This window comes from Blastococcus mobilis (genome assembly GCF_900188025.1).
GTDB lineage: Bacteria > Actinomycetota > Actinomycetes > Mycobacteriales > Geodermatophilaceae > Blastococcus_B > Blastococcus_B mobilis.
Genome location: NZ_FZNO01000009.1, coordinates 1 through 110962, shown reverse-complemented (window position 1 = coordinate 110962; position 110962 = coordinate 1). Strand labels below are relative to the sequence as shown.

The 110962-nt window shown below is 73.1% G+C and carries 119 protein-coding genes and 4 tRNA genes (1 of these 123 cut by a window edge); 29 read left to right on the top strand and 94 right to left on the bottom strand.

Annotation, left to right across the window (positions count from 1 at the left end):
- From CHB94_RS10130 to CHB94_RS10095, 8 genes are all read right to left on the bottom strand, one after another.
- On the bottom strand, window positions 1-827 hold the 5' portion of the coding sequence (locus tag CHB94_RS10130; RefSeq protein WP_089336446.1) for an ABC transporter ATP-binding protein. Its footprint begins 310 nt before the window's first position; 827 of the gene's 1137 nt are visible here — the first part of the coding sequence; it begins with the start codon at window positions 825-827; its stop codon lies beyond the left edge, outside the window.
- A 311-nt stretch (window positions 828-1138) separates the two neighbouring features.
- Window positions 1139-1531 (bottom strand): 50S ribosomal protein L7/L12, encoded by a 393-nt coding sequence (rplL, locus tag CHB94_RS10125; protein ID WP_089336445.1) that lies wholly within the window; start codon window positions 1529-1531, stop codon window positions 1139-1141.
- A 17-nt stretch (window positions 1532-1548) separates the two neighbouring features.
- Window positions 1549-2178 (bottom strand): 50S ribosomal protein L10, encoded by a 630-nt coding sequence (gene rplJ, locus CHB94_RS10120; RefSeq protein ID WP_089336444.1) that lies wholly within the window; start codon window positions 2176-2178, stop codon window positions 1549-1551.
- Window positions 2179-2538: 360 nt separating this feature from the next.
- Complete coding sequence (gene rplA / locus CHB94_RS10115; RefSeq protein WP_089336443.1) at window positions 2539-3258, bottom strand: 50S ribosomal protein L1; 720 nt, start codon at window positions 3256-3258, stop codon at window positions 2539-2541.
- A gap of 149 nt (window positions 3259-3407) precedes the next feature.
- Complete coding sequence (gene rplK / locus CHB94_RS10110) at window positions 3408-3836, bottom strand: 50S ribosomal protein L11 (protein ID WP_089336442.1); 429 nt, start codon at window positions 3834-3836, stop codon at window positions 3408-3410.
- Between the two features lie 89 nt (window positions 3837-3925).
- Window positions 3926-4810, bottom strand: a complete 885-nt coding sequence (gene nusG, locus CHB94_RS10105) for a transcription termination/antitermination protein NusG (RefSeq protein WP_217899248.1) — start codon at window positions 4808-4810, stop codon at window positions 3926-3928.
- A 46-nt stretch (window positions 4811-4856) separates the two neighbouring features.
- Window positions 4857-5375, bottom strand: a complete 519-nt coding sequence (gene secE, locus CHB94_RS10100; protein ID WP_089336441.1) for a preprotein translocase subunit SecE — start codon at window positions 5373-5375, stop codon at window positions 4857-4859.
- A 74-nt stretch (window positions 5376-5449) separates the two neighbouring features.
- Window positions 5450-5525 (bottom strand) — tRNA-Trp (locus tag CHB94_RS10095).
- A 206-nt stretch (window positions 5526-5731) separates the two neighbouring features.
- On the opposite strand from CHB94_RS10095, the gene CHB94_RS10090 reads away from it, so the two are divergent.
- Together CHB94_RS10090 and CHB94_RS10080 are read left to right on the top strand one after the other, a co-directional pair.
- The gene (locus CHB94_RS10090; RefSeq protein WP_089336440.1) at window positions 5732-5920 is read left to right on the top strand and encodes a hypothetical protein; all 189 of its coding nucleotides are present in this window, start codon (window positions 5732-5734) and stop codon (window positions 5918-5920) included.
- 215 nt (window positions 5921-6135) lie between these two features.
- Window positions 6136-7374 carry a pyridoxal phosphate-dependent aminotransferase gene (locus tag CHB94_RS10080; protein ID WP_089336439.1) on the top strand — a complete coding sequence of 413 codons (1239 nt, stop codon included), beginning with the start codon at window positions 6136-6138 and terminating at the stop codon, window positions 7372-7374.
- A 110-nt stretch (window positions 7375-7484) separates the two neighbouring features.
- Here the strand turns inward: CHB94_RS10080 and CHB94_RS10075 are convergent, their stop codons facing one another.
- The 9 genes from CHB94_RS10075 to CHB94_RS10035 form a co-directional block, all read right to left on the bottom strand.
- Entirely contained in the window at window positions 7485-8903 is a 1419-nt protein-coding gene (locus tag CHB94_RS10075; RefSeq protein ID WP_089336438.1) for a M1 family aminopeptidase, read from the bottom strand.
- Window positions 8900-9307: a MaoC family dehydratase gene (locus CHB94_RS10070; RefSeq protein ID WP_089336437.1), complete on the bottom strand. Its 408-nt coding sequence runs from the start codon at window positions 9305-9307 to the stop codon at window positions 8900-8902. Before CHB94_RS10070 ends, CHB94_RS10075 begins: the two co-directional genes overlap by 4 nt.
- Window positions 9304-9750 carry an FAS1-like dehydratase domain-containing protein gene (locus CHB94_RS10065; RefSeq protein ID WP_089336436.1) on the bottom strand — a complete coding sequence of 149 codons (447 nt, stop codon included), beginning with the start codon at window positions 9748-9750 and terminating at the stop codon, window positions 9304-9306. Before CHB94_RS10065 ends, CHB94_RS10070 begins: the two co-directional genes overlap by 4 nt.
- Before the next feature lie 32 nt (window positions 9751-9782).
- The gene (gene rpmG / locus CHB94_RS10060; RefSeq protein WP_089336435.1) at window positions 9783-9947 is read right to left on the bottom strand and encodes a 50S ribosomal protein L33; all 165 of its coding nucleotides are present in this window, start codon (window positions 9945-9947) and stop codon (window positions 9783-9785) included.
- A gap of 97 nt (window positions 9948-10044) precedes the next feature.
- Window positions 10045-10118 (bottom strand) — tRNA-Met (locus CHB94_RS10055).
- Between the two features lie 47 nt (window positions 10119-10165).
- Window positions 10166-10238: transfer RNA gene (locus tag CHB94_RS10050), tRNA-Thr, on the bottom strand.
- A gap of 149 nt (window positions 10239-10387) precedes the next feature.
- Window positions 10388-12994 carry a putative bifunctional diguanylate cyclase/phosphodiesterase gene (locus CHB94_RS10045; RefSeq protein ID WP_254920550.1) on the bottom strand — a complete coding sequence of 869 codons (2607 nt, stop codon included), beginning with the start codon at window positions 12992-12994 and terminating at the stop codon, window positions 10388-10390.
- 427 nt (window positions 12995-13421) lie between these two features.
- Window positions 13422-15548: a hypothetical protein gene (locus CHB94_RS10040; protein ID WP_141137455.1), complete on the bottom strand. Its 2127-nt coding sequence runs from the start codon at window positions 15546-15548 to the stop codon at window positions 13422-13424.
- Window positions 15545-15829 carry a hypothetical protein gene (locus CHB94_RS10035; RefSeq protein ID WP_089336432.1) on the bottom strand — a complete coding sequence of 95 codons (285 nt, stop codon included), beginning with the start codon at window positions 15827-15829 and terminating at the stop codon, window positions 15545-15547. The genes CHB94_RS10040 and CHB94_RS10035 overlap by 4 nt, the downstream gene beginning before the upstream one ends.
- 150 nt (window positions 15830-15979) lie before the next feature.
- Here CHB94_RS10035 and CHB94_RS10030 point away from each other — a divergent pair, with 150 nt between their 5' ends.
- Complete coding sequence (locus CHB94_RS10030; protein WP_089336519.1) at window positions 15980-16411, top strand: pilus assembly protein TadG-related protein; 432 nt, start codon at window positions 15980-15982, stop codon at window positions 16409-16411.
- Between the two features lie 49 nt (window positions 16412-16460).
- Here CHB94_RS10030 and CHB94_RS10025 read toward each other — a convergent pair.
- Window positions 16461-16542, bottom strand: a tRNA-Tyr gene (locus tag CHB94_RS10025).
- Window positions 16543-16631: 89 nt separating this feature from the next.
- Here CHB94_RS10025 and CHB94_RS10020 point away from each other — a divergent pair.
- Both CHB94_RS10020 and CHB94_RS10015 read left to right on the top strand, forming a co-directional pair.
- On the top strand, window positions 16632-17123 hold the full coding sequence (locus CHB94_RS10020; RefSeq protein WP_089336431.1) for a YajQ family cyclic di-GMP-binding protein: 492 nt from the start codon (window positions 16632-16634) through the stop codon (window positions 17121-17123).
- 196 nt (window positions 17124-17319) lie between these two features.
- Entirely contained in the window at window positions 17320-17499 is a 180-nt protein-coding gene (locus tag CHB94_RS10015) for a helix-hairpin-helix domain-containing protein (protein WP_254920549.1), read from the top strand.
- Window positions 17500-17662: 163 nt separating this feature from the next.
- On the opposite strand, the gene htpX is transcribed toward CHB94_RS10015, so the two are convergent.
- On the bottom strand, window positions 17663-18538 hold the full coding sequence (gene htpX, locus CHB94_RS10010) for a zinc metalloprotease HtpX (protein ID WP_089336429.1): 876 nt from the start codon (window positions 18536-18538) through the stop codon (window positions 17663-17665).
- Between the two features lie 174 nt (window positions 18539-18712).
- On the opposite strand from htpX, the gene CHB94_RS10005 reads away from it, so the two are divergent.
- Both CHB94_RS10005 and CHB94_RS10000 read left to right on the top strand, forming a co-directional pair.
- Window positions 18713-20695 (top strand): 2-oxoacid:acceptor oxidoreductase subunit alpha, encoded by a 1983-nt coding sequence (locus CHB94_RS10005; RefSeq protein ID WP_089336428.1) that lies wholly within the window; start codon window positions 18713-18715, stop codon window positions 20693-20695.
- Window positions 20692-21786, top strand: a complete 1095-nt coding sequence (locus CHB94_RS10000; RefSeq protein ID WP_089336427.1) for a 2-oxoacid:ferredoxin oxidoreductase subunit beta — start codon at window positions 20692-20694, stop codon at window positions 21784-21786. Before CHB94_RS10005 ends, CHB94_RS10000 begins: the two co-directional genes overlap by 4 nt.
- Window positions 21787-21789: 3 nt before the next feature.
- On the opposite strand, the gene CHB94_RS09995 is transcribed toward CHB94_RS10000, so the two are convergent.
- From CHB94_RS09995 to CHB94_RS09905, 19 genes are all read right to left on the bottom strand, one after another.
- Window positions 21790-22968, bottom strand: coding sequence for a PQQ-dependent sugar dehydrogenase (locus tag CHB94_RS09995; protein ID WP_254920548.1), 1179 nt, complete (start codon window positions 22966-22968; stop codon window positions 21790-21792).
- 14 nt (window positions 22969-22982) lie between these two features.
- Window positions 22983-24038 (bottom strand): polyprenyl synthetase family protein, encoded by a 1056-nt coding sequence (locus CHB94_RS09990; RefSeq protein ID WP_089336426.1) that lies wholly within the window; start codon window positions 24036-24038, stop codon window positions 22983-22985.
- Window positions 24038-25576: an NADH-quinone oxidoreductase subunit NuoN gene (nuoN, locus tag CHB94_RS09985; RefSeq protein WP_089336425.1), complete on the bottom strand. Its 1539-nt coding sequence runs from the start codon at window positions 25574-25576 to the stop codon at window positions 24038-24040. Before nuoN ends, CHB94_RS09990 begins: the two co-directional genes overlap by 1 nt.
- Entirely contained in the window at window positions 25573-27168 is a 1596-nt protein-coding gene (locus tag CHB94_RS09980) for an NADH-quinone oxidoreductase subunit M (protein WP_089336424.1), read from the bottom strand. Before CHB94_RS09980 ends, nuoN begins: the two co-directional genes overlap by 4 nt.
- Before the next feature lie 64 nt (window positions 27169-27232).
- Window positions 27233-29140 carry an NADH-quinone oxidoreductase subunit L gene (gene nuoL, locus CHB94_RS09975; RefSeq protein ID WP_254920545.1) on the bottom strand — a complete coding sequence of 636 codons (1908 nt, stop codon included), beginning with the start codon at window positions 29138-29140 and terminating at the stop codon, window positions 27233-27235.
- 20 nt (window positions 29141-29160) lie between these two features.
- A complete protein-coding gene (gene nuoK, locus CHB94_RS09970; RefSeq protein ID WP_089336423.1) occupies window positions 29161-29460 on the bottom strand; it encodes an NADH-quinone oxidoreductase subunit NuoK in 300 nt (99 codons plus the stop codon).
- Window positions 29461-29533: 73 nt separating this feature from the next.
- Window positions 29534-30352: an NADH-quinone oxidoreductase subunit J gene (locus CHB94_RS09965; RefSeq protein WP_089336422.1), complete on the bottom strand. Its 819-nt coding sequence runs from the start codon at window positions 30350-30352 to the stop codon at window positions 29534-29536.
- Window positions 30349-31008: an NADH-quinone oxidoreductase subunit NuoI gene (gene nuoI / locus CHB94_RS09960; RefSeq protein WP_254920544.1), complete on the bottom strand. Its 660-nt coding sequence runs from the start codon at window positions 31006-31008 to the stop codon at window positions 30349-30351. Before nuoI ends, CHB94_RS09965 begins: the two co-directional genes overlap by 4 nt.
- Window positions 31001-32497: an NADH-quinone oxidoreductase subunit NuoH gene (gene nuoH / locus CHB94_RS09955; RefSeq protein ID WP_089336516.1), complete on the bottom strand. Its 1497-nt coding sequence runs from the start codon at window positions 32495-32497 to the stop codon at window positions 31001-31003. Before nuoH ends, nuoI begins: the two co-directional genes overlap by 8 nt.
- Window positions 32497-35019 (bottom strand): NADH-quinone oxidoreductase subunit G, encoded by a 2523-nt coding sequence (locus CHB94_RS09950; protein ID WP_089336421.1) that lies wholly within the window; start codon window positions 35017-35019, stop codon window positions 32497-32499. The genes nuoH and CHB94_RS09950 overlap by 1 nt, the downstream gene beginning before the upstream one ends.
- A complete protein-coding gene (gene nuoF / locus CHB94_RS09945) occupies window positions 35016-36344 on the bottom strand; it encodes an NADH-quinone oxidoreductase subunit NuoF (RefSeq protein ID WP_089336420.1) in 1329 nt (442 codons plus the stop codon). The genes CHB94_RS09950 and nuoF overlap by 4 nt, the downstream gene beginning before the upstream one ends.
- A 5-nt stretch (window positions 36345-36349) precedes the next feature.
- Window positions 36350-37402 (bottom strand): NADH-quinone oxidoreductase subunit NuoE, encoded by a 1053-nt coding sequence (gene nuoE / locus CHB94_RS09940; RefSeq protein WP_089336419.1) that lies wholly within the window; start codon window positions 37400-37402, stop codon window positions 36350-36352.
- A complete protein-coding gene (locus tag CHB94_RS09935) occupies window positions 37399-38727 on the bottom strand; it encodes an NADH-quinone oxidoreductase subunit D (RefSeq protein ID WP_089336418.1) in 1329 nt (442 codons plus the stop codon). The genes nuoE and CHB94_RS09935 overlap by 4 nt, the downstream gene beginning before the upstream one ends.
- Before the next feature lie 76 nt (window positions 38728-38803).
- A complete protein-coding gene (locus CHB94_RS09930; RefSeq protein ID WP_089336417.1) occupies window positions 38804-39553 on the bottom strand; it encodes an NADH-quinone oxidoreductase subunit C in 750 nt (249 codons plus the stop codon).
- Window positions 39550-40218, bottom strand: coding sequence for a NuoB/complex I 20 kDa subunit family protein (locus CHB94_RS09925; protein ID WP_089336416.1), 669 nt, complete (start codon window positions 40216-40218; stop codon window positions 39550-39552). Before CHB94_RS09925 ends, CHB94_RS09930 begins: the two co-directional genes overlap by 4 nt.
- Window positions 40219-40245: 27 nt before the next feature.
- Window positions 40246-40608, bottom strand: a complete 363-nt coding sequence (locus CHB94_RS09920) for an NADH-quinone oxidoreductase subunit A (protein ID WP_176445494.1) — start codon at window positions 40606-40608, stop codon at window positions 40246-40248.
- An 87-nt stretch (window positions 40609-40695) separates the two neighbouring features.
- On the bottom strand, window positions 40696-41988 hold the full coding sequence (locus CHB94_RS09915) for a geranylgeranyl reductase family protein (RefSeq protein WP_089336415.1): 1293 nt from the start codon (window positions 41986-41988) through the stop codon (window positions 40696-40698).
- A 115-nt stretch (window positions 41989-42103) separates the two neighbouring features.
- Complete coding sequence (locus tag CHB94_RS09910) at window positions 42104-42763, bottom strand: phosphoribosyltransferase (RefSeq protein WP_089336414.1); 660 nt, start codon at window positions 42761-42763, stop codon at window positions 42104-42106.
- Between the two features lie 249 nt (window positions 42764-43012).
- Window positions 43013-43732, bottom strand: coding sequence for a demethylmenaquinone methyltransferase (locus CHB94_RS09905; protein WP_089336413.1), 720 nt, complete (start codon window positions 43730-43732; stop codon window positions 43013-43015).
- Window positions 43733-43845: 113 nt separating this feature from the next.
- Between CHB94_RS09905 and CHB94_RS09900 the strand changes: the two genes are divergently transcribed.
- Window positions 43846-45111 carry an isochorismate synthase gene (locus tag CHB94_RS09900; protein ID WP_089336412.1) on the top strand — a complete coding sequence of 422 codons (1266 nt, stop codon included), beginning with the start codon at window positions 43846-43848 and terminating at the stop codon, window positions 45109-45111.
- A 13-nt stretch (window positions 45112-45124) separates the two neighbouring features.
- Here the strand turns inward: CHB94_RS09900 and CHB94_RS09895 are convergent, their stop codons facing one another.
- From CHB94_RS09895 to CHB94_RS09880, 4 genes are all read right to left on the bottom strand, one after another.
- Window positions 45125-45631, bottom strand: a complete 507-nt coding sequence (locus CHB94_RS09895) for a hypothetical protein (protein ID WP_089336411.1) — start codon at window positions 45629-45631, stop codon at window positions 45125-45127.
- Between the two features lie 72 nt (window positions 45632-45703).
- A complete protein-coding gene (locus tag CHB94_RS09890; protein WP_089336410.1) occupies window positions 45704-45982 on the bottom strand; it encodes a hypothetical protein in 279 nt (92 codons plus the stop codon).
- A gap of 173 nt (window positions 45983-46155) precedes the next feature.
- On the bottom strand, window positions 46156-47847 hold the full coding sequence (gene menD / locus CHB94_RS09885) for a 2-succinyl-5-enolpyruvyl-6-hydroxy-3-cyclohexene-1-carboxylic-acid synthase (protein WP_089336409.1): 1692 nt from the start codon (window positions 47845-47847) through the stop codon (window positions 46156-46158).
- Complete coding sequence (locus CHB94_RS09880) at window positions 47844-48803, bottom strand: o-succinylbenzoate synthase (RefSeq protein WP_089336408.1); 960 nt, start codon at window positions 48801-48803, stop codon at window positions 47844-47846. The genes menD and CHB94_RS09880 overlap by 4 nt, the downstream gene beginning before the upstream one ends.
- Before the next feature lie 90 nt (window positions 48804-48893).
- On the opposite strand from CHB94_RS09880, the gene menE reads away from it, so the two are divergent.
- Together menE and CHB94_RS09870 are read left to right on the top strand one after the other, a co-directional pair.
- Complete coding sequence (menE, locus tag CHB94_RS09875; RefSeq protein ID WP_089336407.1) at window positions 48894-50009, top strand: o-succinylbenzoate--CoA ligase; 1116 nt, start codon at window positions 48894-48896, stop codon at window positions 50007-50009.
- Window positions 50009-50881: a 1,4-dihydroxy-2-naphthoate polyprenyltransferase gene (locus CHB94_RS09870; RefSeq protein ID WP_089336406.1), complete on the top strand. Its 873-nt coding sequence runs from the start codon at window positions 50009-50011 to the stop codon at window positions 50879-50881. The genes menE and CHB94_RS09870 overlap by 1 nt, the downstream gene beginning before the upstream one ends.
- Here the strand turns inward: CHB94_RS09870 and CHB94_RS09865 are convergent, their stop codons facing one another.
- Together CHB94_RS09865 and CHB94_RS09860 are read right to left on the bottom strand one after the other, a co-directional pair.
- Complete coding sequence (locus CHB94_RS09865) at window positions 50882-51193, bottom strand: DUF4229 domain-containing protein (protein ID WP_089336405.1); 312 nt, start codon at window positions 51191-51193, stop codon at window positions 50882-50884.
- Window positions 51186-51614, bottom strand: a complete 429-nt coding sequence (locus tag CHB94_RS09860) for an Lrp/AsnC family transcriptional regulator (RefSeq protein WP_217899246.1) — start codon at window positions 51612-51614, stop codon at window positions 51186-51188. The genes CHB94_RS09865 and CHB94_RS09860 overlap by 8 nt, the downstream gene beginning before the upstream one ends.
- Window positions 51615-51711: 97 nt before the next feature.
- On the opposite strand from CHB94_RS09860, the gene CHB94_RS09855 reads away from it, so the two are divergent.
- Window positions 51712-51933 (top strand): hypothetical protein, encoded by a 222-nt coding sequence (locus tag CHB94_RS09855; RefSeq protein ID WP_089336512.1) that lies wholly within the window; start codon window positions 51712-51714, stop codon window positions 51931-51933.
- 122 nt (window positions 51934-52055) lie between these two features.
- Here CHB94_RS09855 and ccsB read toward each other — a convergent pair whose 3' ends face one another.
- The 14 genes from ccsB to CHB94_RS09785 all read right to left on the bottom strand — a co-directional run bounded on the left by ccsB (window position 52056) and on the right by CHB94_RS09785 (window position 66295).
- Window positions 52056-53003 (bottom strand): c-type cytochrome biogenesis protein CcsB, encoded by a 948-nt coding sequence (gene ccsB / locus CHB94_RS09850; protein ID WP_176445493.1) that lies wholly within the window; start codon window positions 53001-53003, stop codon window positions 52056-52058.
- On the bottom strand, window positions 52993-54618 hold the full coding sequence (gene resB / locus CHB94_RS09845) for a cytochrome c biogenesis protein ResB (protein ID WP_089336404.1): 1626 nt from the start codon (window positions 54616-54618) through the stop codon (window positions 52993-52995). The genes ccsB and resB overlap by 11 nt, the downstream gene beginning before the upstream one ends.
- 40 nt (window positions 54619-54658) lie before the next feature.
- Window positions 54659-55465: a cytochrome c biogenesis CcdA family protein gene (locus CHB94_RS09840; protein WP_089336403.1), complete on the bottom strand. Its 807-nt coding sequence runs from the start codon at window positions 55463-55465 to the stop codon at window positions 54659-54661.
- Window position 55466: 1 nt separating this feature from the next.
- A complete protein-coding gene (locus tag CHB94_RS09835) occupies window positions 55467-56039 on the bottom strand; it encodes a TlpA family protein disulfide reductase (protein ID WP_089336402.1) in 573 nt (190 codons plus the stop codon).
- On the bottom strand, window positions 56036-56671 hold the full coding sequence (locus tag CHB94_RS09830; protein WP_089336401.1) for a histidine phosphatase family protein: 636 nt from the start codon (window positions 56669-56671) through the stop codon (window positions 56036-56038). The genes CHB94_RS09835 and CHB94_RS09830 overlap by 4 nt, the downstream gene beginning before the upstream one ends.
- Window positions 56668-57999 (bottom strand): glutamate-1-semialdehyde 2,1-aminomutase, encoded by a 1332-nt coding sequence (gene hemL, locus CHB94_RS09825; RefSeq protein WP_089336400.1) that lies wholly within the window; start codon window positions 57997-57999, stop codon window positions 56668-56670. The genes CHB94_RS09830 and hemL overlap by 4 nt, the downstream gene beginning before the upstream one ends.
- Window positions 57996-58502 carry a transport-regulating membrane protein Mce1N gene (gene mce1N, locus CHB94_RS09820; protein ID WP_089336399.1) on the bottom strand — a complete coding sequence of 169 codons (507 nt, stop codon included), beginning with the start codon at window positions 58500-58502 and terminating at the stop codon, window positions 57996-57998. The genes hemL and mce1N overlap by 4 nt, the downstream gene beginning before the upstream one ends.
- Window positions 58502-59479, bottom strand: a complete 978-nt coding sequence (gene hemB, locus CHB94_RS09815; RefSeq protein WP_089336398.1) for a porphobilinogen synthase — start codon at window positions 59477-59479, stop codon at window positions 58502-58504. Before hemB ends, mce1N begins: the two co-directional genes overlap by 1 nt.
- On the bottom strand, window positions 59476-61023 hold the full coding sequence (locus tag CHB94_RS09810) for a uroporphyrinogen-III synthase (RefSeq protein ID WP_089336397.1): 1548 nt from the start codon (window positions 61021-61023) through the stop codon (window positions 59476-59478). The genes hemB and CHB94_RS09810 overlap by 4 nt, the downstream gene beginning before the upstream one ends.
- 85 nt (window positions 61024-61108) lie before the next feature.
- Window positions 61109-62065, bottom strand: coding sequence for a hydroxymethylbilane synthase (hemC, locus tag CHB94_RS09805; protein WP_089336396.1), 957 nt, complete (start codon window positions 62063-62065; stop codon window positions 61109-61111).
- Window positions 62062-63411 (bottom strand): glutamyl-tRNA reductase, encoded by a 1350-nt coding sequence (locus CHB94_RS09800; RefSeq protein ID WP_089336395.1) that lies wholly within the window; start codon window positions 63409-63411, stop codon window positions 62062-62064. The genes hemC and CHB94_RS09800 overlap by 4 nt, the downstream gene beginning before the upstream one ends.
- 73 nt (window positions 63412-63484) lie before the next feature.
- Entirely contained in the window at window positions 63485-64162 is a 678-nt protein-coding gene (locus tag CHB94_RS09795) for a redox-sensing transcriptional repressor Rex (RefSeq protein WP_089336394.1), read from the bottom strand.
- Between the two features lie 341 nt (window positions 64163-64503).
- Window positions 64504-64755, bottom strand: coding sequence for a glutaredoxin family protein (locus tag CHB94_RS09790; RefSeq protein WP_089336393.1), 252 nt, complete (start codon window positions 64753-64755; stop codon window positions 64504-64506).
- Entirely contained in the window at window positions 64748-66295 is a 1548-nt protein-coding gene (locus tag CHB94_RS09785; protein WP_089336392.1) for an AMP-binding protein, read from the bottom strand. Before CHB94_RS09785 ends, CHB94_RS09790 begins: the two co-directional genes overlap by 8 nt.
- A gap of 197 nt (window positions 66296-66492) precedes the next feature.
- On the opposite strand from CHB94_RS09785, the gene CHB94_RS09780 reads away from it, so the two are divergent.
- From CHB94_RS09780 to CHB94_RS09770, 3 genes are all read left to right on the top strand, one after another.
- On the top strand, window positions 66493-67221 hold the full coding sequence (locus CHB94_RS09780; protein ID WP_089336391.1) for a sigma-70 family RNA polymerase sigma factor: 729 nt from the start codon (window positions 66493-66495) through the stop codon (window positions 67219-67221).
- 115 nt (window positions 67222-67336) lie between these two features.
- The gene (locus CHB94_RS09775; RefSeq protein ID WP_089336390.1) at window positions 67337-68512 is read left to right on the top strand and encodes a DUF5667 domain-containing protein; all 1176 of its coding nucleotides are present in this window, start codon (window positions 67337-67339) and stop codon (window positions 68510-68512) included.
- A 136-nt stretch (window positions 68513-68648) separates the two neighbouring features.
- The gene (locus CHB94_RS09770; RefSeq protein WP_254920543.1) at window positions 68649-69515 is read left to right on the top strand and encodes an HAD family hydrolase; all 867 of its coding nucleotides are present in this window, start codon (window positions 68649-68651) and stop codon (window positions 69513-69515) included.
- Between the two features lie 203 nt (window positions 69516-69718).
- Here CHB94_RS09770 and CHB94_RS09765 read toward each other — a convergent pair whose 3' ends face one another.
- The 6 genes from CHB94_RS09765 to CHB94_RS09740 form a co-directional block, all read right to left on the bottom strand.
- Window positions 69719-70627, bottom strand: a complete 909-nt coding sequence (locus CHB94_RS09765; RefSeq protein WP_089336510.1) for a lysophospholipid acyltransferase family protein — start codon at window positions 70625-70627, stop codon at window positions 69719-69721.
- Complete coding sequence (locus tag CHB94_RS09760) at window positions 70620-71726, bottom strand: NAD-dependent epimerase/dehydratase family protein (RefSeq protein WP_089336388.1); 1107 nt, start codon at window positions 71724-71726, stop codon at window positions 70620-70622. The genes CHB94_RS09765 and CHB94_RS09760 overlap by 8 nt, the downstream gene beginning before the upstream one ends.
- A 5-nt stretch (window positions 71727-71731) precedes the next feature.
- Window positions 71732-71884, bottom strand: a complete 153-nt coding sequence (locus CHB94_RS26940; RefSeq protein WP_438264931.1) for a hypothetical protein — start codon at window positions 71882-71884, stop codon at window positions 71732-71734.
- 301 nt (window positions 71885-72185) lie between these two features.
- Entirely contained in the window at window positions 72186-72527 is a 342-nt protein-coding gene (locus CHB94_RS26125; RefSeq protein WP_254920542.1) for a helix-turn-helix domain-containing protein, read from the bottom strand.
- Window positions 72528-72829: 302 nt separating this feature from the next.
- Entirely contained in the window at window positions 72830-73648 is an 819-nt protein-coding gene (gene proC / locus CHB94_RS09745; RefSeq protein ID WP_089336387.1) for a pyrroline-5-carboxylate reductase, read from the bottom strand.
- Complete coding sequence (locus CHB94_RS09740) at window positions 73645-74352, bottom strand: hypothetical protein (RefSeq protein WP_089336386.1); 708 nt, start codon at window positions 74350-74352, stop codon at window positions 73645-73647. Before CHB94_RS09740 ends, proC begins: the two co-directional genes overlap by 4 nt.
- An 80-nt stretch (window positions 74353-74432) precedes the next feature.
- On the opposite strand from CHB94_RS09740, the gene CHB94_RS09735 reads away from it, so the two are divergent.
- On the top strand, window positions 74433-74975 hold the full coding sequence (locus tag CHB94_RS09735; protein ID WP_254920541.1) for a type 1 glutamine amidotransferase domain-containing protein: 543 nt from the start codon (window positions 74433-74435) through the stop codon (window positions 74973-74975).
- 12 nt (window positions 74976-74987) lie between these two features.
- Here the strand turns inward: CHB94_RS09735 and CHB94_RS09730 are convergent, their stop codons facing one another.
- Together CHB94_RS09730 and CHB94_RS09725 are read right to left on the bottom strand one after the other, a co-directional pair.
- On the bottom strand, window positions 74988-75800 hold the full coding sequence (locus tag CHB94_RS09730) for a hypothetical protein (protein ID WP_089336384.1): 813 nt from the start codon (window positions 75798-75800) through the stop codon (window positions 74988-74990).
- Window positions 75800-76744, bottom strand: coding sequence for a Ppx/GppA family phosphatase (locus tag CHB94_RS09725; protein ID WP_089336508.1), 945 nt, complete (start codon window positions 76742-76744; stop codon window positions 75800-75802). Before CHB94_RS09725 ends, CHB94_RS09730 begins: the two co-directional genes overlap by 1 nt.
- A gap of 152 nt (window positions 76745-76896) precedes the next feature.
- Between CHB94_RS09725 and CHB94_RS09720 the strand changes: the two genes are divergently transcribed.
- Entirely contained in the window at window positions 76897-77727 is an 831-nt protein-coding gene (locus tag CHB94_RS09720) for a DUF3109 family protein (RefSeq protein ID WP_089336383.1), read from the top strand.
- Here the strand turns inward: CHB94_RS09720 and CHB94_RS09715 are convergent.
- Window positions 77614-78708 (bottom strand): helix-turn-helix domain-containing protein, encoded by a 1095-nt coding sequence (locus tag CHB94_RS09715; protein WP_089336382.1) that lies wholly within the window; start codon window positions 78706-78708, stop codon window positions 77614-77616. The genes CHB94_RS09720 and CHB94_RS09715 overlap by 114 nt on opposite strands.
- 82 nt (window positions 78709-78790) lie before the next feature.
- On the opposite strand from CHB94_RS09715, the gene CHB94_RS09710 reads away from it, so the two are divergent.
- Complete coding sequence (locus tag CHB94_RS09710; RefSeq protein WP_089336381.1) at window positions 78791-78994, top strand: hypothetical protein; 204 nt, start codon at window positions 78791-78793, stop codon at window positions 78992-78994.
- A gap of 10 nt (window positions 78995-79004) precedes the next feature.
- Complete coding sequence (locus tag CHB94_RS09705; RefSeq protein WP_089336380.1) at window positions 79005-79199, top strand: DUF3072 domain-containing protein; 195 nt, start codon at window positions 79005-79007, stop codon at window positions 79197-79199.
- A gap of 4 nt (window positions 79200-79203) precedes the next feature.
- Here the strand turns inward: CHB94_RS09705 and CHB94_RS09700 are convergent, their stop codons facing one another.
- Together CHB94_RS09700 and CHB94_RS09695 are read right to left on the bottom strand one after the other, a co-directional pair.
- Window positions 79204-79890 (bottom strand): winged helix-turn-helix domain-containing protein, encoded by a 687-nt coding sequence (locus CHB94_RS09700; RefSeq protein ID WP_089336379.1) that lies wholly within the window; start codon window positions 79888-79890, stop codon window positions 79204-79206.
- Window positions 79887-81089 carry a sensor histidine kinase gene (locus CHB94_RS09695; protein ID WP_089336378.1) on the bottom strand — a complete coding sequence of 401 codons (1203 nt, stop codon included), beginning with the start codon at window positions 81087-81089 and terminating at the stop codon, window positions 79887-79889. Before CHB94_RS09695 ends, CHB94_RS09700 begins: the two co-directional genes overlap by 4 nt.
- A gap of 163 nt (window positions 81090-81252) precedes the next feature.
- Between CHB94_RS09695 and phoU the strand changes: the two genes are divergently transcribed.
- Window positions 81253-81912: a phosphate signaling complex protein PhoU gene (gene phoU, locus CHB94_RS09690; protein WP_089336377.1), complete on the top strand. Its 660-nt coding sequence runs from the start codon at window positions 81253-81255 to the stop codon at window positions 81910-81912.
- A gap of 199 nt (window positions 81913-82111) precedes the next feature.
- On the opposite strand, the gene CHB94_RS09685 is transcribed toward phoU, so the two are convergent.
- From CHB94_RS09685 to mshA, 6 genes are all read right to left on the bottom strand, one after another.
- A complete protein-coding gene (locus CHB94_RS09685) occupies window positions 82112-82867 on the bottom strand; it encodes a phosphoglyceromutase (protein WP_089336376.1) in 756 nt (251 codons plus the stop codon).
- 23 nt (window positions 82868-82890) lie between these two features.
- Window positions 82891-83193, bottom strand: a complete 303-nt coding sequence (locus CHB94_RS09680) for a hypothetical protein (RefSeq protein ID WP_141137454.1) — start codon at window positions 83191-83193, stop codon at window positions 82891-82893.
- A 37-nt stretch (window positions 83194-83230) separates the two neighbouring features.
- Window positions 83231-84472, bottom strand: coding sequence for an aminotransferase class I/II-fold pyridoxal phosphate-dependent enzyme (locus tag CHB94_RS09675; RefSeq protein WP_176445492.1), 1242 nt, complete (start codon window positions 84470-84472; stop codon window positions 83231-83233).
- 96 nt (window positions 84473-84568) lie between these two features.
- Complete coding sequence (locus CHB94_RS09670; RefSeq protein ID WP_089336373.1) at window positions 84569-86125, bottom strand: MFS transporter; 1557 nt, start codon at window positions 86123-86125, stop codon at window positions 84569-84571.
- Entirely contained in the window at window positions 86125-86649 is a 525-nt protein-coding gene (locus CHB94_RS09665) for a type III secretion system chaperone family protein (RefSeq protein ID WP_254920540.1), read from the bottom strand. The genes CHB94_RS09670 and CHB94_RS09665 overlap by 1 nt, the downstream gene beginning before the upstream one ends.
- Window positions 86646-87938, bottom strand: coding sequence for a D-inositol-3-phosphate glycosyltransferase (gene mshA, locus CHB94_RS09660; protein WP_254920539.1), 1293 nt, complete (start codon window positions 87936-87938; stop codon window positions 86646-86648). Before mshA ends, CHB94_RS09665 begins: the two co-directional genes overlap by 4 nt.
- A 131-nt stretch (window positions 87939-88069) precedes the next feature.
- On the opposite strand from mshA, the gene CHB94_RS09655 reads away from it, so the two are divergent.
- Window positions 88070-88852, top strand: coding sequence for an SDR family oxidoreductase (locus CHB94_RS09655; protein WP_217899245.1), 783 nt, complete (start codon window positions 88070-88072; stop codon window positions 88850-88852).
- On the opposite strand, the gene CHB94_RS09650 is transcribed toward CHB94_RS09655, so the two are convergent.
- A complete protein-coding gene (locus CHB94_RS09650; protein ID WP_089336371.1) occupies window positions 88849-89856 on the bottom strand; it encodes a UDP-N-acetylmuramate dehydrogenase in 1008 nt (335 codons plus the stop codon). The two genes, CHB94_RS09655 and CHB94_RS09650, sit on opposite strands and share 4 nt — an antisense overlap.
- Before the next feature lie 34 nt (window positions 89857-89890).
- Between CHB94_RS09650 and CHB94_RS09645 the strand changes: the two genes are divergently transcribed.
- Together CHB94_RS09645 and CHB94_RS09640 are read left to right on the top strand one after the other, a co-directional pair.
- Window positions 89891-90754 (top strand): class I SAM-dependent methyltransferase, encoded by an 864-nt coding sequence (locus CHB94_RS09645; RefSeq protein ID WP_089336370.1) that lies wholly within the window; start codon window positions 89891-89893, stop codon window positions 90752-90754.
- A 154-nt stretch (window positions 90755-90908) separates the two neighbouring features.
- On the top strand, window positions 90909-91748 hold the full coding sequence (locus CHB94_RS09640) for a spermidine synthase (protein ID WP_089336369.1): 840 nt from the start codon (window positions 90909-90911) through the stop codon (window positions 91746-91748).
- 3 nt (window positions 91749-91751) lie between these two features.
- On the opposite strand, the gene CHB94_RS09635 is transcribed toward CHB94_RS09640, so the two are convergent.
- Window positions 91752-92264, bottom strand: coding sequence for an O-acetyl-ADP-ribose deacetylase (locus CHB94_RS09635; RefSeq protein ID WP_089336368.1), 513 nt, complete (start codon window positions 92262-92264; stop codon window positions 91752-91754).
- A gap of 24 nt (window positions 92265-92288) precedes the next feature.
- Between CHB94_RS09635 and CHB94_RS09630 the strand changes: the two genes are divergently transcribed.
- Complete coding sequence (locus CHB94_RS09630; RefSeq protein WP_089336367.1) at window positions 92289-92483, top strand: PspC domain-containing protein; 195 nt, start codon at window positions 92289-92291, stop codon at window positions 92481-92483.
- Between the two features lie 30 nt (window positions 92484-92513).
- On the opposite strand, the gene CHB94_RS09625 is transcribed toward CHB94_RS09630, so the two are convergent.
- The 8 genes from CHB94_RS09625 to CHB94_RS09590 all read right to left on the bottom strand — a co-directional run bounded on the left by CHB94_RS09625 (window position 92514) and on the right by CHB94_RS09590 (window position 98380).
- The gene (locus tag CHB94_RS09625) at window positions 92514-92801 is read right to left on the bottom strand and encodes a DUF2516 family protein (RefSeq protein WP_089336366.1); all 288 of its coding nucleotides are present in this window, start codon (window positions 92799-92801) and stop codon (window positions 92514-92516) included.
- Window positions 92802-92948: 147 nt separating this feature from the next.
- Window positions 92949-93713 carry a hypothetical protein gene (locus tag CHB94_RS09620; RefSeq protein WP_089336365.1) on the bottom strand — a complete coding sequence of 255 codons (765 nt, stop codon included), beginning with the start codon at window positions 93711-93713 and terminating at the stop codon, window positions 92949-92951.
- Window positions 93710-94213 carry a helix-turn-helix domain-containing protein gene (locus tag CHB94_RS09615; protein WP_089336364.1) on the bottom strand — a complete coding sequence of 168 codons (504 nt, stop codon included), beginning with the start codon at window positions 94211-94213 and terminating at the stop codon, window positions 93710-93712. Before CHB94_RS09615 ends, CHB94_RS09620 begins: the two co-directional genes overlap by 4 nt.
- Window positions 94214-94300: 87 nt before the next feature.
- A complete protein-coding gene (locus CHB94_RS09610; RefSeq protein WP_254920538.1) occupies window positions 94301-95284 on the bottom strand; it encodes an asparaginase in 984 nt (327 codons plus the stop codon).
- 37 nt (window positions 95285-95321) lie between these two features.
- Window positions 95322-95882, bottom strand: a complete 561-nt coding sequence (locus CHB94_RS09605) for an RsiG family protein (RefSeq protein ID WP_089336362.1) — start codon at window positions 95880-95882, stop codon at window positions 95322-95324.
- A gap of 73 nt (window positions 95883-95955) precedes the next feature.
- Window positions 95956-96795 (bottom strand): beta-keto acid cleavage family enzyme, encoded by an 840-nt coding sequence (locus CHB94_RS09600; RefSeq protein WP_089336361.1) that lies wholly within the window; start codon window positions 96793-96795, stop codon window positions 95956-95958.
- Window positions 96792-97919 (bottom strand): CAF17-like 4Fe-4S cluster assembly/insertion protein YgfZ, encoded by a 1128-nt coding sequence (gene ygfZ / locus CHB94_RS09595; RefSeq protein WP_089336360.1) that lies wholly within the window; start codon window positions 97917-97919, stop codon window positions 96792-96794. The genes CHB94_RS09600 and ygfZ overlap by 4 nt, the downstream gene beginning before the upstream one ends.
- A complete protein-coding gene (locus CHB94_RS09590) occupies window positions 97916-98380 on the bottom strand; it encodes a Fur family transcriptional regulator (RefSeq protein ID WP_089336359.1) in 465 nt (154 codons plus the stop codon). Before CHB94_RS09590 ends, ygfZ begins: the two co-directional genes overlap by 4 nt.
- 114 nt (window positions 98381-98494) lie before the next feature.
- On the opposite strand from CHB94_RS09590, the gene nhaA reads away from it, so the two are divergent.
- Both nhaA and CHB94_RS09580 read left to right on the top strand, forming a co-directional pair.
- Window positions 98495-99871: a Na+/H+ antiporter NhaA gene (gene nhaA, locus CHB94_RS09585; RefSeq protein WP_089336358.1), complete on the top strand. Its 1377-nt coding sequence runs from the start codon at window positions 98495-98497 to the stop codon at window positions 99869-99871.
- A 319-nt stretch (window positions 99872-100190) separates the two neighbouring features.
- On the top strand, window positions 100191-100919 hold the full coding sequence (locus CHB94_RS09580; RefSeq protein ID WP_089336357.1) for a hypothetical protein: 729 nt from the start codon (window positions 100191-100193) through the stop codon (window positions 100917-100919).
- Here CHB94_RS09580 and CHB94_RS09575 read toward each other — a convergent pair.
- The 3 genes from CHB94_RS09575 to CHB94_RS09565 form a co-directional block, all read right to left on the bottom strand.
- Entirely contained in the window at window positions 100916-102610 is a 1695-nt protein-coding gene (locus CHB94_RS09575; RefSeq protein ID WP_254920537.1) for a DUF885 domain-containing protein, read from the bottom strand. The two genes, CHB94_RS09580 and CHB94_RS09575, sit on opposite strands and share 4 nt — an antisense overlap.
- Window positions 102607-103140, bottom strand: a complete 534-nt coding sequence (locus tag CHB94_RS09570) for a heme-binding beta-barrel domain-containing protein (protein ID WP_089336356.1) — start codon at window positions 103138-103140, stop codon at window positions 102607-102609. Before CHB94_RS09570 ends, CHB94_RS09575 begins: the two co-directional genes overlap by 4 nt.
- 134 nt (window positions 103141-103274) lie before the next feature.
- Window positions 103275-104219: an NAD-dependent epimerase/dehydratase family protein gene (locus tag CHB94_RS09565; protein WP_089336504.1), complete on the bottom strand. Its 945-nt coding sequence runs from the start codon at window positions 104217-104219 to the stop codon at window positions 103275-103277.
- A 30-nt stretch (window positions 104220-104249) separates the two neighbouring features.
- Here CHB94_RS09565 and CHB94_RS09560 point away from each other — a divergent pair, with 30 nt between their 5' ends.
- Window positions 104250-104801 (top strand): TetR-like C-terminal domain-containing protein, encoded by a 552-nt coding sequence (locus tag CHB94_RS09560; RefSeq protein ID WP_254920536.1) that lies wholly within the window; start codon window positions 104250-104252, stop codon window positions 104799-104801.
- 113 nt (window positions 104802-104914) lie between these two features.
- Complete coding sequence (locus CHB94_RS09555; protein WP_141137453.1) at window positions 104915-105283, top strand: cupin domain-containing protein; 369 nt, start codon at window positions 104915-104917, stop codon at window positions 105281-105283.
- A gap of 96 nt (window positions 105284-105379) precedes the next feature.
- On the opposite strand, the gene CHB94_RS09550 is transcribed toward CHB94_RS09555, so the two are convergent.
- The 6 genes from CHB94_RS09550 to CHB94_RS09525 form a co-directional block, all read right to left on the bottom strand.
- A complete protein-coding gene (locus CHB94_RS09550) occupies window positions 105380-105673 on the bottom strand; it encodes a DUF1416 domain-containing protein (protein ID WP_089336354.1) in 294 nt (97 codons plus the stop codon).
- Between the two features lie 6 nt (window positions 105674-105679).
- Window positions 105680-106507 (bottom strand): sulfurtransferase, encoded by an 828-nt coding sequence (locus tag CHB94_RS09545; RefSeq protein ID WP_089336353.1) that lies wholly within the window; start codon window positions 106505-106507, stop codon window positions 105680-105682.
- 67 nt (window positions 106508-106574) lie between these two features.
- The gene (locus CHB94_RS09540; RefSeq protein WP_089336352.1) at window positions 106575-106802 is read right to left on the bottom strand and encodes a DUF4395 family protein; all 228 of its coding nucleotides are present in this window, start codon (window positions 106800-106802) and stop codon (window positions 106575-106577) included.
- Between the two features lie 150 nt (window positions 106803-106952).
- The gene (locus tag CHB94_RS09535; protein ID WP_254920535.1) at window positions 106953-107369 is read right to left on the bottom strand and encodes a thioredoxin family protein; all 417 of its coding nucleotides are present in this window, start codon (window positions 107367-107369) and stop codon (window positions 106953-106955) included.
- A gap of 50 nt (window positions 107370-107419) precedes the next feature.
- Window positions 107420-108112, bottom strand: coding sequence for an LmeA family phospholipid-binding protein (locus CHB94_RS09530; protein WP_089336350.1), 693 nt, complete (start codon window positions 108110-108112; stop codon window positions 107420-107422).
- A complete protein-coding gene (locus tag CHB94_RS09525; RefSeq protein ID WP_089336349.1) occupies window positions 108109-108978 on the bottom strand; it encodes a hypothetical protein in 870 nt (289 codons plus the stop codon). Before CHB94_RS09525 ends, CHB94_RS09530 begins: the two co-directional genes overlap by 4 nt.
- 243 nt (window positions 108979-109221) lie before the next feature.
- Here CHB94_RS09525 and CHB94_RS09520 point away from each other — a divergent pair, with 243 nt between their 5' ends.
- Both CHB94_RS09520 and mshD read left to right on the top strand, forming a co-directional pair.
- Window positions 109222-109953, top strand: coding sequence for a winged helix-turn-helix transcriptional regulator (locus CHB94_RS09520; RefSeq protein ID WP_089336348.1), 732 nt, complete (start codon window positions 109222-109224; stop codon window positions 109951-109953).
- A gap of 7 nt (window positions 109954-109960) precedes the next feature.
- Window positions 109961-110857: a mycothiol synthase gene (gene mshD / locus CHB94_RS09515; RefSeq protein WP_089336347.1), complete on the top strand. Its 897-nt coding sequence runs from the start codon at window positions 109961-109963 to the stop codon at window positions 110855-110857.
- Window positions 110858-110962 lie beyond the last annotated feature (105 nt).

Sequence of the window (110962 nt, the reverse complement as noted above, 5' to 3'; positions counted from 1 at the left end):
CCGTTGTGCGAGTCCCCGCCACGGGCCTCCAGCGCCGCCATCTCGGCCTCCACCTGGGCGACGTCCTTCTCCTCGCTCATGCCGATGGGGCCCTCGCGGCGGCCGTTGAGGAACTGGCGGACCACGGGCTCCTGCGAGGTCAGCAGTTGCTCGCGCGGGCCGAACATCACGAGGTTGCGGCGGAACAGCAGGCCGAGGTTGTCGGGGACCGTCCGCGCCGTGCCGATGTCGTGCGTGACGATGAGGAACGTGGCGTCGATCTGGGCGTTGAGATCGACGATCAGCTGGTTGAGGTAGGCGACGCGGACCGGGTCGAGGCCGGAGTCGGGCTCGTCGAACAGGATGATCTCCGGGTCGAGCACCAGGGCCCGGGCGAGGCCGGCCCGCTTGCGCATACCGCCGGAGATCTCACCCGGCAGCTTCCCCTCGGCGCCCTGCAGACCCACCATGTCCATCTTCTCGAGGACGATGTTCTTGATCTCGGTCTCGGACTTCTTCGTGTGCTCGCGCAGCGGGAAGGCGATGTTGTCGAACAGGTTCATCGAGCCGAACAGCGCGCCGTCCTGGAACAGCACGCCGAAGAGCTTGCGGATCTCGTAGAGCTTGTGCTCGCTGGTCCTGACGAGGTCGACGTCGTTGATGACGATCGAGCCCCGCTCGGGCTTGAGCAGACCCACCAGCGACTTCAGGAAGACGGACTTGCCGGTGCCCGACGGGCCGAGGAGGACCGAGATCTCCCCCGGCGGCAAGGTCAGTGTGACGTCACTCCAGATGTTCTGGCTGCCGAACGACTTCGACAGACCCTCGACCTCGACTGCGACGCCCACGACCTGTCCCCTCCACTCCGGCCTCGTTGCCGGCTTCCGCTCCCGCTGCACCGAGGAGCCACGGCAGTTTGCTGTGTCGTGGCGTTCCATGCATCTCGAAACCCGCCGACGTCTGACTACTCATGGGTAACGACGGGTCCGGGCAGAGGTTACGTGGATCACGCAGTAGCTGTGACCTGGGCCTCCAGGTACTACTCGTGCGGTCGGCCCTGTTCACCTGACCGGTGGAACGCCACAGGGGCCGACCCGCCATGCGGATCGGCCCCTGTGAACGAGGTGGTGCGTTCCCCGGCGTCAGGCCGGGGAGGTCGTCACTTGACGGTGACGGTGGCGCCGGCGCCCTCGAGGGCGGCCTTGGCCTTGTCCGCAGCGTCCTTGGCGACCTTCTCCAGGACCGGCTTCGGCGCGTTGTCGACCAGGTCCTTGGCCTCCTTGAGGCCGAGCGAGGTCAGACCGCGCACCTCCTTGATGACCTGGATCTTCTTGTCACCGGCAGCCTCGAGGATGACGTCGAACTCGTCCTGCTCGACAGCGGCCTCCTCGCCACCGCCGCCACCACCGGCGGCGGGGGCGGCCGCAACGGCCACGGGGGCAGCAGCGGTGACGTCGAAGGTCTCCTCGAACTGCTTCACGAAGTCGGAGAGCTCGAGGAGGGTCATCTCCTTGAACGCGTCGAGCAGGTCCGAGCTGGAAATCTTGGCCATGTCTGTCTCCTTCTGGGTCAGTCGCCGCTGGCCGCGTCGGCGGCAACGGTGTCGGTCTCGGGGGTGGTGTCAGCAGCAGCGGTGCTGTCGTCGGCCGCGGCCGCGGGAGCATCGGCAGCCGGGGCGGGAGCCTCGGCAGCCTTCTTGTCCTGCAGCGCGGCGGCCAGACGGGCGACCTGCGACAGCGGGGCCTGGAACAGCCCGGCGGCCTTGGTCAGGTTGCCCTTCATCGCGCCGGCCAGCTTGGCGAGGAGCACCTCACGGCTCTCGACGTCGGCAAGGCGGGTGACCTCGCCGGCGTCGACCGTGCGGCCCTCGACCACGCCGCCCTTGACGACGAGCGCCGGGTTGGCGCGCGCGAAGTCACGGATGGCCTTGGCCGCGTTGACCGGGTCGCCGTCGATGAACGCGATCGCGGTCGGGCCGTTGAGCAGCGGGGCCAGGTCGGAGAAACCGACCGAGTCCGCTGCCCGCTTCGTCAGGGTGTTCTTGACGACGGCGTAGCTGCTGCCCTCACCGAGGGAACGGCGCAGCTGGGTCAGCTGGGCCACGGTCAGCCCGCGGTACTCGGTGAGCACCGCCGCACTCGAGTTCTGGAACCGCTCGGTGATCTCGTCGATCACCGCGGCCTTCGCCTGCGTGGGCATGGGCCTCCTCTCGTCTGTCGGGCGACCACCGGCCGCTGCACGACGACGGGCGATCGATGACCCCGGAGACGAGGAACGCCCCGGCGCAGCGCGCACGGGGCGAGGGACGGGCGGCGGACGCCCGTCGATCGAACCGTCCACCTGCGCGGGTCGCCCGGATTCCGGGACCTTCGATCGCACGCGGACGTGCGACGACCAGCGGTCTTGGGGGAACAGCAGCAAGAGTACGCGAACGGTGGGCGCGACCGCCAACCGGGGAATGACCAGGGCCCCGCAGCGACGTGCGCTGCGGGGCCCCACGGCCGGCCCCCTGCAGGGCCCCGCCGCGAACTCGCGAGTGGCGGGGGCAGGGAGTGTTTCTCAGGCGGTGGGCTCGTCCACCAGCATGTTGCGCGTCCGGTTGGGGTCGACGGGGATGCCGGGGCCCATGGTCGTGGAGACGGTGACCTTCTTGAGATACCGACCCTTGGCCGACGACGGCTTGGCGCGGAGGACCTCGTCGAGCGCAGCGGCGTAGTTCTCGACCAGCTTCGCCTCGTCGAACGACGTCTTGCCGATCACCAGGTGCAGGTTGGCCTGCTTGTCGACGCGGAAGTTGATCTTCCCGCCCTTGATGTCGTTGACGGCCTTGGTGACGTCGGAGGTCACGGTGCCGGTCTTCGGGTTCGGCATCAGGCCACGGGGGCCGAGGATGCGGGCGATCCGGCCGACCTTGGCCATCTGGTCCGGGGTGGCGATTGCGGCGTCGAAGTCCAGGAAGCCGCCCTGGATGCGCTCGATCAGGTCGTCGGAGCCCACGACGTCGGCGCCGGCGGCCTCGGCCTCGGCGGCCTTGTCACCGGTCGCGAACACGATGACGCGGGCGGTCTTGCCGGTGCCGTGCGGCAGGTTGACGGTGCCGCGCACCATCTGGTCGGCCTTGCGTGGGTCGACGCCCAGGCGCATGGCCACCTCGACGGTGGCGTCGTAGGACGTCGTCGACGTCTCCTTGGCCAGCTTCGCCGCCTGCAGCGGGCTGTACAGGTTCTCGCGGTCGACCTTGTCGGCCACCGCGCGGTACTTCTTGCCGTGCTTCGCCATGGTGATTCCTCTCCGGGGGGCTTGGCGCCCCGGTCGTGTGGTGAACGGGCCTGGCGTGGCCCTCCCACGAGTGGTGACGCTATGGAACGGCCCCGGTGCAGGGACCCGGCCCTAGCGGAGCGAGGGCTGGGGGCGCCGGGGTCCTTCTATTACTGGACCGTGATGCCCATCGACCGGGCGGTGCCGGCGATGATCTTCTCGGCCTGGTCGAGGTCGTTGGCGTTGAGGTCGGCCATCTTGGTGGTGGCGATCTCGCGCACCTGGTCGCGGGTGACCGTGGCGACCTTGGTCTTGTGCGGCTCGCCCGAGCCCTTCTCGACTCCGGCGGCCTTGAGCAGCATGCGCGCGGCCGGCGGGGTCTTGGTGACGAACGTGAAGGACCGGTCCTCGAAGACCGAGATCTCGACCGGGATCACGTTGCCGCGCTGCGACTCGGTCGCGGCGTTGTAGGCCTTGCAGAACTCCATGATGTTGACGCCGTGCTGGCCCAGCGCCGGACCCACCGGCGGCGCGGGGGTCGCCGCGCCGGCGTTGATCTGGAGCTTGATGACCGCGGTCAACCGCTTCCTGGGGGGCATGTCTTCCTTCTTCGTGACGGGATGGAGCGGCCCCGGTGCAGGGGCCCGACCCGAGCGGAGCGAGGGCTGGGGGGCACCGGGTCCTTCGATCAGATCTTCTGGACCTGGCTGAACGACAGCTCGACGGGGGTCTCGCGGCCGAAGATGGAGACCAGCACCTGCAGCTTCTGCTGCTCGGCGTTGATCTCGTTGATGGTGGCGGGGAGGGTTGCGAACGGCCCGTCCATGACCGTGACCGACTCCCCGACCTCGAAGTCGACCAGGGCGGTTGGCGCAGCGGTGGTCGTGGCGGCCTCGCCACCGGTGACGCGGGCGGCCTGCGGCGTGGTCGCGGGGACGAGGATCTTCACGACCTCGTCGATGGTCAGGGGCGAGGGCTTGGAGGTGGCGCCGACGAAGCCGGTGACACCAGGGGTGTTCCGGACCGCACCCCACGACTCGTCGTTGAGCTCCATGCGGACCAGCAGGTAGCCCGGCAGGACCTTGCGGTTGACCTGAGCGCGCTTGCCGTTCTTGATCTCGGTGATCTCCTCGGTGGGCACCTCGATCTGATAGATGTAGTCCTCCACGTCCAGGGACTGGATCCGCGCCTCGAGGTTGGTCTTCACCTTGTTCTCGTAGCCGGCGTAGGAGTGCACGACGTACCAGTCGCCGGGAGCCGTCCGCAGCGCCTTCTTCATCGCCTCGACGGGGTCCTCGTCCTCGTCGGCCGCCGGCAGGTCCGAGTTCGCGGCGGGCGCGGTCAGCGGGTCCGTCACCAGGCTGTCGGTGTCGCCGCCCTCGATCTCCGGCGTCACGTCGGAGACCTCGGTGTCGGTGTCGAGATCTGCGGTGTCGCTGGAGCCCTCGGCGGCGCCGGGCTCACCGGCGCCGGTCTCGACGTCGACGGCGCCGCGCACGTCGAACCGGGCGTCGTCCAGGTCGGTGCCCGGGACGGCGCTGTCGGTCTCGAAGGGCTCGCGGGGGTCGGTCACAGGTGAGTCACTTCCTTGTCGGGTGGCGTGCAGGCGCGGGCGGAGGTCAGCCGAAGACGGCGATCACGCCTCGGGCGAAGAGCAGGTCCAGGCCGGCCACCAGCGCGACGATGAACGCCACGAAGAGGATGACCACGGTGGTGTAGGTGATCAGCTCGCGCCGGCCGGGCCAGATGACCTTGCGCAGCTCGGCGACGACCTCGCGGAGGAACCGGGCCAGCGAGCGCTTCTGCCCACTCCCGGCGCGGGCCCGCTCGGCAGCGGCCCGGGACCGGGTACCCGATCCGTCCCGTCCGGCCGGACGGGAGGCGGCCGGCCGACGCGCCCGCGTCGGGCCGGACTCGTCGTCGTCCTCGTCGTCGTCGGCGGTGATCCGGCCTCGCCGACGTCGAGCGGGGGCCGCCACGACCTTGTCCTCGTCGGCCTCGGCCTCGGCGGCGAGCTCGTCCTCGGCCGCCTCGAGCTCGGCGGCGTCGTCAACCCCAGGGGCCTCACGGTCGAGCTGCTCGTCGGTCAGCTCGGCGTCGCGAGGGTCGTCCTCGCGTCCCGGCTTCTCGTCGGTCACTGCGCCTCGCTCGCCTCGTGGGTGGTGGCCGCTCCGATGAGCGACCCTGTGGTCGGTCGGTACCTGCCGTGCGGTGGCAGGGGTGACAGGACTTGAACCTGCAGCCTGCGGTTTTGGAGACCGCTGCTCTGCCAATTGAGCTACACCCCTTGACGGACCCCGTCCTCCCCACCCTTCGCAAGCTCAGGGCGGGACCCGGGACGGAGCCACCCGGGACCGCCTGCCTCACCACGGCAGCACGGAGCCTCGGGGAGGTTCCGGGGCACGCCGGTGGCGGGGTCAGCTGCCCCAGGACGGCCAGTGTACGGGACCGGACGGGCGCACAGCCAACGTCCCACCGAGACGCTGCTCCGACGATGAGTCCGGCGGCCCACGACGGTCGATCCGGCATCACCGAACTCCGCGTGCACGACTTCTCGATCTCCCTGGACGGCTACGCCGCGGGACCGGACCAGAACGAGCAGGCGCCGCTCGGTGCGGGTGGCGAGCGCCTGAGCAAGGACCTCCCTCCCCCCAGCGCTCGCAAGCTCGCGCCGGGCCCCTGAGGGAGGCCGGGGCCATCGGCGCCACCGTCATGGGCCGCAACATGTTCGGGCCCGTCCGCGGGGACTGGGGCACGCGGACCTGGACCGGCTGGTGGGGCGAGGAACCGCCGTTCCACCACGACGTCTTCGTCCTCACCCACCACCCACGCGACCTCCGTCGCGGTCGCCCACGTCCGACTTCGTCACCGATGAGCGCTCTTTGACACGATGGGGCCATGACCGCCGTCTCCTCGGAGTCCGCCGCCCCGTCCACCTCGAGCCGCATCTCCCGGCGCATCGCCGCGATCAGCGAGTCGGCGACGCTGGCCGTGGACGCGAAGGCCAAGGCACTCAAGGCAGCCGGCAAACCGGTCATCGGCTTCGGCGCCGGCGAGCCGGACTTCTCCACCCCCGACTACATCGTGGAGGCGGCGGTGGCCGCCTGCCGGCAGCCGGCGATGCACCGCTACACCCCCGCCGGTGGCCTGCCCGCGCTCAAGGACGCGATCGTCGCCAAGACGGCGCGCGACTCCGGTCTCCAGGCGACCGCCGCGAACGTCCTGGTCACCAACGGCGGCAAGCAGGCGGTCTACGAGGCGTTCGCCGCGCTGCTCGACCCCGGCGACGAGGTCCTGCTGCCCGCGCCGTACTGGACCACCTATCCGGAGGCGATCCGCCTCGCCGGCGGGGTCCCGGTGCCGGTGGTCGCCGACGAGCAGAGCGGCTACCTGGTGTCGGCGGGCCAGCTGGAGGCTGCCCGCACGCCGCGCACCAAGGTCCTGCTGTTCTGCTCGCCGTCCAACCCGACGGGCGCGGTCCACCCGGCCGAGCAGGTCGAGGAGATCGGCCGCTGGGCGCTGGAAGCCGGGATCTGGGTGGTCACCGACGAGATCTACGAGCACCTGACCTACGGCGGCGTGACCGCCCCCTCGATGCCCGTGGTGGTGCCCGAGCTGGCCGACCGCTGCGTCGTCGTCAACGGGGTGGCCAAGACCTACGCGATGACCGGCTGGCGGGTCGGCTGGATCCTGGGCCCGACCGACGTCGTGAAGGCCGCGACGAACCTGCAGTCGCACGCCACGTCCAACGTCGCAAACGTCTCGCAGGCCGCCGCGGTCGCCGCGCTCACCGGCGACCTGTCAGCGGTCGCGACCATGCGTCAGGCGTTCGACCGGCGGCGGCAGACCATCGTCTCGATGCTGCGCGAGATCCCCGGCGTCGCCTGCCCCGAGCCGCAGGGTGCGTTCTACGTCTACCCGTCGGTGAAGGGGCTGCTCGGCCGGCCCATCGCCGGGCGGACGGCGGCGACCAGCGTCGAGCTGGCCGAGCTGATCCTGGAGGAGGCGGAGGTGGCCGTCGTCCCCGGCGAGGCGTTCGGGACCCAGGGCTACCTGCGGATGTCCTACGCCCTCGGGGACGACGACCTCGTCGAGGGCGTCTCCCGCATGCAGCGGCTGCTCGGGTCGGCCGGCTGAGGCCCCGTCCCGGGCCCCGCCCTGAGTCTGCGAAGGTCGATGGCCCCGTCCGGAGGCTCACGCGAGCCTGCGAGCGGTGAGGGCGACGGGGTCCTTCCGGGGGTTCTCCCTCAGCGCGGCGCGTCGTCCTCGTCCAGCGCCTGAGCGTCGACGAGGACGTCGAGGGCCGCGGGCAGCTCGGTCAGGGCACGGTGGACGTCGGTCCGCGTGGCGATGCTCCAGGCCGTCGCGTCCACGTAGCAGCGGATCGCCGCCTCGAACGCCTCCTCACCGACGGCCCGCTGCGCGGCCAGCAACGCCGCACCGCCCTTGTCGTAGACGAGCCGGAAGTAGCGGCCGGAGCTCTCGTACTCGTCCATGGCCGCCCCGACCGGGCCGGGCAGATCCAGCGCCGCCTCCCTCACCAGTCCCGACCCGGGATCGACGACGGCCTCCGCCCACGACGCGAAGGCCTCGTCGAGCCAGGGATCCCGGAACTGCGAGTTGCCGACCATCCCGTAGAACCACTGGTGGGCCACCTCGTGCACGAGCACGGCACGGCTGGGAGTCGCCTGCAAGATCATGCTCGGGTACTCGATGCCGCCGCCGAAGTCGGGCAGCAGCGCCACGGTCAGCGTCTCGTACGGGAACGGGCCGAGGAACGCCTCGAGATCCGCGATCGCCGCGACCGTCCAGGCGCTCAGCTCCTCGCCGGGGACCTCCCCGCCGGGCAGCACGCCGGTCGTGACCCGGGTGCCGCCGGGTGCCGTGGCCTCCGTGGTGGTGAACGGCCCGGCGGCCACCGCCACGTCCCGGGCGACCGGCTCCTGCGACGTCCACGTCCGCCGGCCGTCCCGGGGGGCGGAGGGTTCCGCCTGCACCCCGGTCATCAGGACGGTGAGGTCCTCCGGAGCCGAGATCGTGACCAGGGTGTCGGCGACGGGGCTGGCCGCGGTCTCCCCGCCGAGGTCGACGAAGGGGTCCTCCGCCCAGCCGACGCCCGGCTCCCAGGCGAGCAGCGGCGCGCCGCTGGCCCACCAGGAGACCCCGCCGTCGACGCCGAAGCGGTCGAAGCCGCCCGTGCCCAGCGTCAGCGAGAAGTCCAGCTCCACCTCGGTGGACTCCCCGGCCGCCAGCTCGTCCTCGAGGTCGACCACGTACAGCCCGCCGGGACCGGTCGCGCCCGCGGCCTCGTAGCGCCCGCCGGCGACGTCCTTCCCGCCGACGCGGTCGATGACCAGACGGTTGCCGGCCGGCGCCGAGTCAGGGCTGTTCGGGATGAGCCGGAACACCAGTTCCCCGACGTCGAGATCCGGGGTGAAGACGACGGTCTCGGTGCCGGTCACGCTGCGCCGGTCGTCCGCGAGCCGGAAGTCCAGGGAGATCTCCGGGCGCTCGGGGTCCGGCTCCGCCCGCTCGGCGGGGCAGCCCTCCTCATCGGCCGCGGTGGGACCGGCGTCCCGCGCGGTTACCGTGTCGGCGAAGGAGGTGCAGCCGGACAGGGCCAGCACCCCGGCAGCGGCCAGTACGGCCGTCCGCCGAGCGCTCACGCCAGGCGGACGATCGCGCGGGCCAGTGAGAGCACCTTCTCGCCCTCGCTGGTGACGGTCAGGTCGACGCGGGCCCGGCCGTCGTCCAGCAGCGCCCCCACCTTCCCGCGCACGGTCACCTCCGCACCCCGCTCGTCGTCGGGGACGACGACCGGCCGGCCGAAGCGGACGTGGTACTCGGCGAGGGCTGCCGGATCGCCCGTCCAACGGGTGACGGCGCGGGCGGCGATGCCCATGGTGAACATCCCGTGTGCGATGACCCCGGGCAAGCCCACCTCGGTGGCCACGCGGTCGTTCCAGTGGATCGGGTTGAAGTCACCGGAGGCGCCCGCGTAACGGACGAGGTCGGCGCGGGTCACCCGGACGACGAGTTCGGGCAGCTCGGTGCCCACCTCGACGGTCATGCCTCACCCCGGGCGACGAGCATCGAGGTAGCGGTGCACACCGGTTCGCCGTCCTCGGTGGCGAGGTCGACGCGGGTGGTCAGGAGGTCGTTGCCGGCGACGGTGCGGGCAGCGTCGATCGTCGTCGTGGCCACGAGCCGGTCCCCGGCGCGGATCGCCCGGTGGTGCACGAACTTCTGCTCGCCGTGGACCACCCGGCTGTAGTCCAGGCCGACGTCGGGGTCGCTGAGCACTACGAACGCAGCCTCGAGGCTGACCACGATGGCGAACGTCGGGGGCGCGATGACGTCGGGATGGCCGGCGGCGCGGGCGGCGTCGACGTCGCGGTGGACCGGGTCGTCCTCACCGATCGCGGTGGCGAACTCGGCGATCTTCGCCCGACCGACCTCGTAGACGGCTGAGGGCGGGTAGCTGCGCCCGACCAGTTCCCGGTCCAGCGCCATGCTCCCGCCCTCGGCTCAGCAGTTCGCCCGCGTCAGCGGGTCTCGCGGTGCATCGTGTGCTTGCGGTCCCGCGGGCAGTACTTCTTCAGCTCGAGCCGGTCGGGGTCGTTCCGCCGGTTCTTGCGGGTGATGTAGTTGCGGTTCTTGCACTCCTGGCAGGCCAGGGTGATCTTCGGACGGATGTCGGTCGCTGCCATGAGGAGTGCTCCTAGCCTTGTCGTTGCAGGTGCCGTGCGCCCGCGGCGGCGGCTGCCGACACGGTGACGGACCCCGGGGTGCGGGGTCCGTCAGGAGTAGCGGTGACCGGACTTGAACCGGTGACACAGCGATTATGAGCCGCTTGCTCTACCAGGCTGAGCTACACCGCCGGGATGACCGTGCGGCCCGGTCTCGCGACAGGACCGGCTGGTCACAGAGCCCCTTTACGGAATCGAACCGTAGACCTTCTCCTTACCATGGAGACGCTCTGCCGACTGAGCTAAAGGGGCGTGCTCGAAGAGCCGTCGAGAACTGTACCTGACGCCTTCGGCCTCCCTGCAGGGGCCCGCCGCGAGCCTGCGAGCGGTGGGGGCAGTTGAAGGACCCCGCCTCTCTCCCTCCTCGCAGGCTCGGGGCGAGCCTCCGGACGAGGCCATGCTCAGGTGCGCACGAACAGCCGGCGGTGCGTCGCTCCCGGCAGAGCGGACCGGACCCCGGTGCGAGCCAGCAGCCAGCTCTCCAGCCGGTCGTCGGGCAACGGCCGGCTGACCAGGAAACCCTGGAGCTTGTCGCAGCCCATCTCCGCGAGAAGGTTACGGGTCAACTCGTCCTCCACACCCTCGGCGACCACCCGCAGCCCCAGGTTGTGGGCGAGCTCGATGATCGAGCGGGCGATGAACGACTCGCCCTGGCTGGTCGACATGCCCAGCACGAAGGACTTGTCGATCTTGACCTCGTCGATCGGCAGCTGCCGCAGCTGGGACAGCGAGGAGTACCCGGTCCCGAAGTCGTCCATGGACAGGCGGAGGCCGAGCGCATGCAGGTCGGCGAGCACGGTGCTGTCCCGCACGGAGTCGTCGACGACGCTGCTCTCGGTGAGCTCGAGGGTGAGGAGCTCGCCCGGCACCCCGTGCCGCTGCAGCGCCCTGCGCACGCGGGCGACGAGGTCGGGCTCGCTGAGGCAGTGGGCGGACAGGTTCACCGCGACCGACAGGGCGATGTCCCGGTCGAGCCAGCGCCTGCAGCGGGCCAGCGCGAGGTCGAGCACGTGGTCGGTCACCGCACCGATCCGGCCGATCTGCTCGGCGAGGTGGATGAAGTCGTCCGGCGTGATGGCGCCGTAGCGCGGATGAGCCCAGCGCACGAGGGTCTCCACCGAGACGAGGTCCGAGGTCTGCGCGTCGATGATCGGCTGGAATACGACGCTGATCTGCCCGTCGGCCATCGCCTGCTCGAGCTCCGTGCCCAGCTGCAGGCGTCGGAGGCTCTGCTGGTCCAGGACCGGGTGGTAGCTGGCCACGCCGCCGGAGTCGGTGGCGGCGAGCAGGGCCACGTCGGCGCGCTGCATGAGCGTGCCGGCGTCGGTGCCGTGGCCGGGTGCGGCGGCGACCCCGATGCGCAGGGTGACCTCCAGGTCCAGCCCGGCGACGCGGGCCCGCGCGGATGCGGCCTCCCGCAGCCGTCGGGCGGCTCGCTCGGTCGCGGCGAGCGACAGTCCCGGCAGCAGGACGGCGAACTGCTCACCCTCCATGCGCGCCAGCAGGGCGTGCGGCGGCGCGTGCTCCCGGAGCAGCCCGGCGGTGACCAGCAGCAACTCGTCGCTGGCGGCATGGCCCAGAGTGTCGGTGACCTCGGTGTAGTTGCCGAGCGCGGCCAGGATCAGGCCGGCCCGTGCCGTCGCCGGGTCCTCGGTCAGGACCCGGTCCACCTCGGCCGCCAGACGCTGCCGGTTCGGCAGGCCGGTCAACCGGTCGTGGTCGGCGTCGTAGCGGATCTGGCTGAGCAACTGCTGGTGCCGGATGGCCGCGTTGACGTGGGTGAGCATGGAATCCAGCGCCGCGCGGTCGCTGTCGCCGAAGGAGTGGATGTCGCTGCGCCGGTCGCAGACCTCGAGGTAACCGGGCTCCCCGGCGGCGGTCATGACAGCAGCGCCGAGCAGGTCGGAGACCCCCCGCCGGCTCAAGGCGACCGCCTCCTCGTCGTCGGCGCGGGCCAGAGACACCCGGACCGGGCCGTCCACCGACCCGACCGCCCGGCGGCGGAACACGTCGTCGGGGTCGCCGGGGCCGTCGTACCAGACAGCGCCGTTCTCGGCGACGACGACCAGCCTCGGCTCCTCGTCTAGGTAGGGAGGCAGCCACAGCGCCACCCGGTCGGCGTTGAGCAGCTCCCGGACCGCCTCCACGATCTGCCGGGTGCCGGCCTCGTCCGGCGAGACCTGCTCCACCCGGCGGGCGAAGTCGTAGACCCGCTCGACGCTGTGCCCCTCCCGCGTCACGGCAGCGAAGCGCCGGTAGAGGAGCGCGAGCGCCACGACGAGCGGTGCGATCAGCAGCCAGGCCCATGGGGTGGCATCGACCAGCAGCAGCACGGCCAGCCCGACGACGACGGAGACCGGGCCGACCATGAGGAGAGGGACGAAGAACGACGCCCACAACGTGCGGCCGGGGTACCCCTGGGTCGCGGTGATGGCGGCGGCGATGAGCGCCACCCCCAGAAGGCTGGCCGTGAGCACGGCGACCAGATAGGAGACCCAGACCCGGGGCTCGGAGATGTCCCCCACCGGCAGCACCTGGAGGACGGCGACTGCGGCGCACGCCTCCAGGACGACCACGGTGACGTTGAAGACGGCTTTCGCGCGTGAATAGCCTTGGATCAAGGAGACGAGGCCGACCGCCAAAGCCCAGGCCACGGCGGTCCAGGCACCCCCGACGGTGACCAGCGCCATGACGAAGGCGAGCTCGCTCAGGGACCAGGAGAACCCCTGCTTGCGGAACTCGAAGTCCACATTGAAGGACTCCGCGGCGACCAGGCCGACGAAGACGGCGATGAGAAGGTGGGGTTCGACCGGCTTGGCCAGTGGCACGAGCACCCAGAGGGAAACAGGTACGGCGACCGCCAGCCCCATCCACGCGACGGTCCACGCGCTGAGACGCAGCGGCCGGGTCGGCGTGCGGTCGTTCGGCTCGGCCACTCGTACCTGCATCTCCGCGGTGAACTCGGGCGCGCCGAGGCTAACAGCGGGCGGCGCCTGGACAAGCGTCACCGACCCGGAGGGGTGAGGTCAGCCCTGAGTCACGGAGGCGGCCACCCGGCCGACTCCGTGAAACCGGCTTTTGAGGTTACGGCTCAGACCGCAGTGCTGCGGTTCCACTTGGCGCCGCGGTTCCACTTGGCACCGCGGTTCCACTTGGCACCGCGACCGGTGTTCGGACCACCCTGCACGTTGCTACCCATGACGCCTCCTAGGCATGACTGACGGTTTGGTGCGGCAGCCACCTACGCGCGGGGGCAGAGCGTCGTTCAGTACGGACCGCGCCGGGAACACTGCTTCCCGTCACCCGCAGGAACAAGCATCGAAGATCACGACCGGGTGACGAACCCTTGTGCCGTCGCGTTCCGTAACTGGACATAGACTCCAGGTCACCGATTCGGGTGTCCACCCCCCGTGACCGGACGGTATGCCGTCGCGCTCACCGCGGGCCGTAGAACGGCACGGGAAAGCCTCTCCGCGCCCGATCGACGGCGACGTCGGTCGCCACCTCCCCGAGGGGTTCGAGGTAGTCGGTTCGCGGTGACACCGGGGGCTCGGGTCGGCCGAGGACGTCGGCGGTGCGCTCGTACGCAGCGCGTGCCTGGTCGACCACGGCACGGGCCTGCTCCGCGCTGTCCGACGCGACGCCGGCACGGGCCGCGCTCGCCGCGTCAGCACCGTCGAAGCTCAGCCCCGCGTCGACAGGGTCGGTCCAGGTGCCGTCCATGTCGAGAGTGATCGCGAGGTAGCCCTCGACGAGCCCCAGCCCCACGCCCCACGCGCCCGGTGCGAAGCCCACCAGCCCGACCGTGTGATCCCACCACCATTCCTTCTCCTCCGCCGCCTCCTGCGCTTCGAACCCGTCCAGCGCGTGGTCCAGACGCTGGCCGTACTCCTTCGCCGCCACGTAGGCGGCGGGAACCGCGACCGCCGGCAGAGGTGCCGATGCACTGGTTCCTTCGAACGCGGTCGGCTGCGTCCGCGCCCAGTCGTACAGCGCCTGCGCCACCGAGGCCTCGGCGTCCCGAGCCAGGGTCAGATGACCGAGGCCGCGCAGGGCGTCGCTCGTGCCGCCGGATCCCCCGTCGACGCCGACCCACAGGGCCTCGACAGCCACCCCGATGTGCCCTGCCACGGCTCGTCCCAGCGCCGGCGCCACAGCAGCCGCCGTGCCCCGGTCCACTCGCCAGTCCTCGGGATCGCCGTCCGCCAGGCCCGCGCCGAGGGCCCGGAGCCCCGCGCGGACGGCGGAGTCCCCTGCCGGCCCCTGTTCGGCGCCGGCGCGCTCGACGAGGTCGGCAACAGCCGCCCCACCGTCGTCCCACGAGCGCGCCAGGATCGCCGACCAGACGTGCAGCCCGCCGAGGAAGGTCGCGGCCTCGGCCGCCTCGCTGTCCGCCAGGAGCCCGACCACCAGCGGGACGGGGTCGACCGGAGGCACACGAAGATTCGCGGGCACGGCCCGTTCCACGGAGCGCCAGCCGTCCCACGCATGCTCACGGGCGAGGAGCTGCCTCCCCCACGTCCCGATGGTCTCCGGCCGGAGTCCACCCGATCTCATGCCCACCGTCGCCGCGAGGACCGCCCCCATGCCGAGTGCGACGACGTCGGGATCCGGACCGGGATCGACGGCGACGCGGGCGTCCTGCTGCTCGACGCCGACATAGACCGCGTCCAGGACCGCCCCAACCGGGTCACGGGCGTCACCCGTCCGCAGGGCCCCGCCGAGAGCTCCGGCCAGAAGACCCGCCACGGCGCTGTCGGCTCCCAGGCGCCCGTCCCCGAGCACGCCCAGGAGTTCGCGTACGCCCTCGACGCCGAGGCCGAGCAGCAGGGCTTCGGCGAAGGCGGCCGAGCCGGCGTAGGCCGTGGCCTCCCGAGCCAGCGCGTTCCAGTCGGCGTCCTCGACCGGTCCGCTCAGGACCCGGGCCAGCCGGGCGCCACGTCCGGCCAGTTCCTCGTCGCCCCAGCCGGGCAGCTCCGCTGCCAGGTACGCGAGGACCCGCCCCTCGTCGCCGGGCCGCCCGCTGCCGCCCACGGGACGGCTGGCGCCGGCCAGCGCCCGTACGGTCGCCGCGGCGTCCTCGGCGAGCACCTCGAGCAACGCGGCATGCCGCCGGCGCCGAGCGGCCTCCGTCGCCTCGAACTCCTCCACGATGGCGACCGCGTCCGGGGCCCCGGTCCGCATGGCCGTCGTGACGTCCTGCAGGCCCTGCAGCCGCGCCCACGCGGCCCGGGTGTCCTCCTCCTGCTCCTCCCGGAGGCGGCTGATCCCGCGGCGGGTCTCCCGCAGCAGCTCCCCGTACGCGCTGAGCCGACCTCTGACGCCGAGCACCGCGGCCGCGGCCTCCCGCGCGAGCCCGGCAACCCGCACCACCTGCCCGGCGGCGGCCACGGCGTCGTTGCCCAGCCAACCTGGGGCCGACGCCGCCGGACCGGACAGCTCGTCGCGGAGTACGGCCAGCCAGAACCCGGCCCCCGAGACGTCGCTCACCAGCTCGTCGACAGCGGCCGGGTCGCCCGGTGGCATCTCCAGGGGCACCGGCTGTGGCACGAACGCCGTCATTCGGCCGCCGCCCGGCCGCGGGGAGCGAGCAGCGCCCGGTCCAGCGCCAGCCACGAGTCGGCGACCTCCGCGACGGCGGTGCCCAGCCAGGCGAGTTCCCCGGCCAGCGCCCGCCCGGCCGTCCGGTGGCTGTCGAGGAACTCCTCGACCGCCGGCTGCAGGGCCTCCCCCACGTCCCCTGCCCGGTCGAGCCGGGCCCCGATCTCCTCGGCGTCACCGGCGGCCTCGCGCAACACGGCGGCCATGGCATGGACCTCGGCAGCGGGCATCTCGATGGACATGGCTCGGAGTGTTGCGGCCGGTGCGGACGCGCGGGTCCGTCGTCCACAGGCAGGGGCCTGCCCCTGCACGCCACCCGATCGAGTGTCCACAGTGTCCACAGACGCTGTCCACAGTCGGTGGACAACCGGTCGCCCGCCTACAGTGCCCGCGTGCGGGTCGACCGGCGAGGCCTCGAGCGCGGCTCGACACTGCCGTTCGTGCTGGTGTGCTGGACGGTGGCGGCGCTGATGGCGTTCGGCGGTATCGCCGCGTCCGACGCCTTCCTCGAGCAGCAGGAGGTCCAGTCGGTGTGCGACGGCGCCGCGCTCGCCGCGGCCAACCGCACCGACGAGCGGATCGTCTATGCCAGCGGGGTGGACGGCGAGCTGCCGCTCGCCGGGGCCACCGCGCAGGCCGCCGTGGCCGACCACCTCGCCGACGGCGCGACGGCGCTGGATTCCTGGTCGGCCGAGACCGATGGCGCCGAGGTCACCGTGCGCTGCACCCGCTACGTCGAGATCGCCTTCGGCTGGCTGTTCCTCGGGGGCGAGCCGCTGGAACGGACCGCCACCGCGAGCGCTCGGGCGCCCACCGTCGGCTGAACATGCCAACGGCCCCCGACCTGGAGGTCGGGGGCCGCCGTACCGGGCGTGGCGGGTGAAGGATTCGAACCTTCGTAGGCTAAGCCGACGGATTTACAGTCCGCTCCCATTGGCCACTCGGGCAACCCGCCGTGCGGTGGTACCGGAGCAGCGTACAAGAACGGTGGACGGCGCCCTCGCGAACCCCGGGGGCGGGTCCGCTCAGCGGAAGGGAACAGCCATGGCCGACGCGTCCTTCGACGTCGTGAGCAAGGTCGACCGCCAGGAGGTCGACAACGCCCTCAACCAGGCGAGCAAGGAACTCTCGCAGCGCTTCGATTTCCGGGGCACCAACGCCACCATCGCGTGGGCCGGCGACGACGGAGTCACCCTGCAGGCCGACACCGAGGAGCGCGTGAGCGCGGCGCTCGAGGTGTTCAAGGAGAAGCTGATCAAGCGGAACATCTCGCTGAAGGTCCTCGACGCGGGCGAGCCGCAGGCGTCGGGCAAGACCTACAAGATCGGCGCGAAGATCAAGCAGGGCATCGAGTCCGACGTCGCCAAGAAGATCGCCAAGATGATCCGCGACGAGGGCCCGAAGGGGGTCCAGGCGCAGATCCAGGGCGACCAGCTCCGGGTCAGCGGCAAGAAGCGGGACGACCTGCAGGCGGTGCAGCAGCTCCTTCGCGGGGCCGACCTCGACGTCGCCCTGCAGTTCGACAACTACCGCTGACAGCGACCTACCTGCACGCCGCAAGCCTGTCCGAGCCCGTCGGCCGGCAGGGAGTCGCAGACGCGCCCAGCGCGGCGGCCATCGGGTCGCCCGCTGCGGCGCGTCTGGGTCCTCGGCCGGGCACCGGCCGTCGTCAGCCATCGGCGATGTCCGACATCGACGAGAGCGAGTCGAGCTCCTGACTGCCCTGCCGGACGTGGGCGCGCCGGCCACTCGTGCTCTCCAGGCGGCCGGCTACCAGTCCCTGGAGTCACTTGCCGGAGTCAGCCAGGACGAACTGCTCGGCCTGCACGGCTTCGGCCCACGCGCGGCGCGCATCGTCGACGAAGCGCTGTCCACGGCTCAGCTCCCGCCGCTCGCACAGTCCGCGCGATGACTGTCCCGGTGGAGGATTCCCCTGTCGGACACCCGGCGTCGGGCCGACCCGAGTGCCCGAGCGGGCGTTGCGGAAGGTCGTCGGATCCTGCCCGTCCGCGGAGGATCGGCGGCCGGCTCCCGGGCATGGGGCAGCGTCCCGCCGAGGGTCGAGGCCCCGGGGTTCAGCGCTGACCGAGCTCCCGGGCCAGCTCCTCGAGCCGGGCGATCCGTTGCGGCATCGGCGGATGGCTGGCGAACATCGACGCGAGCCCCTGCCCGCGGAACGGGTTGGCGATCATGAGATGGCTCTGGGTCACCAGACGGTCGTCCTGGGGCAGCGGGAGCGCGGTGGCGCCCCGCTCGATCTTGCGCAGTGCGCTCGCCAGCGCGAGGGGGTCCTGCGACAGCTGCGCACCGGACGCGTCGGCCTGGAACTCGCGGCTGCGGCTGACTGCCATCTGCACGAGGCCGGCGGCGAGCGGACCGAGGAAGACCAGCAGCAGACTGCCGAGGGCGTTCCCGCCGCCACGGTCGTCGGAGCGCCCGCCGAACAAGGACGCGAACATCGCCATGTGCGCGAGGTACGTGATGACCGTGGCCATCGCGCCGGCGACGGAGCTGATCAGGATGTCGCGGTTGTAGACGTGGGACAGCTCGTGAGCGAGAACTCCCCGCAGCTCCCGCCGGTCCAGCAGTTCCAGGATCCCCTGGGTCACGCAGACGGCTGCGTTGCGGGGGTTGCGGCCGGTGGCGAACGCGTTCGGCTGGTTGGTCGGGCTCACGTAGAGCCGGGGCATCGGCTGGCGGGCCTCCGTGGCCAGCTCGCGCACGATGGCGTACAGCTGCGGCGCCTGCGTCTCGGTGACGGGGAAGGCCCGCATGGCGCGCAGCGCGAGCTTGTCGGAGTTGAAGTACGCGAACCCGTTGACGCCGAGCGCGATCACCAGGGCGATCAACAGCCCTGACCGCCCGCCGATGAGCGACCCGGCAGCCAGGATGAGCCCGGCCATGAGACCGAGGAGGACGGCGGTCTTCAGTCCGTTGTTCCAGCGCTGCACGTCGGTTTCAACGCCGCTCCGGGAGACGCCGTTCCCGGCCGGCCGCCGACCTCTCCCCCGTCGGAATGAGGAACCGTCGCGGCCGGTTGGCAGATGAAGAGATCGAGGTGTCCGGATCGACATTCCGGCCGAGGACACACGCACGTAACCTCGGCCGGTGGAGGTAGACCGCTGATGACACGCACCAACCCGACCCTCACGACCGGCGCCCCGTCCATCGACGGCTCGGCCGCGGTGCACAGCGCCGCGCCCGGCGGACTCGTGAAGAGCGTCGTCGAGCTGGACCGCGTGGTCATCCGGCTGGCCGGCGACTCCGGCGACGGCATGCAGCTGACCGGCAACCGGTTCACGAGCGAGACGGCGAGCTTCGGCAACGACCTGTCGACGCTGCCGAACTTCCCGGCCGAGATCCGGGCGCCAACGGGGACCCTGCCGGGGGTCAGCTCCTTCCAGCTGCACTTCGCCGACCACGACATCATGACGCCGGGCGACGCCCCGGACGTCCTGGTCGCGATGAACCCGGCGGCACTGAAGGCCAACCTCGCCGACCTCCCCGGCGGCGGCCTGCTGATCGTCGACTCCGACGAGTTCACCCCGCGGAACCTCGCCAAGGTGGGCTATGCGACCAACCCGCTCGAGGATGGCTCCCTGGAGGGCTGGCAGACCGTCAGCGTGCCCCTGACGGGGATGACCCTGGACGCGCTCAAGGACTCGGGCCTCGGCAAGAAGGAGGCCGAGCGCTCCAAGAACATGTTCACGCTGGGCCTCCTCTCCTGGATGTACCACCGGCCGACCGAGGGCACGATCCGATTCCTCGAGCGCACCTTCCGCCGCAAGCCCGAGATCGCCGCGGCCAACATCGCGGCCTTCCGCGCGGGGTACAACTACGGCGAGACGACGGAGGCCTTCGCGGTCTCCTACGAGGTCAAGCCCGCGCCGATGGCGCCCGGCCGCTACCGCAACATCTCCGGGAATCAGGCGCTCGCCCTCGGCCTGGTGGCCGCCGGTCAGCGCGCGAAGCTGCCGATGTTCCTCGGCGCGTACCCCATCACCCCCGCCTCGGACATCCTCCACGAGCTGTCCAAGCACAAGTCCTTCAACGTGCGCACGTTCCAGGCCGAGGACGAGATCGCCGGCATCGCGTCGGCGATCGGCGCCTCCTTCGGTGGGGCCCTCGGCGTGACGACGACGTCCGGGCCCGGTGTGTCCCTGAAGTCCGAGGCGATGGCCCTGGCGGTGATGACCGAGCTGCCGCTGGTCATCGTCGACGTCCAGCGCGGCGGCCCGTCGACCGGCCTGCCGACGAAGACCGAGCAGTCGGACCTGCTCCAGGCGATGTTCGGTCGCAACGGCGAGGCACCCATCCCAGTGATCGCCCCCCGGTCCCCCGGCGACTGCTTCGACGCCGCCATGGAGGCGTGCCGGATCGCGCTCACGTACCGGACGCCGGTCATCCTGCTGTCCGACGGCTACCTGGCCAACGGAGCCGAGCCGTGGGCCATCCCGGCCGTCGACGAGCTGCCCGACCTGACCCAGGCGGTGCAGTTCGCCACCGAGCCCAACGGCGAGAACGGCGAGTTCCTCCCGTACCTGCGCGACGAGAAGACGCTCGCCCGGCCGTGGGCGGTCCCGGGGACCGCCGGTCTGCAGCACCGTATCGGCGGGCTGGAGAAGGCCGACCGGACCGGCAACATCTCCTACGACCCGGCCAATCACGACTTCATGACCCGCACCCGCCAGGCCAAGGTCGACGGCATCGCCGCCGACCTCCCGCCCACCGAGGTCGACGACCCCGACGGTGACGCGCGGGTCGCCGTGATCGGCTGGGGCTCCACCTACGGGCCGGTCGGCGCCGCCTGCCGGCGCATCCGCCGGTCCGGCCGGTCGGTGGCCCAGATCCACCTGCGCCACATCAACCCGATGCCCGCCGACCTCGGCGACATCCTGCGCCGCTACGACCGCGTCGTCTGCCCCGAGATGAACCTCGGCCAGCTGGCCATGCTGCTGCGCGCCAAGTACCTGATCGACATCGAGAGCCACACCCAGGTCCGCGGCCTGCCCTTCCGGGCCGCCGAACTCGCGGCCGTGCTCCAGGACGCCATCGACTCCACCCACGGCGCACCACTGAGCGTCGACGCCACCGGAGGCGCGGAATGACCACCGTTGAACTCGGCATGCCGGCCGAGGGGCCCATCGCCGACGCCGTCGCCGCGTCGGTCGCGACGCACGGACCGAAGCAGACCGAGCTGAAGGCCAAGGACCTCAAGACCGACCAGGAGGTGCGCTGGTGCCCGGGGTGCGGTGACTACGTCATCCTCAACGCGGTCCAGAGCTTCCTCCCGAGCCTCGGCATCGCTCGCGAGGACATGGTGATCGTGTCGGGGATCGGGTGCTCCTCCCGCTTCCCGTACTACATGAACACCTACGGGATGCACTCCATCCACGGGCGGGCGCCGGCGATCGCGACCGGGCTGGCCGCCTCGCGCCCCGACCTCTCGGTCTGGGTGGTCACCGGTGACGGCGACGCGCTGTCCATCGGCGGCAACCACCTGATCCACGCGCTGCGTCGCAACGTGAACATGACGATCCTGCTGTTCAACAACCGGATCTACGGCCTGACCAAGGGCCAGTACTCGCCGACGTCGGAGGTCGGGAAGGTCACCAAGTCCACCCCGATGGGCTCGCTGGACCACCCGTTCAACCCGGTGTCGCTGGCGCTGGGCGCCGACGCGACGTTCGTGGGCCGGGCCATGGACTCCGACCGCAAGGGGCTCACCGAGGTGCTGCGGCAGGCCGCCGAGCACCAGGGCACCTCGCTGGTGGAGATCTACCAGAACTGCAACATCTTCAACGACGGCGCGTTCGAGCTGCTGAAGGACCCGACCACCGGCACCCAGTGGTCGATCCCGCTCGAGCACGGCAAGCCCCTGGTCTTCGGCCCGGGAGGCGCCTCGTGCGTGGTGCGCGACGACTTCGGCGGACTGCGGATCGCCGAGACCAACCAGGTCGACGAGTCCGAGATCGTGGTCCACGACGCCCATCGGGAGAACCCGGCCTACGCGTTCGCGCTGTCCCGGCTGTCCAGCCAGGACCTGCGCTACACGCCGATGGGCGTCTTCCGGTCGGTGCAGAAGCCGACCTACGAGGCCATGATGGCCGAGCAGCTCGACATGGCCCGCGTGCAGGCGCCCGCCGACCTCGACGCCCTCCTGGCCGGCAACGACACCTGGACGGTGGAGTCCCGGTAGACCTCAGCGGCGGGGGGCGACGCGCAGCAGCGCGTCCTCCCCGCCGCCGTTGTCGGTGGTCAGGTACAGCGCGCCGTCGCTCCCCTGGAGCACGCTGCGGATCCGGCCGTACCGCCCCTCGAGCTCGGGCAGCCGGAACTGCTCGACCAGCGCGCCGTCGTCGTCGAGCCGTAGGGCCAGCACCCCCTGCCCCTTGAGCAGCGCCACGAGCAGCAATCCGTCGTAGGCCCCCCACTCCTGACCCTCTAGGAACGTCGCGCCGCTGGGGGCCAGCGTCGGCACGCCCGAGGACCACACGGCCGGGATCGCTCCCGGGATCCCGCGGTCGGTCATGGGCACGCTCTCGTCGTAGCCACCGCCGCCGGGGTTCCACCCGTAGTTGCCGCCGGCCTGCAACAGATTGACCTCGTCGTCGCGGTCCGGGCCGTGCTCGACCGCGAACACCTGGCCGCTGCCCGCTCGGACGGCCAGCCCCTGGACGTTGCGGTGGCCGAGGGTCCAGACCGCCCGTTCACCGGTGGCCGGATCGACGCGGAGCACCTTGCCGCCGAGCGCACGAGGGTCCTGGGCGACGCCGCCGTCGGCGACGTCGCCCGTGCCGACCAGCAGCGCACCGTCGGGCGCGAAGGCGAGCCGGCATCCACCATGCCGGCCGGTGCGGGCGTTGACCGGGATTCCCCCGACCAAGGGGTCCGCGACCCGGGTGGCCGAGCTCCAGTCGTCGCTGACCGTCCAGGCGATCACCGCGATGGACGCCGGGAGCGACGTGCGGCCGTCCCAGCGGACACCCTGGCAGCTGTAGAAGCGCCGGTTCTGCCCGAAGGCGGGATCCAGGGACAGACCCATGAGGCCGGTCTCCCCCTGGGCGAAGAGATCACCGAAGTCGGCGCGGACGTCACGCACGGAGCCGTCCGGGAGCACCGCGGTGAACCCTCCGGAGCGCTCGTCGACCAGCAGCGTCCCGTCGGGGGCCTGGGCGACGTCCCAGGGGTGGTCGAACCCCTCGGCGACGACGGCCACGTCGAGCGCCGGCGCGACAGCGGCCGCGGACGAGCCGGGCGGCGGGGCTCCCGGCGATGCGGGTGGACCGCCGACCGCCGTGTCCGTGCACCCGGCCAGGACGAGCAGCAGCAGGGCCACCATGCAGGGCCCCACTGCGAGCTTGCGAGCGGTGGGGGGCATGGGGGGTCCTTTCGCTAGCTGGTGCGGGTGACCACGTAATCGCAGAGGGCCGACAGCGCGTCCCGGACGTCTCCGGCCGGAACGGCGTCGAGGCGGGCACGAGCACGGTCGGCGTACTGGGCGAGCACGTCGTTGGCGCGCTCCAGGGCCGCCGAGGACCGCAGCAGGGCGAGCGCCTCGGCGTGGTCGTCGTCATCGGTCACCGGAGCGGCGACGAGTTGCCGCAGCCGCGCGTCGGCCGGATCGTCGTCGGCCAGCGCGAACAGCACTGGCAGGGTCGCGATCCCCTCGCGCAGGTCGGTGCCGGGCGACTTCCCCGAGGCCCCGTCCTGGCTGACGATGTCGAGCAGGTCGTCGGAGAGCTGGAACGCGACGCCGACCTCCTCGCCGAAGGCGGTGAGCGCGTCGACCAGCGACCGGTCCACGCCGGCGAAGCTCGCGCCGAAGCGGGCGGAGGTGGCCACCAGGGACCCGGTCTTGTCGGCCAGGACGTCGAGGTAGTGCGCGACCGGGTCCACCCCGGGCTCCGCGCCGACGGTCTCCCGGATCTGGCCGGTGACCAGCCGCTCGAAGGTCTGTGCCTGGATGCGTACCGCCTCGGGCCCGAGGTCGGCCAGCAGGTCGGAGGCGCGGGCGAAGAGCAGGTCGCCGGTGAGGATGGCGATGCTGTTGGTCCAGCGGCTGTTCGCGCTGGGAGCGCCCCGGCGGACGGCGGCCTCGTCCATGACGTCGTCGTGGTACAGCGTGGCCAGGTGGGTCAGCTCGCACACCACCGCCGACTCGGTGACCCCCGGAGCGTCCGGGTCGCCCAGCTGCGCGGCGAGCAGGGCCAGCATCGGCCGGAAGCGCTTGCCGCCCGCGGACATCAGGTGACCGGCTGCCTCCCGGATGAAGGCGTGCTCGCTCCCCACCGCCTCGGCCAGCGCCGACTCCACGCGGGCGAGGCCCTCGGCGAGCGCCGCACCCAGCGCCCCCTCCGGCAGCCAGGGGCCGATCGTGGACGCCGGGGTGGAGATCCGACGCTGCACCTCGACAATGGTGCCCTCGACTGCGGCACGGGCTCCGGTCATCAACCGACGAAGATAGCCGCCTGCTCGGCGACGTCGAGCACCGACCCGGGCACGATGCCGAGCGCGACCGTCGCCGTGGCCGTGATGGCCAGGACGATCGTCGTGGGCAGGCCCGGGACGCCCACGGTCGGCCCGTCGGCCGCCGGGGACGAGAAGTACATGAGCACGATGACCCGCAGGTAGAAGAACGCGGCGACGGCGCTGGCGAGGAGGGCCACCAGGGCCAGCGGCCAGGCACCCTCCTCGATCGCCGCCCGGAACACCGCGAACTTCCCGGTGAAGCCCGCGGTCAGCGGGATCCCGGCCAGCGCGAGGAGGAACAGCGCCATCACCGCGGCGACGAGCGGGGAGCGGGAGGCGAGCCCGGCCCACTGCGAGAGATGGGTCGCCTCCCCGTCGCCCACCCGGATCAGCGTCAGGACGGCGAAGGCGCCGAGAGTGGTCAGCCCGTAGGCCAGCAGGTAGAACATCGTGGCCGCCAGGCCCGAGCCCTCGCCGCCGGCCCCGAGCCCGATGACGCCGGTCAGCAGGAACCCGGCATGGGCGATCGAGGAGTAGGCCAGCATCCGCTTGAGATCGGTCTGGGTGAGGCCGAGGACGGCGCCGACGATCATGGACACGATGGCGACGCCGTAGACCAGCGGCCGCCACGTCCACTCCGCCGTGCCGAAGGCGACGTAGAGCAGCCGCAGGATGGCCCCGAAGGCGGCCACCTTCGTGCAGGCCGCCATGAAGGCGGTGACGGGGGTGGGGGCACCCTGGTAGACGTCCGGCGTCCAGGTGTGGAAGGGCGCGACGCTGGCCTTGAACAGCAGGCCTACGACGAGCAGCGCCAGGCCCAGCACCAGCAGGATGTCGGTGCCGTCCGCGAGCGAGGCCGACCGGATGTCGCTGAACCGGACGCTGCCGGTGGCGCCGTAGACCAGCGCCAGCCCGTAGAGGAAGAACGCCGAGGCGAAGGCGCCGAGGAGGAAGTACTTGACCGCCGCCTCCTGGGACAGCAGCCGCCGCCTCCGGGCCATCCCGCTGATCAGGTAGAGCGGGAGGCTGAGCACCTCGAGCGCGACGAACATGATGAGCAGGTCGTTGGCGGCGGTGAACAGCATCATCCCGCCGATGGCGAAGCTGGCCAGGGGGTAGACCTCGGTCTGCACGCGGGTCGAGGTGAGCAGCTCCCGGTCGCGCGGGCTGCCCGCCGGAACGGCCGCGGAGGTGACGAAGGCCGACCGCGCCGGGTCCAGCGACCGCTCGGCGAACAGCAGGAGGGACAGCGCCCCCAGGCCGGCGATCGTCGCCTGGAGGAACAGCCCCGCGCCGTCGACGGCCAGCGCTCCCCCGGCGGTGATCTCCCGGCTCCCGGCCAGCAGCAGGGTGCACACCAGCGCGCCCACCGTGCCCACGAGGGCGACGGAGACCTGCACGGGGTGCCGGGTGTCCCGGGGCCAGAAGGCCTCGACGAGGACGCCGACGCAGGCCGCCCCGAAGATGAACAGCAGCGGCGCCAGGGCGGCGAGGGAGAGGTCAGGGGCCTCGATCATCGGGCGGTCCCTCCGAGGTCGCTCATGGTGGCGCTGACGGCCGGCTCGATGAGGCCGAGCAGCGGCTGCGGGTACACGCCGAGGACGATGATCAGCGCCACGAGCGGTGCCACCACCGCGAGCTCACGCCGGTCGAGGTCGAGCACGCGCAGCGAGCGGGTCGGGGCGGCGAGCGTCGCGGTCGCACCACCTCCGGCCGGCAACGGCTCGGCAGGGTCCTCCTGCAGGAGGACGCCGCGGGGCGGGCCGTGCATCGTCCGCTGGTACATCAGCAGGATGTAGAGCGCGGCCAGGATGATCCCGGCCGTCGCCAGGATCGTGAACACCGGCTGCGTGGGGAACGAGCCGATCAGCACGAGGAACTCGCTGACGAAGCTGTTGGTGCCCGGCAGCGCCAGGGAGGCCAGCCCCGCGACGAGGAACACGCCGGCCAGCAGCGGCGCCTTCGCCGCCACTCCCCCGTAGTCACCGATCTGCCGGGACCGGCCGCGGGCGATGAGCATCCCGACGACCAGGAACAGCAGGCCGGTCGCGATCCCGTGGTTCACCATGTACAGCACCGCGCCGGTGGCGGCCTCGGTCGTGAAGGCGAAGATGCCCAGCGCGATGAAGCCGAAGTGCGAGATCGAGGTGTAGGCCACCAGTCGCTTCATGTCGCTCTGGCCCATCGCCAGCAGGGCGGCGTACAGGATGCCGGCCACGGCGAGCACCAGCACGTACGGCGCGAAGAACCGCGATGCGTCCGGGAACAGCGGCAGGCAGTAGCGCAGGAAGCCGAACGTGCCGACCTTGTCCAGGACGCCGACCAGCAGGACCGCACCACCGATGGGAGCCTCGGAACCGGAGTCGGGCAGCCAGGTGTGGAACGGCACGAGCGGGGCCTTGATCGCGAACGCGATGAAGAAGCCGAGGAACAGCAGCTTCTGCACGCCGGGGTCGATCTCGAGCCCGCGGAGGGCGTCGAACGCGAACGTCCCCTCACCCAGCTGACTGTTGCTCACCACGTACAGGCCGATGACGGCGGCCAGCATGATCAGGCCGCCGACCAGGCTGTAGAGGAAGAACTTCACCGCGGCGTACTGCCGCCGGGGCCCGCCGAAGCTCCCGATGATGAAGTACATCGGGACGAGCATCGCCTCGAAGAAGACGTAGAACAGGAACACGTCGGTCGCGGCGAAGACGCCGACCATCATCGCCTCGAGCAGCAGCAGCCAGGCGAAGTAGGCCTTCATCGACCGCTTGTCGGTCGCCACGTCCCCGATGCCGGCGGCGTCGTCCTGCCAGGAGGCGCCGATCACGACCGGTACGAGCACCCCGATGAGCAGCAGCATGACCAGGGCGATGCCGTCGACGCCGAGGGCGAAGGAGACCCCGAAGTCGGCGATCCAGGTCCAGGAGCTGGTCAGCTGGAAGCGCTCTCCGGCGGTGTCGAACGCGACGGCGGCGAGCACGGCGAGCACCAGCACCAGCAGGCTCACTCCGAGCGCCACCTGCCTGGCCAGCTGGTCGCGGCCCCGGGGCAGCGCCGCGACGACGGCCGCCCCGACCGCGGGCACCGCGATCATGAGCAGCAGGAACGGCAGGTCGCTCACGATCGGTATCCCTTTCCGGAGGTCTGGCTCGGTGCCGGCTGTCCGCACCCGCGGGGCGCTGCGCTCATCCCGCCGTCACCGCCAGCAGGGCGCCCGCGACGAGCACGGCGCCGCCGAGCATGCCGAGGGCGTACGTGCGCACGAAGCCGGTCTGCGCCCGGCCCAGCCGCGACGACGAGCCGCCGAGCGTGGCGGCCAGGCCGTTGACCGCGCCGTCCACGCCCCGGTTGTCGACGAACACCAGCGCCCGGGTCAGCCACTGGCCGGGGCGCATGAACAGCGACTCGTTGACGGCATCGGCGTACAGGGCGTGGCGGGCCGCCCGGGTGACCGGGGAGACCCGCACGGGCGCGGTGACCGGCACCTCGCGGCGACCGACGAACAGCCAGGCCGCGAGGACGCCGAGCGCCATCACCGCGGTCACCACCAGGCCCACGGTCAGCGGCGCGACCACGTGGGCGGCCTCCTCCGGCTCGCCGAACACCGGCTCCAGCCAGCCCGAGAGCGGGAACGCCGACACGAGCAGGAAGCCCGCGCCCACCGAGCCGACGGCCAGGACGATCATGGGCGCCGTCATCACCGAGGGCGCCTCGTGCGGGTGCACGCCGTCCTCCCACCGCGCCCGGCCGAAGAAGGTCATGAGCATCAGCCGGGTCATGTAGAAGGCGGTCAGCCCGGCACCGAGGACGGCGACACCGCCGAGGACCCAGCCCCAGACGTCGCCGCGGTCCAGCGCCGCCTCGATGATCGCGTCCTTGGTGAAGTAGCCGGACAGGAACGGGAAGCCGATCAGGGCCAGGTAGCCCAGGCCGAACGTCGCGAAGGTGATCGGCAGCTTGTTCCAGAGGCCACCGAACCGGCGCATGTCCACCGAGTCGTTCATCGCGTGCATGACCGAGCCGGCGCCGAGGAAGAGACCCGCCTTGAAGAACCCGTGCGCGAGCAGGTGCGCCAGGCCGGCGACGTAGCCGGCGGGGCCGAGCCCGACGGCCAGGAACATGTAGCCGATCTGGCTGACCGTCGAGTACGCCAGCACCTTCTTGATGTCGTCGTACGCGCAGCCGGCGATGGCGCCGATCAGCAGGGTGACCGCGCCGACCGCCAGGACGGCGGCCCGCGCGGTGGGCGTCTCGTCGTAGATCGGCGCGCAGCGGGCGATCAGGTAGACGCCCGCGGTGACCATGGTCGCGGCGTGGATGAGCGCGGAGACCGGGGTGGGGCCCTCCATGGCGTCGGGTAGCCATGCCTGCAACGGGAACTGCCCCGACTTGCCGCACGCCCCGAGCAGGAGCAGCAACCCGAGCGCCGTCACCGTGCCGCCGGCGAGGGTGCCGACCGCACCGAAGACGCCCGCGTAGGAGGTCGTCCCCAGCTGGGCGAACATCACGAAGATCGCCAGGGCCAGGCCGACGTCGCCGACCCGGTTCATGATGAACGCCTTCTTGGCCGCCGTGGCCGCCGCCGGTCGGGTGTACCAGAAGGCGATGAGCAGGTAGGACGCCAGACCCACACCCTCCCAGCCGACGTACAGGGCCACGAAGCTGTTGCCGAGGACCAGCAGCAGCATCGCCGCGACGAAGAGGTTGAGGTAGGCGAAGAAGCGGCGGCGCGCGGGGTCGTGCGCCATGTAGCCGATCGAGTAGATGTGGATCAGTGAGCCCACGCCGGTGATCAGCAGCACGAACACCGCTGAGAGCGGGTCGTAGAGCAACCCCGCCCGGACGTCGAGCTCACCGGTGGAGATGAAGGTGAACAGCTCCACCTCGGCCGAGCGCTCCTCCAACCCGGCGAGCTGGAAGGTGCACGCCACCGCGAGCACGAAGGCGGCGACGACGGTCGCCGTCCCCAGCAGGTGGCCCCAGCGGTCGGTGCGCCGACCGCCCAGCAGCAGCACCGCGGCGCCGGCCAGCGGCAGCGCGATCAGCAGCCACGACAAGCCGAGCAGCCCGTCGGCGGGCAGCGTCTCAGACACAGATGTCCCCGTCTCGCGCGTCAGTACTTGAGCAGGTTGGCGTCGTCGACCGAGGCGGACCTGCGGGTCCGGTAGATCGACATGATGATCGCGAGACCGACGACGACCTCGGCCGCGGCGACGACCATGACGAAGAAGGCCATGATCTGGCCGTCGACGGTGCCGGTGGCCCGGGCGAAGGTGACCAGCGTCAGGTTCACCGAGTTGAGCATCAGCTCGATGCACATGAACACGACGATCGCGTTGCGGCGCACGAGGACGCCGACGGCGCCGATCGTGAACAGGATCGCCGCGAGCACCAGGTAGTACGTGAGGGTCATGACATCTCCTCGCCGGCGCTCGCCGCCGTCATGCGCCCGGGTGCTCCGCCCCGGGGCTCGCTCGCACGCTCGCTCACTGCTCCCGCCCTCCGGGGATGGCGCTGGGCGTGCCCTCGGTGGTGCCGAGTGCCGCGTCCGGCGTGCCGAACTGCTCCCGGCCGGTGGGCCGGGGCATCTCGTCGGGCTCCTGCGGCTCGATGCCGGTCGCCAGGCTGGCCTCCGACGGGCTGCCGTCGGGCAGGATCGCCGGCACGGCCACCGAGTTGGCGCGGGCGAAGACGCCGGGCCCGGGCAGCGTCTGCGGCCGGTCCGAGGTGAGGAAGCGGGCCCGCGAGAGCTCCTTCTGCGTCTGCCGGGCCCCCGGCGCCCGCTCGATGTGCGCCAGGACCATGGCCCCCACGGCCGCGGTGATCAGCAGCGCGCTGGTGACCTCGAAGGCGAGCAGGTAGTCGGTGAACAGCCGCTCGGCGATCGCCGGGATGTTGCCCGCCTCCCCCTGGGCGCCCTCCAGGCCGATGACCGTCAGGCCCCGCGTGGCCCGGGCGATCCCCGCGCCGACGAGGGCGGCGAAGCCGACGCCCAGGACGGTGGCCGCGATCCGCTGCCCGCGGAGGGTCTCCACGACGGAGTCCGAGGAGTCCCGGCCGACGAGCATGAGGACGAACAGGAACAGGATCATGATGGCGCCGGTGTAGACGATGATCTGCACCGCGCCGAGGAACGGCGCCTCCTGCACGACGTAGAACACACCCAGCGCCAGCATGGTGTTGACCAGCCACAGCGCGGAGTGGACCGCGTTGCGGCTGAACACCATGCCCAGTGCGCCGGCCAGCGCGATCGGGCCCAGCACCCAGAAGACGACGGTCTCGGCACCGCTGAGGGTCTCGGTCATGCCCGCTCCCCCACGGTGCTCTCGTCCCGCACCCTGACGGCCTCCGCCGGCGCCGAGCCGGGCACGCGCAGGTAGTAGTCCTTCTCGTCGTCGCCCAGCCGCATCGGGTGCGGCGGGGCCTCCATGCCGGGCAGCAGCGGCGCCATCAGCTGCTCCTTGGTGTAGATCAGATCGCGACGGTTGTCGTCGGCGAGCTCGAAGTCGTTGCTCATGGTCAACGAGCGGGTCGGGCAGGCCTCGATGCACAGTCCGCAGAAGATGCAGCGCAGATAGTTGATCTGGTAGACCGCGCCGTACCGCTCACCGGGTGAGAAGCGGGCGTCCTCGGTGTTGTCGCCGCCCTCGACGTAGATCGCGTCGGCCGGGCACGCCCAGGCGCACAGCTCGCAGCCGACGCACTTCTCCAGGCCGTCCGGGTGCCGGTTCAGCACGTGCCGCCCGTGGTAGCGCGGCTTGGTCACCTTGGGCTCGAACGGGTACTGCTCGGTGGTCACCTTGCGGAAGATCTGCGCGAAGGTGACCCCGAACCCCTGCGCGGGCGCGGGGAGCAGGCCGTCCCGGACGGCGGGACGGTTGCGGCCGCCCTCCGAGGAGCGCTCGACCTCCCCGCGCGAACGCCGGACCATGTCCTGTTCGCCCGGCTTGCGCTCAGACATCACCGTTCTCCTTGGTGGTGTTCGGGGCGGTCGCGGGGTCCAGAACGGTGCTGGTCGCGCCCCGTCGTCCGGTTCCGACGACCGTGCCGTCGGTACTCACCTGCTGGCGCCGCAGCCGCGGCGACGGCGGCACCTTCAGGTCCATCGGCGGCACCGGGAAGCCGCCCTCGGCACGGCTGGGGCCGCCGGTGATCCGGCGCCGCGGGCCGGCCGGGGGCAGGATGTCGGGTTCCGGATCCGTGGCGTGGACCGCGCCGGCCGAGGCCTGCTCGGCCATGAGCCGGGTGTCCCGGTTGGCCGCCCGGCTGGCGATGAGCAGGCCGCCGAGGACGACCGCCGCCAGCGGCACGCCGACGTAGAGGGCGACCTCGCCGGTGGACAGCTCGGCCTCGCGGGAGACGGTGCGCATGGTGGCGACGACGAGGATCCACAGCAGCGCGGTGGGAACGAGCACCTTCCACCCGAAGCGCATGAACTGGTCGTAGCGGAGTCGGGGCAGCGTGCCGCGCAGCCAGATGAACACGAACAGCGCAACGACCACCTTGAGGAAGAACCAGAGCAGCGGCCACCAGCCGGTGTTGGCGCCGTCCCAGATGGAGATCGGCCACGGGGCCCGCCACCCACCGAGGAACAGGGTCGCGGCGAGCGCCGAGACGGTCACCATGTTGACGTACTCGGCCAGGAAGAACAGCGCGAACTTCAGCGACGAGTACTCGGTGTGGAAGCCGCCGACGAGTTCGCTCTCGGCCTCGGGGAGGTCGAAGGGCGCACGATTGGTCTCGCCGACGACGGCGATGACGTAGATGACGAACGAGACCGGCAGCAGGATCGCGTACCAGCTCGGACCGGTGAACTCCCAGCCGAAGAAGGACAGCTGGTTGCCGTCCGCCTGGGCGGCCACGATCTCCGACGTCGACATCGTGCCGGCGTAGAGGAAGACCGCGACGATCGACAGGCCCATCGCGATCTCGTAGCTGACCATCTGCGCGGCGCTGCGCAGCCCGCCCAGCAGCGGATAGGTCGAGCCGGAGGCCCAGCCGGCCAGCACGATGCCGTACACGCCCATCGCGGAACAGGCGAGGACGATGAGGACGCCGATGGGGGCGTCGGTGAGCTGCAGCGGGGTGCGCTCGCCGAAGATGCTGACCGTCGGTCCCAGCGGGATGACCGAGAAGGCGAGGAACGCCGGGATGGTGGCGATGACCGGCGCCAGGAAGTAGACCGGCTTGTCGGCCAGCGCCGGCATGATGTCTTCCTTGAACGCCAGCTTCAGCCCGTCGGCCAGGCTCTGCAGGTAGCCGCGGGGGCCGACCCGGTTGGGGCCGATCCGCTGCTGCATGCGGGCGACGACCTTGCGCTCGAACACGATCGCGAACAGCGTCATGAAGACCAGCACGGCGAAGATGCCGACGATCTTGATCAGCACGATCCACCAGACGTCGTGCCCGAAGTCCTCGAGCGTCGGCTGGTCGGGGCTGGCCAGGAACATCACAGCGCGCCTCCCGTCGGGGCGGCAAGGGCGGGGGACACGGTCAGGCGCACGACGCCACCGGGGCCGGTGCCGAGGTCGGAGCGGACGTCGCTGCCCGGTGATCTCATGGGGAGCCACACCACCTGGTCGGGCATGGGCGTGATCCGCACCGGCAGGCTCACCGATCCCGTCGGTCCGCTGACGGTGACCCGGTCTCCCTCGACGATGCCGAGCGCACCGGCGGTGCCGGCGCCGATGCGGACCACCGGCGGCCGGGCCGTGCCCGCGAGCTCGGGCTCGTCCCGCTGCAGCGTCCCGACGTCGAGCAACTGCCGCCAGGAGGCCAGCACGGCCTCGCCGGCGCGGAGGGACGGCGCGGGCTGGGGTGGCACGTCGAGGCCCTGCACCTGGATCGCCCTCTGGATCGCGTGGCCCTCGGCCGGGCGGCGGACCGCACCCAGGGCGGCGAGCTCCGCCCGTGCCGCCTCGGGGGTGGGCAGCCGCAGGTCGACGTCCATCTCGTCGGCCAGGCCCTGCAGCACCCGTCCGTCCGTCAGCTGTCCGCTGCCGTGCAGGGTCGCGTCGAAGAACCGCGCACGGCCCTCCCAGTCCAGGTAGCTGCCGGCCTTCTCGGGGGCGGCGGCGACCGGGAGGACGACGTCGGCCCACTGGGTGACGGTCGTCGGGAACATCTCCAGGCTGACCACGAACGAGGCGCTCGCCAGGGCTGTCTCGGCCAGTGCCGGGTCGGGCAGGTCGCCGGGGTCGACGCCGCCGACGAGCAGTCCGGGGAGCTTCCCGTCCCGGACGGCGGTCAGGATGCCGGTGAGGTCGCGCCCGGGCCCCGCCGGCAGCTCGGCGCCGGCCCCCCACAGCGCGGCCACCTCGGCCCGTGCGGTCCCGTCGCCGACGCTGCGCCCACCCGGGAGCAGGTTCGGCAGCGCGCCGGCCTCGACGGCCCCGCGCTCCCCCGCCCTGCGGGGCACCCAGGCGACCCGCGCCCCGGTGGCCCGCGAGAGGGCGATGAGGGCGGAGAACGCCCCGGGAACCTCGGCCAGCCGCTCGCCGGCCAGCACGACGGCACCCGGCAGACGCAGCGCCTCGACCGCCGGACCACCCCAGGTGCCGTCGGCGAGCGCGCGCAGCGACTGCGCCTCCGCGCCGGGCAGCGTGGTGAGGACGGTGGCCTGCAGCTTCTCGGCGGCCCGCGTGGCGAACGGCGCGAGGTCGAAGACCGGGAGGTTCTTCGTGCGCACGGCCCGGCGCAGCCGCAGGAAGACGATCGGCGACTCCTCCTCCGGCTCGAAGCCGGCGAGCAGCACCGCGGGGGCCTTCCCGAGCTCGTCGTAGGTGACCCCGCCACGCCCCGGGCCGGTGCCGGCAACGGTCGCGGCCAGGAACGCGAGCTCCTCGGCCGAGTGGGCGCGGGCGCGGGCGTCGATGTCGTTGGTGCCCAGCGCCAGGCGCGCGAACTTCGCGTAGGCATAGGCGTCCTCGACGGTCAACCGGCCGCCGGGCAGGACGCCGACCCCGCCGTCCTCACGGGCCTGCAGGAGTCCCGCCGCCGCGGCGGCCCAGGCCTCGGGCCAGGAGGCCGGCTGCAGCTCGCCGTCCCGCCGGACCAGGGGCGTGGTCAGCCGCTGATTGGCAGTGACGTAGCGGAACGCGTAGCGCCCCTTGTCACAGGTCCACTCCTCGTTGACCGCCGGGTCGTCCCCGGCCTGCCGGCGGGTGACCTTGCCACGCCGGTAGTCGGTGCGCATCGCACAACCCGACGCGCAGTGCTCGCAGACGCTGGCCTCGCTGCGCAGGTCGAAGGGGCGGGCCCGGAAGCGGTACTGCGCGCTGGTCAGCGCACCGACCGGGCAGATCTGGGTGGTGTTGCCCGAGAAGTAGGACTCGAACGGCTCGTCCTCGTAGATGGCGACCTGCTCCAGCGCACCGCGCTCGAACAGCTCGATGAACGGGTCGCCGGCCACCTGCTGGGAGAAGCGGGTGCAGCGGGCGCAGAGCACGCAGCGCTCGCGGTCGAGCAGCACCTGGCTGCTGATCGGCAACGGCTTGGAATAGGTCCGCTTCTCGTCGACGAACCGGCTCTCGGTGCGGCCGTTGCTCATCGCCTGGTTCTGCAGCGGGCACTCGCCGCCCTTGTCACACGTCGGGCAGTCGAGCGGGTGGTTGATCAGCAGCAGCTCCATCGTGCCCTGCTGGGCCTTGTCGGCGACCGGGCTGGTCAGCTGCGTGTGGACCTCCATGCCCTCGGTGACCGGCATGGTGCAGGAGGCCACCGGCTTGCGCTGCCCCTCCACCTCCACCAGGCACTGCCGGCAGGCGCCGACCGGCTCCAGCAACGGGTGGTCGCAGAACCGCGGGATGAAGACCCCGACCTGCTCGGCCGCGCGGATGATCAGCGTCCCCTTGGGGACGGCGACGTCGAAGCCGTCGATGGTGCAGTGCACGGCGTCCGGCGGGGTGTGCGGACCGGGGGCGCCGGGCGGAACCGCGGGAGCGGGCTGCGGCGCGGCGGGAGTGATCGTCACGAGGCGACTCCGACGGGCTCGATGCGGAGGCTGCGACCGAGCCGGGCCTGCTCCTCGGGCGGCAGCAGGGCGACGTAGTCGTCCTTGAAGTACTTCAGCGAGCTGGAGATGCAGCTGGTGGCGCCGTCGCCGAGGGCGCAGAACGAGCGGCCGAGGATGTTGTCGCAGGTGTCGACCAGCAGGTCGAGGTCCTGGGCGGTGCCCCGGCCGTGGGCGATCCGGTCGAGGATCTGCACCAGCCAGTAGGTGCCCTCGCGACAGGGGGTGCACTTCCCGCAGCTCTCGTGGGCGTAGAACTCGGTGAACCGAAGGGTGGCCTCGACGATCGAGTCGGTCTCGTCGAACACCATGAGCGCCGTCGTGCCGAGCATGGAGCCCGCGGCCGCCACCGAGTCGAAGTCCAGCGGCACGTCGAGGTGTTCGGCGGTGAAGTACGGCGTCGAGGACCCGCCCGGCGTCCAGAACTTGAGCTCGTGTCCGGGACGGACCCCGCCGGCCATCTCCAGCAGCTCGCGCATCGTCGTCCCCATCGGGGCCTCGTACTGGCCCGGCCGGACGACGCGACCCGACAGCGAGTAGATCTTCGGGCCCGGCGACTTCTCCGGTCCGAACTCCTTGAACCAGTCGGAGCCACCGCGGACGACGAACGGGACGCTGGCCAGCGTCTCGACGTTGTTGATGACCGTCGGGGCGCCGTAGAGGCCGGCGACGGCGGGGAACGGCGGCTTGAGACGCGGCTGCCCGCGGTAGCCCTCGAGCGAGTCGAGCAGCGCGGTCTCCTCGCCGCAGATGTAGGCGCCCGCGCCGGCGTGCACGATCAGTTCGAGGTCGTAGCCGGTGCCGAGGATGTCGGTCCCGAGGTAGCCCGCGGCGTAGGCCTCCTCGACGGCGGACATCAGCCGGCGGTGGGCGTGCACGGCCTCCCCGCGCACGTAGATGACCGCCAGGTGCGAGCGGATCGCGTAGGCCGAGATGATCACGCCCTCGATGAGCGAGTGCGGGTCGGCCATCATCAGCGGCAGGTCCTTGCAGGTGCCCGGCTCCCCCTCGTCGGCGTTGACGACCAGGTACTTGGGCATCGCCGCCGGGCCGGTCGGCGTCTCCCCAGGCTTGGGCTGCGGGATGAAGCTCCACTTCATGCCCGTCGGGAAGCCCGCGCCGCCCCGGCCGCGCAGGCCGGAGTCCTTGACCAGGGCGACCAGCTCCTCCGGCGTCATCGACAGCGCGGTGCGCAGCGCCGAGTAGCCGTCGAGCCGCTCGTACGTGGCCAGCCGCCAGGACTGGTCGGCGCCCCACCGGGTGGTGAGGACAGGGGTGAGAGGCATGGGGATCAGGCCTTCCCAAGGGGTGGATTCGGGCTGGGCGACCCGGCAGCAGGGCCCTGGCCGGACGTGCCCGGCTCCTGCCCCGCAGGTGTGTCGGTGCCTTCGCGCCCGTCGGGCAGCCGCCGCCGGGCGGGCTCGGGAGCGTCGGGGTGGGAGCCGGCGGCACCGGCCTTCTCGGCCGGGGTGTCCGCGGCGGCGACGCGCGCGTCGGCCGCCTCCTTGCCCGGGCTCTCCCCCGTCCGGCCGGACGGTGCGACGGTGGCCGCCGGTTCCTCGGCGTCCGGTGCCGGCGCGGCGGGACGCCGCATCGCCGGCGCGGACTCCCCGCGCTCCTCCGCGAGCCGGAGGCCCGCGAGGGTCGGCCCGAGCGCAGCCGGCGCGTCGACCGCGGCGCGGGCGGCGGCGTCGTCGCCGTGCTGGGAGAAGCCGGCGAGCTGGCGGGAGATGCCCTTGAAGTCGGTGAGGGGAGCGCCGCGGGTGGGCGCCGGCTTCTCGCCGCGGCGCAGGGCCGCCACGAGCGCACGGGCGCTCTCGACGTCCTGCTGGTCGTAGAACTCGTAGTCGACGGTGACGACCGGCGCGTAGTCACAGGCGGCCAGGCACTCGGCGTGCTCGAGGGTGATCGAGCCGTCGGCCGTCGTCTCGTCGTGGTGGACGCCGAGATCGGAGCTGAGCGCGTCCATGATCCGCTGTCCGCCGAGGACGCTGCACAGCGTGTTGGTGCAGACGCTGACCAGGTGGCGGCCGGTGGGACGGCGCTTGTACATCGTGTAGAAGGTCGCGACCGCGCCCACCTCGGCCTTGGTCAGGCCCAGCTCCTCGGCGCAGAGAGCGACGCCCTCGGGCGAGACGTAGCCCTGCACCGACTGGACCAGGTGCAGCATCGGCAGCAGCGCCGATCGGGCCACCGGGTAGCGGGCGATGATCTCCCGCGCCTCGAGGCGGGTCTGCTCGGTCAGCGGCGGCAGCTCGGCGAGGGTCTCCGGGGAGGAGTCCACCGGCGTGTCGACGAGGCCGGTCGTCGCCACACCCTCGGGCGATCCAGGAAGCGCGCTCATCTGTCCACTCCCCCCATGACGGGGTCGATCGACGCGATGGCCGCGATGACGTCGGCGATCATGCCGCCCTCACTCATCGCTGCCGTGGCCTGCAAGTTCACGAAACTTGGGTCCCGTACGTGGACGCGCCACGGACGGGTGCTGCCGTCGCTGACCACGTGGTAGCCGAGCTCACCGCGGGGTGACTCGATCGGCACGTAGACCTGGCCGGCGGGGACCCGGAATCCCTCGGTGACCAGCTTGAAGTGGTGGATCAGGGCCTCCATCGACTGGCCCATGATGTGGCGGACGTGGTCGAGGGAGTTGCCCATGCCGTCGGCGCCCAGGGACAGCTGCGCCGGCCAGGCGATCTTGCGGTCCTCGACCATGACCGGGCCCGGCTCGAGCCGGTCGAGGGCCTGCGCGATCAGCTTGAGCGACTCGTTGATCTCGGCCATCCGGACCAGGTAGCGGCCCCAGGCGTCGGCGGTGTCGGCGGTGGGCACCTCGAAGTCGTAGGTCTCGTAGCCGAGGTAGGGCTCGGTCTTGCGCAGGTCCCAGGGCAGGCCCGCCGACCGCAGCACCGGGCCCGTGACGCCGAGCGCGAGGCAGCCGGTCACGTCGAGGTAGCCGACGTCCTTGAGCCGCCGCTGCCAGATCGGCTGTCCGGTGAGCATCCGGTGGTAGTCGGCCACCCGCTTCGGCATGACCGCCAGGAACTCGCGGATGTGCTCGACCGCGCCCTCGGGGAGGTCCTGGGCCAGCCCGCCGGGACGGATGTAGGCGTGGTTCATCCGCAGGCCGGTGATCTCCTCGAGCAGGTCCAGGCACATCTCCCGCTCGCGGAACCCGTTCGTCATCGCGGTCAGCGCGCCCAGCTCCATGCCGCCGGTCGCCAGGCCCACGAGGTGCGAGGCGATCCGGTTGATCTCCATGACCAGCACCCGGATGGTGGCCGCGCGCTGCGGGATCTCGATGCCCAGCAGCTTCTCGACCGCCATGCAGTAGGCGGCCTCGTTGTACAGCGGGGCCAGGTAGTCCATGCGGGTCACGAAGGTCGTGCCCTGCGTCCAGTTGCGGTACTCGGTGTTCTTCTCGATGCCCGTGTGCAGGTAGCCGATGGTCACCCGCGCCTTGGTCACCGTCTCGCCCTCGAGGTCGAGGATCAGCCGGAGGACGCCGTGCGTGGACGGGTGCTGCGGCCCCATGTTCACGACGAGGCGTTCCTCGCCGTGCGGGTCGGCGAAGGTGAGGTCCCAGTCCCCGCCCGTGACCGTGTAGACGCGGCCCTCGGTGGTCTCGCGGGAGCCGGCGTACGGGTCGGCCTCGTTGTAGATGGTGCTCATCGGTACGCCCTCCGGGTGCCGGGCAACGGGTGGGCGGGCGGGAGCGGCTGTCGACCGACCGACGTCAGGTCCCGGCTCACCGGTACGCCCTCCGGGTGTCGGGCGGGGGAATGGTTGCGCCGTGGTACTCCACGGGGACGCCGCCGAGGGGGTAGTCCTTGCGCTGCGGGTGCCCGTCCCAGTCGTCGGGCATGAGGATCCGGGTGAGCGCCGGGTGGCCGTCGAAGACGATGCCGAACATGTCCCAGGTCTCGCGCTCGTGCCAGTCCGCCGTCGGGTAGATGCCGGTGACCGACGGGACGTGCGCGTCCTCGGCCGTGACGGCCACCTCCAGCCGGATGCGACGCCGGTAGGTCATCGAGGTCAGGTGGTAGACGACGTGCAGGCGCGGACGGTCGGGCGTGGCCACCGGACCGCCGCTGTCGAGGTAGTCGACGCCGGAGACGCTGCTGCACAGCTCGAAGCGCAGGGCGTCGTCGTCACGCAGCGCCTGGACCAGGGTCAACAGGTGCTCACGGGCGACGAAGTAGGTGATCTCGCCGCGGTCGACCAGGACCCGGTACACGGCGGCGGCGAACGTGGCCTCCCCGACCGCCTCGATCAGGGCGTCGGTGACCTCGTCGAAGTAGCCGCCATAGGGGCGGTCCGTCGAGTGCAGGGCCACCGCACCGCCGGGCTCGACCCGGACCAGGCCGCCGAAGCCGGAGGTGTCACCGCTGCCGCTGACGCCGAAGGCGCCCTTCCGGAAGCCGCCGCTCCGCGCCGTGCTGGCGTCGTAGCCGGCCTCCTCGCGGCCGGGGACGACCTCGCCGCCGTCGTTGCTCATCGCCGCTCACCCGGCAGCAGCACGGCATTGCCGCCCCGCTGCTCGATGCCGAACTGCCCGGTGCGACCTTCCGCGGCGGCCTCCTCGTAGGCGCGACGGGCGGACTTGTCGACACGCACGGTCGACGGCATCTCGACGTGCAGCTCCTTCGCCGTCCCCTCCTCGCGGGCCCGCTCCAGCTGACGGGCGCGCTTCTCGCCGAGCGGCTCGTGCTGGATCTTGTGGTGCAGCTTGAGGATGGCGTCCATCAGCATCTCCGGCCGCGGCGGGCAGCCGGGCAGGTACATGTCGACCGGGACGACGTGGTCGACGCCCTGGACGATCGCGTAGTTGTTGAACATGCCGCCGGAGCTGGCGCAGACCCCCATGGCGAGCACCCAGCGCGGTTCGGGCATCTGGTCGTAGATCTGGCGCAGGACCGGGGCCATCTTCTGACTGACCCGGCCCGCGACGATCATCAGGTCCGCCTGCCGCGGGGAGGCCCGGAAGACCTCCATGCCGAAGCGGGCCAGGTCGTAGCGGCCGGCGCCCGACGCCATCATCTCGATGGCGCAGCAGGCCAGGCCGAACGTGGCCGGCCACAGCGACGACTTGCGGGTCCAGTTGACCAGCTTCTCCACGCTGGTCAGCAGGACGCCGCTCGGCAGCTTCTCCTCGAGTCCCATGTCAGTGCTCCACCCCTGTCACTGCCGTCAGTCCCACTCGAGCCCGCCGCGACGCCAGACGTAGGCGTAGGCGATGAACACGGTGACGATGAAGACGACCATCTCGACCAGCCCGAAGACGCCCAGCGCCTCGTTGTGCACGGCCCACGGGTAGAGGAAGACGATCTCGATGTCGAAGACGATGAAGAGCATCGCCGTCAGGTAGTACTTGACCGGGAAGCGACCGCCGGTGAGCGGCTGGTCGACCGGCTCGATCCCGCACTCGTAGGCCTCGAGCTTGGCCCGGTTGTAGCGGCGCGGACCGATGAAGGGCGCCGCGGTGACCGAGAACAGCGCGAACGCCGCGGCCAGGGCGAAGAGCCCGACGATCGGGACGTAGTTCGAGAGCATCAGCGGCACCCTACGGTGAGGACGATCACGTTCCGCGCATGAGTGGAACGCTTACGGAGCGTGTCGGGACACGGGTAGCGGCGCACGTCAGACCGCCGGCGCCAGACGGGTGAGGACGGAGATGGCACGGTCCACGCCGTCGCCGTCCCGGCCGTCGCTGAGGTTGCCCATGAGCCGCAGCGCGATGTTCACCAGCGCGGGCCGCTTGAGGCCGTGTGCGGTGGCGAACCGGACGACGTCCGGGCGGGCGAGCAGTGCCAGGAAGCCGACCCCGAGGCGGTGGTGCCGGCCGTAGGCAGCGCGCAGCCGCTCGGGATAGCGCCGCAGCACCGACTCGCGCGCGGGGCCCTCGGGGCGAGCCAGCGCGTCGGCCGCCGTCTCCGCGGCCATGCGGCCGGACTCCATGGCATAGCTGATCCCCTCGCCGTTGAACGGGTTGACCGTCCCGGCGGCGTCACCGGCGAGCAGCAGCCCTCGGGTGTACGCGGGCTGCCGGTGCAGGGCCATGGGCAGACCCGCGCCGCGCAGCGGGCTCGTCGCGTCCACCTCACCGAGATGCTCCTCGGTCGGGAACGTGGCCAGCCACCGGCGCAGCACCTCGCGGTGGTCGCCGCCGTCGGAGCGCCGGGTGTCGAGCAGGCCGAAGCCCACGTTGGCCGTCCCGTCGCCCATCCCGAAGATCCAGCCGTAGCCGGGCATGGCGGCAGCGGTCGGGCCCTCGGGGGCGAGGTCGAAGGAGATGTCGAGGTAGTCGTCGTGGGTGCGTGGGCTGCGGACGTACCGGCGGACGGCGATCCCGAGCGGGCGGTCCTCGCGGCGGAGCAGCCCCAGGGCCTTCGCCAGGCGCCCGGAGACCCCTTCCGCGGAGACCACGAGCGGCGCGAGCACCTGGCCCGGTTCGCTCGCCGGCCCCGCCTCGGTGCGGACACCGGCGACCCGCCCGGCCTCGTCCAGGAGGGGGCCGGTGACCGTCGTCCCGGTGCGCACCCGGGCGCCGGCGGCCTCGGCGCGGCCGGCGAGCATGGCATCGAGCTCCCTGCGGGGCCGGACGAGGCTGTAGTCCGGCCACCGGTGCAGCTTCGGCCAGTCCACCTCGATGGTTTCGCCGCCGCCGTGCACCCGCAGGCCCTTGTGGCGGACCCACCCGGCCGCCGGGGAGGTGTCGACCCCCATGTCCTCGAGCGCCTTGACCCCGCGCGGGGTGAGCCCGTCGCCGCAGACCTTCTCCCGCGGGAACGTGGCCTTCTCCAGGACGACGACCTCCCGCCCGGCCTGCGCCAGCCACCAGGCGGCGCTGGACCCGGCCGGGCCGGCGCCGACCACGACCACGTCGGCGCGCTGTGCCGCGCCGAGCGGTGGGGTGGTCGTCGTGCCGGGCACCCGGAGCCTCCTCGCAAGACCTGCGGACCCTTGTGAATTGGTTCACAAAGTCGGTCGTCCCGAGTCTAGGCCCGTCTGTGAGCAACCTGACAGGACCCCCCTCGGCGGGGTCCCGTCACACCGTTCCCCGGACACCGTGCAGGGCGGCGCGGACCTCCTCGTCGGTGGTCGCGGTGAAGTCGGCATAGGCCTGACCCACCGCCCGGAAGGAGTCGGGCGCCAGGAGGCAGAGGACCTCGTCGACGTCGGCTGCGAGGTTGCCGCAGGCGCGGGGAGAACCGACCGGAACCGCGACGGTGATGCTCAGCGGCGCCTGGCGCCGGACCGCCAGGACAGCGGCGCGCATCGTGGCCCCGGTCGCCAGCCCGTCGTCGACCACCACGACCGGACGGCCGCCCAGCGCGATCGCCGGACGGCCGCCCCGATAGGCCGACTCACGCCGCCGCAACTCCGTCAGCTCCCGCTGCCGGACCTCCTCGAAGGCCGCCGGGGCGACGTCCGCGGCGGCGAGGACCGACTCGACGCGCACCGTCTCCACGGTGTCACCGACACCGGCGATCGCCCCCATGGCCAGCTCCGGCTGCCAGGGCAGCCCCAGCTTGCGGACGACGAGGACGTCCAGCGGGATCTCGAGGACCGAGGCGACCTCCGCCGCGACGACCACGCCTCCGCGAGGCAGTCCGAGCACCACGGCGTCCCCTGACACCCCGCCGGCCAGTCGCTCGCCCAGGGCTCGTCCGGCGGCTCGGCGGTCGGCGAAGCGCGTACGGGCCACGGCAACCTCCGGGTTCCGGCTACAGCGGCTCGGGTGCCGGCGCCGGGGGCGGCGCCGTCGGGTCGGTGGGATCCGGCGTCGGGTACGGCGCGGGGGCCGGGGGCGGGATCGGATCGGTCGGGGATGGCGAGGGACCCGGCGGCTGCGGCAGCGGGGGCGGGGTCGTCATGGACCGACGCTAGTCGAAGGACCCCCTTCTCCCCACCCCTCGGAGGCTCGGGGTGGGGCCCGGAAGGGGGCCTCTGCGGGTCAGGGGCGGCGGGCGCGGTGCAACGCGACGATCCCCCCGGTCAGGTTGTGCCAGGCGACGTCGCCCCAGCCGGCCCCCTGTATCCGTGCGGCCAGCGCGGCCTGGTCGGGCCAGGCGCGGATCGACTCGGCGAGGTAGACGTAGGCCTCGGGATTGCTGCTGACCGCGCGCGCGATCCGCGGGAGGGCCTTCATCAGGTACTCGGTGTAGACGGTGCGGAACGGCGTCCAGGTCGGGCTGGAGAACTCGCAGACGACCAGCGTGCCGCCGGGGCGCGTCACCCGCCGGAACTCCCGCAGCGCCGCATCGGGGTCGGCCACGTTGCGCAACCCGAAGGAGATGACGACGCCGTCGACGCTCTCGTCGGCCAGCGGCAGCGCCATCGCGTCTCCGGCGACCTTGGGCACCGGCCGCGACGCACCGGCCCGCAGCATCCCCTGGGAGAAGTCGCACGCGATCGCGGTCACCCCACCGGCGGCGAGTTCGACGGTCGACACCGCCGTCCCGGCCGCGACGTCGAGCACGGTCTGGCCGGGACGAGCCCCCAGGGCCTCCCGCGTGGCCCGGCGCCAGGACGCGTCCAGTCCGGCCGAGAGGACCGTGTTCGTGACGTCGTAGCGGCGCGCGACGCGGTCGAACATGGCCGCGACGTCGGCCGGTCGCTTGTCCAGCCCCGCCCGCACGCCACCGGTGTGTGCGCTGTCTCGCCGGTCTCCCACGGCGGCGACGGTACAAGGCCTCCTAGGCTGGGCACGCGGCCCGAGCTTGCGAGGACGCACGACGACACAGCACCGCGCGGGCACGGGCCCGCCCAGGGCAGCGAGGAGGGACCGTGACCGCGGCCGCCCTGACCTCCCCGGCAGCGGCTGCGCGGACCGTGACGACCGTCCGGACGGAGGGCGCCGGCGAACTGCTCGGCCGGCTGCCGGCCGAGGGCGCTCTCTCCTGGGTGCGCCGCGGCGAGGGCCTGGTGGGCTGGGGGGAGGCCGCGCGCCTCGAGGTGTCCGGGCCCCGGGCGCTCGACGAGGCGGCCACCTGGTGGGCCGACTACACCAGCGGTCTCGACACCGAGGACGAACTCGGCGTCCCCGGCTCGGGTCCCGTCCTGTTCGCCAGCATCGCCTTCGACCCCGCCGCCGGGACGTCGGTCTTCGTCGTCCCGCAGGTGGTCCTGGGACGGCGGAACGGTGTCGGGTGGCTGACGACGATCGGTGACGTCGACCCACGGGAGGTCCTCCTCCCCGCCCCGGAGGACGACGGGCCCGCTCCGCGCCTGCGGTACGCCGACGGCGCCCTCGACCCGGCCACCTGGTGCGCGGCCGTCGCCACGGCGGTCGAGCGGATCGACGCCGGGGAGCTGCAGAAGGTGGTGCTCGCCCGCGACCTGCTGGTGTCCGCGGACCTCCCGCTCGACCCTCGCCGGCTGCTGCGCCGGCTGGCCGCCCGCTTCCCGGACTGCTGGACCTTCGCCGTCGACGGCCTGCTGGGTGCCACTCCCGAGCTGCTGCTGCGCCGCAGCGGCCGGGCACTGTCGGCGCGCGTGCTGGCCGGCACCGCCCCGCGCGGCGCGGGGGCCCACGACGACCGGCTGGCCGCGGAGCTGATGGGCTCCGCCAAGGACCGGTCCGAGCACGCGCTCGCCGTCGATTCGCTGGTGCGGGCCCTGAAGCCGTTCTGCGCGACGCTGGACGCCCCGGCGGAGCCCGATCTGCTGACCCTCGCCAACGTCCGGCACCTGGCCAGCGACGTGACCGGCACCCAGCGCCGCACCGGCGCCCACGGGCGAGCGGGGCTGCTGGCGCTCGTCGGCGCTGTCCACCCCACCGCCGCGGTGTGCGGCACACCCACTCCCGACGCCACCGCTGTCATCGCCGAGCTCGAGGGCATGGACCGCGGCCGCTACGCGGGGCCGGTCGGCTGGCTCGACGCCCGCGGGGACGGGGAGTTCGGGCTGGCGCTGCGCTGCGCCGACCTCGTGGGGGACGACAGCGCCCGGCTGTTCGCCGGCTGCGGCATCGTCGCCGGCTCCGACCCGGCCGCCGAGCTGGCCGAGACCCAGTCGAAGTTCGCGGCCTTCCAGGCGGCACTGGAGGGCTGAGCCTGCGCGCCGGTCAGCAGACCACCTGGGCGGTGCGGGGCGACTCCGCCGTCCACCCGTACTCGGTCAGGGTCCGCACGGTGAAGGTCACCGTGTAGGTGTCGACGTAGTACCTGTCGAGGCTGCCCTGCCAGGTGGTGGTGGCGGCGCCCGCCGACGGCTGGTCCTGGTATGCCTCGCCGAGATACACCCGCACCTGGTACCCCGACACCCGCGCGGCCGTGCTGGCGGTCCAGTCCAGCGTCAGGTTGACGAACCGGCCCGTGCACTTGGTGACGCGGGCGGTGACCCCGGTGGGGGGTGCGACGGTCGCGGTGGCCACCGTCGTGCTCACCGCCGCGGTGTCGGCGAAGGAGGCCCACGACGGCATCGACGACCCGACGACCACGGCGACGGTCAGCAGGATCAGGACCGCGACGCGCCGGATGCCGGACGTGCCGCGGCGACGGACGGAGAGCTCTCCGCCGGGGACAGCGCTGCGGCTGTCCTCCGGCGACGGAGCCGTGCGTGCGGCGGTCATGGCGGACCTCTCGACTCGGGCTGGTGCTGGTGGCGGGCACCGGGGCCGCGATCGCGGTCTCCGGCAGGCGGGTCAGGAGAAGATCGAGCCGCCCTCGATCGGGCCGTCGTCGCCGATGACGCGGCAGCTGAGGAACGGCCGGGCCGCGCCGGGCACGTGGTCCTTCGCCTTGTCGCAGACGTGCGGCGGCAGCTGCGGCAGATGACCCGTGGCCGACACGACCACGACCTCGGTCGGGGTGGCGCCGGCATCGACGGTGGCGAAGCCTGCGATACCGGCCGCGACGACGGCGGTGACGCCGACGAGGCGGAGCGAGCCCACGGCGCCGCGGGCGATCACCTGGGTGGTCATGTCGGTTCTCCTGGGTCCGGATCGTCGGGGGCTTCTCCCGCGACGGGGACGACTCTGGAGCCCGAACCGCAGGCGCACCGCCAGGGAACCGCAAGGGATCCGCAAGAAAGGGCGCGAAGGAGAGGGCGCCTCAGGACAGGGCAACTCAGGACAGCGCACTCAGGACAGGGCACTCAGGACAGCGCGACGGCGGCGGCCTCACGCAGCTGCCGGCCCAGCGCCGCCTCGGCGCGCTGGTCGGTGCGGACGACGACGACCCGCGGCCCGCCGAGCGACAGCGCACCGGTCAGCTCCTCGGCGGAGTCCACCCGCGTCGCCGCCCACCCGAGTGCCCGTGCCACCGCGACGAGGTCGCGGCCGTGCGGCGTGCCGAACACCCGCCGGTAGTCGCGGGCGTGCCGGTCCTCCCCTGGCTCCAGCTGGGCGAAGATCCCGCCGCCGTCGTTGTCGGGCACCACGACGGTCAGGTCCGGCGCGGGCTCCCCCTCGCCGAGGAGCAGGCCGGTCAGGTCGTGCAGGAACGTCAGGTCCCCCATCAGCGCGAACGCCGGGCCGCCGTGGACGGCCGCGGCCCCGACGGCCGTCGAGATCGTGCCGTCGATCCCCGCGACCCCGCGGTTGGCGAGCACCGTCAGGTCGCAGCGCGGTACGGCCAGCCGGTCGACGTCGCGCACTGGCGTCGAGGAGCCCAGCATGAGCAGCGCGTCCCGAGGCAGCGCGGCCACGACGTCGCGCGCGAGACGCGCGGCGGTGAGGCCGGGCGCGGTGCCCAGCAGCGCGTCGACTGCGGCACCGACCCGCGCGGCGGCCTCCTGCCATGCCGCCGCCCACCCTGTCTCGATGATCGCGCCCTCCCGCGGCCCCCCGGAGAACCCGAGACCGACGGAGGCGCTGCCGCGGGCAGCGTCGCCCCACCGAGGGCTCGCGGTCGTGGTGACCACCTCGACCTCCGGATCGGCCAGCAGCGCGTTGACCGGGCGCGACAACGTCGGCCGGCCGACGACGACCACGCGATCGGGACGGTGGTCCGCCAGCCAGTCCTGCACACCGAGCAGCAGCGCCCCACTCCGCAGCCCGCCAGCTGACCAGCCGCCGCTGGACGGCTCGGCGACCACCGGCCAGCCGTTGACCGCCGCCAGTTCGGCCGCGCTCCGGCCCCAGGACGACGGACCGTCGCCGAGTACGACCAGCGTTCGCTGCCGCCAGTCCGCGGGCCGTGACGTGCCGCTCGTCGTCGGCCGGCCCGCCGTCCACGGGGCGCCGTCGGGCCGGCCGGCCCACGGGCCGTCGAGCTCGACCTCCTCGCCATCGGGCAGCAGCGGCTCGCGCAGCGCGAGGTTCAGGTGCACGGGGCCCGGATCGGTCGAGAGCGCGCCGCGAGCCGTCAGCAGCGCCTTGGCGACCAGCGAGCGCCAGTAGCGGTTCTGCGCCTGCTCCCGGCCCGCCTCCGGCACGCCGACATCGGCCGCCCCGCGCACCGCGCCCCCGTAGAGGCCGGCCTGCTCGATCGTCTGGTTCGCCCCGGTGGCCCGCAGCTCCGGGGGGCGGTCGGCGGTGAGCGCCAGGAGGGGCACCCCGCTCGCGTCGGCCTCCAGCACGGCCGCGTGCAGGTGCGCCGCGGCGGTGCCGGACGTCGTCAGCACCGGCACCGGCCGGCCCGATGCCTTGGCCAGGCCGAGGGCCAGGAAGCCGGCCGTCCGCTCGTCGATGCGCACGTGCAGCCGCAGCCCGCCCGCCCGTTCCGCGTCCGCGAGGGCCAGCGCGACCGGGGCCGAGCGGGAGCCGGGCGACAGCACCGCGTGGGTCACGCCGCCGCGCAGCAGCTCGTCGACCAGCACACGGGCGAAGGCGGTCGCGGGGTTCATGCCCGCACCGCGTCGAGCCGGGCGCGCCAGCGGGCGTCGGTGTCCGCGTCGGCGGCGGCCTCTGCCAGCCGGTCCGGCTCCGGCCGGACCACCGGCAGGGCGCCGTCGACCGGCAGCAGCGGTGAGCTGGTGACGTCGTCGGCGAACAACGCGACGGTGGCCAGGCCGCAGGCGAACGGCAGCTCGGGCAGCGCCGCGGCCAGCGCGACGCCGGCGGCGATCCCGACGGAGCTCTCCAGCGCCGACGACACCACGCACGGCAGGCCGTGCGCGTCGGCGACGCGCAGCGCCGCCCGCACCCCGCCCAGCGGCTGCACCTTGAGGACGACGACGTCGCACGCCTCCCGCAGGTCCACCCGCAGCGGATCGGCCGAGCGCCGCACCACCTCGTCGGCGGCGATCCGGACGTCGATCCGACGGCGCAGCGCCACGAGCTGCTCCAGCGTCGCGCAGGGTTGCTCCACGTACTCGAGCCCCACCCGGTCCAGCTCGCCGATCCGCGCGACCGCGGTGTCGACGTCCCACGCGGCATTGGCGTCGACCCGGATGGCACCTGCCGGGCCCAGCGCGTCCCGCACCGCCTCCACCCGCGCGAGGTCGTCGGCCGGCGACTGGCCCGGCTCGGCCACCTTCACCTTCGCCGTCCGGCACCCGGACGCCGAGACGATCGCGTGCGCCCGCTCGGCGTCGACCGCAGGGACGGTCACGTTCACCGGTACGGACGACCGGAGCGGCGCCGGCCAGCCCTCGACCGCCGCCTCGACCGCCGCGGCCCACCAGCGACGGCTCTCCGCGTCGTCGTAGTCCCAGAACGGGGAGAACTCGCCCCACCCGGCAGGGCCGCGCACCAGCACGCCGTCGCGTACGTCGATGCCGCGGAAGCGGGTGCGGAGAGGCACCGACCAGACCCGCGCCTCCAGCGCCGGCCCGGTGCCGCCGACGGGGGCAGGGATCACGCGGTCCAGCGTAGGAGAAGGACCCCCTGCCCCCGACCACTCGCCTGCTCGCGGCGGTCCCCTGCAGGGGCCGCCGTAGGCTTGCCCGTCGTGGCCCGGCACCTCACCCTCGTGCCCGCGCCCGACCTCTCGCCGGACGCGGTGCGGGCGGCACTCGACGGCACGACCCCGCTCGGCGTCCTGCCGTCCGGTCCCCCCGCGGTCGTCGAGGCCGCGCGATCCGCCCTGCGCCCGGAGGAACCGCTCGAGGTCGGCGCGGACCTCGTCGTCGTCACGTCCGGGTCGACCGGCCGTGGCCGGGCGGTCCTGCTGTCCGCGGCGGCGCTACGGGCCTCCGCGAGCGCCACGCACGCGCGCCTGGGCGGGCCGGGCACCTGGCTGCTCACGCTGCCCGTCTCGGCGATCGCCGGGCTGCAGGTGCTCTGTCGCAGCGTCCTGGCCGGCACCCGGCCGGAGCGGCTCGCGAAGGGCGAGCCCCTGGCCGCTGCGGTGCGCCGCATGCCGGTCGGGCGGCGGTACACCTCACTGGTGCCCACCCAGCTGCGCCGATTCCTCGACGAGGAGCCCGACGGGCTCCGCTCGTTCGACGCGATCCTCGTCGGCGGCGCGGCCACGGACCCGGCCCTCCTCGACCGGGCGCGCGCGTCGGGCGTCTCCGTCGTCACCACCTACGGCATGACCGAGACCGCGGGCGGCTGCGTGTACGACGGGCAGCCGCTCGACGGCGTCCGCGTGCGGGTGACCGACGGCGTCGAGCTGTCCGGGCCGACGCTCGCGCTCGGCTACCGGCTGGACCCGGCCGCGACGGAGGCCGCCTTCGCCGGCGGCTGGTTCCGCACCCGCGACGCCGGGACGCTGGACGCCGACGGCCGGCTGACCGTGACCGGCCGGCTCGACGACGTGGTGATCACCGGCGGGGTGAACGTCGCGCCGGCCGCCGTGGAGGCGACGCTGCGGGAGCATCCCGCCGTCGCCGACGCGGTGGTGTTCGGGCGCCCCGACGCCACCTGGGGCCAGCGGGTCGTCGCCGCCGTCGTCCCGGTCCCCGGTGCCACGCCGGACCTGCCCGCCCTGCGAGAGTGGGTCACGGCCCGGCTCGGCGGCCCGGCCGCTCCCCGGCAGCTGCACGTCCTGGACGGGCTGCCGCTCCTGCACACCGGCAAGCCCGACCGTCGCGCGGTCGCGGCGCTGACCCCGGAGGTCTGATGGCCACCCCCGCCCAGTGGATCGCCGGCGCCCGGCCGCGGACCCTCCCGGCGGCGCTCGCCCCCGTGCTCGTCGGCACGGGCACGGCCGCCGCCCTGGACGGTTTCGACCTCGGGACCGCGCTGCTGGCCCTGGTGGTCGCGCTCGCCCTGCAGGTCGCGGTCAACTACGCCAACGACTACTCCGACGGCAGGCGCGGCGCCGACGCCGATCGGGTGGGACCGATGCGGCTGGTCGGTTCCGGGGCCGCGCAGCCGCGCGAGGTGCTCCTCGCCGCCTTCCTGGCCTTCGCGGTCGCGGGCGTGGCCGGGCTCGCGCTGGCCGCCCTGTCGAGCTGGTGGCTGGTCGCGGTGGGGGCTGTCTGCATCGCCGCCGCCTGGACCTACACCGGCGGTCCCCTCCCCTACGGCTACCGGGCGCTGGGCGAGGTGTTCGTGTTCGTCTTCTTCGGGCCGGTGGCCGTCGTCGGCACGACCTACGTGCAGACCGGCACGCTGCCCGCGCTGGCGTTCGCCGTCTCGGTGCCGATCGGGCTGCTGATCGTGGCGATCCTGGTGGTGAACAACCTGCGCGATCTCCACGGGGACGCCATCGTCGGAAAGCGCACCCTCGCGGTGCTCCTGGGCGAGCGCACCACGCGGCTGACCTTCACCGGCCTGTTCGCCGTCGCCTTCGCCGTCGTCCTCGCCGTCGGGATCACCCGGCCCTGGGCCCTGCTCGGGCTGCTCGCCGCCCCGCTGGCCGTGCCCCCGGCCCGCACCGTGCTGAACGGCGGTCACGGCCCCGCGCTGATCGCCGCGCTGCAGGGCACCGGCCAGCTCACCCTCGCCACCGGCGTACTGCTCGGCCTCGGGCTGGCGCTGAGCGGCTGACTACTCCGTGCCGCCGCTGAGCCGCGTGCGGAGGTCGTCCTTGGCCGCCTTGCGGGCGATGCTGCGCGCGGCCAGCCCCTCGCTGAGCCGTTCCCGGGACGGCCGCAGCAGCAGGTAGGACACCGGCATCGACAGCAGCAGGCCGAAGAGCAGTCCCGACCAGAAGTCCAGGCCGACCAGCCAGAGGACCAGGACCAGCGCCGCGGCGATGGCCAGCCGGCCGACGGTGTAGATGAGCAGCCAGGGCAGGATCCGCGGCGGTGTCGCCGGTCCCCCGGACGGGCTTGCGGGGATGGTGCTGTTGTCAGCCATGACGGCCTTCCCACTTGGTAGAGAGGACCACGGTCGTCCGCGTGCGGGCGACGCCCCTGATCCGGTTCAACGCGTTGACGGTGGCCTCCAGCGCCGGGATGTCGGCCACGCGGACCTTGAGCACGTATCCCTCGCTGCCGGCGACCCGCCAGCAGTCCTCGATGCCGGGAACATCGCGCATGGCCGCCTCGAGGCCGGTGTCGTCGACCGAGTCGCTCTCGATCACGCCGATGAGCGCGGTGACGTCGAGCCCCACCGACGGCGGGTCGACGACGGCGCGGTAGCCGGTGATGACCCCGGCCGCCTCCAGCTTGCCCACCCGCTCGTGCACGGCGGGCGAGGAGAGGCCGACCTGCCGGGCGAGCTCGGCGTAGCTGGCGCGGCCGTTGGCCCGCAGGAGGTCGATCAGTTGCCGGTCCACGGCGTCGATGGCGCGCTCTCCGTCCCGCTCGCTCGTTCTCGGTCGGCACCGAGTATCACCGGAGACGTACGCTGGATGCGGACGAGGGGGTTCGACCGTGGTGTTCCTGGTGATGCTCGTGATCGCGGTTGCGGTGGTCGTGCTGGTCATGCGGGCGGCCGCCGCCCCTGGGCGGCCGGGAGGCGGTCAACGCGCGCCGCGCCCGCCCCGGTCATCGCGTCCGCAGCGGCCCACCCGGCCGCTGGCTCCCGACGACGACCCCGAGTTCCTGCGTGAGCTGGACCGGCGCACCCGTAGGGACGACGGCTCCCCCGCCTGACTCAGCGGGCAGCCTCACCGGGCCAGCCCTGCCGGCCGCCCTCCGGCGGCGGCGGTTCCGGCCAGCCGAGGCCGCTCTCGTCGACGGCCCTGCGCTCTCCCACCGTGTGCTCTCCCGCGGGCTCAGTCGACGCCGGCATAGCTGTGCAGGCCGGTCGACACCATGTTCACGAACGTCAGGTTGAAGATCATCACGATCAGCCCGACCACGTTGACCCAGGCCGCGGGCCGTCCCCGCCAACCGGCCGTGGTCCGGGCGTGCAGGTACGCGGCGTAGACGACCCACGCGATGAAGGCCCAGGTCTCCTTCGGGTCCCAGCCCCAGAACCGGCCCCAGGCGGCCTCGGCCCAGATGGCGCCGGCGATGACCGTGAACGTCCAGATGGGGAAGCCGAAGACGGCCGTGCGGTGGGCCACCCGGTCCAGGGTGGTCGCGCCCGGCAGCCGGGAGAGCAGACCCCCGGGTTCCTCGCCCGCGGCGACGCGCTCGGCGTGACGCACCTGCACCAGGTACAGCGCGCTGGCGATCCCGCTGACGAAGAAGATGCCGAAGCCGATGACCGCCGTGCTCACATGGATGGCCAGCCAGTACGAGCGCAGCGCGGCGACCAGCGGGCCGGCCTCGGCGTAGAGGAACAGCCCGATCAGCACCATGGCCAGGATGACCGGCGCCAGCACGAAGAGCCCGATGTGCCGCAGGCCCGGGGTGCGCACCGCGAAGATCAGATAGGCGACGACGGCGACGAACACCGTGGCGGTCGAGAACTCGTACATGTTGCCCCATGGCAACCGGTCGGCCGCGAGCCCGCGGGTGAGCAGCACCGCGCCGTGGGCGAGCGCGCCCAGCCCGGTCAGGGCCATCGCGAACAGGCCCCAGCGTCGTCCGCGGGTGTCCTCGGCCGGCGCCGCCGCGATCGGGGCGCCCGCGCCGGCCCCGACGAGCTCCGGGCTGCGGACCGTGCGCCGGCCGAAGGCCAGCTGGGCGCTGAACGCCACCATGGCCAGCGAGTACAGCGCGACGCTGATCGAGAAGAGGGTGTCCGACAGGGAGGCCAGCTGGTCAGGAGTCACGCGGGTGGTCCTCCGGTTCGGGGGCACGGGCGCGCAGCGCGGCGCCCAGGTCGTCGGTCAGGGCAGCGAAGCGCGGCGCGTTCTCACCGCTGCCCCGCGTGAGCGAGGCCAGCGTCAGCACGCTACCGCCGTCGCCGGGGACTGCCGGGTCGCGGGTGCTGACGCGGGCGAAGACCCGCTCGCGGCGCAGCAGGAGCATGCCCAGCAGGCCCGTGAGGAGCGCGATCGACGCGCCCAGCACCCAGACCTGCCCCGGGTCGTGGGAGTACTGCAGGGCGGCGAACTCCCGGTAGCCGGTGAAGGCGATGGTCGTGCCGTCCGGCAGCGTCGTGGACTCGCCCACCGCGAGGTTCGCCGAACCCACCTCGGTGAGCCGGCCGCGGTCGATCTGGGCGGAATCCAGGGAGTACACCGACTGCGGGATGCCGGAGTCCAGGCCGAGGTAGCCCTGGTAGGCGACGACGGCCACCTGTGGGGCGAGCGGACGCGGGTCCACGGAGGTGAGGATGCCGCCCTGCACCACGCCCGTGGGTGCGAAGAAGCCCTCGAGGGCGAGCTGGTCGTCACCGTCGGCACCGAGGTCGGGGACCTTGAGCGCGCCCTGGCTGGCCATCGTCGCCTGGTCCGAGGGGAGGAACGGCACCGAGACGTCGTCCAGCGAGGTGCCGTCGGGCCGGGTGACGCTGAACGTGGGGCTGAACCCGTGCCCGGTCACGTAGACGCGGTCGCCGTCGAGCCGCAGTGGCTCGTTGACGCCGATCGTGGTGGATCGACCCTCCTCCCCCGGGGCGCCGTACCGGATGTCGGCGGTGAAGGAGGCCGCGGTCAGGTTCTCCTCGTACTCGGCGCGGAAGTCGTCGAGGTCCACGCACAGCGGGCTGAGGTCACCGCTGTCGACGAGGGCTCCCGACGAGTACGTGTCGTACTGCTGGAAGGAGTTGCAGAAGCCCTGCCCCTCGGTGACCAGGATGCTGCCCTCGTAGCCCCAGAGCTTCCCTCCGGCCAGGCCGAGCAGGAGCGCCACCAGCGAGAGGTGGAACACCAGGTTCCCGGTCTCCTTGAGGTAGCCCTTCTCTGCGGAGAGCTCGGGGCCGGTCCTCCCGTCCCGGCGGGCCACGCGGAATCGGCGGACCCGCAGCTCCTCCTCGACCACGTCGAGGGCCTGCGGTCCGGGCAGCGGGGTGGTCAGCTCGCCGGCGTCGGGCAGCCGCAGCAGGTTGCGCGGGGCCGGGGGTGGGGCCGCCCGCAGGGATCGGTAGTGCTCCAGCGCCCGCGGCAGCACGCAGCCGATCAGCGAGACGAACAGCAGCAGGTAGACCGCGGCGAACCAGGGCGAGCCGAAGACGTCGAAGAGGTAGAGCCGGTCCAGGACCGGCGCCAGCGTCGGGTGGTCGCTGAAGTACTGCCTGACGTTGTTCTGCGACAGCGAGCGCTGCGGCAGCAGCGAGCCCGGGACGGCGGCCAGCGCCAGCAGGAACAGCAGCACGATCGCCGTGCGCATCGCGGTCAGCCGCCGCCACCACTGCAGCAGCCGCCCGGCCAACCGGCGTCCGAGGGACGGGCGCGCGGGAGGCGGCGCTGCGGCCGACCACCGCGGCGGGGCCTCGATGCTCACAGCACCTCCCCGCTGCCCGTGTGCGACCTCGCGAGCTCGGTCACAGGGCCGACTCCCCGAACCCGGTGGCGGCCAGCCAGGAGCGCAGCCACTGCATCAGCTCGGTCCAGGCGCCGGTGAGCAGGAGCAGCCCGACGAGCACCAGGACGGCACCCCCGAACCGGGTGACCGCACGCGCGTGCCGGCGCAGGAAGGAGGTCGCGCCGATCGCCCAGCGGGCGCCGAGCGCGACGAGCACGAACGGGACCCCGAGGCCGATGCAGTAGGCCACGCTGAGGATGGCGCCGCGGGTCGCCGTCGCCTCGGAGAAGGCGAGGGAGTAGACCGCCGAGAGGGTCGGGCCCAGGCAGGGGGTCCAGCCGAGCCCGAAGACGACGCCGAGCAGCGGCGCACCGGCCAGCCCGGCCGCCGGACGCCCGGAGATCCGCTTGGTGCGCTGGAGCAGCGGCAACCAGCCGAGGAAGCCCAGCCCCACGACGATCGTGATGACCCCGAAGACGCGGTTGAGCACGTCGGCGTGCTCGAGCAGCAGCCGGCCCAGCCCCCCGAACGCCGCTCCGAACGCCACGAAGACGGCGGTGAAACCGAGGACGAACAGGCCCGCGCCCAGCACCATGCGCGCCCGCGGCACCACCTCGCTGCGCACCGCCGTCGCCGTGCCACCGCCGCCCGCGGGGCGGGGCGCGGGAGCACCGCTGCCGACCAGCCCGGTGACGTAGGAGAGGTAACCGGGCACGAGCGGCAGCACGCACGGGGACGCGAAGCTGATCAGGCCGACCAGTGCGGCGACGGCCGCGGCGACGAGGAGCGGACCGTCGGTGACCAGGCCGGCGAAGGTCTCCCCCACGTCAGACCTCCCCCAGCACCCGGTCGAGCACGCGGCGCAGGTCCTCCTGCGACACCTCGCCGGTGTAGACCGCCGCGACGCGGTGGTCGCGGTCCAGCACGATGGTCGACGGGATGGCCGTCGCCGGGTAGTCGCGGAACGCCAGGGCGACCTCCCCCCGCGGGTCGTAGAGCGAGGGGAATTCGATACCGAAGCGCTCGACGAAGGCCAGGGCGAACTGCTCGCTGGTCTCCTTCACGTTCAGCCCGAGGAACTGCACGCCGTCGTCCCGGACGTCGGCGTAGACCTCCTGGAACTCCGGAGTCTCCACCCGGCAGGGCCCGCACCAGGAACCCCAGAAGTTGAGCACGGCCACGTCCCCCGCCAGCTCCTCGGACGAGAAGGCACCGCCCCCCAGGAGGGTGCCGGAGAACTCCGGCGCGGACGCCCGCTCGGCGGGCGGGATGACCTCACCCGAGGGGGTCGCCGCGACGAACCGGAACTCGCCCCCGTTGTTGACGTCGACGGCCTCGGACCCCGAGCTGCATCCGGCGAGCAGCAGGAGCCCGAGGACGGCGCCGGTGAGCCGCCTCATGCCCCGGGGACCGCGTCGGGATCGGTGGCCCCGGCGGGCTCGGCGTAGGAGACGCCGCGGAGCCGGTCGCCGTCGTAGGTCACCGATGTGACGCTGGCCAGGCCGCACTGCCGCCGGCGCGGGTCGTGCGCGTAGCGGCGTCCCTCGACGTGCAGCCGCGCCGTCCAGATCGGCAGCTGGTGGCTGACCAGGACGGCCTCGTGCCCCCGGGCGGCGTCCCGGGCGGCCTCGACGGCGGCGAGCATGCGCGCGGCGATCTCGACGTAGGGCTCGCCCCAGGACGGCCGGAACGGGTTGCGCAGTTTCCACCAGTGCTGGGGGGCGCGGAGCACGCCGTCGCCGACCCCGACCCGCAGCCCTTCGAACGCGTTGCCGGCCTCGATCAGCCGCTCGTCGAGCTGGACCGGCAGCGACAGCGTCCGGGCGATCGGCGCGGCCGTCTGCTGCGCGCGCTCGAGCGGACTGGACACCAGGTGCGTGACGTCCCTGCCCTGGAACCACTCGGCGGCCGCCAGCGCCATCGCCTCACCCGTGGTGGACAGGCGGAAGCCGGGCAGCCGGCCGTAGAGGACCTTGCCCGGGTTGTGCACCTCGCCGTGGCGGAGCAGGTGGACGACGGTCGAATCACTCACGCCGAGACCTCCGCTGCCGCGCGGGCGGCCGCGGGCAGCGCCTCGAGCACGCGGTCGAGGGCCTCGCCCGACAGCGCGGCGTTGACGAACCAGGCCTCGAAGGCCGACGGCGGGAGGTAGACCCCGCGGGCCAGCAGGGCGTGGAAGAAGGCGGTGTAGCGGGCGACGTCCTGGGTGCGGGCGTCGTCGTAGTTCCGCACCTGGCGCTCGTCGGACACGAAGAAGACCGAGAACATGCTGCCGGCCTGCTGCACCCGGTGCGGAACGCCCGCGGCGAACAGCGCCGCGCTCGCGGCGCCGCGGAGGACGGCGGCCACCTCGTCGCAGTGGGCGTAGACCTCGTCGGTGCAGTGGCGCAGCGTCGTCAGGCCGGCGGCCACCGCCACGGGGTTCCCCGACAGCGTGCCCGCCTGGTAGACCGGCCCGATCGGCGCCAGCTGGTCCATCAGGTCCGCACGCCCGCCGAACGCGGCGGCCGGCAGTCCGCCGCCCATCACCTTCCCGAAGGTGAACAGGTCGGCGTCGACCGGGTCCAGCCCGTACCAGCCCGAGCGGGACACCCGGAAGCCGGTCATGACCTCGTCGAGGATCAACAGCGCGCCGTGCTCCGCGGTGATCCGGCGCAACTCGGTGTTGAACCCGTCCAGCGGTGGGACGACGCCCATGTTCCCGGCGGCTGCCTCGCTGATGACGCAGGCGATCTCGCTGCCCCGCTCGGCGAAGACGGCCTCGAGGGCGGCCACGTCGTTGTAGGGCAGGACGACGGTGTCGGCGGCGGCTCCGGTGGTGACGCCGGGGGTGTCGGGCAGCCCGAGGGTGGCGACGCCGGAACCGGCCGAGGCGAGGAGCGAGTCGACGTGACCGTGGTAGTTGCCGGCGAACTTCACGATCAGCGGTCGGCCGGTGGTGCCGCGGGCCAGCCGGACGGCGGAGAGCACCGCCTCGGTGCCGGAGTTCACCAGCCGCACGCGCTCCACCGGGGGCATCCGGTCGCGGATCTCCTCGGCGAGGTCGAGCTCACCCTCGGTGGGGGCGCCGAAGGAGAGCCCGCGCCGGGCGGCGGCGGTGACCGCCTCGACGACGGCGGGGTGCGCGTGCCCGAGGATCAGCGGCCCCCACGAGCTGACCAGGTCGACGTAGCGCCGCCCGTCGGCGTCGGTGATCCAGGGCCCCGACCCCTCGGCCATGAAGCGGGGCGTCCCGCCGACGGCGCGGAAGGCGCGGACCGGGCTGTTCACCCCGCCCGGGATGATCGTCCGGCCACGGGCGAAGAGGTCGGCCGACGCCGGGGCCTCGTAGGTGTAGGCGGAGCTGTCCAGCGAGGTCACGACCCCAGTGTCCCCTCTGGTGCCGACGCGCTGCCGGGGGTGTCGGCGGCGGTGTCGGCCACACGCACCGTCAGTGCCTCGTACAACGCCGCCGGGTCACGGCTGGGAACCAGCACGGTCCGGCCGTCGGTGAGCTTCAGCGGCAGGCCGGTCCGGCCGCGGGGCAGCGACCAGCCCCCGCCGAGCACCGGGGCGCCGGCATCGACGCCGGAATCGACCGACCGCAGGTGCTCGACGTCGATCTCGGCGAACCGCACGGTCTCGCGCCCGACGGAGAGCCCGCCGTCGTCGACCCGCACGGTCCAGACGCGTCGAGCGGACAGGCAGCCGGCGGCCACGATGCCCAGGACGACGACGATCGCGACCAGCCAGAGCAGGGCCGGCACGTCGCCGCCCGGGAGTGCCAGGTCCAGCGCCAGGAACACCGCGAACGCGACGGCGACGATCCAGAACGGCCGCCACGTCCCCCCGTGCTCGACGTAGCTCTGACCCGGCGCACCCATCAGCGCAGCAGACGTGCGGCCTCGACCGCCCAGTACGTCAGCACGGTCCCGGCACCCGCACGACGGATGGCGGTCAGGGTCTCCAGGATCGCCCGCTCGCGGTCGACCCAGCCGTTGGCGGCCGCCGCCTCGACCATCGCGTACTCGCCGCTGACCTGGTAGGCGCTGACCGGCACGTGCACGGCGTCAGCGACCCGGGCGACGATGTCCAGGTAGGGCAGCGCCGGCTTGACCATGACGGCGTCGGCACCCTCGGCGAGGTCCTGGGCGACCTCGCGCAGCGCCTCGTCGGCGTTGGGCGGGTCCATCTGGTAGGTCGAGCGGTCCCCGAACCGGGGGGCACCCTCGGCCGCCTCGCGGAACGGGCCGTAGAAGCCCGACGCGTACTTGGCGGCGTAGGCCAGGATCGGCGTCTCGGTGTACGCCGCCCCGTCCAGCGCCCGGCGGATCGCCGCGACCTGGCCGTCCATCATCCCGCTGGGGGCGATGACGTGAGCGCCGGCCTGCGCCTGCGCGACCGCCACCGCGGCGTACCGGTCCAGGGTCGGGTCGTTGTCCACGACCCCGGCGGGCGTGACGACGCCGCAGTGCCCGTGGTCGGTGTACTCGCACAGGCAGAGGTCGGCCATGAGGACGAGCTCGTTCCCGAGATCGGCCCGCAGCTGCTGCAGCGCGACGTTGACGATCCCGTCGGCGGCGTCGGCCTGCGAGCCCACCGGGTCCTTCTCACCGGGGATGCCGAACAGCATCATCCCGCCGATGCCGGCCTCGGCCGCCTCCTGCCCGGCCTTCCGCAGCGAGTCCAGGGTGTGCTGGACGACGCCGGGCATGGAGCCGATCGCGACCGGCTCCTCGATGCCCTGCTTGACGAAGACCGGCAGCACGAAGTCGGCCGGGGACAGCCGGGTCTGGGCGGTCAGCCGCCGCAGCGCGGGCGTCGACCGCAGCCGGCGCCCGCGCGCGAAGCCGGAGCTCACTTCTCCGCCCCGTCCTCCGCAGCGGCGCGCAGGGACTCGGCGTACTCGGCGAGCGCGTCGACCAGCGGCGCGACGGCCGCGGTCTCCGGCTGGACGTCCACGCGCAGGCCGAACTCCTGGGCGCTGGCGGCGGTGGCCGGGCCGATCACGGCGACGACGGTCTTGGCGTGCGGCTTGCCCGCGATGCCGACGAGGTTGCGCACCGTGCTCGACGAGGTGAAGCAGACCGCGTCGAAGCCGCCGCCCTTGATCGCCTCGCGGACCGACGCGGCCGGCGGGGCCGCCCGGACGGTCCGGTAGGCGGTGACGTCGTCGATCTCCCAGCCGCGCTCCTGGAGCCCGGCGGCGAGCGTCTCGGTCGCGATGTCGGCGCGGGGCAGCAGCACCCGGTCGATCGGGTCGAACACGTCGTCGTAGGGCGGGAAGTCGGCCAGCAGGCCCTCACTGGACTGCTGCCCGGAGGGCACCAGCTCCGGCACGATGCCGAAGGCGCGCACGGCGTCGGCGGTCTGCTCACCGACGCAGGCGACCTTCACGCCGGCGAACGCACGGGCGTCGAGGCCCAGCTCGACGAACTTCTCGCGGACGGCCTTCACCGCGTTGACCGACGTGAACACGATCCAGCCGTAGCGGCCGGTGACCAGGCCCTTGATCGCGCGGTCCATCTGCGCGGGGCTGCGCGGCGGCTCGACGGCGATCGTCGGGACCTCGACCGGCACGGCGCCGTAGGCACGCAGCCGGTCGCTCATCTCGCCGGCCTGGTCCTTGGTGCGGGGCACCAGAACCCGCCAGCCGAACAGCGGCCGGCTCTCCCACCAGGACAGCCGGGCGCGCTTGTCGACGGCGCTGCCGACGGTGGCCACGACGGGGCCGGTGACGGAGTCCAGGCCGGCGGTCTTCTCGGCCACCGCGACGAGCTTGGCGACGACGCTCTTCTGCGCCGTCCCCGAACCGCCGGTGGTCACGACGACCGGCGTGCTGCCGGACAACCCGCCCTCGACGAGCCGGGCAGCGGCGTCGGGCAGGTCCTCGGCGGTGCCCTGGAGGACCAGGGTGCCGCCGGTGGAGCTCGCCGCACCGGCCAGCGCCGTCAGGTCCACCCCGCTGCGCAGGTCGGCGGTCACCGTGGTGCCGCCCGTCGCGACGCCGGCGTAGGCGGGGACGGCGGTGGCCGTTGCCACACCCGGGACGACGTCGAAGGGCACCGAGGTGCGGCCCACGGCCAGCACCTCCTTGACCACCGCGTCGGCGCTGTAGGGGTCACCGGCGACCAGCCGGACCACGACCGCGCCGTTCTTGGCGGCGGCCACGGCGGTCTTGGCCACCTCGGCCGGCTCGCCGACGGCCGGGCTCAGCTCCGTACCGGGGTGCATCTCCCGCACGGCGTCCTGGACGGCGGGCGCGACGTCCGGGTCGACGAGGACGAGGGCGGCCTCGGCCAGCGCTGCGGTCGCCCGTGCGGTGAGCATGCCGGGGTCACCCGGGCCTGCTCCGACGAAGACGACCCGGCCGGCCTGGCCTGCGGTCTTGCGGAAGCGCGTCATCGCGTGCTCCTGATCCTGGCCCCGGAAGGGGCATGTGTCATGGCCCGGAGGGCCTGTTGTGCGGGGGTCTGGGGGAATGCGGCGGTCATGGGGTGACCGCCATCAGCTCGACCGCGCCGCGGTCGAGGAGTTCGGCTGCCAGGGCCCGCCCGAGGGCGACGGCCTCCGGCAGCGGTCCGGTGATCGAGCCACGGACGGCGTCACTGCCGTCGATGGCGGTCACCGAGGCGCGCAGGAACAGCTCGGGACCGTGGTCTCCCTCGGCCACCTCGGCGTAGGCGGCGACCGGGGCGCTGCACCCCGCCTCGAGCGTCGCCAGCGTGCTGCGTTCGGCCAGCACGCACGCGCGGGCTGCGGAGTTCTCCAGCCGCCCGAGCAGCTCCCGGGTGCGGGCGTCACTCGTCCGGCACTCCACGGCGAGGGCCCCCTGGGCAGGGGCGGGCAGCACCTGCAGCGGGTCGAGGGTCTCGGTGATCATCCCGAGCCGGCCGAGCCGGCTGAGGCCGGCCCGGGCGAGGACGACGGCATCGAGATCTGCGCCCTCCCCACCCGACCCGACCACACGACCCAGGCGGGTGTCGACGTTGCCCCGGATCGGGACGACGTCCAGCCCCAGGCCGAGGGCGCGCAGCTGGGCGACCCGGCGGGGCGCACCGGTGCCCACCTTCGACCCCGGTGGCAGTTCGCCGAGGATGAGGCCGTCCCGGGCGACCAGCGCGTCGCGGGGGTCCTCCCGGTCGGGGACGGCGGCGATGATCAGCCCCGGCTCGGGTGCGGTGGGGAGGTCCTTGTAGCTGTGCACGGCGAGATCCACCTCACCGGCCAGGAGCGCCTCGCGGAGCGCGGCCACGAAGACGCCCGTGCCGCCCAGCTGCGCGATGGCGGCCGACGAGCGGTCGCCCTGGGTCACGATCGGCACGAGTTCGACCGCCGCGCCGGTGGCCGCGGTGATGGCGTCGGCGACGGTCTGGGACTGCGTGCGGGCCAGCTCGCTGGCCCGGGTCCCGAGCCGCAGCGTGGTCGTGACGGTGGAGGTGGTCACGATGCCTCCCCCGCCCGCAACTCGGGGTCGACGGTCACCGCGTCGGACAGGACCTCCACCGGGGTGTCGATCCCGAGGCCGAACAGCGCCCGGAGAGCCCCCGCGTAATCGGTCTCCCCCGACGTCGCGGCCAGTGCCTTGACCCGCACGGTGGGCTCGTGCAGCAGCTTGTCCACGACCCGGCGGACGGTACGGGCGATCTCGGCGCGAGCGCGGGCGTCCAGGTCGGGCAGCCGCGTGGACAGCCGCAGCAGCTCGGCGTCGACCACCTCGGCGGCCTGGCTGCGCAGGGCCGACACCGTCGGCGCGACCTCGGCGGCCTGCCGCTCCGCACGCAGCAGCGCGGTCTCGGTCTCCACGAGCGCGTGGGCGGCGGCGATGTCGTCGGCGGCAACGGGGCCGGCGGTGGGCCGGCCCGGCGTGGCGGCACGCTCCCCCTGCAACAGCGCCAGATCCACGACGTGCACGCCCGGCAACGCGGCGACGCCCGGGTCGACGTCCCGGGGCAGGGCGAGGTCGACGACGACCAGGGGCCGCCCGTCCCGGTCCGACATCGCATCGGCGACGACGTCCGTGCCGACCACCAGGCCGGTGGCGCCGGTGCAGGTGACCAGGACGTCGGCGGCAGCGAGCTCCATGGTCAGGTCGGCGAGGTCAGCGGCGCGACCGCCGACGCTGTCGGCCAGCCGGGCGGCGGAGGCCTCGGTCCGGCTGCTGACCACGACCGCGGCATCCCGGCGGGCGAGCGTCGTGGCCGCCAGGGCCCCCATGGACCCGGCGCCGACGACGAGGACGGCACGGTCGCGCAGGCTGCCGATGACGTGCTCGGCCCGGTCGAGGGCCACGGAGACCAGCGACGCACCGGCCCGGTCGATGCCGGTCTCGGTGTGCACCCGCTTGCCCACCCGCAACGCCCGCTGCGCGACCGGGTGCAGGGCACGCCCGACGGTGCCCTGCTCGCGCGCGAGGGCATAGGCGGCACGCAGCTGGCCGAGCACCTGTGTCTCGCCGACCACCATCGAGTCCAGCCCGGAGGCGACGGTGAACAGGTGCGCGACGGCCTGGTCCTCGTAGTGGACGGTCACGTACGGGGAGAGCTCCTCGACCGTGGCACCGGCCTGGCGGGCCAGCACCCGGCTGACGTCGGTGACGCCGCCGTGGAAGCGGTCCACCTCGGCGAACACCTCGATGCGGTTGCAGGTCGCGAGCACGAGGGCCTCGCTCACGTGGTCGCTGCCGACCAGTTCGTGCAGCGCCTTCACCCGGTCGTCGGGGCCCATGGCGAACTGCTCGAGCAGCGCCACGGGTGCCGTCTGGTGGGAGACACCCACCGCGAGGAGGCTCATGAGTCCTCCTCGTGGGCGCTCGTCGGCCGCATTCGCAGGCTGGCCGCACTCATGGCGGAACGTGCACGCTCGTTCACGCCGGCTCCTCGACGGGCTCCAGCTGCCCCGCCCGCCCCAGCCGCTGCTGGCCGAGGAAGGCCAGGACCTGGAGTTCCACGGAGAGGTCGACCTTGCGCACGTCGACGCCCGCGGGCACGGCAAGGGTGACCGGCGCGAAGTTCAGGATGCTCTTCACCCCGGCCGCGGCCAGCCGGTCACATACCGACTGGGCCACCTCGGCCGGCGTCGTGATGACGCCGATGGAGGCCTGCGTCGCCGCGACGACGTCCTCCAGCTCCTCGACCGAGCGCACCGTGTGCCCGCCGATCCGCTGCCCGATGCGGGCCGGCGAGGCGTCGAACAGGCCGACGAACTCGAAGCCGCGGGAGCCGAAACCGCCGTAGTCGGCCAGCGCGGAGCCCAGGTTGCCGATACCGACCAGCACACAGGCACGCGATCGACCGACGCCCAGGACCCGCGAGATGCGATCGCTCAGGGTGCGGACCTCGTAGCCGACGCCGCGGACGCCACAGGGGCCGAGGTGGGAGAGGTCCTTGCGCAGCCCGGCGGGGTTGACGCCGGCCGCCGCGGCCAGCTCACCGGAGGAGACGGTGCTCCGGCCGCCGTCGGCCAGAGCGGTCAGCACGCGGAGATAGACGGCCAGGCGGGCGACGGTGGCCTCCGGGATGGTCCGGGGCCGCGGCTGGATCACGGGCTCTCCACAGCAGTCGCGCACGGTCCTCCCGGCGGGTGCCGGGCGCAGTGCAGCGACGTTCCAAAGACATCGGGATGCGGGCGCGACTCGCTCGCGTCCGCCACGTTAGCCGCTTGTGAACGCAGGAACAAAGTTGCCGACCGCCGCGCTGCGCGCTGACCGGCCCGTACGGGTGTCGCTGTGGTGGAGACCACCCTGACGACCCCCCGGAGACCCCCCATCGAGGGGTGCAAGGACCCCCTGCCCCCCACCGAGAAGGACCCCGTCCTCCTCACCCCTCGCACGCTCGGGGCGAGCCTCGGGACGGGGCCGGCGGCGGGGCCCTGCAGGGGGTCGTCTCAGGTGATCCCCAGATCCCGCCGGAGCCGGACGACGTCGACGGTGAAGTACGAGTGCTCCTGCCCGTCGAGCAGGACGACAGGCACGCGATCGCCGTATTCCGCCCGGAGCTCCGGATCGCCGTCGACGTCGACGACCTCAGGGACCAAGCCCGCCTCGCCGCCGATCCGGGCCAGCGTCTCCGCGGCCGTCTCGCACAGGTGACAGCCGGCCCGGGTGAGCAGCTGCAGGCGCGGCGCGGCGTCAGTCATCGGCGACCACCCCCACGTCCCCGGCCGTGTCCTGACCGGTCAGGCCGAGCTCCCGCAGGCGGGCCCGACTGACCTTGCCCGTGAGCGAGTGTGGCAGGGCCGGCAGGAAGTGCACCGACGTCGGCACCTTGTAGCGGGCCAGCGACTCCGCGGCGTGCGCCCGGAGGTCCTCGAACGTCAGGTGCTCACCGGGCCGGACGACGACGACGGCGCGGACGGCGGCGCCGGTACGCGGGTCGGGTACCCCGATGACGGCGCTCTCCGCGACGGCCGGATGGGTGTCGAGGACCCGCTCCACCTCCGCCGGGTACACGTTGAAACCGCTGACCAGGATCAGGTCGCTGCGCCGGTCGACGAGGTGCAGATCGCCGTCGGCGTCGCGGTAGGCCAGGTCGCCGGTGCCCAGCCACCCGTCGGCGTCCGGCGCGTCCGCGCCGTCGGGCCAGTAGCCGGCGAAGAGGTTCGGACCACGCAGCCAGATCTCACCGGGCCCCTCGAGGTGGTCCTCCGGGTCCAGCCCTTCCGCACTGGACTCCGTCATGGCGGTGTCGCGGAGCTCGAGCTCCAGACCCGGCACGGGGCCACCGATGCAGTTGGGCTTGGCCCGACCGGTGGCCAGCGTGCTGGCCACGACCGGCGCCGCCTCGGTCAGCCCGTAGCCCTCCCAGACGGTGACGGCGGCCCTGTCCCGCATGGCCGTCCAGACGTCCTCGGGCAGCGGAGCGGCGCCGGAGGAGGCCATCCGCATCGCGGCGAACCCACGGCGCAGCTCGGCGTCGTTGCCGAGGGCGTCGGCGGTGGCCAGCCAGGCCTGGTACATCGGCGGCGCTCCCGGCACGGCGGTCACCTGCTCCTCGGCCATGAGCGTCAGCGAGGCGCGTGGGTCGAACTGCTCCTGCAGCACCGCGCAGGCACCCGTGGCGGCCACGAGCCCGAACCCTGCGTTGAGGCCGTACACGTGGAAGAGCGGCAGGACCAGCAGCACCCGGTCGTCCTCCCGCACCGGCGGCGGGGTCATGGCCAGGCACTGCTCCTGGTTGGCCCGCAGTGCGGCGGCGGTCAGGATCGCGCCGCGGGGGCGGCCCGTCGTCCCACTGGTGTAGGCCAGGAACGACGGCGCCTCGGGATCGATCGCCACCTCGGGCGGCGGACCGTCGGCGTCCGGCGGACCGGTGCAGACCGGCACCCCGGCGACCGGGGACCGGTCGGTCGCCGCCACCAGGAGCCGGGCGCCCGAGTCGGAGAGGACGTACTCCAGCTCGGCATCGGTGTAGGCGGTGTTGACCGGGACGACGACCAGACCGGCGCGCAGAGCACCCAGCGCCGCGCACAGCCAGTCCAGTCCGTTGGGGAGCTGGACCGCCACCCGGTCACCGGGCGCGAGATCGTGCGCCGTGTACCCGGCTGCGGACCGGTCGACGGCGGCGTCCAGCTCGGCCCAGCTCAGCCGCCGGTCGGCAGCGACCACAGCGGGCGCCTCGGGTCGGCGTCGGGCGGCGGTCCGCACGAGTTCGGCCAGCGACGTGCCTGCCTCTTCCACATCTCCTCCGTTGGAGCTGCTGCGACGAGCCGGCCGCCGGTGGCACGGATGGGTGCGTTCGGGCAAGCTGGCGTGGACGGGCTGTAGCGATGTTGTCACTATGGGACCAGCCCCGCAGCATCGCGCGCCGCCCCCGTCGGACGCGCTGGGGAGAGACGGTCCTGGTACGCGGGCCGACGAGGAGGTCGATCGCCCGCATGCCGCATCCGCTGGACGCCGAGCGGCCGCCGGCCGCCTCGCGCCCGAGACCCTCGCCGCGGCCGCGCCCCACACCGCATCCGCGGGCCAGCACGGAGATCCTGCCCTCGCCCGGGAGCCGGCCCGACGACGCGGAGCCTCTCGCCGAGGAGGAGCTCGCCGAGCTCGCCCCGGCCCCCGCCGGCGTGGATGTCTGGGCGCTGGTCCGTCAGGCGCAGGAGGGCGACGCGGAGGCGTTCGGCCGGCTCTACGACCACTACGTGACGATGGTCCACCGGTACGCCTACCACCGGGTCGGCGACCGGGCGACCGCCGAGGACATCACCAGCGAGACGTTCGTGCGGGCCCTCCGCCGGATCGACTCGCTGTCCTTCCAGGGCCGGGACGTCGGCGCCTGGCTGGTCACGATCGCCCGCAACATCATCCGCGATCACGTGAAGAGCAGCCGTTACCGGCTCGAGGTCACCACCGCGGACATGCGCGACGCCGACCGGGCCACCGACGGCCCCGAGGACGCGGTCCTCCAGCACCTGACGAACCAGCAGCTGCTGGAGTGCGTCCGACAGCTCGGCAGCGAGCAGCAGGAGTGCATCGTGCTGCGCTTCCTGCACGGTCTCTCGGTGTCCGAGACCGCCCAGATCATGGGCAAGAAGGACGGCGCCATCAAGGCGCTCCAGCATCGCGCGGTGCGCCGCCTCGGCGGCCTCCTGCCGGAAGGTCTGCAATGACCGCGAAGAAGATCGTCGGGGGCGTAACCGAATCCCCCGACCCGTCGTTGGATCGGGTGCAGCGAGGTGGGCCGGGCGATGGCCTCCTCGCAGGATCGACGTCCGGAGGCCACAGGTGAGCGCGTACGACCGCCCGGGCCATGCCCGTGAGGACATGGCCGTCGCGGCGCTGCGCCGGCTCGCTCCCTCCCTCGACGGCGAGCCCGACCCCGACTTCCGCGCCGCCACCCGCGCCCGCCTCGTCGCGATGGCCGCCGTGCGCACACCCGCCCAGGCGCCCGCCTCGGGGCTGCAGCGCCTCCTGGCCGGACGCGCGCCCGAGCTCCCGCCCGCTCGCCGGCGGGCGAGGTTCACCGCGGGCCTGACCGGCGCGGCGCTGACCGTGACCGCACTGGCCGCGCTGGTGGCCGTCGCCGACGGAGCCGGTCCCGGGGACGTCCTCTACGACCTCAAGCGGGGCACGGAGCAGACGCAGCTCGCCCTGGCCGGCGACTCCCGCGGCCGGACGCTCCTGGATTTCGCCAGCACCCGGCTCGACGAGCTGGAAACCCTCGTCGCGGACGGCGCGACCGCCCTGCCGGCCGCGACCCCCGCGGACCCTGCCGGGGGGACCGTCTCGGCCACGGGCCCTGACCCGGCCCTGGTGCTCGAGACGCTGCGGACGATGGACGGGCAGACGCAGCAGGGCGCGGTCTGGCTGGCCGAACGCGCGGTCGCGACCGAGGACGCCCGGCCGCTGGAAGATCTCGCCGAGTGGGCGTTCGCGCAGGCCGGCGGGCTGGCCGCGCTCGAGGGGCTGGTCCCCGACGCCGCCGCCGACGCTGTCGAGCGGTCCCTGACGCTGCTGGCCGAGGTCGGTGCTCGGACCGGCGGCCTGGAGGCGGCTCTGGCCTGCCCTGCCGGACCGGCTGTCGAGGGCAGCGACGACCTCGGGCCCGTGCCCGCCGCCTGCGCCGCTCCCGAGGTGACCCCGCCGGGGCCGACGGGTGGCGGCGGCACCGATCCCGGGACCGGCCAGCCGGGCGGCGGCACGGCCCCGGAGGTGACGACTCCTGCGCTCCCGACCGTTCCGCCCGCGGCGGTTCCGACCACGACCGGTCCGGGCACCGGCGGGGGCCCGGGTGTGCTGCCCACTCCGGTCGTCCCGACGCCGACGCCGACGACGCCCGGTGACGGCCTGCTGCCGCCGCTGCCGTCCTCGGCGCCGAAGGCGCCCTCGAGTCCCACCATCCAGCTGCCGCCCGGCTCGGTGAGCGTCTGTCTCCCACCCCTGGGCGTCGGCAACTGCTGACCCGTCGGAGCAGGCCCCACCGATCCCGCTAGGGTCCAGGCATCGGGCCCTCGAGCAGGGTGGCGGATCGATCGCAGGGAGGTCGCTCGTGCCGCGAGTGCCGTTGCCGGGCCGCCGGTCCGCACGCGCCCAGACGGTGACCGATGAAGAGACCCGGGCGCACGTGGCCGGGGCCGCCTCCGCGGCGGCCGCCGAGGTGGCGGGTCCGCCGGCCGTCACGCCGGACCTGACGGCCGCGGCGTTCTTCGACGTCGACAACACGATGATGATGGGCGCCTCGCTGTTCTGGTTCGCCCGCGGACTGGCCGCCCGGAAGTACTTCTCCAGCCGGGACCTCTACGGCTTCATCTGGCAGCAGGCCAAGTTCCGCATCGCCGGCAACGAGAGCGCCGACGACATGCACACCATCCGCGAGAACGCCCTCGCGTTCGTCGCCGGTCGCCCGGTCGAGGAGATCGTGCAGGCCAGCGAGGAGATCTACGACGAACTGATGGCCGACCGCATCTGGGCCGGCACCCGCAGGCTGGCCCAGCAGCACCTCGACGCCGGGCAGCGCGTCTGGCTGGTGACCGCGACACCGGTCGAACTGGCCTCGATCATCGCCCACCGGCTGCGGCTGACCGGCGCCCTGGGCACCGTGGCCGAGGTCGTGGACGGCAGGTACACCGGCCGGTTGGTGGGCGAGCTGATGCACGGTCCCGCGAAGGCGGAGGCCGTCCTCGCCCTGGCCGAGCGGGAGGGGCTGGATCTCAGCCGCTGCACCGCCTACAGCGACTCCGCCAACGACCTGCCGATGCTGTCCCTGACCGGCACGGCGGTGGCGGTCAACCCCGACACCGAGCTCCGCGCGGTCGCGCGGGCGCGGGGCTGGACGATCCGCGACTACCGGACGGGCCGGAAGGCGGCGAAGATCGGGGTCCCCACCGTCGCCGCGGCAGCTCTCTCCGGCGGCCTGGTCGGCGGTGCGGTGGCGCTGCGCCGACGCAACAAGTTTCCCTGGTGATCCTCCGGATCACACCGCGGCCACGAGCCGTGCCCCTGCTGCGCCGAGCCGTTGCTACCACTCCTCGGGGAGCCTTCGGCCCCCACTCGTCGCGGCACCTCGCGGGGCGGCTCACGTACGGTCCCGCGGGTCCGTCCCGTTCCCCTGATGGGTTGCGCGGCTCGTGACACTCCTCGGGGAGCCTCCGGCCCCCGCTCGTCGCGTCAGCCGAAGACGCTCTTGCGCTGCAGGAGCAGCTGGTAGATCGAGTGCTGGATCGTCTCGCGCACCTGGTCGGTCAGGTTGAAGACGAGCATGGGGTCCTCCGCCGCGGCGGGTCCGAACTGGGCCGTCTCGATCGGCTCCCCGAACGCGATGAGCCACTTCGACGGCAGCGGCACCAGGCCGAGCGGGCCCAGCAACGGGAACGTCGGCGTGATCGGCAGGTAGGGCAGCCCCAGCAGCCGGGCCACCGTCTTGGCGTTGCCGATCATCGGATAGATCTCCTCGGCACCGACGATGGCGCACGGGATGATCGGGACGCCGGTCCGCAGGGCCGCTGTGACGAAACCTCCCCGGCCGAACCGCTGCAGCGTGTACCGCTCGCGGAACGGCTTGCCGATGCCCTTGAACCCCTCGGGGAAGACACCGACCAGCTCTCCCGCGGTGAGCAGCCGCTCGGCGTCCTCGTTGCAGGCCAGCGTGGTGCCCATCTTGCGGGACATCGTGCCGATGAACGGCAGCTCGAAGACCAGGTCGGCACCGAGGAGCCGGAGCCGGCGCCGGGCCGGGTGCTCGTCGTGCAGCGCCACCATCGTCATCAGCGCGTCGGCCGGGAGGGTGCCCGAGTGGTTGGCGACCACCAGTGCCCCACCGGTGGTCGGCACGTTCCCCAGCCCCTGGCTCTCGACCCGGAACCACTTCCGGAACAGCGGGCGCAGCGCCGGCAGGAGCAGATGATCGGTGAGGTCGGGATCGAAGCCGAACTCGTCGGTCTCGTACTCGCCGGTCATCCGCCGGCGGAGGAACTCCAGCCCGCCGGCCAGCTGCTCTTCCCAGTTCGCTGCCGACGCCGCCTGGACGTAGGGCTCGTCGTCGTCGGGACGGAGCGGGATCACCCGGGCCTCAGGCATCGCGTACCGCCCGGAGTCCAGGAGCCGGCGGCGGCGGATGCAGCCGCTCACCGACCGCGGACGCGGTGTCGCCGGCGCGCTCCACCACCGACCGGAGGTGTGAGGTGACCGAGTTCACCAGCCGCGGCGAGACCACCGGCGGCACGGTGCGGGCGTAGTCGGCCAGCGCGGCCTCCGCGGTGTAGCGGGGTGTGTAGCCGAACTCCTCGCGGAGCACCGTGGTGTCGACCACTCGGCCGAAGTTGAGGAACCGCATCTGCTCCGGGGAGTAGTCCACGAAGCCGAACCGCCGGGACAGGCGGCCGACCGACCCGAGGGCCGGCGAGGGCAGGGGAATCTCGATGCGGCCCAGGCGGCGGATCGCCTGCGACAACAGCAGGGTGCCCTCGCCACCGACGTTGACGGTGCCGGTGAACGACCCGGTGGTCGCCCGGGTGAGCACCGCGCGGGCATCGTCCTCGTGCAGGAGCTGGACCCGGGCGTCGTACCCCAGTGCGGTGGGCACCACGGGCATGCGGAAGAAGCCGGTCAGCAGGGAGTCGATCCGCGGACCGATGAAGTTGGTGAAGCGAAGCACCGCGACGTCGACGTCGGGCCGGCGGCGCGAGAACGCGCGGACGTAGCCCTCGATGTCGAGACTGTCCTTGGCGAAGCCGCCGGAGGGCACCGCCCGGGCCTGCATCGCCTCGGTGAACACCGCGGGATCCCGCGAGGACGCCCCGTAGACCGCGCTGGTCGATTTCAGCACGAACCGGCGCACCGACGGTGCCCGCTGACACGCGGCGAGCAGCTGCATGGTGCCGATGACGTTGAGTTCCTTCATCGGCACCCGCCCGCCGGATCCCGCCGGGGTGGAGCTGATGTTCATGTGCACGACGGTGTCGACCGACGCCGCCGCGATGACCTTGCCGATCAGCGGGTTGCGGATGTCGGCCCGCACGAACTCCGTGCGCCCGAGACGGCGCAGCGTCTCCTGCGACGGCGGGACGGTGTCCACACCGATGACTCGCCCGATCGACGGGTCGGCCGCCAGCTCGGCCGCCAGCGCGCCACCCAGCCACCGGCTCACACCGGTGACGAGAACGACCGCTGGCGGCACGTGCGTCAGCTCACTTCTTGTTGCGTCGCTGAACGCGCGTCTTCTTCAGCAGCTTGCGGTGCTTCTTCTTCGCCATCCGCTTGCGCCGCTTCTTGATGACCGAACCCACGTGGTGCTCCCGACGTCGTCACGAAATAGATCAGCTCGAACGTGAACACCGGACCAGGGGCCCGGTGTCACCCGGCGTCCGAGCGTACCGGCCGCCCCGCGACGCTGTAACACCGTCACCCTCCGGGCGACACCGCGACCACGTTGCGACGACATCGCGATCCTCCGGATCGCACCGCGACCACGTGCCACGCCCCGCCATGCGGGGTGCGTCATGTCACGCCTTCGGGAACCCTCCGGGGGCCGCTCGGCGCGACACCCCGGCCAGGCGCCGGCTCCCGTCGGGTGGAACCGGCCGTGGCCCCGTCCAGAGGCTCACCCGGAGCGAGGGATGAGGAGGACGGGGTCCTCTCACGCGATGTCGGTGTAGGCGTCGCGCAGGTAGTCCTGCACGGCCCGCTCCGGCACGCGGAAGGAACGGCCGACGCGGACGGCGGAGAGCTCGCCGGCGTGGACGAGGCGGTACACGGTCATCTTCGAGACGCGCATCATCGCGGCGACCTCGGCGACGGTCAGGAACGTCACCGCGGCACGCGGGGCCGGGACACTGGGGCGGCCGAGCGGCATGGCGGCCGGGTGCTGAGGCGGAACGGGGCGGGCCATCGTGGCGGCCATGGGGCGGCCGACGGGCCGGGGGCCGGGCACGCCCGGACGGGACATCGCGGGGGCGGCAGCGCGCTGGGGCATGGTCATGTCTTCGTCTCCGGACCTAGCTCATGTCGTGGCGCCGGCTTCCCCACCGGCAACTGAACACGCATGCGCTGCCACAGAGCGTAAGGGGACAGGCGTGACTGGTGCGATGGGTGAATCGAACAGGCGGACCGGTCCGTCCTCGGCAGAACTACACGTATGAAACACCCGAGAACTGTTGTGCGGCGAGTTTCGCGACACCGTCACGAGTCGATGACGGAGAGTGCTGGCGTCGGGTCGACATGTGGACTACCGTGCCCGGCCGCGCGCCAGCCGCCCGAGCCGTCGCAGCGACCCCCTGAACCTCAGGCCTTGTCGCGTCCGAGCTCGACCGAGCGGGCGTGCGCGGCCTCGATCGCCGCGATCAGCGCCGCCCGAACACCGTGCCGCTCCAGCTCCCGCACGGCGGCGATCGTCGTCCCCCCGGGACTGGTGACCGCCTCTCGCAACTGGACCGGGTGCTCGCCGGAGTCGCGCATCATCACCGCCGACCCCAGCGCCGTCTGCACGATCAGGTCGACGGCCAGCGTCCGCGGCAGTCCGAGCAGGATGCCGGCGTCCACCATCGCCTCGACCAGGTAGAAGAAGTACGCCGGCCCGCTCCCCGAGAGCGCCGTGACGGCGTCCTGCTGGTCCTCCGGCACCCGGCGCACCCGTCCCACGGCGGCCAGCAGCGCCTCCGCCTCGTCGAGGTGCTCGTCCCCGGCGTGCGCACCCGCCGAGAGCACGCTCATGCCCTCGTCCACCAGAGCCGGGGTGTTGGGCATGACCCGGACGACCGGGATGCCGTCGGGCAGCGCGGCCTCGATCCGCTTCGTCGGCACCCCGGCGGCCACGGAGACGACGAGGTGGCCGGTGTCCACGTGCTGGCTCAGCCGACTCAGCAGGACGTCGATGTCCTGAGGCTTGACCGCGAGCAGCAGGACCCGCGCGCGGACGGCGGCCTCACCGAGGTCGACGGCGCCCACCCCGTAGCGCTCGGCCAACTGGGCAGCCCGCTCGGGGCTGCGCTCGCACACCAGGATGCCGTCCGGTCCTCCCCGGCGGACCAGCCCCGACAGCAGGGCCTCACCGATCTTCCCGCCACCGATGATGGCGAGGCCACGACGACCCGAGGCGGTCACGAGCGGCCACCCGGCACCTGGGTCACGGCCACGCGGACCGTGTCTCCGGCGGCGACCAGCCGCCGCTGCTCGTGGATCAGGACTCCGTAGGGCATGACGAGCTCCCAGCTGTCGGGCGTGCGGCCGTTCCAGGCCGCCCGCTCCCCGGCGATGGCGATCAGGCGCGGATCGGACACCGCGATGCCCGGGCGCCCCTCCGCGGCCATGAGGACGTTGAGGCAGCGCACGAACGCGAGGTCGGTGGCGCCGCGGCGCCCCGGCCCCCGGACCAGGCGGACGTGTCCGCCGGCCAGCTCCCGGCACCGGGTCTCGGCGCCGGGCTCGCCCGCGCGAACGATGACGCCGGCGCCGGGCAGGCCGACGGCGTCGACGTCAGCGGCCGGTCCGGCCAGGACGACCGCGAGCCCGGCGTCGAGGGCCGCGGCGGCCACCGTCCGCGCGCCGTCGGTGTCGACCGGAACGCTCAGCTCGCAGGCGGCGGCCAGGCCGGCGGCGGACACTTCGCGGACGAGCTCGAGCAGCGCGGGAGCGGAGGTCTCCCCCGGCCGGGGCACGTGCTCCAGGGCCACCGTGCAACCGTCGTCCACGAGCGCGCCGGCGACCCGCACCACGTCCGCCACGGCGGGCAGCGGCCGGGCCAGGACGCGACCGGACAGCCGTCCCGCCCACAGGCGGCGCAGCTCGGATCCGGGGCGCACGGGCACGCCGGAAACCGTAGTGCGCCGGTGTGTGTCCCGTCCGGGGCCCGGGTAGCCGCCGCCCCATGGCAGGAGAGCTGAGCGGGATGAAAGTGGCCGTGCTGGCGACGGACGGAGTGGAGCAGGTCGAGCTCGACCGGCCGTGGCAGGCGCTCGAGGAGGCCGGCGCCGAGCCGGAGCTGGTCTCCCTCCGGACCGGCACGATCACCGCCTACGACCACATCGAGAAGGGCGACAAGAAGCAGGTCGACGCCGTCGTCAGCACCGCCGACCCCGACGGCTACGGAGCCCTGGTCCTGCCCGGCGGCGTCATCAACGGCGACTTCCTCCGTGCCGACTCCGATGCCGTGGCCTTCGTGACGTCCTTCTTCGAAACCGGCAAGCCGGTGGCGGCGATCTGCCACGCCCCCTGGGTGCTCATCGAGGCCGGGGTGGTGCACGGCCGCCGCATGACGTCGTGGCCGTCGCTGGCGACCGACCTCCGGAACGCCGGCGCCGACTGGGTGGACGAGGAGGTCGTCGTCGACGGCAACCTGATCACCAGCCGCAACCCCGACGACCTCGACGCGTTCAGCGCCGCCATCCTCGAGGAGTTCGCGCGCGCGGAGGAGGAGGGGACCGGCGGCTGAGCCGCCGCCGCGTCAGGAGCCGGCGGCGAGCAGTCCGGCCGCGGGCGCGATCGTCAGCAGCGTCCCGGCGAACACCAGGATCGCCAGCAGCCGGGGGCCCACGGGCTCCCGGCCCTGGCGCTGCCGCCAGACGCCGACCCCCGTGACCAGCCCGGTCACGGCGAGGGGGGCGAGCAGGACGGCGACGTGCGGGACGATCTCCCACAGCACGGTGGCGGCGAAGTAGACGCCGACGCCTGCGGCCAGTGCGATGACCAGCTCGCCGGCGAACCGCAGCCAGGCCAGCGCGCTCTCCCGCGGCGTGGCGTCGTCGTCGAGGTCGGCGGCGATCTGGTCGGGCCGGACCACCGGGATCGGCCCGGTGGAGGGATGGTCCGGTTCCCGGGCCGGGCGGGAGGTGGCCCGCTGTGCTGCCCGCTGGCCGACCGGCTCGGAGACCTGGGGCCCGCGGAGGGGAACCGGCGCGCTGGGCATCGCCGAGCCGGCGGGGACGCCGGGTTTGCGATCCGGCCGCAGGCCGGGAATGGCCGCCGTCGACGAGTCGGGCGCGGCGATCCGGGGCTGGCGCCGGTCGGGATGCTGCCGCCGCTCCACGGCCGGGGGCGTCGCGCCGGACTGGTCGCCGCGGCGTCGTCCGTACCCGGTCGGGCCGGCGACGCCGTCGGCGGCCGCGGCCGCGGCCCGCCGCTGGCGGATCCCGGTCTCCTCGGGATCGTCCCAGGACCGGCGACGGGCGGCCCGGTTGGCGGACTCGATGCCGGCCTCGCGCAGGATCTCGGCGAGTGAGCGTCCTCCCGTGTCCGGGTTCCAGTCCGGCTCGGCCATCACGACCCTCCCATCGAGTCCAGCCTGCGCAGGATGACACCCTCCCGCAGCGCCCACGGACAGATCCTCACGCACCGTACGTCCAGCGCACGCATCGTTGCGGCTGCCACCACGGCGCCGGCCGGAACCTGGTGCGCGCGATCGGGTGAGACACCTCGCAGCTCGGCCAGCGCGGCGGACTCGATCCGGGACACGAAGCCGACGAGTTGGCCCAGCCCGTCGGCGTTCAGCTCCCGGGGGACCTGCAGACCGGCCGAGTAGGGGGCGGCACCGGTCAGCCGGGCCAGCGTCCGGAACGTCTTGCTGGTGGCCGCGACGAGATCCGGCTTGCCCGTTCCACGCAGTTTCTTCGCGGCCGGCTGGAGCAGGTCGGTGGCATACGACTCGAGCGTGGACAGCCCGGCGAGATCGGGCCGCCCGCCCGCCTGCGCCTCCGGCAGGAACCGCCGCGTCATCCGCCCGGCGCCCAGTGGGAGCGAGAGCGCGACGTCGGGGTCCTCGTCGACCCCGCAGGCGAGTTCCAGGGACCCGCCACCGATGTCGAGGACCAGCAGCCGCCCCGCGCTCCAGCCGAACCACCGGCGGACGGCGAGGAAGGTCAGGCGGGCCTCCTCCTCACCGGTGAGCACCTGCAGGTCGACACCGGTCCGCCGGCGGATCCGGTCGAGGACCTCCAGGCCGTTCGACGCCTCGCGGATCGCGGACGTGACCATCGCCAGGAATTCGTCGCAGCCGTGCTTCTCCGCCTGGACGCAGGCCTCCTGCACCGCTCGGAGCAGCGCCTTCTCCCCCGCCTTCGACAGCACGTCGTCGGGGCCGACGTGCTCTGCCAGCCGCAGGACCGACCGGTCGTCGTGCATCGGTGTGGGGTGTGCGCCGCGGTGGGCGTCCACCACCAGCAGGTGCACGGTGTTCGATCCGACGTCCAGCACCCCGAGTCGCATGGCCTCAGTCTGCCGGGCTGGGCAGATGAGCCCGGAGGTGGCTGCCGTCCTCTCCCGGATCCAGCGCACGACGTCCCTCGTCCGCGACCGGGCCGCGCCGGCAGCGCGGCATCCCGTCCTCGGCGCAGGGCGCCACGGCCTACGCTCACGGCGTGCCGGACGATCCGCTCGAGGAGGTCCCTCTCGACTTCGCCCGGGAGTGGGTGGAGTTCCCCGACCCGGCCGATCCGCAGCACGTCGTCCGGGCCGACCTCACCTGGCTCACCTCCGCCTGGACGTGCATCTTCGGGCGGGGATGCGCCGGCGTGGTGGAGGGCCGTCCCGACGACGGGTGCTGCAGCCACGGCGCCTTCTTCACCGACGAGGACGACCTGGCGCGGGTGACGGCGTCGGTCGCCGTCCTCACCGACGACGACTGGCAGCTGGCTCCGGTCGGGCGGGCGGCCTGGACCGAGGAGGATTCCGCCTCGGACGACGCGGCCCTCGACGACGGTGAGGAGCGGTCGCTGCGCACCCGGGTCGTGGACGGGGCGTGCGTGTTCCTGAACCGGCCGGGGTTCCCCGGCGGCACGGGCTGCGCGCTGCACCGGATGGCCCTGCGGACCGGCACGCACCCGCTGACCACGAAGCCTGACGTGTGCTGGCAGCTCCCCGTGCGCCGGTCGCAGGAACACGTGGAGCGTCCTGACGGCACGCGGGTGCTGGTCTCCACGATCGGGGAGTTCGACCGGCGAGGCTGGGGCCCGGGCGGCGCCGACCTGCACTGGTGGTGCACCGGCGCGCCCCTGGCGCACGTCTCCCCCGAGCCGCTGGTCGACACCTACGCGCCCGAGCTGACCGAGCTGCTCGGGGAGGCCGCGTTCGCGGAGCTACGCCGGCTGGCCGAGGTCCGCCTCGACCAGGGGCTCGTCGCGCCCCACCCGGCCAGCCCCCCGACCGGGCCGGTGCCCGTCGAGCTGCACCGGCGCCGACCCGGCGGCTGAGCCGTTCGTGGGGCTGCCCGCCCGGAACGTCTGCCGGTAGGCCCGTGGGGAGACGCCCCGCCGGCGTGCGAACTGCTCGCGCAGCCCGGCGGCGGTGCCGAAGCCGACCAGCCGGGCGATCTCCTCCACGGGGGCGTCGGTCTCCTCCAGCAGCGCCTCGGCGGCGGCGAGCCGTTGGCCGAGCAGCCAGGCGTGCGGCGTCGTCCCGGTGGTCGCCTTGAAGCGCCGCGCGAAACTCCGGGGGCTCATCAGTGCCCGGCGGGCCAGCGTCTCCACGCTGATCTCCTCCGCCAGGTGGGCCGAGGCCCACTCGAGCACGGCGCCGAGCAGATCGTCGTGGAAGGCCGGGACGGGGGCGTCGATGTACTGCGCCTGTCCGCCGTCGCGGTGCGGCGGGACGACCATCTCGCGGGCCAGGGCATTGGCCGCGGCGGCGCCCCACTCCCGCCGCACCAGGTGGAGGAGGGTGTCGACGCCGGCCGCCGTCCCGGCGCCGGTGATGACCTGGCCGTTGTCGACGTAGAGGACCGACGGGTCGACCTGCACGGTCGGGAAGCGGGCGGCCAGTTCGCCGGCGTACTTCCAGTGCGTGGTCACCCGCTTGCCGTCGAGCAGCCCGGCCGCGGCCAGCACGAAGGCGCCGGTGCAGTGGCTGACGATCGTGGCGCCCCGCGCGTGTGCCTCCCGGAGGGCGTCGAGCAGGGCAGGTGAGGGCACCCGGCCGAACAGCTCCCAGGCGGTGATCGACACGATGTCGGAGCGGGCCAGCCGCTCCAGCCCGTGCTCCACCGTGATGGGGATGCCCGTGTCGGTGCGCAGCACGCCCGGCGCCTCGCAGACGAGGGCGAAATCGAAGCGGGGCAGGCCCATGTGCCGCCGGTCGTAGCCGAACACCTCCGCGCTCACGCCGAGGCCGAAGCTGCCGACGAGCCCGTCCGCGACGACGACGCTGACCACGAGAGGGCGCACCGGTTCGGTCATGCACACATCATGGCAGAAATCTTGCGGCGCTGGTCACTTCTGCCACTCGTATCGGCCAGCGGTCGGGCGCAGTCTTCTGTCCATGTTGCTGATCACCTGCCCCGTCACCCGGACCGACGAGCTGGTCGCCGACCGGCGGATCCGATCGGTCACCAACAAGCCGACCCACATCGCCCTGCACGTGGAGTGCCCCGCGTGCGGGAGCATCCACGTCTACCGGACCGGCCGCCGGTGGGCCGCCGCCGTCGGTGCCGCTCAGGAGGCGCGCGTCCCGGCGCACGCCTAGCATCGAACACATGAGCGAATCGCAGCCGAACGCGGCATCCCCGGAGAAGGACCCGGCCGACTGGGTGACCGGCGACGAACCCGCCACCGGAGCCCAGAAGAGCTATCTCGAGACGCTGACCCGGTCCACCGACGAGGAGGTCCCGGAGGACCTCACGAAGGCCGAGGCGTCGAAGAAGATCGACGAGCTCAAGGGCGACGGCTGAGCCGTCACGCCTCCAGCTTGTAGCCCAGACCCCGCACCGTGAGCAGGTACTTGGGGTTGGCCGGGTCGGGCTCGAGCTTGGCCCGCAGTCGCTTGACGTGGACGTCGAGGGTCTTGGTGTCGCCCACGTAGTCCGAGCCCCAGACCCGGTCGATGAGCTGGCCGCGGGTGAGCACGCGGCCGGCGTTGCGCATCAGGTACTCGAGCAGGTCGAACTCCTTCAACGGGAGTGGGACCTGCTCGCCGTCCACGGCGACGACGTGCCGCTCGACGTCCATCCGCACCGGACCGGCCTCCAGCACCCCGTCGTCGGGTGCCGCCTCGGCGGCGTCCCCCCGGCGGCGCAGCACGGCCCGGATCCGGGCGACGAGCTCGCGCGCCGAGTACGGCTTGGTCACGTAGTCGTCGGCGCCGAGTTCCAGGCCGACCACCTTGTCGATCTCGGCGTCCTTGGCGGTCAGCATGATGATCGGGACGTTGCTGCGGCTGCGCAGCGCGCGGCAGACCTCGGTCCCCGGCAGCCCCGGCAGCATGAGATCGAGCAGGACGATGTCGGCACCCGCCCGGTCGAACTCCGCCAGCGCGGCGGGGCCGGTCGCCGCCACCACGGCGTCGTAGCCCTCCCGACGGAGCATGTAGGACAGCGCGTCGGAGAAGGACTCCTCGTCCTCCACGACCAGGACACGGGTCATGAGCCTTCCTTCAGAGCATCGTGGGCGACAGCATCCGTGGTGGTGGAGTCGCCCTGGGTGTCAGAGATGACGAGCGGGATGCGGAGGGTGAACGTCGAGCCGAGCCCTTCCTCGCTCCACACGGTCACCGTCCCCCCGTGGTTGCTCGCGACGTGCTTGACTATCGCCAGCCCCAGTCCGGTGCCTCCCGTGCTGCTGGCCCGGGACTGGTCCACCCGGTAGAAGCGCTCGAAGACGCGCTGGCGGTCCTTGCGCGGGATACCGACGCCACTGTCGGTCACGGCGATCTCGGCGAACCCGGACCGCGCCCGGGCGGCGACTGCGATCCGATTCTCCCCCTCGCTGTAGGCGACGGCGTTGGCGAGCAGGTTGGTCACCGCCGTGACCAGCTGGCTCTCCACCCCGCGGACGACGAGACCGGCCTGACCGCCGACGGCGATCTGCAGGCCCTTGGCCTTGGCGGCGGTGCGGGTCCGGTCCACCGCTTCGGCGATCACGTCGTCGACCTGGACCGGCACGAGCTCGGGCAGCGGCTCACCGCCCTGCAGCCGGGAGAGGTCGATCAGCTCGCGCACCAGCCGGGCGAGCCGGTCGGCCTCGCACGCGATGCGGCCGGCGAAGCGCTGCACGGCCTCGGGGTCGTCGGCGGCCTGCTCGATCGCCTCGGCCAGCAGCGTGAGCGCACCCACCGGGGTCTTCAGCTCGTGCCCGACGTTGGCGACGAAGTCACGGCGCACCGCCTCGGTCCGGCGGGCTTCGGTGACGTCCTGGAGCACCAGCGCGACCGGTCCGGGAAGGGGCAGCGTGCCGCTGTGCAGCCGGACGCCGTGCACCCCCATCAGCCGCGGGCCGGAGCCGGCGAGGTCACCGGGCAGCCGGACGTCGGCCCGCCGGCTGCCACCGTTGCGGACGGTCTGCACGAGGGACAGGAGCTCCGGCACGAGCAGCCGGCTGCCGCGGACGATGCCGAGGGCCCGGGCGGAGGGGTTGGCCAGCAGCACCGCGTCGTCGACGTCGACGAGCACGACAGCGGGATCCATGAGATCCAGCAGCCGACGAGCGAACGCCGCTTCGGGCGGTCCCACGGCGGCGGCATCGGAGCCGGAACGCTCGAGGTCCCGGGGGAAGCGGAGGATGACCGTGGCGGCCACGACCCCACCCAGGACGAGGCCGACCACCAGGGCGACCAGTGGACTCACGCCCCGATGCTAGGTCCGATCGGCTCGACCCCGGCCCGTTCGCAGGTGATCTGCCGCCCGGAGGGGGCAGTGTTCATCTACGCGTGGCAGCACGTTAACCCGTAAAGGATGAGGACGGACCGAACCCGTCCTAGGCTCGGTCCAACGTCGAACGGGAGGCACAGTGCGGGAGAGCTACTTCGAGGAACTCGAAGACATCCGGGGATGCCTGGTGGAGATGGCGAACACGGTGGGGTCGCAGGTGAGCACCGCCACCACCGCCCTCCTGGACGCCGACGTCGCCCTGGCCGACCTGGTCATCGCCGGGGACGAGCAGATCGACGCCACCCGGGAGAGCATCGACCAGCGGTGCTTCACGCTGCTCGCGCGCCAGCAGCCGGTCGCGACCGATCTCCGCACGATCGTGGTGGCCACCCGGATCGCCAGTGACCTCGAGCGCATGGGCGACCTCGCCGAGCACATCGCCAAGGTGGCGCGGATGCGCTTCCCGGACCCCGCCGTCCCCCAGGAGGTCCGCCCCGCCTTCCTCGAGGCCGGCCACGTGGCCGAGATGCTGGTGACGAAGGCCGGCACGGTCATCGCCACCCGCAACGTCGACGCGGCCCGGGAACTCGAGACCGACGACGACGCGATGGACCGCCTGCACCGCGGCCTGTTCCGTCAGGTGCTGTCCGAGGACTGGCCCCACGGGATCGAGGTCGCCATCGACATCACCCTGCTCGGCCGCTACTACGAACGCTTCGCCGACCACGCCGTCAGCGTCGCCCGGCGGGTCGTCTACCTGGTGACCGGCGAGCGGCACATTCCCGAGAACGCGCACTGAGTCACTCTGTCGCCCTCCCGGCGACACCGCGATAACTCTTTGTCACCCTCCGGGCGACACCGCGGCCAGGAGCGGATTCCCCGGTGAGCTGAGCCACTTCCGCTGCCTTCTCGGGGGAACCCTCCGGGCCCCCGCTCGTCGGCGCGCCCCGCAGGGCGGCCACAGCGCCTCCTCGCCGACCCCCTCCAGGGCCGGCTCGTCAGCGCTTGCCCTGGTTCTTGACGGCCTCGATCGCGGCGGCCGCGGCGTCGGGGTCGAGGTACTCGCCCCCCGGCTTGAGGGGGCTCAGGTCCTCGTCGAGGTCGTAGCGGAGCGGGACACCCGTCGGGATGTTCAGCCCCACGACCTCGTCGTCGCCCATGCCGTCGAGGTGCTTCACGAGGGCGCGGAGGCTGTTGCCGTGCGCGGCGACGAGCACGGTCTGCCCGAGCCGCAGGTCCGGGACGATCGCGTCGTACCAGTAGGGCAGCATCCGGACGACGACGTCCTTCAGGCACTCGGTCGCCGGGCGCGCCTCGGGCGGCAGGAAGGAGTAGCGGGCGTCGGCGTCCTGCGAGTACTCGCTGCCGGACTCGATCGGCGGCGGCGGGGTGTCGTACGAGCGGCGCCAGATCATGAACTGCTCCTCGCCGTACTCAGCGAGCGTGGCGGCCTTGTCCTTGCCCTGCAGCGCGCCGTAGTGCCGCTCGTTGAGCCGCCAGGACCGCTTGACCGGGATCCACTGCCGGTCGGCCTCGGCCAGCGCCAGCTCGGCGGTCGCGATGGCCCGCTTCAGCAGCGAGGTGTGCAAGACGTCGGGCAGCAGGCCGTGCTCGGCCAGCAGCTGCCCGCCTCGGGCGGCCTCGACGCAACCCTTCTCCGACAGGGGGACGTCCACCCAGCCGGTGAAGAGGTTGGCCTTGTTCCACTCGCTCTCGCCGTGGCGGAGGAGCACCAGCGTTCCGGGGGTCGTCACGGGACCATCCTGCCGGACCGCTCTCAGCGCGCGAATTGGGGCCAGATCAGCCACAGCTCGAACAGCATCGGCGGCATCAGTCCGAGGAGCAGCCAGGGACTGCGCACGCGGCGGGCGGCACCCCACCGGACGGCGGCGACAAGGCCGACGCTGCACACGAGGCCGGCGGTCAGCCAGAGCACGATGGCGCCGACGTCGACGGCGACGAGCTGGGCGAAGGACAGCTGGATGGCGCAGACGAGCAGCGGATAGGCCAGCGCCGAGGCTGCCACCACGCCCATCAGCGCCCGGACGCGGCGCTCCGGCGCGGGCCTGCTGTCGGCCATCGCCGCCACGCTAACCGTCGGAACCGGTCCGTGCCGCTCAGGCGGCGGCCACCTGGGCCCGGGCGGCATCGACGGCCGCGGCGATGATCTCGCCCGCGCGCCGGAGCTGTTCCTCGGTGTGGGTGGCCATCAGGGTGAGCCGGAGGACCCCGCGGCCGCGCGGGACGGCGGGATAGGCCACGGCGTTGGTGTAGACCCCGGCCTCGAAGACCATCCGCCAGGCCGCCCCGGTGACCTCGTCCTGCCCGGTGGGGACCGCGATGACGGCCCCTTCGCCGGTGATGGGAGCGGCGCCGTTCTCGGCGAGGACCCGGCGCAGCAGCTCGCAGTTGTCCTGCAGGCGGGTCACCCGCTCGGGCTCGCTGCGCAGGATGCGCAGGGCGGCGAGCGCGGCCGCCACGGATGCCGGATCGTTGCCGGCGCTGAAGACGTAGGGCATGGCCGAGGCACGGATGCCCTCGGCGGCCGCCCGCGTGGTCATGATGGCGCCGCCGACGCTGGCCAGCGCCTTGCTCAGCGCCACGGTGACCGCGTCGACGCGGGGGAGGACGCCGAGTTGCTCGGCGGCACCGCGGCCACCCTTGCCCAGGACGCCGAGCCCGTGGGCCTCGTCGACGACGAGGCGTGCCCCGTACCGGGCGCAGAGGTCGGTGATGTCGGCCAGCGGAGCGATCTCGCCCGTCATGGAGTAGACGCCGTCGACGACCACCACCGCGCCGGCCCGCGGGTCGATGGACTCCAGCCGCGCACCCAGACTGTCGAGATCGTTGTGGCGGAAGCGGACGGCGGTGCCTCGGCTGGCCGCGGCGGCGGCGTGCAGGCTCGCGTGGACGTGCCCATCCACGAGCAGCACGTCGCCGGGTCCGCAGATGGTCGACAGCAGGGCCACGTTGGCGTTCACGCCGGAGGAGGTGAGGACGGCCGCCTCCGTGCCGTAGTGATCGGCCAGTTCCTCCTCGAGGGCGAGGTGCAGGCCGGTCGTGCCGTTGAGCACCCGGCTCCCGGCGGTGCTGGTGCCGTACTGCTCCAGGGCTGCGGTCGCCGCCGCGATCACGCGAGGGTCACCGGCGAGACCGAGATAGTTACCGGTGCCGAGGTTGATGCGCTCGCGCCCGTCGGCGTAGCGCGTCACCGGCAGCGGCGCCCCACCGGTCGGGACCGCGTGGGTCGCCGCGCCGTCCTCCGTGTGCTGCCGGAGGCGTGCAGCGAGGGGGTTCGCCAGCAGGGGAGCGAAGGGATCCCGGCGTCCGGGGGCGAGGACGCGGCTGTCGACTCGCACGGGACTCCCCTCCTGACCGCACGGGGAGCCCCGGCTTCTACTGCTCAGCGTCGGCGGCGCAACGGTGTGTCGTCAACCGTCTGTTCCACATTGGGGTCACTCCGTGGCTGGCGACACATCCCGTCCCCGGCCCGGGAGCCACAGGAGGACGACCGCGGCCGCGACCAGGGCGGCGACCGCGGTGAACACCGCGGTGACGTGCATGGCCGCCACGAACGCCTCGCGCGCCGGCCCCACGATGTCGGCCGCGGCCCGGGCAGCGTCGTCGTCCCCGCCTCCCTGCACATCCCGGACGGCCTCGAGGGTGGCGACGATGGACTGACTCGCCTCCGCGCGGGCGCTCGCGGGCAGCGCGTCGGCCGTGCTGCCGAGGTGGGTGGAGTAGGAGGCGGCGAGGACCGAGCCGAGGATGGCTACGCCCAGGGCGCCGCCGACCTGGCGGACGGAGTTGTTGACCGCGGCCCCGGCGCCGGCCTTCTCCCGCGGTACCACCGACATGATCGATTCGGTGGCCGGGGCCATCACCGCCCCCATCCCGAGGCCCTGGACCGAGAGCACGAGGACCAGCAGCCACACCGGCGAGGTGAGGTCGAGGAACTGGATGCCCACGAACGACAGCGCGATCAGCAGAAAGCCGGTGGCGCACACCGCCTTCGCGCCGTAGCGCTGGGCGAGCCCCGAGCTGCGCGGCGCCATGATCGCCATGCCCAGGGCGACGGGGATCAGGGCCGCACCGCTCTGCAGCGGGCTGTAGTCGCGGACGCCCTGAAGGTAGTAGACGAGATAGAAGGTCGCGCCGAGCAGAGCGAAGAAGTTGAGGCCGAGCGCGCCCGCGGCCGCGGAGAAGGCCGGGTTGCGGAAGAGCGACACGTCCAGCGCCGGATGGGTCGAGCGGCGCTGCAGCCAGACGAACAGCGCCAGCAGCACCAGGCCACCGACGAGCGGGACGAGCACGCCCGGCGCCGTCCAGCCGGCGCCCGAGCCGCCGCGGATGATCCCGTAGACGAGGCCGACCAGGGCCACGATCGACAGCAGGACGCCGGGGACGTCGAGACGGCCCGGCGACGGGTCCTTCGACTCGGGCACGAACGCGAGGACCCCGACCACGCCGAGCAGGGCGACCGGGACGCCGACCAGGAACACCGATCCCCACCAGTAGTGCTCGAGGACGGCGCCGCCCGCGAGCGGCCCGCCCGCGACGGCGATGCCGGCCGTGCCGGCCCAGATGCCGATGGCCCGCCCGCGTTCGCGCTCTGGGAAGACGTTGGTGATGACGGCGAGCGTCGTCGGCTGGACGGCCGCCCCGCCGATGCCCATGACCGCCCGGAAGACGATCAGCTCGATCGGGCTGCTGCTGAACGCTGCGAGGACCGAGCCGACGGCGAAGACGGTGAGGCCGATGAGCAGGACCTTCCGCCGGCCGATGCGGTCGCCGACCACGCCCCAGGAGAACAGCAGGCCGGCGAACACGAGGATGTAGGCGTCGACGGCCCACTGGAGCTCGCCGTGGGTCGCATCGAGGTCACGCTGCACCGTGGGCAGGGCGACGTTGAGGATCGTGTTCCCCATGATCACCACGAGCAGGCAGACGGTCATGGTGGCCAGCACCCACCACCGCCGGGAGTAGCCGGGCGAACGGTCCGCCGCGGGCATCAGGGCCGGCGGTCGGGGTCGGCGAAAGCCGCGAACGCCTCCAGGTTTCGCAGCGACTCCCCGCGCTTGACCCGCCAGTCCCACTCGCGGCGGATCGAGGTGCCGAAGCCGATCTCGAGCATCGCGTTGAAGTGGTCGTCGGCGTAGCTGAGAACCGCGCCGAGGATCCGGTCGAGCTCGTCGGGGGTGACGGCGGCATGCGGGAGGCGGCCGGTCAGGTAGACGTCGCCCACGCCGTCGATCGAGTAGGACACCCCGTACATGCGCGCGTTGTGCTGCAGCAGGAAGGTCCACAGCTGCTCGCGGTTCTCGTCGGGCTGGCGGCAGACGAAGGCTTCCACCCGGAGCGCGTGCTCGCCGACGATGAGTCCGCAGACGGTCTTGAGCTTCCTGGTGCCGGGCAGGTCGACCAGCCAGCGACCGGGGGCCGGGTGCTCGTGGACGAGCTCGCTGTCGCGCAGCGTCTGCTCGATGACGGCGTCCAGTTCGGCGATGCTCCGGTCCCCGCCCACCCCGTCGGTCACCGGGCCACCTGCACGCCGGGGAGCGCTCGGAGGGGGCTGGGGAGGCGGTGCGGCACCTGCCGCGGCAGGCGGTTCATGTCCTCCGCCGCGGACGTGTACGCGGCGACGAGGGCGTCGGCGGTGCGGTCCCAGGAGAAGAGCCCGGCGTGCCGACGTGCCCCGTGGGAGAGCAGCTCCCGGCGGCCGAGGACGGCGCGCACCGCGGCGGTGTAGTCACGGGGATCGTGGCCGTCGACGAGCACGCCGGAGACGCCGTCCCGGACGGCGGTGCGCAGGCCGCCGACGGCGGCCGCGACGACCGGCGTGCCGCACGCCTGCGCTTCGAGCGCCACCAGCCCGAACGACTCGTTGTGGCTGGGGACGACGGTGACGTCGGCGGCGCGGTAGTGGTCGGCGAGCCGCTCCGGGGGCTGCGGCGGGTGGAACACGACGCGGTCGGCGATGCCGAGATCGGCGGCGAGCTTGTCGAGCTGCTGCGGGGCCTCGAGGCCGGAGCCACTCGGGGCGCCGACGACGTGCACCTCGAGCCGGTCGCGCAGGGTCGGCTCGTCGGCGAGGAGCTGCGCGGCGGCGTGCAGCAGGACGTCGGGGGCCTTGAGCGGCTGGATGCGCCCGACGAACAGCAGCACGATCGCGTCGTCGGCGATGCCGAGGGCGCGGCGGGCGGCGCGCCGGTCGCCGGGGGCGAAGCGGTCGAGGTCGACCCCCGGGGGGACGACGAGCGTGCGGGCGGGGTCGGCGCCGTACAGGCGGACGAGCTGGCGGGCCTCCTCGTCGGTGTTGGCGATCAGCCGGTCGGCCTCGGCGACGACCTGTTCCTCGCCGATCACGCGGGCCCGCGGCTCGGGACGGTCGCCGTCGGCGAGCGCCTCGTTCTTCACCTTGGCGAGGGTGTGCGCCGTGTGGATCAGCGGCACGCTCCACCGGTCACGCGCCAGCCAGCCCACCTGGCCCGAGAGCCAGTAGTGGGAGTGGACGACGTCGTAGTAGCCCGGCTCGTGCTGGGCCTCCTCACGCAGGACGGCGGCGGTGAAGGCGCAGAGCTGAGCGGGGAGCTCCTCCTTGCCCAGCCCCTCGAACGGGCCGGCGCTGACGTGACGGACCGTCACGCCAGGGCTCATCTCGACCACTGGCGGGAGGTCGCTGGAGGTGGCGCGGGTGAAGATGTCGACCTCGATGCCGCGGTCGGCCAGGCGGCGGGAGGCCTCGACGATGTAGACGTTCATGCCTCCGGCGTCGCCGGCGCCCGGCTGGTCGAGCGGGCTCGTGTGCACCGAGAGGGTGGCCACGCGCCGGGGCGTGCCGGAACGCGCGAAGCGGCGAGCCGGCACGCGTGACCTCCCCGCTCCCTGGTCCTCTGGTCCGGGGCCCGACCGCCCCTGTCCACTGTTCATCCTGCAACAGCGTCAGGATGGGGTTCATGCCCGGTACCGATCGTCCCCACTCCCCCGACCGCCGCATGCCCGGCGCCGGCCGCACCGCCGTCGTCTCCGGCGCCTCGAGCGGCATCGGTGCGGCCACCGCTGCTCGGCTGGCCGCGGAGGGCTTCGACGTCGTCCTCGGGGCCCGCCGACTCGACCGGCTGACGTCCCTCGCCGACTCGATCGGCGGGCGGGCGCTGCAGCTGGACGTGACCGATCCGACCTCCGTGGATGCCTTCGCCGGCGCCGTCGATCGGGTGGACGTGCTCGTGAACAACGCCGGTGGAGCCTTCGACGCCAACCCGGTGGCCGACGCCGACCTGGACTCGTGGGCCCGGACCTACGAGGTGAACGTGCTCGGGACGGTACGGCTGACCAAGGCGCTGCTGCCGGCCCTGCGGGCGTCGGGCGCCGGGGACGTTGTGTTCATGAGCTCGACGGCGGGTCTGATCTCCTACGAGGGCGGGGCGTCCTACACAGCGGCCAAGCACGGGGTGCACACGCTGGCCGAGACGCTGCGGCTGGAGCTGAACGGTGAGCCCGTGCGGGTACTGGAGATCGCCCCGGGCATGGTGCGTACCGAGGAGTTCTCGGCGAACCGGCTGGGGTCCTCGGATGCGGCCGACGCCGTCTACCGAGGGGTGCGGGAGCCGCTGGTCGCCGAGGACGTCGCCGACTGCGTCGCCTGGGCGGTCACCCGGCCGCACCACGTGAACATCGACCTGATGATCGTGCGCCCGCTCGCCCAGGCCGCCCAGCACAAGGTCGCCCGGGAGAGCTAGGGCCGTACCGCCGTGGGCTCGGGGACGAGCGTGACGCCGAACTGCTCGCGGACCTCCTCGATGACACGGCCGGCGAACGCCATGAGCTCGTCCGCCGTCGCGCCGGGCTCCGTGGTCAGCGCGAGGCTGTGCCGCGACGACGTCCCCACGTTGCCCTGCCGCGTGCCGCGGCCGAAGCCGGCGTGCTGCACGAGCCAGGCCGCGCTGAGCTTGACGTGGCCGTCGCCGGCCGGCCAGCTCGGGCAGCCATCGACGGCGCGGGCCGCCGGCACGATCGGGTTGGTGAAGAACGATCCGGCGCTGCGGCTGTCGGGGTCGGCGGGGTCCCAGACCATGCCCTTCCCCCGGCGCAACTCCAGCACCGCCGCACGGACGTCGGCGAGCGGCGCGGTGTCGCCGATCTCGACGCCCAGCTTCCGGGCCAGTTCCGCGTACCCCACCGGACGGCTGCGCGGGTTCTCGTCCAGCACGAAGGTCACCTCCAGGACGACGAAGCGCCCGGGTTCCCGCTTCAGCCTGCTGTCCCGGTAGCCGAACCCGCACTGGGCCGGGCTCAGCCTCTCCTCGGTCTTCTCGGCGCGGTCGTAGACGCGCACGGCGGTGATCGTCTGGGCGACCTCCTGGCCGTAGGCGCCGACATTCTGGATGGGGGTCGCGCCGGTCGATCCGGGGATACCGGACAACGCCTCCACGCCGGCCAGCTCGTTCTCGACGGTGTGGGCGACCAACTGGTCCCAGTCGTGACCCGCCGCCACCACGAGCCGGCCGCCCGCGCGCTGGATCCCGCGCGACCGCACCAGGACCACGTCCCCCGGCCAGCCTTCGTCGGGTGCGACGACGTTGGAGCCGCCACCCAGGACCAGCAACGGACGACCGGACTCGTCGGCATCCCGCACCGCAGCGACCAGCTCCCCGGCGTCGTGCACCTCGACGAGCCGGTCGATCGGCCCACCGACGGCCAGGGTGGTGAGGTCCGCCAGCCGGACGTCGCGTCGAACCTGCACGGCCCCACGCTAACCGCGACTACTCTCCGGACCGGTGAGCGAGGCTGGGAGCGACCACAAGCGGCGGGCATCCCTGTCTTCCGCGCCGCAGCGCAAGGCGCCTCGGCTGGCCGCCGGACGGGCCCGGGCGCTCGGCCTTCCCACCCGCGGGACGACGAACGCCAACCGTCTTCGCCGGGTGGACCAATGGCTACTGGCCACCCAGGTCCCCCGCCTGCGCGACTCCGCCCGGCCGCTGGTCGTCGACCTCGGGTACGGCTCGTCCGCCGTGACGACGCTGGAACTGGTCGAGCGACTGAGCCCGGAGGTGGACCGGCTCGAGGTGGTCGGTCTGGAGATCGACCCCGCCCGCGTGGCCGCCGTGGAGGCCGACCGCGACCCGCCCCGTGTGGACTTCCGGGTGGGCGGCTTCGAACTGGCCGGCCTGCAGCCGGTGCTGGTGCGGGCGTTCAACGTGCTCCGGCAGTACGACGAGGAGTCCGCGGCCCGCGCCTGGGAGACCATGTGCGCCGCCCTCGGGCCGGGTGGGGTGGTGGTCGAGGGCACCTGCGACGAGTGGGGACGGCGGTCTGCCTGGGTCGCCCTCGACGCCGACGGCCCACTGACGCTCACGCTCGCCACCCGGGTCGCCGACATCTCCACCCCGTCGGACCTCGCCGAGCGCCTGCCCAAGGCCCTGATCCACCGCAACATGCCGGGCCAGCCGGTGCACGCGTTCCTCCGCGCCTTCGACGCGGCATGGGCGGCCGCTGCGGGACTGTCGGCCTTCGGTCCGCGCCAGCGCTGGGTGGCGGCGGTGGAAGCCCTCGCGGCCGAGGGCTGGCCCCTGGTGGGATCGACGCGGCGATGGCGGCACGGTGAGGTCACGGTGCGATGGTCGGCGGTCGCACCGACGTAGTGGGCTCCGCCGTCCACAGCCCAGGTCGCCGTGCACAGGGGACGTCTCCGAACCGAGCGGGCGTGCCTGTCGGAGCACCTTGTCACTCCGACCGACGGTCGAGGAGCGTCGGGCACGATGACGGGGTGACCGACATGTGTGGAGTGCTGCGCGCGTGAGATCGACGCCGGGTCCGACCGCCGTCACCGGAGGGACCGCCGAACTTCTCGCCGACGCCGACCGCGACGGCTCGTGGATGCTCCTGGTCAACGGCACCCCGCAGTCGCACGTCGACCTCGACGACCCCACGCATCTCGAGTTCGAGTACGTGCGCCGGATGGGTCACGTCCTCGACCTCGCCGCCGAGGCGCACGCACCGCTGGACGTCGTCCACCTCGGTGGCGGTGCCCTCACCCTCCCCCGCTACGTCGCGGTCACCCGTCCCGGTTCGCGTCAGCGCGTCGTCGAGATCGACCAGCCGCTCACCGACCTCGTCCGCACGCACCTCCCCCTGCCGCGCGGAGCCCGCATTCGCGTCCGGCCCGACGACGCCCGCGTCGGACTCGCCGCCCTGCACACCCACAGCGCCGACGTCGTGATCTGCGACGTCTTCGCGGGTGCCCGCACGCCCGCGCACCTCACCAGCGCAGAATTCGCCACCGAGGTCCACCGCACCCTGCGGCCGAGAGGCGTCTACGCGGCCAACGTGGCCGACGGCGCACCCCTGAAGTTCGCCCGCACCCAGGTCGCCACGCTGCGCTCGGTCTTCCGCCACGTCTGCGTGCTCGCCGAGCCGGGCGTCCTGCGCGGCCGCCGCTTCGGCAACCTGGTCGCGGTCGGCTCCGATGCCGAACTCCCCGTCGAAGGATTCATCCGACGCTGCGCCCGTGACCCGATGCCCTCCCGCGTGGTCCACGGCGAGGACCTCGAGCGCTTCGCCGGGACAGCCAAGCCGGTGTACGACGTCGACGCGATCCCCTCCCCCGAACCACCCGACGGCGTCTTCGGTCGCTGAGCGTCAGCCGGCGAGCGCGGCCTCGAAGGCGGTCAGCGCCTCGTCGCTGAACAGCACGAACCGCACCTCCTGCACGTGTTCGACCGGCGCCGCGCGCACCGCCGCGACTGCCTGCCGCGCGGCGTCGTCCAGCGGCCAGCCGTAGACCCCCGCCGAGATCGCGGGGAACGCGACCGTGCGTGCACCGAGCCCGTCGGCCACCCGCAGGCTCTCGGTGTAGCAGGACCGCAGGACGGCGGACAGATCGCGGTCGGCCGACCAGACCGGTCCCGCCGTGTGCACGACCCAGCAGGCCGGGAGCCGACCCGCCGTCGTCGCGACCGCCTGCCCGCGCGGCAGCCGGCCTCCGGGCAGTCGCGCGGTGATCGCCCGGCATTCCGCGAGGATCTCCGGTCCGCCCGCGGCATGGATGGCCCCGTCCACCCCGCCGCCGCCGAGCAACCCGGGGTTGGCCGCGTTGACGATCACGTCCACGTCGGCCTGCGTGATGTCGCCACGCTCCGCCCGCAGATACATGTCCCGACCGTAGGGTCTGACCGCATGACCGTGCCTGCGAACCAGCGTCTCCGCCGTGACTCCCAGAACAAGGTGATCGCCGGGGTCTGCGCCGGCATCGCCCGTCGCTACGGGCTGTCCCGCAACGGCCTGCGCCTGGCCTTCGTGCTCTCCTGCGTGCTCCCCGGCCCGCAGTTCATCGCCTACCTGCTGCTCTGGGTGCTGATCCCAGCCGACTGAGGACAGAGCCCGCCGTTCAGGAGCGGCAGCTCACCAACTGTTGCCGCGCTGCAGTCCGCGGACAGCCGGGCGCACGTCGACCAGGTACACGATCGCGGCGATGACAGCGGGTAGGCCGAACAACGTCATCGGGGTCTGCTGCCAGAAGATGATCAACGCGGCGAGGCCGGTGATCGCGGCCCAGCCCGGCTTGGTCAGCTTGCCGGCGGCCAGGAAGCCAGGCGCGGGGCGGACCAGGGCGTCGACGAAGGCCCAGACCGTGAGCCCCTGCGCCAGCACGTACAGCGCCAGCAGGACGAGCCCGTCGAACATCGCCATGGGCCGAGCCTACCCGCCCGAGGCCGCAGATCCCCGGGGAATCGACCACTTCCTCGCCTCGCTCGCCCGCAGGAGCGAGCCGGACGCGACAGGGCCCCGGAGCGCCGTCGCAGCTCCGGGGCCCTGGTCCTGGACGTCGGCCGGACGTCAGCTCTTCTTGGCGGGCACCGCGGTCGGGTCCGCCGGCTTGGCGGTGCGGGCACGGGTCACGCGAGCCGATGTCGCCTTGGCGGTCGACTTGCGCGCAGCCGGGGTGCTCTTCTTGGCAGACGGAGCCTTCTTGGCGGCCTTCGGCTCCTCGACGGCGTCCTCCGCGGTGGCCTTGGCGGCCTCGGCGGCAGCGTCGACCTTCTCCTCGGCCCGGGCCGCGACCTTGGTCGCCTTGGCGGCGGTCTTCTGCGCCACCGAGGTCACCTCGTTGGAGGCCTCGACGACGGCCTCGGCCGTCTCCTCGAGCACGTCCTCGACGGCGTCCTCGACGGCGTCCACGGCCGCCTCGGCGCGCCGCACGACCCGGCGCAGAGCCGGCTGGCGGCGCAGGTCCTCGACGACCTCGGCACCGCGCTCGGCGAGGGTCTCGACCGTGGCGACCGCCTGGGTGCGGGCGGCCCCGACCAGGCTGGTGACGGTGCTGCGCAGCATCTCGGGGCGGACGGCGGTGGCCAGCTGCTGCGCCGCGGTGCGCGCGTTGCCGGCAGCCTCGGTGGCCCGGGTCCGGGCCTCCTTGACGGCGAGGTCGGTCTGGACCTGCGCCTCGCCCGGCAGGGCCTCGGCCTTGGAGCGGAACTGTGCGACGACGGTCCGGGCGCGCTCGACGGCCAGGTCACCGGCGCCGATGGCGGCGAGGACGGCGGGCTTGGCGGCGGTCACGGCGAACTCGCCGTACTGCTTCACGGTCTGGGTGGCGGTCATGCCGACTCCTTGGAGATTCGTGTCTCTGCTGCGGGCTGGGAAGAGGTCTGGGCTGCGGCCCGGTGCTCACGGACGTAGGTCTCGTACAGCTCGAGCAGGACCGCCTTGTGCCGCTCGGACAGAGCCTCGTCCGACCGGATCGCCGCCACGGTGTCCGGGTTCCCGGAACGCCGGTCGAGGATTCCCGCCTGCTCGTAGAGGGACTCGGCCGAGATCTTCAGGCCCCGGGCGATCGACGCGAGGATCTCCGCAGACGGCTTGCGAAGGCCCCGCTCCACCTGGGACAGGTACGGGTTGCTGACACCGGCGGCGCGGGCCAGCTCGCGCAGCGACACCCGGGCGGCGCTGCGCTGCTCACGGATGAAGTCACCCACCTGCGAACTGACCGAGGCGACGCTCGGGGCGTCGGCGACGGACTCCGCCACGCTGCCGGCGACCCGGTCCACCGTCTCGCGAACCGTCGTCACCTGCTCACGGACGAACTCACCGGGGGTCTGCACGCATCCGACCCTAGGCCGGGGTGCTAGCTCTTGCAAGCGGAGGTGCTAGCAGGCTGGGGTGAGACCGATCACAGGAAAACCAGCTGGTCAGCCGCTCAGGGACGGCGCGGCGCGGACCTCCCCCACGACGCCGCCACCCCCCGACACCGGGGTCAGCAACCACCGCGAGAGCGCCTCCGCCGGCACCCCGAGCCGCAGCAGGCCCGCCGCCAGCGCCGGGGTCCGCCCCCGGTCGCCCCCGTCGTCCAGCTTCAGCGCGACCGCACCGCGACCGGGCAGCGCCGCGACGTGCACACCGTCGGCGCCCCCCTTCACCAGCAGCCCGGGGAGGCTCTGCATCAGCTCGGTGTCCTCCCGGCCGGTACCGGCGACGAACCACGGCTCGGCCCGCATCGCGTCCGCGACCGCTCGTTCGCGGGTGCCCTCCGCGGCCTGCACCAGCGACAGCACGCCCCGGGCCAGCCCGGTCACCGACAGCGCGTGCTGCGGCGCACCGCACCCGTCCACGACGACGGCCGTCACCGGCTCACCGGCCGCCTCCGCCAGTCGCGCCTCGATCGCCTGCTGGAGCGGATGGTCGCGCTCGAGGTAGCCGGCGGTCGGCCACCCGGCGGCCACGCAGGCCGACAGCATCGCGGCGTGCTTGCCCGAGCAGTTCATCGCCAGCCGGTCGGCGCTGCGCTCCTCGACCACCCAGGCCGCCCGGGTCTGATCGTGCATCGGCAGCGCGGGCGGGCAGCCCAGGTCGTCCGGACCGAGCCCGACGGCCGCCAGCATCGCGTCCGCCAGTTCCCGGTGGCCGTCCTCGCCGTTGTGCGAACCGGCCGCGATGGCCAGTTCTCGCGCGGACCGCGGGGTCCAACCGGCCGCCAGCATGGCCGTCGCCTGCACCGGCTTGTTCGACGACCGCGGCAGGATCGGCCGGTCGACGGCGCCCTCCGCGAAGGCCACGGCACCGGAGGCGTCCAGGACGACGAAGGAACCGCGGTGCGCCGACTCGAGGAAGCCCGACCGCCAGACCTCGACCAGCACCGGGTTGTCCGGCCAGTCGAAGGACCCCGTCCCCCTCACTCCTCGCACGCTCGGAGCGAGCCTCTGGACGGGGCCATCAGTGCCGGCCCTCGTCGGCCAGCAGGGCGGCGACGTCCGCCTCGCCGTCCCGGTACCGGCGGCCGAGCTCGGCGGCCAGCCCGTCCATGACCTGCTGCACGCCGCGACGGCGCTCGGACAGGTCGCGCTCGGCCTCGGCGAGAGCGCGGGCCGCCTTCTCCAACTTGGCGTCGGTCAGATCGGAGATCGCCGAGATGTCCACGCCCTTGGTCAGCCCGTTCACCCAGGACTCGTACTCCTCCGGGGCGTGCGGCTGCACGGTCTGGTGCCGGCCCAGCCCGTGCGCCGGGCCGCGCCCCTTCTCCGACAGGATCTCCGGCAGGAGGTCCACCAGCGAGCGGCCGTCGTGCTCGGCACGCCGCTGCAGCTCGCGCCGGACGATGTCCAGCCGCCCCTGCAGGAGTCGCCGCGTGTAGGAGAGGTTGACCTCCTGCTGCTCGGCCTCGCGGCGCAGCCGGCGGACCTCGGCCATCGGCTGGGCCGTCGCGTCCTCGAGGAAGGTCGGCTCCAGGAGCGCGTCGACAGCGGCACCCCCGGCCGGGGTGGGCTTCGGGCTCACTTGCTCTCCTCACTGGCGCTCGTCGACGGCGTCCGCCGGGCTGCTGTGCTCATCGGTGAGCTCGGGAGCTCGCTCACAGTGCGACCTCCATCGGCTTGATGCCCAGGAAGCTGCGGGCATCGTCGGTACTCATCGGCGGGCGCTGGGCGATCCGGGCGAGACCGGCCGCGCGGGCCACCAGCTGGGCGTTGTCGCGCACCGGCTCGCCCGGAGCGTAGGTGAGGGTGTCCTCCATCCCCACCCGCAGGTGACCGCCGGCCGACAGCGCGGCCAGCATCACCGGCAGCGACGTCCGCCCCACCCCCGTCGCGGCGAACGTCGCGCCGGGCGGGAGGAACGGCAGGCACGCGGTCAGCGCCTGCGCCGTGCCCGGCATCCCTCCCGGCACGCCCATCACGAGGTCGACGTGCACGCGGCCGCCGTGCGGCAGGCCGTGCCGGTCCAGGAGACGGGTCAGGGTGGCCAGCTGCCCGAGGTCGAACACCTCGTACTCGGGCACGATCCCGCGCTGCTGCATCTGCGTGTGCAGCTCGACGATCAGGTCCCAGGGGTTGGAGAAGACGTCCCGGCCGAAGTTCACCGTGCCGAGCGTCAGCGACGCGGCGTCGGGCTCGGCGTCGAGGACGGCGAGCCGGGCGTCGAACGGGTCGGTGACCGCGCCACCACTGGAGAGCTGGACGATCAGGTCGGTGTTCTCGCGCACCGCGCTGACGACCTCGCGCACCCGGCCGAGGTCGAGCGTGGGCCGTGTGTCGGCGTCCCGCACGTGCAGGTGGATCACCGAGGCGCCGACGGCTTCGCAGTCCCGCGCCGTCGCCACCACCTCATCGATCGTGACCGGCAGGGCCGGGACGTCGGCCTTCGCCGACTCGGCCCCGGTGGGGGCGACGGTGATGAGCGTGCTGTGAGTCACCGGCCGATCGTGGCAGACCGCACGGCGCGGACTCGCTCGCGGGCCGCGGCCAGGGTGTCGTCGGCCTCGGCCGGGGCGTCGTCGGGGTCGATCGCGGCCGTGGACCCGGCCACCGTCAGGACGGCGTCCTGCTGCACCGACTGCTTCACCAGGGCCAGTGCGACGACCCCCAGCTCGTGGTGACGCACGACGCTGCCCACCCGGCCGACCTCGCGGGTGCCGGCGAGCACCGGGGTGCCCGGCTCGGCCAGCACCTCGCTGACGCCGTCCAGGTGGAGGAGGACCAGCCGCCGCGGCGGGCGTCCCAGGTTGTGCACGCGGGCGACCGTCTCCTGCCCGCGGTAGCAGCCCTTGTCCAGGTGCACGGCGGTACGCAACCAGGGCAGCTCGTTGGGGATCGTCCGGTGGTCGGTGTCCACGCCGAGCCGGGGACGCCGGGCCTCCACCCGGAGCGCCTCGTAGGCGGAGACGCCGGCCAGGCCGGCTCCCGCGTCCAGCAGCCGGTCGGCCGCCGCGCCCAGCTCCGCCCGGGGGACGACCAGGTCGACCACGGGGGCGCCGTCGCCGATCGGGGGCATGCGTCGTACGAAGCCGCCGCTCGTCGACCGGACCTCATAGGCCTGCGTCGGTACCGGCAGCTCCGCCGCGGCGAGGACGTCCTCGACCCGCGGTCCGACGAGGCTGAGCACGGCCCACCGTTCGGTCACCCGCTGCGGCTCGACCCGGAGCATGAACCGCATTCGCTCCAGGAACGCGTGCAGCGCCGCCCCCGTGCCCGGCTCGACATCGGCCCAGGTGGTCCCCCCGATCTCGGCGAGGACCAGGTGGTGCTCGACGTGGCCGTGCGGTGAGAGCACCAGCGCCTCGCTGCCGGAACCGTCGGTCAGCCGGTCCAGGTGCTGGCTGGTGATGCTGTGCAGCCAGGTCAGCCGGTCGGTGCCCGGGACGCTGACGACGTCCCGGTCGCTGCGGTCGACCAGACCGACTCCCTCGGCCAGCAGCCGCTGCTCGCGCAGCGGGTCGCCGTAGTGGGCAGCGACCACACCGCCCTCGACGACGACCGCGCCAGGACGGGACAGCAGGGGTGACGAGGGTCGGGTCGGGTCGGGGGTGGACGAGGTCATGAGGGATGCTCCGATCCGGCTAGTTCGCGGCACGCGCGGCACGTCCCGGACAGGGCGACGTGCCCTACGTCCACGGTGAAACCCAGGTCGGCCGCCAGACGTTCCGCGGCGCTGTCCAGGAGGTCCGGAGGCGCCGAGGCGATCTCGCCGCAGGACTGGCAGACGACGTGCAGGTGGGGGCGCTCAGCGGCGTGGTAGACCGGCGCGCCCTTGCCGAGGTGGGTGTGCCACACCAGACCGAGCCGCTCCAGCAGCTCCAGGTTGCGATAGACCGTCGAGGTGTCGGGAGCGGTGCCGTCCGGGCCGGCCTCCTCGCGCAGCCGGGCGCCGATCGCCTCCGGCGTCGCGTGCTCCAGGGCGGTCACCGCAGCGAGAACCCGCTGCCGCGGGGCGGTCAGCCGCAGCCCCCGCGCGCGCAGCCGTTCCGCGAGCGGCGCCGTTCCCTCGTGCCCGTGTCCCACACGGCGAGCCTATGCCCGTCCCCCCGGGGAGCCCCCGCCGTTAGTGTGGTCCCCGGTGCGCCGGGAAGTCTGGTCGGCAACGTCCGACCCGACCCTGCAACTGGAGCCGCCCCCGTGAGCAACCCGTCCCCCACCCTCTTCGGTCGCGGTTCGTGGCCCGAGGCCCAGCGCATCGCCTCCGTCCTGCGCAGGGAGACCGTCGGCGGGGCCCTGCTGCTGGCCGGCGCGGCGATCGCCCTGGTCTGGGCCAACTCGCCCTGGGGCGAGGCCTACGAGACGCTGCGCGACACACGCGTGGGGCCGGCATCCCTCCACCTGGACCTGACGCTGGGCACCTGGGCGGCCGACGGCCTGCTGGCGATCTTCTTCTTCGTCGCCGGACTGGAACTGAAGCGTGAGTTCGTCGCCGGCGACCTCCGGGAACCGCACCGCGCGGCACTGCCGATCGCCGCCGCCGTCGGGGGCATGGTCGTGCCCGCGCTGATCTTCGTGCTGTTCAACCTCGGCGGACCGGAGGGGTCGTTGCGCGGCTGGGCGATCCCGTCCGCGACCGACATCGCCTTCGCCCTCGCCGTCCTCGCGGTGATCAGCACCCACCTGCCCAGCGCGTTGCGGACGTTCCTGCTCACCCTTGCCGTGGTCGACGACCTGCTCGCCATCGTCGTGATCGCGATCTTCTACACCGAATCGCTCTCGCTCGGTTCCCTCGCGCTCACCCTCGTGCCGCTGGCGGTCTTCGGCGTCCTCGTCCAGAAGCGGATCAGGTCCTGGTGGCTGCTGCTGCCGCTCGCCGTCCTCACCTGGGTGCTCATGCACGAGTCGGGGGTGCACGCGACCGTGGCCGGCGTGCTGCTCGCCTTCACGGTGCCCGTCGTGCGCAGCGAGGCAGCCGGCGGGCCGGACGCCGGGCCGGGGCTGGCCGAGCACTTCGAGCACCGTCTCCGCCCGCTCTCGGCCGGCGTCGCCGTCCCGGTGTTCGCCTTCTTCTCCGCCGGCGTCGCCGTGGGCGGGATGTCAGGACTGGGCGCCTCGCTCGGCGACAGCATCGCGGTCGGCATCATGGTGGGCCTGGTCCTGGGCAAGACGATCGGCATCACGGGTGCCACCTGGCTGGTCTCGCGGTTCACCCGCGCGGAGCTCGACGAGAAGCTCGGCTGGCCCGACGTCATCGGGCTGTCCCTGCTCGGCGGGATCGGCTTCACCGTCTCGCTGCTGATCACCGAGCTGGCCTACGGCGCCGAGAGCGAGAACTACGACCACGCGAAGGTGGGCATCCTGGCCGGCACGGTCGCCGCTGCGCTGCTGGCCACCGTCCTGCTGCGCCTGCGCAACCGTCGGTACAGGCAGATGTACGAGGAGGAGCAGCGCGACGTCGACCAGGACGGCGTCCCCGACGCCTGGGACACCGTCGACGACCGCGCCGACCACGACCCCGACTGGAAGGGTGCGCCGCCTCCCGGCCGCACGGTGCCGCCGTCCGCGGAGAGCTGAAAATCCTCGTTGCCGACCCTCCGGATCCGACGTACTTTCGTCGTACACGAGAGAGGAGGTGGTCCGTAACTTTGCTTAGCTACAGGACTCGTGAGGTGGCTGTCCGCTAGCCGCCGTCCAGATGGGCCGCCCGTTCGGAGTGAGATCCGAACGACGGCATGATCGCCCGTCCGTCGTACGGCGGCGAGCGAGAACCGGACAGTCACCCGACCCCCGGGCTGCCGACATTTGTCCAGTCGGCCCGCGTGCAGCTCCCTCTCCGGAGGACAGCGCCGCGGAGCAGCCCGGGGGTTGTCCGTTCCCTGGGTACATTCCAGCCGTGGAACTCGGCGGACTACCGGTCCGGACCGACGTCTCCCGGGGTGTGTGGATCTCCTCCGCCCGGCGCCGCGGCGAGCCGGGCACCGTGGGTGCGCTCGTCCCAGCCGTGTTCGAGGCCTACGCGCGTCTCTTCCATCCGGCCGTGCGCTATGCCGGGAACGACGACATCGAGGTCCCGTGGGCCGAGGTCGCCGCCCACAACGGCACCGTCGCGCACCCGCTGATGCAGTGGGCATCGGTCACCGGCAGCTGGGACTTCGTGTCCTCCGACAGCCAGCCCCCCGTCTGGGACGACGCCCCGAGCGAGGGCCACCTGGCCGTGCCCGTCGCCCGCCGCCTGGCCGACGTGCTGGCCGGGCACACCGGGACGTCCGCAGCGTGCCTCTTCGGTCGCTGGGACGGCTTCGGTTACGACCTCCCCTCGCCCGACGTGCCGCCGCGGCTCCTCCTGCGCGGCGGCCACGACGTCGTCCTGGTGGACGGCACGGTGGGCGACGCCGCCCGCAATCTGGCGCCCGAGCCGCACGAGCAGAGCGCCAATCTCTGGTGGCCGGCCGACCAGGCCTGGTGCGTCGTCACCGACATCGACCTCATGAGCACCTACGTCGGCGGCAGCGCCGCCTGCATCACCGAGCTGCTGGCGGCGCCGGGCCTGGAGGTCGTACCGGCGGCACCGGACGACCCGGTGGCCGTCGACCCGGTGAACCCGCTTCCGTCCCGCTGCTAGAGCTGCGCCAGCTCCGCGGCGAGGTCGTCGAGGCCGAGCGAGCCCTGCGACAGCGCGGCCATGTGCCAGGCCTTGAGGTCGAAGTTCGCGCCGCGGGCCCGCTGCGCCGCCGCCCGGCCCGCAAGCCACGCCCGCTCCCCCAGCTTGTAGCTGATCGCCTGCCCGGGGAGCCCGAGGTAGCGCACCAGCTCGCTGTCGAGGAACGCAGGATCGGCGCCGGAGCTCTCCCCGAGGAAGGCCCGCGCCAGCTCCGGCGTCCACGGCTTCCCCCGGTGGCCGGCGAGCACCCCCTCGGCGTCCTCGGGGATCGGCAGCCCGAGATGCATGCCGATGTCGATGACCACCCGGACCGCCCGCAGCTGCTGGGCGTCGAGGTAGCCCAGCCGCGCGGCTGGGTCGGCCAGGTAGCCGAGCTCGTCCATCAGGCGCTCGGCGTAGAGCGCCCAGCCCTCGACGTTCGCCCCGACCGAGCCCAGTGACGTCTGGTACGTCGACAGCTCCCCCGAGACGTAGGCCCACTGCGCCAGCTGCAGGTGATGGCCGGGAACGCCCTCGTGGTACCAGATCGAGATCAGGTCCCACAGCGGGAAACGCTCGCGGCCCAGCGTGGGCAGCCAGGTTCGACCGGGCCGGGAGAAGTCCTGCGCCGGACGCGTGTAATAGGGCGCGGCCGCGCTGCCCGGCGGGGCGATCATCGCCTCGACCTTCCGGACGGGCTCCGCGAGGTCGAAGTGCGTGCCGTCGAGGGCCTCGATCGCCTCGTCCATCATCGCCTGGAGCCGCTCGCGGATCGCCGCCACGCCCTCCACCGCGGGGCCGTGCTCGTTCAGCCAGCGCATGGCCTCCATCGGCGTCGCGCCGGGGAGGACCTTCTCGGCCTCGGCCCACTGTTCGGCCAGGATCCGCCGGTGCTCTGCCCAGCCCCAGGCGTAGGCCTCCTCGAGACCCTGTCCGGCGCCGAGGTCCGAGCCCGTCCAGCGTCGGGCGGCGACGGCGTAGCGCTCCCGACCCACGGCGTCCGGCGTCCCCGCAGCCCGGGGCGCGTACTCGTCGCGCAGATAGTCGCGCATGCCGGCCACCGCCGCGTCCGCGGCGCCAGCGGCCTCGTGCAGCTGCGAGCGCAGGGTGTCGGGACCGGCCGCGACGAAGGTCGCGAAGTACGGCCCCGCCAGCCACTCGTCCAGCTGGCCGACGACGGTGCGCACCTGCCTCGGCGCGACGAACAGACCCCGCCGAGCGCCCTCGTCCAGGGAGGCCCGGTAGCCGCGGTAGGCCTCCGGGACCCGGGCCATCCGCCGGGCGATGACCGCCCAGTCCTCCTCGGTCACCGCGGGCATCAGCATGAAGACCTGGCGGACCGAGTGCACCGGGCTGAACAGATTCGACAGGGACCGGTAACCCTCGCCTGACTCGTGGACGGCGAGCTCCGCACCGAGTCGCTCGCGCAGCAGGCGGGCGCACCCCCGCTCGACCGGGTGGTCCAGCAGCGTCGGGTCCGCCTCCAGCACGCGGTCCAGCTCGGCCAGCGTGGTCCGGGCCAGCTCGGCCTCGGCCTCCAGGCCCGTCGGCCCGAAGTCGGGCAGCCGGTCGTCGCCGGGCCGGTTGCCCAGCGAGGCCGCCACGATCGGGTCCAGGTCGCAGACCGCCTCGACGTAGGCGTCCGCGACCTGGCGCGGAGTGCTGCTGCTCACCGCAGCCGCTCGAGCCGGGCCGACATCCAGGGTCGCGGCGCCTCGTCCGGGCCCGCCCGGTCGATCGCGTACATCAGCGCGCCCTCGACGATGCCGTACAGCCGCACCGCCCGGGTGACGTCCGGCGCGTCGGGGGTCCGGGCCATGACGTCGGTCGTCAGCTCCCAGCTCGTCGTCGTCCGGGCGCGGCCGACGTAGAGCTCGACGACCCCCTCGGGGCTGGCGACCAGCAGCTCGACGTCGTCCTGACCACGGGGCCGCCAGAAGCCGGTCTCCCGGATGTCGGGGCCGACGATGGCGCCGTCGTCGGTGAGCCGCCAGGTACGCGACTCGTAGGCGAGGAAGCCACGGCCGTCGTGGCTGAACCGGATCCACTGACCGAAGCGGTGATCACCGGCGGCGCCGGCGCCCTGGCCCTCGCCGTGCCACTCCCCGAGCAGCGGCAGGACCGACAGGATCTCCTCGGAGACCTCCGGGCCGATGCGGACGTCGGCGGTGTCGGGCACCGGCAGCTCCGTCGGCCCCGTCATCGCCGGGCTCCCCGCGGCCGGCGCGCGAGCCGGTAGGCGCCGACAGCACAACCCGCGGAGGCCAGGGCCGCCAGGGTGGCCAGGATCCAGGCAGAAACCATGCGTCCACGGTAATGACGACGACGCGACCTGCCTCAGGCGGTCACCGGCGCTGCCTCCGCCGTGGCACGCACCGTCTGCTCCCACGGGGTAGCGGTGAGCCCGAAGGTCGCTGTGGTCGCGCTCGCGTCGATCACGAAGTCCTGGTCGAACTGGTGTCGGACGTCGAGGACCTCGCGCATCATCGGCACGGCGAGCCCGACCGCGCGCAGGACGGGCCACGGCACGCTGCTCACCCGCACCGGCGGGATCGGGTGGGCGGGCGACGACATCGCCTCCGCCAGGTCGCCCAAGGCCTGCCGCTGCGAACGTGGGGCAGCGCTGGGCACGTGCCATGCCCGACCGAGGGCGCGTTCGTCGGTGCCGAGCGTCGCGAGGGTGGCGGCCACGTCGGGCAGGTACGCCCAGGAGCGACGGGCGTCCGGGTCGCCGATCACCCACGCGCGGCGGCCCTTCCGCAGAGCGGGCAGCTGCCTGGTCAGGTGCGAGTGCGCGGCCGGGACCTGCGGTCCGACGAAGTCCGCGGCGCGGGCCTCGGTGACTCGCACCCGTCCCGCCTCGTGCGCCGCCAGGGCATCGGTCCACATGCCGATCCGCACCCGCCCCTTGACGTCGGTGGCCGCCAGGGGGGTGTCGGGCGTCATCGGTCCCGACGGTCGGCCGTACACGTACAGGTTCGACATCGTGACGAGGACGGCGCCGGTGCGCTCCGCGGCGGTGAGCAGAGCGGCCGCGACCGGCGGCCAGTCGACGGGCCAGCGGTGATAGGCGGGGTTGACGGCGTTGTAGAGGACTGCGGCCCCCCGGCCGGCCGCGGTCAGCGCGTCGGCGTCGGCAGCGTCCACCTGGCGGTGTTCCACGGTTCCGGTGGAGCGTCCGCCGCTGCGGGACAGCACCCGGACACGGTGGCCGCGCGCGACCGGCTCCTCCGCCGTCGTCATTCCGACCGGCCCCTTGCCGACGATCACGTGCAGTGCCATGACGAGCTCCTCGACCACCCAGCGAGAGCGGTGCTCTCGTTCGAGATCGATGCTCGCTTCCCCAGCCGGGACGACCTGCTGACCCGGCTGATCATCGACGGCTACGACGACCTGGGCGCGGCTGCGGAGGCGGCCGACGACCCCTCGTTGCCACCCGCCGAGCGGTGGCTGGCGGTGTGCCGCGCCGTCCGGGCCTGGGCGACCGCCCATCCGCACGAGTACGCCTTGCTCTACGGCTCACCCGTGCCCGGCTACCGGGCGCCGCGGGACACCGTCCCGGCGGCGTCCCGCGTCGGCATCGTCCTCGGACGGATCCTCGGGGACGCCGCACGCGACGGCGCCCTTCGGCCGGCCGCCGGGAAACGCGATCCCGGACTCGTCAGCCAGGAGGCGGTCGAGGTCCTCGGCGGGGAGCACCCGGCGCTCGACGAGACGGTGCGGCTCCGTGCGCTGCTGGCGTGGAGCTCCCTCTACGGGACGATCAGCTTCGAGCTGTTCGGTCACTTCGTCGGTTCCGTCCAGGATGCCGACCGCTACTTCGACCGGGCCATGGAGGACCTCGTCGGGCTCATCGGATTCTGATCCCACGACGACGTCGGCTCCGGTCCTGTGAGTGGGTGCCCTCGGCGCGGCTGCCCTGCTGTTCGACGCAGGAACCCGGCCTCCGACGTGGGCGCATGCCCTACCGTCGGCCGATGCGCCGCGTCGCGTTGTCGTCCACGACCTTGTCGTCGTTCAGCAGCACCGGCGTGACCCTCCGGCCCCACGCCCGCGTCACGCAGCCGGTCGAGGGGTTCGCGGTCGACGTGGTCGAGTTCGCCGCGCGGTCGCGGATCGGCCGGCACCCCACCCGCGTGTGGCAGCTCCTGGCTGTGGTCAGCGGTGAGGGCTGGGCCGCCGGCCCCGACGGACACGCGGTCCCGCTGGGTCCGGGCGACGCCGTGCTCTGGGAGCCCGGCGAGGAGCACGCCAGTGGCTCCTCCGCCGGGATGGTGGCGGTGATCGTGCAGAGCCCGGTCCCGCCGCTGCCCGGCGACGACGACTCCGCCCCGCCCGTCGAGTGAGCCGACAGCGCCCGTCCCGGCCGAAGCCGGGACGGGCGACACGGCCCCGTCCGGAGGCTCACCCCGGGCCTGCGAGGGGTGAGGAGGACGGGGTCCTCAGTCGATCGCGACGGTAGTCTCGTTGAGGCCGACGTCGGCGGAGACGACACGCTCGCCCTTGCCCACCGGGGCGAGGGTGCGCAGCTTCCACCGACCCGGGGCGGCGAAGAACCGGAACTCACCTTCCGGACTGGTCACCACCTCGGCGGTGAACTCGTCGGTCTCGTCCAGCAGCCGGACGTAGGCACCGGCCACGGGTGCGCCGTCGTGCCAGACCGAACCCTGGATCACCGTCTGCGTGGACAGATCGATCCCCGCGAGGGAACCGTCCTGCTTCGGCGCTCCGCACATGTCAGCTCACTTCTCGATCGGGACGCCGACGAGCGAGCCGTACTCGACCCAGCTGCCGTCGTAGTTCTTGACGTCGGGCTTGCCGAGCAGCTCGCGCAACACGAACCAGGTGTGGCTGGAGCGCTCCCCGATGCGGCAGTAGGCGATGGTCGCCAAGCTGTCGTCGTAGCCCTGCTCGTCGTAGAGCTTGGCCAGCTCCTCGTCGCTCTTGAACGTGCCGTCCTCGTTGGCCGCCTTGCTCCACGGGATGTTCTTCGCGGTCGGGACGTGCCCGCCCTTCTGTGCCATCTCCTGCGGCAGGTGCGCCGGGGCCAGGATCTTGCCGGAGAACTCGTCGGGCGAGCGGACGTCGATGATGTTCTTGGAGCCGATCGAGGCGACGACCTCGTCGCGGAACGCACGGATCGAGAGGTCGGGGTCGCTGGCCTTGTACTGAGTGGCCGGGCGCTCCACCGCGTCCTTCGACAGCGGGCGTCCGTCGAGCTCCCACTTCTTGCGGCCGCCGTCGATCAGCTTGACGTCCCGGTGGCCGTAGAGCTTGAAGTACCAGTACGCGTAGGCGGCGAACCAGTTGTTGTTGCCGCCGTAGAGGATGACGGTGTCGTCGTTGCTGATCCCGCGGGAGGACATCAGGGCCTCGAAGCCGGCCTTGTCGACGAAGTCGCGGCGCAGCGGGTCCTGCAGGTCCTTCTTCCAGTCCAGCTTGACGGCGCCCTCGAGGTGCCCGCCGTCGTAGGCGCTGGTGTCCTCGTCCACCTCGACGAAGACCAGACCGGGCTTGCCCAGGTTCTCCTGGGCCCAGTCGGCGGTGACGAGCACGTCGGTGCGGCTCATGGGATTCCTCCGATATCGGTGTGCGTGCGTGGTGTGCGTCGGTGTGTGGTCGCGGTGTGCGGATCGGTCAGGCGCGGGCCGGCAGGGCCCGCCGGGCGAGCAGGTACGACTCGCAGCCCAGGCAGATGCCGGTGGCGGCGCCGAGCAGGGCCGCCACCAGGGCGAAGACCGCGGCCTGGGCGGCGACGAGCGTGCCGCTGTTCAGGACCAGGGCGACGGCGAGGACGACCGCCGTGACCCACGCGGCGAAACGCGGGCCCCGCACGTCGACCTCACGGGGAACAGCGGAGCTCATGAAGAAGCAGACTCTCCGGACGGCGGTCAGGGCGCGTCTGGACGAACGGGGTTCGTCCTCAGGGAGTCGGACACAGGCAGCTGCCGACGCGGCACAGGTCCACTGTGCGGCGCGAGGTCAGCAGGATGCCCACGGCGCGAGAGTAGCCGATCAGGAGTGCGCGCCGACGTGGGCGTCCACCCAAGCGGTCAGTTCCTCCGGTCTGGGCGCGCCGCTGCTGCGCCCGACCAGCCGTCCACCACGGTCGAGGTAGAACAGCGTCGGCGTCCGGCGGACGTCCAGTTCCCGGACCTCCTGGAGATGGCTCTCGGCGTCGATCTGCACGACGGCCAGCCCCGGGCGGGTGGTCTGCAGCTGCTGCAAGCGGGCCTTCGTGGCGCGGCAGGGGCCGCAGAACGCCGTGGAGAACTGCACGACGGTCAGGTCGGCGTCCGTGGGCCGCACACCCAGCCGCTCGAAGGCTCCCGCCACGCCGTCCTCCTCGGTGCCCGGAGCGTGGTCCGCGCCGTCCTTTCCGCGCAGCCACCACGCCGCGACGGCGACCACCGCCGGAAGGGCGACCACCACGGCCGGTCCCGTCCCACACGTCCCCGACTCGAACCTGTCGGCCGGAGGGGTCATTCCGCGGTCAGCACCGTGTTGACCGCTTGCAGCTCGACGTCGACGCCCTCCGCCGCCGGCCGCACGCTGGTCACCTGCAGCCCGAACGGCAGGGGCGGCACCGGATAGCGCAGGTCCAGCAGGTCGACGGCCCGGTCCAGGACGAATCCGGGAACCTTGACCCCCGCGCCGTCCGCCTCCTGGACGTCGACGACGAGCTCGCCCCCCTCCAGCTCCACCCGGCCCACCGCGGTGAGCCGCAGCTGCCGGCCCAGGACCTCCACCGTCCGCGTGATCCGCAGACGGTCGCCCTCCCGCGCGACCTCGGTGTCCGCGCCCAGCTGTGCCGCGAGCAGCGGGTAGGGCAGCGTCGCCGTCCCGTCGATGCGGTCGACGGGCACCTCGCGCACGGAGCCGGACAGCGCCGCGGACAGCGGCACGTGGACGCCCTGCAGGAAGAGGTCGGCACGCGTCCCCTCGGGCTGGCCGAGGTCGGCGGCGGTGAGGGAGATCCGCACGTCGTCGTAGCTGCCACCGACGGCCTGGGTGAGGAACGGGAAGCCCGCGATGTCGACCTCCGGGGCGTCCTGGAGGGCACCTTCGGCGGGCAGCTCGGTCGCGACCCTGTCCTCGGCGACCCCCACCGCCACCCGGTCTAGCACCACCGTCAGGCCGAGCAGCAGCACCGCCACGACGACGAGTGCCCTCACAGGATGCTCCGCAGGGCCAGCGCCACCGGCGCGCACGCCGCGAGCGGCAGGACGGCCTGGACCACCGACAGCGCCCAGGGGGACAACGACGGATCCCCGTGGGCAGCGGGCCCGTCCTCGTCGGCCCACTCCCCACCAGCCGACGTCGCCTCGACCACGACATAGCTGGTCACCAGGGCCACCATCGCCGTCACACCGGCGAGCACCGCGCCCTCCACCAGTGCGGGCACGGCCGCGCCGGTCCCCCCGGCGTCCCGACCGAGGAACGCGACCAGGGCGCCGGCCAGCACCGAGAGCAGCAGCCCGAAGAGCCCGCGCGGCACCCCCGTCGCCAGGTAGGGACGCGGGAGGACGAGATCGACCGCGTGGCCGACGACCAGTGCGGCGCCGACCGCCAGGAGGGCGACCATCGCCTGTCCGTGACCGTCCGGGGCCCGGCCGAGCAGCAGGAGCGCGGCGAGGGCGCTCACCGCGCACAGCAGCAGCACCGTCCCGGAGAGGGAGGCGACGAGGTCCTCGCGGGGGCGCCGCAGCATCTGCTGGAGAACGGCGGCGAGGAACCCGACACCCAGCACCACCAGGAGGTCCCCCAGCGCCGGCCGCTCCGGCAGGATCAGCGCGAGATCGGCCGCGACCGCGGCGGCAGCGCCCACGGCCAGCGACCCGCCGAACCCCTCGAGGCCGGCGACCAGCACCCAGGTGAGAACCAGACCGAGCTGGAGGACCAGCACCGCGCCCAGCCGGCCGAGGTCGCCGAAGAGCTCGGGCAGCAGGACCACCAGGGCCACGGCCAGCGCGGTGAGCCCCGCCGGCTGCAGGTGGTGCACCCGCGCCGGCAGCGCGGACTGCATCGCCGGAGACGTCACGGGTCGATGGTCCCAGACACCGGGCGTCCGATCCGTGCGACGGAGCGGTAGCCCGCTCTCGGCGTGTCCGGAACCGGACGGGGCCCGCGAAGCCGACACCGTCATCGATACGAGAGCCGGTCGACGGTCCCGCCGTTCCAGCCGGTGGAGGCGACGCGTCCGTTATCCTGACCGCTCACCTCGACAGTGCCGTCGAAGGTCCGGGGACGATGCCGTCGTCCCACGGCCCCGTGAGGAGACGACATGCGACTCGTACTCATGACCGCGGCGCGACAGGCCACGACCGAGGTGCTCCCCGCTCTGGGGCTGCTGGGCCACCAGGTCCGTGTGGTGGCCCCTGAACTGTCCAGCCTGCTCGACGGCGACTCCGGGGACGTGGTCCTCGTCGACGCCCGCCACGACCTCATCCAGGCGCGCACGCTCTGCGGGCTGCTCTCCTCCACCGGCGTGGCCGCCGCCCTGGTCGCGGTCCTCTCCGAGGGGGGCCTGGTGGCACTGTCGGCGGACTGGGGCATCGACGACGTCCTCCTGGACACCGCCGGGCCGGCGGAGGTGGACGCCCGCCTGAAGTGGGCCACCACCCGCCGGCTGGCCGCAGCGGCGCCGGCCGACGGCGGCGACCGCGGTGTCACGCAGGCCGGCGAGCTGGTGATCGACGAGCACAGCTACTCCGCCAAGCTGCGCGGTCGCCCCCTCGACCTCACCTACAAGGAGTTCGAGCTCCTGAAGTACCTGGCCCAGCACCCGGGCCGGGTCTTCTCGCGGGCCCAGCTGCTGCAGGAGATCTGGGGCTACGACTACTTCGGCGGCACCCGTACGGTGGACGTCCACGTGCGTCGTCTCCGGGCCAAGCTCGGCACCGAGCACGAGGCGCTCATCGGCACCGTGCGCAACGTCGGCTACAAGCTCGACCGGCAGGTCGCGGACGCGACGGCCAGGGCCGCCCAGGCGGAGGCCGACGCCGAGCTGGTCTGATGGCCGGATGAGCACCGATCTCGACGTCGCCGACGTCCTCGCGCTGCTGCGCGCCGCCTCCGCCGCCGACGGCGTCCGTCCGCTGTCGGAGGAGGCCGAGCTCCGGCTCCAGCACGGCGGCCCGCCGGGTGGGGGCGACCTCGTGGTCCGCGACGGCGAGGACGTCGCCGGGTACGCCCGCTACGACGTCGGTGCGGACGGCGGCGTCGAGGCCGAGCTCGTCGTGCACCCCTCGCACCGGCGGCGCGGACACGGCTCCACCCTGCTGGACCGGCTGCTCGAGCTGGCCGGCCCCCGATCCCTGAGCCTCTGGGCGCACGGCGATCTGCCGGGTTCGGCGGAGCTGCTCGCGCCCCGCGGGTTCACCCGGTCCCGCGTGCTGCTGCAGATGCGCCGCGACCTCGCCGGTGTCGATCCCGACCCCCACCCGGCGCTCCCCGAGGGGGCCCACGTGGAGGCCTTCCGGCCCGGCCGGGACGAGACCGCCTGGCTGCGCGTGAACGCCCGCGCCTTCGCCCACCATCCGGAGCAGGGCAGCTGGACCGCCGAGGACCTCCGCCTGCGCGAGCAGGAGCCGTGGTTCGACCCCGACGGCTTCCTGCTGGCCTGGCGGGGCGACCCGGACCACGGCGGAGAGCTCCTCGGCTCGCACTGGACGAAGGTGCACCCTGCCGGTGACGTCGCCGACGAACCGGTCGGCGAGATCTATGTGCTCGGCATCGATCCCGATGCCCAGGGCATGTCGCTGGGCCGCGCGCTCACCGACCTCGGGCTGGCCCACCTGCGCCGCTGTGGCCTGACGGAGGTCCTGCTGTACGTCGAGGAGGACAACACCGCCGCCGTCCGGCTCTACGAGAGCAGGGGGTTCCGGCGGTTCGCCGTCGACGTCTCCTGGCGGCGCTAGCCCGGATCTCTCATAGGCATGATCATTTAGCTCGTCGTCGGGGTTCTTGCCCCGCGTGGGCGTGAGGTTGGCATGTGGGTGTGACGGTTCGCCCGAGGTCGCTCG

Excerpts from the sequence above, each read along its gene's own strand:
- rplL (WP_089336445.1), bottom strand. The coding sequence starts at position 1,531 with ATGGCCAAGATTTCCAGCTCGGACCTGCTCGACGCGTTCAAGGAGATG.
- rplJ (WP_089336444.1), bottom strand. The coding sequence starts at position 2,178 with ATGCCCACGCAGGCGAAGGCCGCGGTGATCGACGAGATCACCGAGCGG.
- rplA (WP_089336443.1), bottom strand. The coding sequence starts at position 3,258 with ATGGCGAAGCACGGCAAGAAGTACCGCGCGGTGGCCGACAAGGTCGAC.
- rplK (WP_089336442.1), bottom strand. The coding sequence starts at position 3,836 with ATGCCCCCCAGGAAGCGGTTGACCGCGGTCATCAAGCTCCAGATCAAC.
- CHB94_RS10090 (WP_089336440.1), top strand. The coding sequence starts at position 5,732 with ATGAGTCCGGCGGCCCACGACGGTCGATCCGGCATCACCGAACTCCGC.
- CHB94_RS10080 (WP_089336439.1), top strand. The coding sequence starts at position 6,136 with ATGACCGCCGTCTCCTCGGAGTCCGCCGCCCCGTCCACCTCGAGCCGC.
- CHB94_RS10070 (WP_089336437.1), bottom strand. The coding sequence starts at position 9,307 with ATGACCGTCGAGGTGGGCACCGAGCTGCCCGAACTCGTCGTCCGGGTG.
- CHB94_RS10065 (WP_089336436.1), bottom strand. The coding sequence starts at position 9,750 with ATGGCGCTGGACCGGGAACTGGTCGGGCGCAGCTACCCGCCCTCAGCC.
- rpmG (WP_089336435.1), bottom strand. The coding sequence starts at position 9,947 with ATGGCAGCGACCGACATCCGTCCGAAGATCACCCTGGCCTGCCAGGAG.
- CHB94_RS10040 (WP_141137455.1), bottom strand. The coding sequence starts at position 15,548 with ATGACGGCGTTCGTGCCACAGCCGGTGCCCCTGGAGATGCCACCGGGC.
- CHB94_RS10035 (WP_089336432.1), bottom strand. The coding sequence starts at position 15,829 with ATGTCCATCGAGATGCCCGCTGCCGAGGTCCATGCCATGGCCGCCGTG.
- CHB94_RS10020 (WP_089336431.1), top strand. The coding sequence starts at position 16,632 with ATGGCCGACGCGTCCTTCGACGTCGTGAGCAAGGTCGACCGCCAGGAG.
- CHB94_RS10005 (WP_089336428.1), top strand. The coding sequence starts at position 18,713 with ATGACACGCACCAACCCGACCCTCACGACCGGCGCCCCGTCCATCGAC.
- CHB94_RS10000 (WP_089336427.1), top strand. The coding sequence starts at position 20,692 with ATGACCACCGTTGAACTCGGCATGCCGGCCGAGGGGCCCATCGCCGAC.
- CHB94_RS09995 (WP_254920548.1), bottom strand. The coding sequence starts at position 22,968 with ATGCCCCCCACCGCTCGCAAGCTCGCAGTGGGGCCCTGCATGGTGGCC.
- CHB94_RS09990 (WP_089336426.1), bottom strand. The coding sequence starts at position 24,038 with ATGACCGGAGCCCGTGCCGCAGTCGAGGGCACCATTGTCGAGGTGCAG.
- nuoN (WP_089336425.1), bottom strand. The coding sequence starts at position 25,576 with ATGATCGAGGCCCCTGACCTCTCCCTCGCCGCCCTGGCGCCGCTGCTG.
- nuoK (WP_089336423.1), bottom strand. The coding sequence starts at position 29,460 with ATGACCCTCACGTACTACCTGGTGCTCGCGGCGATCCTGTTCACGATC.
- CHB94_RS09965 (WP_089336422.1), bottom strand. The coding sequence starts at position 30,352 with ATGACCGAGACCCTCAGCGGTGCCGAGACCGTCGTCTTCTGGGTGCTG.
- nuoI (WP_254920544.1), bottom strand. The coding sequence starts at position 31,008 with ATGTCTGAGCGCAAGCCGGGCGAACAGGACATGGTCCGGCGTTCGCGC.
- nuoH (WP_089336516.1), bottom strand. The coding sequence starts at position 32,497 with ATGTTCCTGGCCAGCCCCGACCAGCCGACGCTCGAGGACTTCGGGCAC.
- nuoF (WP_089336420.1), bottom strand. The coding sequence starts at position 36,344 with ATGCCTCTCACCCCTGTCCTCACCACCCGGTGGGGCGCCGACCAGTCC.
- nuoE (WP_089336419.1), bottom strand. The coding sequence starts at position 37,402 with ATGAGCGCGCTTCCTGGATCGCCCGAGGGTGTGGCGACGACCGGCCTC.
- CHB94_RS09935 (WP_089336418.1), bottom strand. The coding sequence starts at position 38,727 with ATGAGCACCATCTACAACGAGGCCGACCCGTACGCCGGCTCCCGCGAG.
- CHB94_RS09930 (WP_089336417.1), bottom strand. The coding sequence starts at position 39,553 with ATGAGCAACGACGGCGGCGAGGTCGTCCCCGGCCGCGAGGAGGCCGGC.
- CHB94_RS09925 (WP_089336416.1), bottom strand. The coding sequence starts at position 40,218 with ATGGGACTCGAGGAGAAGCTGCCGAGCGGCGTCCTGCTGACCAGCGTG.
- CHB94_RS09920 (WP_176445494.1), bottom strand. The coding sequence starts at position 40,608 with ATGCTCTCGAACTACGTCCCGATCGTCGGGCTCTTCGCCCTGGCCGCG.
- CHB94_RS09895 (WP_089336411.1), bottom strand. The coding sequence starts at position 45,631 with ATGACCGCCGCACGCACGGCTCCGTCGCCGGAGGACAGCCGCAGCGCT.
- CHB94_RS09890 (WP_089336410.1), bottom strand. The coding sequence starts at position 45,982 with ATGACCACCCAGGTGATCGCCCGCGGCGCCGTGGGCTCGCTCCGCCTC.
- menD (WP_089336409.1), bottom strand. The coding sequence starts at position 47,847 with ATGAACCCCGCGACCGCCTTCGCCCGTGTGCTGGTCGACGAGCTGCTG.
- CHB94_RS09870 (WP_089336406.1), top strand. The coding sequence starts at position 50,009 with ATGGCCACCCCCGCCCAGTGGATCGCCGGCGCCCGGCCGCGGACCCTC.
- CHB94_RS09865 (WP_089336405.1), bottom strand. The coding sequence starts at position 51,193 with ATGGCTGACAACAGCACCATCCCCGCAAGCCCGTCCGGGGGACCGGCG.
- CHB94_RS09835 (WP_089336402.1), bottom strand. The coding sequence starts at position 56,039 with ATGAGGCGGCTCACCGGCGCCGTCCTCGGGCTCCTGCTGCTCGCCGGA.
- mce1N (WP_089336399.1), bottom strand. The coding sequence starts at position 58,502 with ATGGGTGCGCCGGGTCAGAGCTACGTCGAGCACGGGGGGACGTGGCGG.
- CHB94_RS09810 (WP_089336397.1), bottom strand. The coding sequence starts at position 61,023 with ATGACGCGCTTCCGCAAGACCGCAGGCCAGGCCGGCCGGGTCGTCTTC.
- CHB94_RS09800 (WP_089336395.1), bottom strand. The coding sequence starts at position 63,411 with ATGAGCCTCCTCGCGGTGGGTGTCTCCCACCAGACGGCACCCGTGGCG.
- CHB94_RS09790 (WP_089336393.1), bottom strand. The coding sequence starts at position 64,755 with ATGACTGACGCCGCGCCGCGCCTGCAGCTGCTCACCCGGGCCGGCTGT.
- CHB94_RS09780 (WP_089336391.1), top strand. The coding sequence starts at position 66,493 with ATGCCGCATCCGCTGGACGCCGAGCGGCCGCCGGCCGCCTCGCGCCCG.
- CHB94_RS09765 (WP_089336510.1), bottom strand. The coding sequence starts at position 70,627 with ATGCCTGAGGCCCGGGTGATCCCGCTCCGTCCCGACGACGACGAGCCC.
- CHB94_RS26125 (WP_254920542.1), bottom strand. The coding sequence starts at position 72,527 with ATGACCATGCCCCAGCGCGCTGCCGCCCCCGCGATGTCCCGTCCGGGC.
- CHB94_RS09735 (WP_254920541.1), top strand. The coding sequence starts at position 74,433 with ATGAAAGTGGCCGTGCTGGCGACGGACGGAGTGGAGCAGGTCGAGCTC.
- CHB94_RS09730 (WP_089336384.1), bottom strand. The coding sequence starts at position 75,800 with ATGGCCGAGCCGGACTGGAACCCGGACACGGGAGGACGCTCACTCGCC.
- CHB94_RS09725 (WP_089336508.1), bottom strand. The coding sequence starts at position 76,744 with ATGCGACTCGGGGTGCTGGACGTCGGATCGAACACCGTGCACCTGCTG.
- CHB94_RS09715 (WP_089336382.1), bottom strand. The coding sequence starts at position 78,708 with ATGACCGAACCGGTGCGCCCTCTCGTGGTCAGCGTCGTCGTCGCGGAC.
- CHB94_RS09710 (WP_089336381.1), top strand. The coding sequence starts at position 78,791 with ATGTTGCTGATCACCTGCCCCGTCACCCGGACCGACGAGCTGGTCGCC.
- CHB94_RS09705 (WP_089336380.1), top strand. The coding sequence starts at position 79,005 with ATGAGCGAATCGCAGCCGAACGCGGCATCCCCGGAGAAGGACCCGGCC.
- CHB94_RS09700 (WP_089336379.1), bottom strand. The coding sequence starts at position 79,890 with ATGACCCGTGTCCTGGTCGTGGAGGACGAGGAGTCCTTCTCCGACGCG.
- CHB94_RS09680 (WP_141137454.1), bottom strand. The coding sequence starts at position 83,193 with ATGGCCGACAGCAGGCCCGCGCCGGAGCGCCGCGTCCGGGCGCTGATG.
- CHB94_RS09670 (WP_089336373.1), bottom strand. The coding sequence starts at position 86,125 with ATGCCCGCGGCGGACCGTTCGCCCGGCTACTCCCGGCGGTGGTGGGTG.
- CHB94_RS09655 (WP_217899245.1), top strand. The coding sequence starts at position 88,070 with ATGCCCGGTACCGATCGTCCCCACTCCCCCGACCGCCGCATGCCCGGC.
- CHB94_RS09635 (WP_089336368.1), bottom strand. The coding sequence starts at position 92,264 with ATGTATCTGCGGGCGGAGCGTGGCGACATCACGCAGGCCGACGTGGAC.
- CHB94_RS09630 (WP_089336367.1), top strand. The coding sequence starts at position 92,289 with ATGACCGTGCCTGCGAACCAGCGTCTCCGCCGTGACTCCCAGAACAAG.
- CHB94_RS09625 (WP_089336366.1), bottom strand. The coding sequence starts at position 92,801 with ATGGCGATGTTCGACGGGCTCGTCCTGCTGGCGCTGTACGTGCTGGCG.
- CHB94_RS09620 (WP_089336365.1), bottom strand. The coding sequence starts at position 93,713 with ATGACCGCCACCCAGACCGTGAAGCAGTACGGCGAGTTCGCCGTGACC.
- ygfZ (WP_089336360.1), bottom strand. The coding sequence starts at position 97,919 with ATGACCTCGTCCACCCCCGACCCGACCCGACCCTCGTCACCCCTGCTG.
- CHB94_RS09570 (WP_089336356.1), bottom strand. The coding sequence starts at position 103,140 with ATGACGGGGCCGACGGAGCTGCCGGTGCCCGACACCGCCGACGTCCGC.
- CHB94_RS09565 (WP_089336504.1), bottom strand. The coding sequence starts at position 104,219 with ATGGCACTGCACGTGATCGTCGGCAAGGGGCCGGTCGGAATGACGACG.
- CHB94_RS09555 (WP_141137453.1), top strand. The coding sequence starts at position 104,915 with ATGCGCCGCGTCGCGTTGTCGTCCACGACCTTGTCGTCGTTCAGCAGC.
- CHB94_RS09550 (WP_089336354.1), bottom strand. The coding sequence starts at position 105,673 with ATGTGCGGAGCGCCGAAGCAGGACGGTTCCCTCGCGGGGATCGATCTG.
- CHB94_RS09545 (WP_089336353.1), bottom strand. The coding sequence starts at position 106,507 with ATGAGCCGCACCGACGTGCTCGTCACCGCCGACTGGGCCCAGGAGAAC.
- CHB94_RS09540 (WP_089336352.1), bottom strand. The coding sequence starts at position 106,802 with ATGAGCTCCGCTGTTCCCCGTGAGGTCGACGTGCGGGGCCCGCGTTTC.
- CHB94_RS09520 (WP_089336348.1), top strand. The coding sequence starts at position 109,222 with ATGCGACTCGTACTCATGACCGCGGCGCGACAGGCCACGACCGAGGTG.
- mshD (WP_089336347.1), top strand. The coding sequence starts at position 109,961 with ATGAGCACCGATCTCGACGTCGCCGACGTCCTCGCGCTGCTGCGCGCC.